99 protein-coding genes and 3 pseudogenes (1 of these 102 cut by a window edge) are annotated in these 114557 nt (G+C 65.9%); 54 read left to right on the top strand and 48 right to left on the bottom strand.

Features of this window, described 5'->3' with window-relative positions:
- Positions 1 to 759: the 3' portion of an IclR family transcriptional regulator gene (locus tag ACFSCT_RS06285; RefSeq protein WP_379141074.1), read on the top strand. 6 nt of this gene lie to the left of the window's left edge; 759 of the gene's 765 nt are visible here — the last part of the coding sequence; the start codon falls outside the window, past its left edge; the stop codon is at positions 757 to 759.
- Positions 760 to 776: 17 nt separating this feature from the next.
- Here ACFSCT_RS06285 and ACFSCT_RS06280 read toward each other — a convergent pair whose 3' ends face one another.
- The 6 genes and pseudogenes from ACFSCT_RS06280 to ACFSCT_RS06255 form a co-directional block, all read right to left on the bottom strand.
- A complete protein-coding gene (locus ACFSCT_RS06280) occupies positions 777 to 1727 on the bottom strand; it encodes an ABC transporter ATP-binding protein (protein ID WP_379141072.1) in 951 nt (316 codons plus the stop codon).
- Positions 1724 to 2713, bottom strand: coding sequence for an ABC transporter ATP-binding protein (locus ACFSCT_RS06275; RefSeq protein WP_379141070.1), 990 nt, complete (start codon positions 2711 to 2713; stop codon positions 1724 to 1726). The genes ACFSCT_RS06280 and ACFSCT_RS06275 overlap by 4 nt, the downstream gene beginning before the upstream one ends.
- 3 nt (positions 2714 to 2716) lie before the next feature.
- Entirely contained in the window at positions 2717 to 3550 is an 834-nt protein-coding gene (locus ACFSCT_RS06270) for an ABC transporter permease (RefSeq protein ID WP_379141107.1), read from the bottom strand.
- Between the two features lie 49 nt (positions 3551 to 3599).
- Entirely contained in the window at positions 3600 to 4571 is a 972-nt protein-coding gene (locus tag ACFSCT_RS06265) for an ABC transporter permease (protein WP_181745975.1), read from the bottom strand.
- A gap of 13 nt (positions 4572 to 4584) precedes the next feature.
- A pseudogene (locus tag ACFSCT_RS06260) lies at positions 4585 to 6180 on the bottom strand (ABC transporter substrate-binding protein).
- A gap of 108 nt (positions 6181 to 6288) precedes the next feature.
- Complete coding sequence (locus ACFSCT_RS06255; protein ID WP_379141068.1) at positions 6289 to 7233, bottom strand: LysR family transcriptional regulator; 945 nt, start codon at positions 7231 to 7233, stop codon at positions 6289 to 6291.
- Between the two features lie 103 nt (positions 7234 to 7336).
- Between ACFSCT_RS06255 and ACFSCT_RS06250 the strand changes: the two genes are divergently transcribed.
- From ACFSCT_RS06250 to ACFSCT_RS06230, 5 genes are all read left to right on the top strand, one after another.
- A complete protein-coding gene (locus tag ACFSCT_RS06250) occupies positions 7337 to 8971 on the top strand; it encodes an amidohydrolase (RefSeq protein WP_379141067.1) in 1635 nt (544 codons plus the stop codon).
- On the top strand, positions 8972 to 9901 hold the full coding sequence (locus tag ACFSCT_RS06245) for a CobW family GTP-binding protein (RefSeq protein ID WP_379141065.1): 930 nt from the start codon (positions 8972 to 8974) through the stop codon (positions 9899 to 9901).
- A gap of 452 nt (positions 9902 to 10353) precedes the next feature.
- Positions 10354 to 10980 (top strand): WYL domain-containing protein, encoded by a 627-nt coding sequence (locus ACFSCT_RS06240; RefSeq protein WP_379141063.1) that lies wholly within the window; start codon positions 10354 to 10356, stop codon positions 10978 to 10980.
- Between the two features lie 195 nt (positions 10981 to 11175).
- Positions 11176 to 12276, top strand: a complete 1101-nt coding sequence (locus tag ACFSCT_RS06235) for a sugar phosphate isomerase/epimerase family protein (protein WP_379141061.1) — start codon at positions 11176 to 11178, stop codon at positions 12274 to 12276.
- On the top strand, positions 12273 to 13541 hold the full coding sequence (locus ACFSCT_RS06230) for an MFS transporter (protein WP_379141060.1): 1269 nt from the start codon (positions 12273 to 12275) through the stop codon (positions 13539 to 13541). Before ACFSCT_RS06235 ends, ACFSCT_RS06230 begins: the two co-directional genes overlap by 4 nt.
- 53 nt (positions 13542 to 13594) lie before the next feature.
- Here the strand turns inward: ACFSCT_RS06230 and pdxR are convergent, their stop codons facing one another.
- Both pdxR and metE read right to left on the bottom strand, forming a co-directional pair.
- Positions 13595 to 15082: a MocR-like pyridoxine biosynthesis transcription factor PdxR gene (gene pdxR, locus ACFSCT_RS06225; RefSeq protein ID WP_379141058.1), complete on the bottom strand. Its 1488-nt coding sequence runs from the start codon at positions 15080 to 15082 to the stop codon at positions 13595 to 13597.
- A gap of 569 nt (positions 15083 to 15651) precedes the next feature.
- Positions 15652 to 17946, bottom strand: coding sequence for a 5-methyltetrahydropteroyltriglutamate--homocysteine S-methyltransferase (gene metE, locus ACFSCT_RS06220; protein ID WP_379141056.1), 2295 nt, complete (start codon positions 17944 to 17946; stop codon positions 15652 to 15654).
- Between the two features lie 96 nt (positions 17947 to 18042).
- Here metE and ACFSCT_RS06215 point away from each other — a divergent pair, with 96 nt between their 5' ends.
- From ACFSCT_RS06215 to ACFSCT_RS06150, 14 genes and pseudogenes are all read left to right on the top strand, one after another.
- Entirely contained in the window at positions 18043 to 18915 is an 873-nt protein-coding gene (locus ACFSCT_RS06215) for a LysR family transcriptional regulator (protein WP_379141054.1), read from the top strand.
- Positions 18916 to 19364: 449 nt separating this feature from the next.
- Complete coding sequence (locus ACFSCT_RS06210; RefSeq protein WP_379141052.1) at positions 19365 to 21686, top strand: heavy metal translocating P-type ATPase; 2322 nt, start codon at positions 19365 to 19367, stop codon at positions 21684 to 21686.
- Positions 21687 to 22315: 629 nt separating this feature from the next.
- Positions 22316 to 23464, top strand: coding sequence for a Gfo/Idh/MocA family protein (locus ACFSCT_RS06205; protein WP_379141051.1), 1149 nt, complete (start codon positions 22316 to 22318; stop codon positions 23462 to 23464).
- Between the two features lie 6 nt (positions 23465 to 23470).
- A complete protein-coding gene (gene iolE / locus ACFSCT_RS06200; protein WP_379141049.1) occupies positions 23471 to 24382 on the top strand; it encodes a myo-inosose-2 dehydratase in 912 nt (303 codons plus the stop codon).
- Positions 24382 to 25212: a polysaccharide deacetylase family protein gene (locus tag ACFSCT_RS06195; RefSeq protein ID WP_379141047.1), complete on the top strand. Its 831-nt coding sequence runs from the start codon at positions 24382 to 24384 to the stop codon at positions 25210 to 25212. The genes iolE and ACFSCT_RS06195 overlap by 1 nt, the downstream gene beginning before the upstream one ends.
- Positions 25213 to 25274: 62 nt before the next feature.
- Positions 25275 to 26261, top strand: a complete 987-nt coding sequence (locus tag ACFSCT_RS06190; protein ID WP_379141045.1) for a rhizopine catabolism ABC transporter substrate-binding protein — start codon at positions 25275 to 25277, stop codon at positions 26259 to 26261.
- A 44-nt stretch (positions 26262 to 26305) separates the two neighbouring features.
- The gene (locus tag ACFSCT_RS06185; RefSeq protein ID WP_379141044.1) at positions 26306 to 27424 is read left to right on the top strand and encodes an ABC transporter permease; all 1119 of its coding nucleotides are present in this window, start codon (positions 26306 to 26308) and stop codon (positions 27422 to 27424) included.
- On the top strand, positions 27421 to 28218 hold the full coding sequence (locus ACFSCT_RS06180) for an ATP-binding cassette domain-containing protein (RefSeq protein ID WP_379141042.1): 798 nt from the start codon (positions 27421 to 27423) through the stop codon (positions 28216 to 28218). Before ACFSCT_RS06185 ends, ACFSCT_RS06180 begins: the two co-directional genes overlap by 4 nt.
- Positions 28219 to 28317: 99 nt before the next feature.
- Positions 28318 to 29820, top strand: coding sequence for a rhizopine catabolism transcriptional regulator MocR (mocR, locus tag ACFSCT_RS06175; RefSeq protein WP_379141040.1), 1503 nt, complete (start codon positions 28318 to 28320; stop codon positions 29818 to 29820).
- A 125-nt stretch (positions 29821 to 29945) separates the two neighbouring features.
- The gene (gene iolG, locus ACFSCT_RS06170; RefSeq protein ID WP_379141038.1) at positions 29946 to 30938 is read left to right on the top strand and encodes an inositol 2-dehydrogenase; all 993 of its coding nucleotides are present in this window, start codon (positions 29946 to 29948) and stop codon (positions 30936 to 30938) included.
- 34 nt (positions 30939 to 30972) lie between these two features.
- The gene (locus ACFSCT_RS06165; RefSeq protein ID WP_379141036.1) at positions 30973 to 32898 is read left to right on the top strand and encodes a bifunctional 5-dehydro-2-deoxygluconokinase/5-dehydro-2-deoxyphosphogluconate aldolase; all 1926 of its coding nucleotides are present in this window, start codon (positions 30973 to 30975) and stop codon (positions 32896 to 32898) included.
- A 112-nt stretch (positions 32899 to 33010) separates the two neighbouring features.
- Positions 33011 to 34843, top strand: a complete 1833-nt coding sequence (gene iolD / locus ACFSCT_RS06160; protein WP_379141034.1) for a 3D-(3,5/4)-trihydroxycyclohexane-1,2-dione acylhydrolase (decyclizing) — start codon at positions 33011 to 33013, stop codon at positions 34841 to 34843.
- 150 nt (positions 34844 to 34993) lie between these two features.
- Positions 34994 to 35269 (top strand): annotated as a pseudogene (locus ACFSCT_RS06155) (polysaccharide deacetylase family protein); the annotation flags it as partial.
- Between the two features lie 487 nt (positions 35270 to 35756).
- Positions 35757 to 36449, top strand: coding sequence for a DUF1989 domain-containing protein (locus ACFSCT_RS06150; RefSeq protein ID WP_379141033.1), 693 nt, complete (start codon positions 35757 to 35759; stop codon positions 36447 to 36449).
- Positions 36450 to 36477: 28 nt separating this feature from the next.
- Here ACFSCT_RS06150 and ACFSCT_RS06145 read toward each other — a convergent pair whose 3' ends face one another.
- Positions 36478 to 37407, bottom strand: coding sequence for a LysR substrate-binding domain-containing protein (locus ACFSCT_RS06145; protein ID WP_379141031.1), 930 nt, complete (start codon positions 37405 to 37407; stop codon positions 36478 to 36480).
- A 95-nt stretch (positions 37408 to 37502) separates the two neighbouring features.
- Here ACFSCT_RS06145 and ACFSCT_RS06140 point away from each other — a divergent pair, with 95 nt between their 5' ends.
- Positions 37503 to 38195 (top strand): FMN-dependent NADH-azoreductase, encoded by a 693-nt coding sequence (locus ACFSCT_RS06140; protein WP_379141029.1) that lies wholly within the window; start codon positions 37503 to 37505, stop codon positions 38193 to 38195.
- Positions 38196 to 38461: 266 nt separating this feature from the next.
- Here ACFSCT_RS06140 and ACFSCT_RS06135 read toward each other — a convergent pair whose 3' ends face one another.
- Complete coding sequence (locus tag ACFSCT_RS06135; protein WP_379141028.1) at positions 38462 to 39382, bottom strand: LysR family transcriptional regulator; 921 nt, start codon at positions 39380 to 39382, stop codon at positions 38462 to 38464.
- 111 nt (positions 39383 to 39493) lie between these two features.
- On the opposite strand from ACFSCT_RS06135, the gene ACFSCT_RS06130 reads away from it, so the two are divergent.
- The 6 genes from ACFSCT_RS06130 to ACFSCT_RS06105 all read left to right on the top strand — a co-directional run bounded on the left by ACFSCT_RS06130 (position 39494) and on the right by ACFSCT_RS06105 (position 47104).
- Positions 39494 to 40573 (top strand): 4-oxalomesaconate tautomerase, encoded by a 1080-nt coding sequence (locus ACFSCT_RS06130; protein ID WP_379141026.1) that lies wholly within the window; start codon positions 39494 to 39496, stop codon positions 40571 to 40573.
- A gap of 27 nt (positions 40574 to 40600) precedes the next feature.
- Positions 40601 to 41689 carry a Bug family tripartite tricarboxylate transporter substrate binding protein gene (locus ACFSCT_RS06125; protein WP_379141024.1) on the top strand — a complete coding sequence of 363 codons (1089 nt, stop codon included), beginning with the start codon at positions 40601 to 40603 and terminating at the stop codon, positions 41687 to 41689.
- Between the two features lie 87 nt (positions 41690 to 41776).
- Positions 41777 to 43723 carry a tripartite tricarboxylate transporter permease gene (locus ACFSCT_RS06120; RefSeq protein WP_379141022.1) on the top strand — a complete coding sequence of 649 codons (1947 nt, stop codon included), beginning with the start codon at positions 41777 to 41779 and terminating at the stop codon, positions 43721 to 43723.
- Between the two features lie 463 nt (positions 43724 to 44186).
- Positions 44187 to 44513, top strand: a complete 327-nt coding sequence (locus tag ACFSCT_RS06115) for a hypothetical protein (protein WP_379141021.1) — start codon at positions 44187 to 44189, stop codon at positions 44511 to 44513.
- 81 nt (positions 44514 to 44594) lie between these two features.
- Positions 44595 to 46103, top strand: coding sequence for a multicopper oxidase family protein (locus tag ACFSCT_RS06110; RefSeq protein ID WP_379141019.1), 1509 nt, complete (start codon positions 44595 to 44597; stop codon positions 46101 to 46103).
- Between the two features lie 350 nt (positions 46104 to 46453).
- Positions 46454 to 47104, top strand: coding sequence for a L,D-transpeptidase (locus ACFSCT_RS06105; protein ID WP_379141017.1), 651 nt, complete (start codon positions 46454 to 46456; stop codon positions 47102 to 47104).
- A 41-nt stretch (positions 47105 to 47145) separates the two neighbouring features.
- Here ACFSCT_RS06105 and ACFSCT_RS06100 read toward each other — a convergent pair whose 3' ends face one another.
- The 5 genes from ACFSCT_RS06100 to ACFSCT_RS06080 form a co-directional block, all read right to left on the bottom strand.
- Positions 47146 to 47415: a hypothetical protein gene (locus ACFSCT_RS06100; protein ID WP_379141015.1), complete on the bottom strand. Its 270-nt coding sequence runs from the start codon at positions 47413 to 47415 to the stop codon at positions 47146 to 47148.
- Between the two features lie 48 nt (positions 47416 to 47463).
- A complete protein-coding gene (locus tag ACFSCT_RS06095) occupies positions 47464 to 47895 on the bottom strand; it encodes a hypothetical protein (protein WP_379141013.1) in 432 nt (143 codons plus the stop codon).
- A gap of 3 nt (positions 47896 to 47898) precedes the next feature.
- Positions 47899 to 48378, bottom strand: a complete 480-nt coding sequence (locus ACFSCT_RS06090) for a DUF411 domain-containing protein (protein WP_379141011.1) — start codon at positions 48376 to 48378, stop codon at positions 47899 to 47901.
- A 101-nt stretch (positions 48379 to 48479) separates the two neighbouring features.
- Positions 48480 to 48818 (bottom strand): hypothetical protein, encoded by a 339-nt coding sequence (locus ACFSCT_RS06085; protein ID WP_379141009.1) that lies wholly within the window; start codon positions 48816 to 48818, stop codon positions 48480 to 48482.
- Entirely contained in the window at positions 48818 to 49099 is a 282-nt protein-coding gene (locus tag ACFSCT_RS06080; RefSeq protein WP_379141008.1) for a metal-sensitive transcriptional regulator, read from the bottom strand. Before ACFSCT_RS06080 ends, ACFSCT_RS06085 begins: the two co-directional genes overlap by 1 nt.
- 102 nt (positions 49100 to 49201) lie before the next feature.
- On the opposite strand from ACFSCT_RS06080, the gene ACFSCT_RS06075 reads away from it, so the two are divergent.
- Entirely contained in the window at positions 49202 to 51610 is a 2409-nt protein-coding gene (locus ACFSCT_RS06075; protein ID WP_379141006.1) for a heavy metal translocating P-type ATPase, read from the top strand.
- A 167-nt stretch (positions 51611 to 51777) separates the two neighbouring features.
- On the opposite strand, the gene ACFSCT_RS06070 is transcribed toward ACFSCT_RS06075, so the two are convergent.
- From ACFSCT_RS06070 to ACFSCT_RS06060, 3 genes are all read right to left on the bottom strand, one after another.
- Positions 51778 to 53358, bottom strand: coding sequence for an MFS transporter (locus tag ACFSCT_RS06070; protein WP_379141004.1), 1581 nt, complete (start codon positions 53356 to 53358; stop codon positions 51778 to 51780).
- Positions 53359 to 53932: 574 nt separating this feature from the next.
- Positions 53933 to 54562 carry an alpha/beta hydrolase gene (locus tag ACFSCT_RS06065; protein ID WP_379141002.1) on the bottom strand — a complete coding sequence of 210 codons (630 nt, stop codon included), beginning with the start codon at positions 54560 to 54562 and terminating at the stop codon, positions 53933 to 53935.
- Between the two features lie 55 nt (positions 54563 to 54617).
- Complete coding sequence (locus ACFSCT_RS06060; RefSeq protein WP_379141000.1) at positions 54618 to 55550, bottom strand: VOC family protein; 933 nt, start codon at positions 55548 to 55550, stop codon at positions 54618 to 54620.
- A gap of 148 nt (positions 55551 to 55698) precedes the next feature.
- Between ACFSCT_RS06060 and ACFSCT_RS06055 the strand changes: the two genes are divergently transcribed.
- Positions 55699 to 56595: a LysR family transcriptional regulator gene (locus tag ACFSCT_RS06055; protein WP_379140998.1), complete on the top strand. Its 897-nt coding sequence runs from the start codon at positions 55699 to 55701 to the stop codon at positions 56593 to 56595.
- Between the two features lie 63 nt (positions 56596 to 56658).
- Here ACFSCT_RS06055 and ACFSCT_RS06050 read toward each other — a convergent pair whose 3' ends face one another.
- A complete protein-coding gene (locus ACFSCT_RS06050) occupies positions 56659 to 57693 on the bottom strand; it encodes an NAD(P)-dependent oxidoreductase (protein ID WP_379140997.1) in 1035 nt (344 codons plus the stop codon).
- A gap of 276 nt (positions 57694 to 57969) precedes the next feature.
- On the opposite strand from ACFSCT_RS06050, the gene ACFSCT_RS06045 reads away from it, so the two are divergent.
- Genes ACFSCT_RS06045 through ACFSCT_RS06030 form a run of 4 tightly spaced genes read left to right on the top strand, consistent with a single transcriptional unit; the run spans position 57970 to position 60995 of the window.
- Positions 57970 to 58725 carry an SDR family oxidoreductase gene (locus tag ACFSCT_RS06045; protein ID WP_379140994.1) on the top strand — a complete coding sequence of 252 codons (756 nt, stop codon included), beginning with the start codon at positions 57970 to 57972 and terminating at the stop codon, positions 58723 to 58725.
- On the top strand, positions 58722 to 59612 hold the full coding sequence (locus ACFSCT_RS06040) for an NAD(P)-dependent oxidoreductase (protein ID WP_379140991.1): 891 nt from the start codon (positions 58722 to 58724) through the stop codon (positions 59610 to 59612). The genes ACFSCT_RS06045 and ACFSCT_RS06040 overlap by 4 nt, the downstream gene beginning before the upstream one ends.
- The gene (locus ACFSCT_RS06035; protein ID WP_379140989.1) at positions 59612 to 59944 is read left to right on the top strand and encodes a hypothetical protein; all 333 of its coding nucleotides are present in this window, start codon (positions 59612 to 59614) and stop codon (positions 59942 to 59944) included. The genes ACFSCT_RS06040 and ACFSCT_RS06035 overlap by 1 nt, the downstream gene beginning before the upstream one ends.
- A gap of 31 nt (positions 59945 to 59975) precedes the next feature.
- Positions 59976 to 60995, top strand: a complete 1020-nt coding sequence (locus ACFSCT_RS06030; RefSeq protein WP_379140987.1) for a LacI family DNA-binding transcriptional regulator — start codon at positions 59976 to 59978, stop codon at positions 60993 to 60995.
- Positions 60996 to 60998: 3 nt separating this feature from the next.
- Here ACFSCT_RS06030 and ACFSCT_RS06025 read toward each other — a convergent pair whose 3' ends face one another.
- Genes ACFSCT_RS06025 through ACFSCT_RS06015 form a run of 3 tightly spaced genes read right to left on the bottom strand, consistent with a single transcriptional unit; the run spans position 60999 to position 63793 of the window.
- Positions 60999 to 61976 carry a TRAP transporter substrate-binding protein gene (locus ACFSCT_RS06025; RefSeq protein ID WP_379140985.1) on the bottom strand — a complete coding sequence of 326 codons (978 nt, stop codon included), beginning with the start codon at positions 61974 to 61976 and terminating at the stop codon, positions 60999 to 61001.
- 36 nt (positions 61977 to 62012) lie between these two features.
- Positions 62013 to 63293: a TRAP transporter large permease gene (locus ACFSCT_RS06020; protein WP_379140984.1), complete on the bottom strand. Its 1281-nt coding sequence runs from the start codon at positions 63291 to 63293 to the stop codon at positions 62013 to 62015.
- Positions 63290 to 63793 (bottom strand): TRAP transporter small permease, encoded by a 504-nt coding sequence (locus ACFSCT_RS06015; RefSeq protein ID WP_379140982.1) that lies wholly within the window; start codon positions 63791 to 63793, stop codon positions 63290 to 63292. The genes ACFSCT_RS06020 and ACFSCT_RS06015 overlap by 4 nt, the downstream gene beginning before the upstream one ends.
- Before the next feature lie 501 nt (positions 63794 to 64294).
- Between ACFSCT_RS06015 and ACFSCT_RS06010 the strand changes: the two genes are divergently transcribed.
- Positions 64295 to 64720: a GlcG/HbpS family heme-binding protein gene (locus ACFSCT_RS06010; protein ID WP_379140980.1), complete on the top strand. Its 426-nt coding sequence runs from the start codon at positions 64295 to 64297 to the stop codon at positions 64718 to 64720.
- Positions 64721 to 64823: 103 nt separating this feature from the next.
- Here ACFSCT_RS06010 and ACFSCT_RS06005 read toward each other — a convergent pair whose 3' ends face one another.
- Entirely contained in the window at positions 64824 to 66014 is a 1191-nt protein-coding gene (locus ACFSCT_RS06005) for a pyridoxal-phosphate-dependent aminotransferase family protein (RefSeq protein ID WP_379140978.1), read from the bottom strand.
- 110 nt (positions 66015 to 66124) lie between these two features.
- Between ACFSCT_RS06005 and ACFSCT_RS06000 the strand changes: the two genes are divergently transcribed.
- Together ACFSCT_RS06000 and ACFSCT_RS05995 are read left to right on the top strand one after the other, a co-directional pair.
- On the top strand, positions 66125 to 69022 hold the full coding sequence (locus tag ACFSCT_RS06000) for an FAD-binding and (Fe-S)-binding domain-containing protein (RefSeq protein WP_379140975.1): 2898 nt from the start codon (positions 66125 to 66127) through the stop codon (positions 69020 to 69022).
- Complete coding sequence (locus ACFSCT_RS05995; protein WP_379140972.1) at positions 69022 to 69717, top strand: GntR family transcriptional regulator; 696 nt, start codon at positions 69022 to 69024, stop codon at positions 69715 to 69717. The genes ACFSCT_RS06000 and ACFSCT_RS05995 overlap by 1 nt, the downstream gene beginning before the upstream one ends.
- A gap of 10 nt (positions 69718 to 69727) precedes the next feature.
- Here the strand turns inward: ACFSCT_RS05995 and ACFSCT_RS05990 are convergent, their stop codons facing one another.
- The 5 genes from ACFSCT_RS05990 to ACFSCT_RS05970 form a co-directional block, all read right to left on the bottom strand.
- Positions 69728 to 70510, bottom strand: coding sequence for an enoyl-CoA hydratase (locus ACFSCT_RS05990; RefSeq protein WP_379140970.1), 783 nt, complete (start codon positions 70508 to 70510; stop codon positions 69728 to 69730).
- Positions 70503 to 71690: a CaiB/BaiF CoA transferase family protein gene (locus ACFSCT_RS05985; protein WP_379140968.1), complete on the bottom strand. Its 1188-nt coding sequence runs from the start codon at positions 71688 to 71690 to the stop codon at positions 70503 to 70505. Before ACFSCT_RS05985 ends, ACFSCT_RS05990 begins: the two co-directional genes overlap by 8 nt.
- 4 nt (positions 71691 to 71694) lie before the next feature.
- Positions 71695 to 72981 carry a TRAP transporter large permease gene (locus tag ACFSCT_RS05980; RefSeq protein ID WP_379140967.1) on the bottom strand — a complete coding sequence of 429 codons (1287 nt, stop codon included), beginning with the start codon at positions 72979 to 72981 and terminating at the stop codon, positions 71695 to 71697.
- Positions 72981 to 73580, bottom strand: coding sequence for a TRAP transporter small permease (locus ACFSCT_RS05975; protein WP_379140964.1), 600 nt, complete (start codon positions 73578 to 73580; stop codon positions 72981 to 72983). Before ACFSCT_RS05975 ends, ACFSCT_RS05980 begins: the two co-directional genes overlap by 1 nt.
- A gap of 82 nt (positions 73581 to 73662) precedes the next feature.
- Complete coding sequence (locus ACFSCT_RS05970; protein WP_379140962.1) at positions 73663 to 74643, bottom strand: TRAP transporter substrate-binding protein; 981 nt, start codon at positions 74641 to 74643, stop codon at positions 73663 to 73665.
- A gap of 820 nt (positions 74644 to 75463) precedes the next feature.
- On the opposite strand from ACFSCT_RS05970, the gene ACFSCT_RS05965 reads away from it, so the two are divergent.
- Together ACFSCT_RS05965 and ACFSCT_RS05960 are read left to right on the top strand one after the other, a co-directional pair.
- Positions 75464 to 76054: an NADPH-dependent FMN reductase gene (locus tag ACFSCT_RS05965; RefSeq protein ID WP_379140960.1), complete on the top strand. Its 591-nt coding sequence runs from the start codon at positions 75464 to 75466 to the stop codon at positions 76052 to 76054.
- A gap of 114 nt (positions 76055 to 76168) precedes the next feature.
- Positions 76169 to 76813, top strand: a complete 645-nt coding sequence (locus tag ACFSCT_RS05960) for an isochorismatase family protein (RefSeq protein ID WP_379140959.1) — start codon at positions 76169 to 76171, stop codon at positions 76811 to 76813.
- A gap of 103 nt (positions 76814 to 76916) precedes the next feature.
- Here ACFSCT_RS05960 and ACFSCT_RS05955 read toward each other — a convergent pair whose 3' ends face one another.
- The 10 genes from ACFSCT_RS05955 to ACFSCT_RS05910 form a co-directional block, all read right to left on the bottom strand.
- Positions 76917 to 77879, bottom strand: coding sequence for a dihydrodipicolinate synthase family protein (locus ACFSCT_RS05955; protein WP_379140957.1), 963 nt, complete (start codon positions 77877 to 77879; stop codon positions 76917 to 76919).
- A gap of 138 nt (positions 77880 to 78017) precedes the next feature.
- Positions 78018 to 78722: a GntR family transcriptional regulator gene (locus tag ACFSCT_RS05950; RefSeq protein ID WP_379140954.1), complete on the bottom strand. Its 705-nt coding sequence runs from the start codon at positions 78720 to 78722 to the stop codon at positions 78018 to 78020.
- A gap of 75 nt (positions 78723 to 78797) precedes the next feature.
- Positions 78798 to 79826: a trans-3-hydroxy-L-proline dehydratase gene (locus tag ACFSCT_RS05945; protein ID WP_379140952.1), complete on the bottom strand. Its 1029-nt coding sequence runs from the start codon at positions 79824 to 79826 to the stop codon at positions 78798 to 78800.
- Positions 79819 to 81507 carry a cis-3-hydroxy-L-proline dehydratase gene (gene lhpI / locus ACFSCT_RS05940; protein ID WP_379140950.1) on the bottom strand — a complete coding sequence of 563 codons (1689 nt, stop codon included), beginning with the start codon at positions 81505 to 81507 and terminating at the stop codon, positions 79819 to 79821. Before lhpI ends, ACFSCT_RS05945 begins: the two co-directional genes overlap by 8 nt.
- The gene (locus ACFSCT_RS05935) at positions 81504 to 82505 is read right to left on the bottom strand and encodes a 4-hydroxyproline epimerase (protein WP_379140948.1); all 1002 of its coding nucleotides are present in this window, start codon (positions 82503 to 82505) and stop codon (positions 81504 to 81506) included. The genes lhpI and ACFSCT_RS05935 overlap by 4 nt, the downstream gene beginning before the upstream one ends.
- A gap of 3 nt (positions 82506 to 82508) precedes the next feature.
- Positions 82509 to 83747, bottom strand: coding sequence for an NAD(P)/FAD-dependent oxidoreductase (locus ACFSCT_RS05930; RefSeq protein ID WP_379140946.1), 1239 nt, complete (start codon positions 83745 to 83747; stop codon positions 82509 to 82511).
- Positions 83748 to 83757: 10 nt separating this feature from the next.
- Entirely contained in the window at positions 83758 to 84480 is a 723-nt protein-coding gene (locus ACFSCT_RS05925) for an amino acid ABC transporter ATP-binding protein (RefSeq protein WP_379140944.1), read from the bottom strand.
- Complete coding sequence (locus tag ACFSCT_RS05920) at positions 84473 to 85126, bottom strand: amino acid ABC transporter permease (protein ID WP_379140942.1); 654 nt, start codon at positions 85124 to 85126, stop codon at positions 84473 to 84475. The genes ACFSCT_RS05925 and ACFSCT_RS05920 overlap by 8 nt, the downstream gene beginning before the upstream one ends.
- Positions 85127 to 85139: 13 nt before the next feature.
- The gene (locus tag ACFSCT_RS05915) at positions 85140 to 85805 is read right to left on the bottom strand and encodes an amino acid ABC transporter permease (protein ID WP_379140940.1); all 666 of its coding nucleotides are present in this window, start codon (positions 85803 to 85805) and stop codon (positions 85140 to 85142) included.
- 66 nt (positions 85806 to 85871) lie between these two features.
- Complete coding sequence (locus tag ACFSCT_RS05910) at positions 85872 to 86687, bottom strand: ABC transporter substrate-binding protein (RefSeq protein WP_379140938.1); 816 nt, start codon at positions 86685 to 86687, stop codon at positions 85872 to 85874.
- A gap of 322 nt (positions 86688 to 87009) precedes the next feature.
- On the opposite strand from ACFSCT_RS05910, the gene ACFSCT_RS05905 reads away from it, so the two are divergent.
- Positions 87010 to 88041: an Ldh family oxidoreductase gene (locus tag ACFSCT_RS05905; RefSeq protein ID WP_379140936.1), complete on the top strand. Its 1032-nt coding sequence runs from the start codon at positions 87010 to 87012 to the stop codon at positions 88039 to 88041.
- Between the two features lie 54 nt (positions 88042 to 88095).
- Here ACFSCT_RS05905 and ACFSCT_RS05900 read toward each other — a convergent pair whose 3' ends face one another.
- Positions 88096 to 88641 (bottom strand): cytochrome b, encoded by a 546-nt coding sequence (locus tag ACFSCT_RS05900; RefSeq protein ID WP_379140934.1) that lies wholly within the window; start codon positions 88639 to 88641, stop codon positions 88096 to 88098.
- A gap of 99 nt (positions 88642 to 88740) precedes the next feature.
- On the opposite strand from ACFSCT_RS05900, the gene ACFSCT_RS05895 reads away from it, so the two are divergent.
- From ACFSCT_RS05895 to ACFSCT_RS05830, 14 genes and pseudogenes are all read left to right on the top strand, one after another.
- A complete protein-coding gene (locus ACFSCT_RS05895; protein ID WP_379140933.1) occupies positions 88741 to 89508 on the top strand; it encodes a CDP-alcohol phosphatidyltransferase family protein in 768 nt (255 codons plus the stop codon).
- On the top strand, positions 89505 to 91151 hold the full coding sequence (locus ACFSCT_RS05890; protein WP_379140931.1) for a sulfatase-like hydrolase/transferase: 1647 nt from the start codon (positions 89505 to 89507) through the stop codon (positions 91149 to 91151). Before ACFSCT_RS05895 ends, ACFSCT_RS05890 begins: the two co-directional genes overlap by 4 nt.
- 173 nt (positions 91152 to 91324) lie before the next feature.
- Positions 91325 to 92323, top strand: coding sequence for an ABC transporter substrate-binding protein (locus ACFSCT_RS05885; RefSeq protein ID WP_379140930.1), 999 nt, complete (start codon positions 91325 to 91327; stop codon positions 92321 to 92323).
- A gap of 103 nt (positions 92324 to 92426) precedes the next feature.
- Positions 92427 to 93104, top strand: a pseudogene (locus tag ACFSCT_RS05880) (ABC transporter ATP-binding protein); the annotation flags it as partial.
- Positions 93105 to 93193: 89 nt separating this feature from the next.
- On the top strand, positions 93194 to 94699 hold the full coding sequence (locus tag ACFSCT_RS05875; RefSeq protein ID WP_379140926.1) for an ABC transporter permease: 1506 nt from the start codon (positions 93194 to 93196) through the stop codon (positions 94697 to 94699).
- On the top strand, positions 94696 to 95745 hold the full coding sequence (locus ACFSCT_RS05870) for a glycosyltransferase family 4 protein (RefSeq protein ID WP_379140924.1): 1050 nt from the start codon (positions 94696 to 94698) through the stop codon (positions 95743 to 95745). The genes ACFSCT_RS05875 and ACFSCT_RS05870 overlap by 4 nt, the downstream gene beginning before the upstream one ends.
- A gap of 20 nt (positions 95746 to 95765) precedes the next feature.
- A complete protein-coding gene (locus ACFSCT_RS05865; RefSeq protein ID WP_379140922.1) occupies positions 95766 to 97028 on the top strand; it encodes an NAD(P)-binding domain-containing protein in 1263 nt (420 codons plus the stop codon).
- 3 nt (positions 97029 to 97031) lie between these two features.
- On the top strand, positions 97032 to 97316 hold the full coding sequence (locus tag ACFSCT_RS05860; RefSeq protein WP_379140921.1) for a GNAT family N-acetyltransferase: 285 nt from the start codon (positions 97032 to 97034) through the stop codon (positions 97314 to 97316).
- 141 nt (positions 97317 to 97457) lie between these two features.
- Positions 97458 to 98291: a hydroxypyruvate isomerase family protein gene (locus ACFSCT_RS05855; protein WP_379140919.1), complete on the top strand. Its 834-nt coding sequence runs from the start codon at positions 97458 to 97460 to the stop codon at positions 98289 to 98291.
- A 237-nt stretch (positions 98292 to 98528) separates the two neighbouring features.
- Positions 98529 to 99158, top strand: a complete 630-nt coding sequence (locus ACFSCT_RS05850) for a glutathione S-transferase family protein (protein WP_379140918.1) — start codon at positions 98529 to 98531, stop codon at positions 99156 to 99158.
- The gene (locus tag ACFSCT_RS05845; RefSeq protein WP_379140916.1) at positions 99155 to 100678 is read left to right on the top strand and encodes a VOC family protein; all 1524 of its coding nucleotides are present in this window, start codon (positions 99155 to 99157) and stop codon (positions 100676 to 100678) included. Before ACFSCT_RS05850 ends, ACFSCT_RS05845 begins: the two co-directional genes overlap by 4 nt.
- Before the next feature lie 207 nt (positions 100679 to 100885).
- Complete coding sequence (locus ACFSCT_RS05840; RefSeq protein ID WP_379140913.1) at positions 100886 to 101461, top strand: DoxX family protein; 576 nt, start codon at positions 100886 to 100888, stop codon at positions 101459 to 101461.
- A 13-nt stretch (positions 101462 to 101474) separates the two neighbouring features.
- Positions 101475 to 101789, top strand: a complete 315-nt coding sequence (locus tag ACFSCT_RS05835) for a GNAT family N-acetyltransferase (RefSeq protein WP_379140911.1) — start codon at positions 101475 to 101477, stop codon at positions 101787 to 101789.
- Positions 101789 to 102763, top strand: a complete 975-nt coding sequence (locus ACFSCT_RS05830; RefSeq protein WP_379140909.1) for a glutathione S-transferase family protein — start codon at positions 101789 to 101791, stop codon at positions 102761 to 102763. The genes ACFSCT_RS05835 and ACFSCT_RS05830 overlap by 1 nt, the downstream gene beginning before the upstream one ends.
- Before the next feature lie 37 nt (positions 102764 to 102800).
- Here the strand turns inward: ACFSCT_RS05830 and ACFSCT_RS05825 are convergent, their stop codons facing one another.
- Positions 102801 to 104606 carry a monovalent cation:proton antiporter-2 (CPA2) family protein gene (locus tag ACFSCT_RS05825; RefSeq protein WP_379140907.1) on the bottom strand — a complete coding sequence of 602 codons (1806 nt, stop codon included), beginning with the start codon at positions 104604 to 104606 and terminating at the stop codon, positions 102801 to 102803.
- Between the two features lie 86 nt (positions 104607 to 104692).
- On the bottom strand, positions 104693 to 105241 hold the full coding sequence (locus ACFSCT_RS05820) for an NADPH-dependent FMN reductase (protein WP_379140906.1): 549 nt from the start codon (positions 105239 to 105241) through the stop codon (positions 104693 to 104695).
- Between the two features lie 169 nt (positions 105242 to 105410).
- Here ACFSCT_RS05820 and ACFSCT_RS05815 point away from each other — a divergent pair, with 169 nt between their 5' ends.
- Entirely contained in the window at positions 105411 to 106322 is a 912-nt protein-coding gene (locus ACFSCT_RS05815; RefSeq protein ID WP_379140904.1) for a LysR family transcriptional regulator, read from the top strand.
- Positions 106323 to 106388: 66 nt separating this feature from the next.
- Here the strand turns inward: ACFSCT_RS05815 and tdh are convergent, their stop codons facing one another.
- From tdh to ACFSCT_RS05780, 7 genes are all read right to left on the bottom strand, one after another.
- Positions 106389 to 107420, bottom strand: a complete 1032-nt coding sequence (gene tdh, locus ACFSCT_RS05810; RefSeq protein ID WP_379141104.1) for an L-threonine 3-dehydrogenase — start codon at positions 107418 to 107420, stop codon at positions 106389 to 106391.
- 8 nt (positions 107421 to 107428) lie between these two features.
- Positions 107429 to 108613, bottom strand: coding sequence for a glycine C-acetyltransferase (locus ACFSCT_RS05805; RefSeq protein ID WP_379140902.1), 1185 nt, complete (start codon positions 108611 to 108613; stop codon positions 107429 to 107431).
- A gap of 1020 nt (positions 108614 to 109633) precedes the next feature.
- Positions 109634 to 110650, bottom strand: a complete 1017-nt coding sequence (locus tag ACFSCT_RS05800) for a zinc-dependent alcohol dehydrogenase family protein (RefSeq protein ID WP_379140900.1) — start codon at positions 110648 to 110650, stop codon at positions 109634 to 109636.
- A gap of 205 nt (positions 110651 to 110855) precedes the next feature.
- Positions 110856 to 111056 (bottom strand): hypothetical protein, encoded by a 201-nt coding sequence (locus tag ACFSCT_RS05795; RefSeq protein ID WP_379140898.1) that lies wholly within the window; start codon positions 111054 to 111056, stop codon positions 110856 to 110858.
- Complete coding sequence (locus tag ACFSCT_RS05790; RefSeq protein WP_379140896.1) at positions 111053 to 112408, bottom strand: amidase; 1356 nt, start codon at positions 112406 to 112408, stop codon at positions 111053 to 111055. The genes ACFSCT_RS05795 and ACFSCT_RS05790 overlap by 4 nt, the downstream gene beginning before the upstream one ends.
- Complete coding sequence (locus ACFSCT_RS05785) at positions 112398 to 113816, bottom strand: TRAP transporter large permease (RefSeq protein ID WP_379140893.1); 1419 nt, start codon at positions 113814 to 113816, stop codon at positions 112398 to 112400. Before ACFSCT_RS05785 ends, ACFSCT_RS05790 begins: the two co-directional genes overlap by 11 nt.
- 99 nt (positions 113817 to 113915) lie before the next feature.
- A complete protein-coding gene (locus ACFSCT_RS05780; protein WP_379140890.1) occupies positions 113916 to 114500 on the bottom strand; it encodes a TRAP transporter small permease subunit in 585 nt (194 codons plus the stop codon).
- Positions 114501 to 114557: the final 57 nt, after the last annotated feature.

Below are 114557 nucleotides of genomic sequence, written 5' to 3'. Positions count from 1 at the left end.
CCCATTCAGGACGAAAACACCCTTCCCCCCAGTTTCCGGAATCTGCAGATTCTTGAAGTGGTTGCCGCCCTTGGACGGCCCCTGACCGCGACCGAGATCAACGCCGAGCTGAAGCTGCCGGTCCCGACCATTCACCGTCTGGTCGGCAATCTGGAGGCCGAGGGCTATCTGATCCGCCATATCGACGGGCGCAGCTATCAACCGGGGCCGAAACTGCGCCAGATGATGCGGGGCGTCATCCGCTTCTGGCATCAGGACCTGCCACAGCGCGACGTGCTGATTCGCCTGAACCAGAGGGTCGGCGAAACCTGCAATCTGGCGATCCCGGATGGCGACGCGATGCTGTATGTGGACCGGGTCGAAACGCAATGGCCGCTGCGCATTCAGCTGCATGTCGGCTCGCGCGTGCCGCTGCATGCCACGTCGGCGGGCAAGATGTGCCTGTCGCAGATGAATGACGGCAAGCTGCAACGCTATCTGAAGCGTGCCGAGCTGAAGGCCTATACCCCGCAGACGATCACCGACCCGCAGCGGTTGCGCGACGCGCTGCGCCAGATCCGCGAACAGGGATATTCGACCGATTCCCAGGAACTGGTGCCGGGCATGATCGCGCTGGCGGTTCCGGTTCTGGACCGCGTGGGCGAATTGATAGCGACGGTCTCGTTCCATGCCCCGATCCAGCGGCTAACGCTGGAGGGTGCGATGAAATACCTGCCCGACCTGCGTGCCGCGGCCGAGGAACTGTCGCAACTGGCCTGAGCTGCCTGACCGGAACTTCAGGCCCGGTGACAGGCGACGACGTGGCGGGGGCCAAGCTCGCGCAGGCGAGGCATCTCCTGCCGGCAGATGTCGATGGCGATCGGGCAGCGCGAGGCGAAGCGGCAGCCTTTCGGCAGGTTGACCGGGCTGGGCGGATCGCCCTGCAATCGCGCCCCACCGCCACGCCGGCGATGTTCCGGCGCAAGTGAGGGCGCGGCGGCGATCAGCGCCTGCGTATAGGGGTGCAGCGGGCGCGCGAAGATCTCTGCCGCCGGGGCCTTTTCGACGATCTGGCCCAGATACATCACCGCAATTTCGTCGCAGATATGGCGCACGACGCCCAGATCGTGGCTGATGAACAGATAGGTCAGCCCGGTTTCGCGCTGCAGCCGCCGGATCAGGTTCAGCACCTGCGCCTGCACCGCCACATCCAGCGCCGAGACCGGCTCGTCGAAGACGATCAGGTCGGGCCGGGTCGCCAGCGCCCGCGCCAGCCCGATCCGCTGCCGCTGGCCGCCGGAAAACTGATGCGGATAAAGCGATTTCAGCTCGGCCCGAAGGCCCACCTGCGTCAGCAACTCCTCGACCCGCGCATCGCGGCCCGAGGCCTCGCCCAGCCCCAGCAGGTCCATCGGCTGGCGGATGATGCGCCCGACCCTTTCGCGCGGGTTGAGCGACGAGAACGGATCCTGAAACACCATCTGAAAGCGCGGGCGGGCGCGGCGCAACTCCTCGCCCTCGATGCGGCTGATCGGGGTGCCGTCAAGGTCGACCTCGCCGGCGGTGATCGGGGCCAGCCGCATGACGGCAAGCGCGGTCGTGGTCTTGCCCGAACCGGATTCGCCGACAATCCCCAGCGTCTGGCCGCGCAGGATGTCGAAGCTGACCCCATCGACGGCGTGGACGGTGCGCCCGTTCGGCGCCGGGAAATGCACCTTGAGGTCGCGGACGGAAAGAAGCTGGTTCATGCCGGAACCTCCTGGGGTTCAAGCCGGATGCAGGCGGCCGAGTGATTGGCCGAGATCGCGACATGGCGCGGCTGGGCCAGAAGGCAGGCGTCGATGGCCAGCGGGCAACGCGGCGCAAAGGCGCAGCCCCGGCCCAGATCGGTCAGCGCCGGCACGATGCCGGGAATTTCCGGCAGATCGGCGTCGGGATCGGCGTCGATGCGGGGGATGCTGGCCAGCAGCCCGCGCGTATAGGGATGGCCGGGATTGTCCAGCACCGCATCGGCCGGGCCACGCTCGATGATCCGGCCGGCATACATGACCGCGACCTTGTCGGCCATTTCCGCCACCGCGCCCATGTCATGGGTGATCAGAATGATCGCGGTGCCGGTGCGCTGGCGCAGATCGTCGAGCAGCGTGAAGATCTGCGCCTGCACGGTCACGTCCAGCGCGGTCGTGGGTTCGTCCGCGATCAGCAGCTTCGGTTCGCAGGACAGCGCCATCGCGATCATCACCCGCTGCCGCATGCCGCCGGACAACTGGTGCGGATAGGCGTCCGCGCGCAGTTCCGGTTCCGGGATGCCGACGGCGCGCAGCATCTCGACCGCGCGGGTCCGGGCGGCGCGGGGACTGGCCTTCTGATGCAGGCGCACCGCCTCGGCGATCTGTTCGCCGCAGGTAAAGACCGGGTTCAGCGAGGTCATCGGCTCCTGAAAGATCATGGCGATGTCACCGCCACGGATCCTGCGCAGCTCCGACTGCGGCAGCTTGGTCAGGTCGCGGCCCTGAAAGCCGATGCTGCCGCCGACGATCCGGCCGGGCGGTGACGGGATCAGCCCGAGGATCGACAGCGCGGTCATGCTTTTGCCGCAGCCGGATTCGCCGACGATGGCCAGCAACTCGCCCGGTGCGACGGTGAAGGACACATCGTCCAGCACATGGGCCACGCCCCGGCGGGTGGCGAAATCGACCTTGACGTTACGGATGTCCAGAACGGGATCGGCCATGGCTCAGCGCTCTCTCAGACGGGGGTTGAAGGCATCGTTCAGGCCGTCGCCGACAAGGCTGACGCCCAGCACGGTCAGAAAGATCATCACGCCGGGCAGCGTCACCACCCACCACGCGTCGAGCAGATATTCCCGGCCCGAGCCGATCATCAGCCCCCAGGACATGACGTTCGGATCCGACAGACCCAGAAAGCTCAAGCCCGCCTCGAACAGGATCGCCATGCCGATGGTCAGCGTGGCCGAGACGATCAGCGGCGGCAGCGCATTGGGCAGGATCACCCGCCAGATGATATTGCCGTCGCCCGCGCCGATGGCGCGCATGGCGCTGACATATTCCAGCGTGCGGATGCGGCGGAACTCGGCCCGGGTCAGGCGCGCGGTCTGCGGCCAGCTGACGATGCCGATGGCCAGCGCCACGTTCATCAGCGTCGGCTGAAACAGCGTCACCACCACCATCGCGAACAGCAAGGGCGGCAGCACCTGAAAGAACTCGGTCACGCGCATCAGCAGATCGTCGACCCAGCCGCCATAGAACCCGGCATAGGCGCCGATCACCACCCCGATCACCATGGTGATCAGCGCGGCGGCAAAGCCCACCGCCAGCGTGGCGCGGCCGCCCGCGATCAGCCCCGCAAGGATGTCGCGGCCAAGGTTGTCGGTGCCCAGCGGGATCGTCGGATCCTCGCCCGGCGGCGACAGCGGCGCCCAGACGATCTCGAACGGATCGACGTGATACAGGAACGGCCCGGCAAAGGTCATCAGCACGACCAGCGTCAGCAGCAGCAGCCCCAGCATGGCCGAAGGGCTGCGGCGAAAGATGTCCCAGGCTTCGGCCATCGGGCCACGGGCGGCTGGAACCGAGGTTCTGGCTTGCGCGATCATGGGCTCAATGTCCTTTGGCAAGGCGCGGATCCAGCAGACGCGAGACGAAATCGGTCAGCAGGTTCGCGATGATGACAAGCAGGGTGGAAAAGAACAGGATGCCCAGCACGGTCGGATAGTCGCGGGCGAGGATCGACTGAAAGGCCAGCGTGCCAAGACCGGGCCAGCTGAACACCGTCTCGACCAGAACCGCGCCGGAAATGATGGCGCCGAACTGCATCCCGGCCACGGTGACGACCGGCAGAAGCGCGTTGCGGAAGGCGTGATGGTTCAGCACCCGCCTTTCGCTGACGCCCTTGGCGCGGGCGGTGCGGATATAGTCGGCGCCCAGCACCTCCAGCATCGAGGCGCGGGTCAACCGGCTGTATTGCGCCAGATAGACCAGCCCCAGCGTCAGCGCGGGCAGCACCAGATGGTGGGCGATGTCCAGCGCCCGGACCAGCGGGCCGCCCTGTTTCACGATATTGATCATACCGGCGACCGGGAACAGCGGTATCTTGGCCGCGAACAGGATCACCAGCATCAGCCCGGTCCAGAAGACAGGCGCCGAATAGCCGACCAGCGACAGGACCGTGACCAGCGTCGAGGCGATGCCGCGCGGCTTCCGCGCCGCCATGACGCCCAGCCGGGTGCCGACGATCAGCGCGAAGGCCAGCGCGGCGGTGACCAGCAGCAGCGTCGGCCCCAGCCGCGACAGGATCAGTTCCACCACCGGGCGGTTATAGAAATACGAGGTGCCCAGATCGCCCTGCAGCGCCCGGCCCAGATACAGCCCCAACTGCGTCAGGATGGGCTTGTCCAGCCCGTATTGCTGGCGGATGGCGGCCATGACCTCGGCATTGGCGCCGCCCATCTCGCCCGCGATCACCTCGGCCGGGTCGCCGGGGGCAAGCTGGATCAGCAGGAAGTTCAGCACCAGCACGGCAAGGATCAGGGCGGCTGCGTAAAGCAGCTGCCGCAGGATACGATAAGCCATCGGAAATCTCCGCCTATTGCTTCAGCCAGACCTCGTCCATCGGGCCCATCGGACCCCAGATCGAGATCGGCGGGTTCTGCACCGCCTGATTGTAGACCGTGTGATAGGGCACTTCGTTGATATAGTGGATCGGGATGTCGTCGGTGATCTGCTTGAAGGCCTGCGCGTAAAGGTCCTTGCGACGGGCCTGATCCGCCTCGACCCCGGCCTCGTTCAGCAGCTTGTCGACGTTCTCGTTGCAATATTGCTGGGTGTTCGACCAGATGATGCCCTCGCGGATGTTCGAGCACAGATAGGTCCGGTTCACCCCGATCACCGGGTCGCCCCAGTTGAACACCTGATCCATGGTCATGTCGAAATCATAGCTCGAGATGCGCTGCGCCCAGGTCGGAAAATCCGGCGAGGCGCGGACGCTGACCGTGACCCCGACCTTGGCCAGCGCCGCCTTGACATATTCCGCGACGGCGCGCTGCTGTTCCTCGTTATCGGGGATATAGTCGATCTGAAGCTCCAGCTTCTTGCCGCCCTCGCCATATCCCGCCTCGGTCAACAGCGCCTTGGCCTTGTCCAGATCAAAATCATAGCGGGCCACATCCTCGGTGAAGAAGGGGCTGCTTGAGACCACCGGCTCGATCGCCGGCTTCGACAGCCCGGCATGCAGCGCCTTGGTCACGAAATTGCGGTCGATGGCATAGCCGATCGCCTGACGCACGCGCACATCCGACAGCGCCGGGTGCTTGGTGTTGAAGGCCAGCCAGTTGATCGGGCCGATACCGGCTTAACCCTTGTCGGTCAGACCCATGCCCTGAGCCTTCTCCAGACGCCGGATCAGCCGGGTTGAATCGAGCAGCGGATAAAGCTGCGCCTCGCCCGATTCCATTGCCAGAACGGCCGAGTTCGCGTCCTGATATTGCTTGATCACGATGCTGTCGAGATAGGGTTTTCCTTCCAGAAAGAAGCCGTCATAGCGTTCCAGAACGATATACTGGCCCGGCTCGAACTGGGTGACCTTGAACGGGCCCGAGCCGACCGGCAGGTTGTTCTTGGGGTTCGACTTGATGTCCTGACCATCGTCAAAGACATGCTTCGGCAGGATCGGCGTCAGCGCCGAGGACAGCGCCAGCAGGATCGCCGGATGCGGCGTTTTCATGCGGATGACCACGGTCTGCGGATCGGGCGCCTCGAACGCCTCGACCGGCGCCAGCATGGATGAGAAGGGGTGATTGTCCTTGACCACGCCCAGCGACCAGATCACATCCTCGGACGTGATCGGCTTGCCGTCATGGAAGGTCGCGCCCTGCCGCAGCTTCAGCGTCAGCACCTTGTTGTCGGGGCTGAACTCCCAGCTTTCGGCCAGATAGGGCTGCGGGGTGAAATCCTCGCCATAGCGCAGCAGCGTGGCGAATATCTGCGCGGCCGGCACGGCGGTGGCGATGCCGGATTGCACCGCGGCGTTCAGGTGCCGGGGCTTCTGGATCGAGGCCACGACCAGCGTGCCGCCGCGCTGCGGCTGGTCCTGGGCGAAAAGCGGCGACGAGCACGCCAGAACGGTCAGGGCGGCGGCGCCGCCAAGCAGGGTGCGACGGCTGAAGTTGGGGGTGAGTTTCATCGGTCTCTCCTGTCGGGACATGCGCCGGATCTTTGTGCCGGTCGCGGACAGGTCATGAATCCGCCACAAGGGTGCCATGCGGCAAATGCATTTTTGCAGCCGAATTCCTCAGAAATCCTGTGGAATGTAGGGGCGGACAAAGGCGCGGTCGAATTCGCCGCGCACCGCCTGCATCTCGCAAGTGGCAATAATCGCTTCGGAAACCGGTGCAAGCTTGACGTCGCGTCGGGTCAGAAAACCGGCCCGGGGTGCGACGTGATCCCCCGCCAGCGGCAGCCGGACCAGATCGCCGCTGGCATAGGTCTGCTTGCTCATCGGGCGGATGTTGAACACGCCATAGCACATTCCGGCCGCGATCAGCGCCCGCATCATGTCGGTCGAGCGCGCCGAATAGACCACGTTCGGCTTTAGCCCGCGCGCCGCGAACAGGTCCATCAGATAGCGCCGCGACAGTTCCAGATCCAGCACCACCAGCGGCTCGGGCGCGAGCTGTTCAAGCGTCACGAAACGGCCGCTGGCCAGCGGATGCGACACCGGCAGCGCCGCGTGCGGATAGCCCACGAACAGCGACAGGAAGCGATAGGCCAGTTCATGCACCGGGCCGTAGCACAGCGCGAAATCGGCGTCGCCGCTATCCAGAATCCGCCCGATTTCCTCGGAGTTTCCCTCGATCACGTCGATCTTCAGATCGGGGTAACGCTGGCGGACCTCGGACAGGATCGTCGGCAAAAGGATCGGCGCCAGCGGCGTGAAACAGGCGATCCGGGCGGTGCCGTCGACGATCTGTTCCAGATCGGTGATCTTGCTGTTGAACCGCGCCTGCGCCGCCAGCAACAGCCTGATTTCGTCCAGAAACTTGCGGCCGAACGGCGTGACCGCGATCCCGCGCGACGGCACGCGGGCAAAGATCGGCTGCCCGGCCTGCGCCTCGATATGGTCGATGGCGGCGGCGATCGAGGATGGCGAGACCGCCAGCGCCTCGGCCGCCGCGGTGATCGACTGATGCCGCTCGGCCGCTTCCAGATAGCGCAGGTGCTTCAGCGTGTAATGCATCTCATCCTCAGCGAAATAGAGGAATTACCCCGTAATTATGCATTTCACGCAGGATATTTGTCACGATTATTCTGCATCTCAGCCCCATCCGACGGAGAGTTGCATGACCCCGACCCTTTTTTCCGCCCGCCGCATCATCACCATGGACCCGTCCCGCCCCGAGGCCACGCATGTCCTTGTATCCGGCGACGGCCGGATCCTCGCCGTGGGCACCCCGGATGAGATGGGGGATTGGGGCGAGGCGACCCGTGACGACCGATTCGCCGACAAGATCCTGATGCCGGGCTTTGTCGAGGGGCACGCGCATATGATGGAAGGCTCGGTCTGGCGCTTTACCTATCTGGGTCATTACGGTCGCATCGCCCCCGATGGCCGCCACTGGGACGGCATCACCAGCACCGATGCGCTGATCGCGCGGCTGCGCGAACGGGCGGCGGAACTGGGCGACGGGCCGGTGGTCGGCTGGGGTTTCGATCCGCTGTTCGTCCCCGGCGAGCGGCTGTCGCGGCTGGATCTCGACCGGGTTTCGACCACGCAGCCGGTGGTGGTGCTGCATTCCAACATGCACCTGCTGACCGCCAACAGCGCAGCACTGGCACTGGCGGGCTATGACGAAACCACCGACGTGCCGGGTGTTTTGCACAGCGCCGACGGCCAGTTGCATGGCGAATTGCACGAAATGGCCGCGATGTTCCCGGTCATGCGCCGCGTCGGTGCCAGTTTCCGCAATCTGGGCGGCGACCCCGAATCGATCTGGAATTTCGCCCGCTCGGCCTGCCGGGCCGGGGTGACGACCTCGACCGATCTGCTAAGCGATCTGGCCGAGGAAACGCTGGCCGATCTGTTGGCCACGACCGCCGAGGACGGCTATCCGCTGCGCGTGGTGCCGATGCTGTCGGCACTGGCGCTGCCCCCGGCCGAGGTCGGTCCGCGGGCGCTGGAACTGCGCGCGCGCTCGACCGACCGGCTGCGGATGGGCGGCGTCAAGATCATCACCGATGGCTCGATTCAGGGCTTTACCGCGCAATTGCTGGCGCCGGGCTATTATCGCGGCACCGATAACGGCATCTGGAACATCGCCCCCGAGGCCTTGAACGCCATGGTCGACGACCTGAACCGGCAGGGCATCCAGATGCATATTCACGTCAACGGTGACGGCGCCAGCCTTGCCGCGATCGAGGCGCTGGAGGCCGCGCTGGCGGGCCATTTCCGCCCCGATCATCGCCACACGCTGCAACATTGCCAGATGGCCGACCGGGCGCAATTGCGCCGCATCGCCGCGCTGCAATGCTGCGTGAACCTGTTCGCGAACCACCTCTATTATTTCGGCGACAAGCATTATGAGATCACCATCGGCCCGGAACGCGCCTGCCGGATGAACCCCTGCGCCAGCGCGCTGGAACTGGGCATACCGCTGGCAATCCATTCTGATGCCCCGATCACCCCGCTGGCGCCGCTGGTCACCGCATGGTGCGCGGTCAACCGCCAGACCGACGGCGGACGGCAGCTTGGCACCTCCGAACGCATCTCGCTGGATCAGGCGCTCTATACCATCACGCTCGGCGCCGCCCATACGCTGAAGCTCGATGCCGAAATCGGCTCGGTCGAGGTCGGCAAGCGCGCCGATTTCGTCGTGCTGGAGGACGATCCCCATGCCCTCGGCCCCGAGCGGCTGCGCGAGGTGCGGGTCTGGGGGACGGTGTTCGGCGGCCAGCCGGTCCAGACGGGATCGTTCTGAATGGACGCGGCCCTGCCGGTCAATCTGCTCTGCGGCTATCTGGGCGCGGGCAAGACCACGCTACTGAACCGGCTGCTGGAACAGGGTGATCAGCGCATTCTGGTCATGGTCAATGATTTCGGCGACATCGCTGTCGACGCCGCGATGATCGCGGGCCGTTCGGCCGAAACCATCCAGCTCAGCAATGGCTGCATCTGCTGTTCGATGGGGGGGGGCCTGTTCGAGGCGTTCGAACGCGCGCTGGCGCTGCGCGACCGCGTCGACCGGCTGGTGATCGAGGCAAGCGGTGTCGCCGAACCCGACCGACTGGCGAATTTCGCCCGCGCCGAGCGTGATCTGGATTGCCGCGCCGTCATCGCTGTTGTCGATCCACAAAGCCTTGCGGAGCGGCTGGCGGACCCGCGGATCGGCAAGGTGGTAAAGCGCCAGATCGCCGGCGCCGACGCGGTATTCCTGTCCCGCGCCGATGTCGCCGAGCCCGCCGCGATGCGCCACGCCGCCCGGCTTGTTGGCGGCATCAACCCGCTGGCCAGCCAGCACCAGCGGCTGGATGGCGGATTCATGACCACTCTGGCCGCCTCGCATGACGCGAAAAGCCTTGCGGCCGTGACCGTGGGCGAAAATCACAAGAACCTGTTTGCCAGCCGCACCATCGCGGTCGGCGCGATCCCGGATTCGCAAGACCTGACCGCGATCCTGACCCGCCATGCCGGCGCGATCCACCGGCTGAAGGGGTATGTTCAGTTGCCGGATATGGCGCAGATCCACCTGCTGCAACTGGCGGGTGGCGTTCTTTCACTGGAACCCGTCGACGCGCCCGAGGGCGTCGCGGTCAACCGACTGGTGGCGATCTCGCCCGATGCGGGCGCGCTGGCGAAGCTGGCGGCGGAGGTCGAGAATATCGGGATCATCAGCGCGGTTCCGGAATGACGCGGATGTATCCGCACCGAGCCTTACGGATGTTTCGGCGCGGGATGTGCCGCTCGTTGTGAAACGGCGGCTATGCAGGGGCATGGTTCCGCGTAACGGCGACGATGCCGGTCGCAGGCGGCAACGCCGGCGTGCCGCCAAGGCCAGCTTGACGGGGCAGGGCGGAACCTGCCGTTGAAAACGCAGGCCACCGCGCGTCTGTCCGCTTTCGGGACTGATGCGTCGATGACCCGGCCGAGGGTCGCCTGGGTTGCGGTTAGCCAATAAAAATATTATTATTCAATGTGTTGACTGCAATTCGTTGGACACATTCTGATGTGAACCCATGCCTGAACCGTGGCGGCGGCGGCACAGTCGGCTGCGCGGGTCAGTGGAAACCCCGAAAATTCTGGACCCGAACGCCCCGATCATGTCATCAAGGGCGCCTTTTTCAATCCCAAGGAGGAATCGCCATGCGACCCGGTCGCACCCCGCCCGTGACCCTGAACCTGACCCGCCGCGCGCTCGCGCACCGGCTGGCCGGCGCTGCCGCCGTGATCGGCATCGGGGATAGCGCGGTGGCGCGGCAGGCGGTGAACCCGGCGCCGGTCCTGGACCCCGAGTTGCGCGATGCGGCGCTGCGCGGTCTGGCTCTGGCCGGCTATCGCGGCGACCCGGTGACGGCGGCGGCGGCGAATGCCGCGCTGGACCGGCTGGCGGCAACCGACCCCGAGGCCGCCCTGCTGGGCCGCATCTATCAGATCCTCGACGTGCGCCCGGCGCGGTATTGGCCCGAGGATGTGCCCGAGGCGGCGGCGGCCGATCTGGCGGTATTGCACGCGGCCATCCGTGCCTGCCAGCCGGTGGCCTTCGGCTATACCGACCTGTCGGGGAACGAGACCACGCGCAGGGTCCTGCCGCTGGTGCTGGTCCACCCGCCTCAGGGCGTCAAGCTGCTGGCCTGGTGCGAGGAACGCGCGGGCTTTCGCCAGTTCTTCGTGCGCGCCATGACCGCGCTGACCCCGCAACCCGGTGATTTCGGCGCCGATCGCATGGCGCTGTTGCAGGGGCTTCTGGACAAGGAGACCGGGCGGGTCTGATCCCGCCCGGCCATGCCCGGTTCACGCGGCGCCGGTCACGTCCGGTCGCCGCCCCTCCCCAATTTTGCCCCCTCCCAATTTTGCCCTCCCGCATGCGCCAGCGCCGAGTGGTCAGTCGCAAACCCCGATTCTGGCCAGTTCGGCCCAAGGCCTCAGCTGCTAGACCGACGGCGGGTCGAGGATGAAGGGGGGAAGATGTCTGCCATTCAGGACCAGTTCGCGGCGCTGATGCGCCACAAGGCCGGCACCGAGCCGCCGCCCGTGCTGACGCCGGCGCTGGCGCGCAAGCTGATCGCGCGTCTGGACGGCGTTCGGCTGTTCGCGCATGGCTATGCGTTGCTGACCAATCTGACGCAAGGCCAGATCCGGCCGGCGGATCTGCTGGAATTCGCCTGGCATCACGAGTTGCAGGGGCTTTGCCTGCATGTTCTCGACGGCGAGGAAAACAGCCTGTCGCAAATGAACAACGCCCAGTTGCGGGCCTTTGGCGCGCGGGCCCGCGATCTGGGGCTGGATCTGCATGTCGAGATCAGCACCACCCAGCACGACAGCGTCGACCGCGCCGTCCACATCGCGCGCAGCATCGGTTCGCGCAATATCCGGGTCTATTCGCGGTATGAGGGCCGTCTGTCCGAGGTCATGGACCGGATCGAGGCGGATCTGCGCTATCTGGCGCTTCTCGCCGACCGCTACGATCTGAATTTCGACTTTGAACAGCATGAGGAACTGAAAAGCCACGAGATCGCGGCGCTGCTGCGCAAGGTGGATCATCCGCGCCTGAACGCGCTGTTCGACTTTGGCAACATGATCAACGCCAACGAGCGGCCCTTGCCGGCGCTGCGGGCGCTGGCGCCGTTCATCCGGCAGGTCCACCTGAAGGGCATCCGTATCGTCCCGCAGGGCAACGGCACCGGCCATTACGGCGTGTTGCAGGGCAGCCCCGAGGACGACATGCCCGGCCCCCGCATGTTCTATGAACTGCTGATGCTGGGCGAGCAGACGGCGCAGGTCGTGGCCTTCGCGCTGGAGCAGGAAAACCACTATGTCGCGCCGGCGTTCCGCCAGTCCGACGAGGGCGCGGATCCGTTCATTCCCTACCGCGAGATGAGCGACACCGGCCTGCCGCCCGGCCTGACGCTGGACAGCATGATGGCGGGCGAACACCGCTGGCTGGAAAATCAGCTTGCCTATATGCGCGGCCTGATCCGCGAGCTGCGCCTTTTGGCGGAACTGGTGCTGGCCGAGGCCGCCCAGCCCGTCACCCGATCCACCGAACTTATGGGAGAACCGCAATGACCGCTGCAAGCCGGGCCAAATGGCTGCGTTTTATCGTGCTGATCCTTGGTGGCGGCACGATTTACAAGCTGGCCAATATCAAGGACGCCTTCTATGTGCCCATGCAGGAAATCATGGGGCTGAGCCATACCCAGATCGGCACGCTGCTCAGCATCAACGCCATCGTCGCCACGGTGCTGTTCGTGGTCGGCGGCATGCTGGCCGACCGTTTCGACACCCGCAAGCTGATCCCGGTCGGATTGATCGGGGCCGGGCTGCTGGGTCTCTATATGGCGACGTTTCCGGGCTATAGCGGGATGCTGGTCATCTTCGCGCTGCTCGCGGTCTGCGCCGACTGCATCTATTGGCCGGCGCTTTTGAAGGCGATCCGCAATCTGGGCGATGACGACGAACAGGGCCGGATGTTCGGCTTTCTGGAAGGCGGGCGCGGGGTCGTCGATACCATCGTCGCCTTCTCGGCGCTTGGGGTGTTCGTCGCCATGGGGTCGGGCGCCGCGGGTCTGAAATCGGCGATCATCTTCTATGCGTTGATCGACATCGCCGCGGGCATCGTGACCTGGTTCCTGCTGCAGGGCGCCGCGGCCAAGACCGCCGACACCACGGCTGCCCCGTCCTCTGGCGCATCCGCGGGCATCCTTGCGGCGATCCGCGTCCCGGCGATCTGGCTGGTCAGCCTGAACGTGTTCATGGTCTATATCGTCTATTGCGGCCTGACCTATTTCATCCCCTACCTGAAAGAGATGTACAGCCTGCCGGTCGCGCTGGTCGGCGCTTACGGCATCATCAATCAGTATTTCCTGAAAGTGCTCGGCGGCCCGACGGGTGGATTTCTGGCCGACAAGAAGTTCCACAGCGCCAGCCGCTATATCCGCTGGGCCTTTCTGGCGCTGCTGCCGGTGATGGGGCTGATCGTGATGCTGCCGACCGGGCCGGGCTATATCTTCCCGGCGATGGCGGCGACGCTGTCCTTTGCCTTCATCGTGTTCACCATGCGCGGCGTGTTCTGGGCCCCGATGAGCGAGATCGGCATCCCCTCGAACATCACCGGCTCGGCCTTTGGCCTTGGCTGCCTGATGGGCTATGCGCCGGGCATGTTCGCCTACACGGTCTATGGCGCGATCCTTGACCGTTTCCCCGGGCAGCAGGGCTATACCTATGTCTTTGCCCTGATGAGCGTCCTTGCCGTGATCGGTTTCATCGTGGCCAGCGTGCTGACGCAGATGATCCGCAAAACCGCGGTTCCCCCCGACGCCGTGGCGGCCTGACCGCGCCTTGCCATGCCTTAAGAAAGGGGCCGCCCCATGGGGTGGCCCCTTTTCTATCGCGCCGCTTCGGCCACTACCCGGGCCAGCGCCGCCATGCCGGGGGCGAACTGACGCTCTGCGACCCCGGCGAAACCCAGCAACAGCCCGGGCCGTTCGGGCCGCGCCACGCAATAATCGCTGAGCGCATAGCCATGCACCCCGGCGGCGGCTGCGCGTTCCGCTATCACCCGGTCGCCCAGCCCCTGCGGCAACCAGACCACCGCATTCATGCCGCTGTCGGGGCGGTCGGCCTGAAACAGCCCGGCACCGGCCTGTTCCGCCGCCGCCATGAACTGATCGCGACGCTCCGCATAAAGCTGGCGCATGTGGCGCAGATGGGTGGCGAAATGCCCCTCGGCGATGAACTCGGCCAGCGCCATCTGCGCGGGCAGCGGCGCGCAGCGGAACATCAGCGCCACGGCGTTGCGGAACAGCCCGACTAGATCCGGCGGCAATACCAGATAGCCGATGCGCAGGGCCGGAAACAGCGCCTTGCTGAAGGTGCCGACATAGATCACCCGCCCGGCCCGGTCGATACTGTGCATCGAGGGCAGGGGGCGGCCCTGATAGCGGAACTCGCTGTCATAATCGTCCTCGATGATCCAGCCGCCCGTGGCCTCGGCCCAGTCGAGCAGCTTCTGCCGCCGCGCCGGCGACAGGGTCCGGCCCAGCGGATGGTTGCGCGAGGGCATCACGAAGGCCATGCGCGGATCGGGATGGGCAAGGAGCGCTGCATCGAAATCCATGCCCTCGGCGTCGACCGGCACATCCAGCAGCCGCCGGCCGAGCGAGCGGAACAGGTTGCGGGCGATGAAGGGACCCGGGTCCTCGAACAGGATCGCATCCTCGGGCTCGGTCAGAACCTGCGCGGCCAGCATGAAGGCGGCATGGGCGCCCGGCGTGATAACGATCTGTTCGGGCGTGCAGACATCACCGCGATGCAGCGCCAGATAATCCGCGATCGACTGGCGCAGCGGCAGATGCCCCTGCGGTTCGGAATAGCCCATCTGACCGCGATAGCTCATCTGGGTCTGGCGGTTCACGCATTGCTGCCAGACGGCAAAGGGAAAGTGATCATAGGCGGGGCTGTTCGGCAGGAAAGGGCGCGAGTCGTGGACGTCGATATCCGCGTCCAGCGTCCCCAGCCGGCCGCCGAATCCCGACACATTCGCCGCCGCGCCGACCGGCGTGGATGCCGCCTGACGCGGCGCGCCTTGCGGCAGATGCCGGGGCAGGGCGCTGGTCACGAAGGTGCCGGCACCGGCGCGCGTCTCGAGAAACCCTTCGGCCGCAAGCCGGTCCAGCGCCTCGGTGACCGTGGGGCGCGACACCCCCAGTTCAGCGGCCAGCGTCCGGCTGGAGGGCAGTTTGCTGCCTTCGGGCAGCGCGCCCGACAGGATGACGGCCCGCAACTGATCCTCCAACTGGCGCGCCAAGGTGGACGCGCTTTGTCGGTCCAGACTGATCCCCGACAGGATTGCACCGGATTGTCGTCGCGCCATGGCCTGGAACCTTGCCCCGCAGGATCGTCCGATTCCCTGATCCAGCATTGGCGAAATCGGCGCGAAGTCAAATCGAGAACGACGTTGGCCGGGATCCGCCATCCGTTTCCGGCGGCACCCTCCGTCATGCCGGCTGATCCGTACCGTGCTGGCGAAGGTGTAAGGTCGGCCCGACAGCACACGCATCGCGCGGACGCGGTTGCGCAGGGTCCGGCGCCGGTGGTCGGGTTTCGTGCGGCGATCGCGGTATCGGCCTGTCGGGCTTGGGCTGAACGTCGCGCACGCGCGGCCCTTCATCGGCGGGTCAAGCTTGGGTCGGCTGTTGTCGCGCCACGCCCGAACCCGCATGACCGCATCGGCATGTCCGCAAAAGGCATCGTCATATGCAGCCAGCCGATACCGGGCGCAACGGCTTCGATTGCCTGTCTAAATTCCCTTTTCCGCCACATGGACCCAATCTTCCGGGAAGGCGCGCTCGTATGATGCAAAAGCGCCTTCGTCGGCGCAAAGACGGCGTTCAGGCGGGGGCAAAAATCACCCCCGCCAGCGTCGTTCCCAAGCCTCATTGCTCAGCCGGCGATCCAGCAATCCTCCGCTGCGGCGTCCCGGACCGCGCTGCGCATCTGCTTTGCCGCGGCGACAAGATGGGCGATGGCACGCTCGACCTCGGGCCATCCGCGGGTCTTGAGACCGCAATCGGGGTTCACCCAAAGCCGTTCGGCGGGGATCAACTCGGCCGCCGCCTTCAGCAGCGCGACCATCGAGGCATCATCCGGCACGCGCGGGCTGTGGATATCCCAGACGCCCGGCCCGATCTCGTTCGGATAGGCAAGATCGCGGAACACCTCCAGAAGCTCCATGTCCGACCGCGAGGTCTCGATCGAGATCACATCGGCGTCCATCGCCGCGATGGCCGGCATGATGTCGTTGAATTCGGAATAGCACATATGGGTGTGGATCTGCGTCCCGTCCGCGACCGGGGTCGAGGCAAGGCGGAAGCAGTCGACCGCCCAGTCCAGATATTCCGGCCATTCGGCCTTGCGGATCGGCAGCCCCTCGCGGAATGCGGCCTCGTCGATCTGGATGACCGGCAGCCCGGCGGCTTCCAGATCGGCCACCTCGTCCCGGATCGCCAGCGCGATCTGGCGGCAGGTCTGGGCGCGGGGCTGGTCGTTGCGCACGAATGACCATTGCAGGATCGTCACCGGCCCGGTCAGCATCCCCTTCATCGGCCGGTCGGTCTGCGCCGCTGCGAACCGCGCCCAGTCCACCGTCATCGGCGCCGGGCGCGAGACATCGCCGAAGATCACCGGCGGTTTCACGCAGCGCGAGCCATAGGACTGCACCCAACCGTTTCTGGTGAAGAAAAAGCCGGCAAGCCGCTCGCCGAAATATTCCACCATGTCGTTGCGCTCGAACTCGCCGTGGACCAGCACGTCGAGCCCGGCTTTCTCTTGCCGGCGGATGCAGTCGCGGGTCTTGTCCTCAAGAAAGGCCCGATAGCCGGCATCGTTCAGATCGCCCTTGCGATGGGCGGCGCGGGCTTTTCGGATCTCGGCGGTCTGCGGGAAGGATCCGATGGTGGTCGTCGGATAGGCGGGCAGGCCAAGCCGGGCTTTCTGAGCCTTGATGCGGGTCGCAAACGGGCTTTGGCGGCGCAGGTCGGCCGGGGTCACCGCGGCGAGGCGGGCCTTGACGGCGGGGTCATGGATACGGGCCGAGGCCCCGCGCCGCGCGATGGCGGCATCGGCCGCGTCGAAGGCAGCGGCGGCGCTTGCCCGGCCATCGCCGGCTGCGCGGGCCAAGGCCGTCACCTCGTCCAGCTTTTGCCGCGCGAAGGCCAGCCAGCCGCGCTGTTCGGCGTCAAGCTCCGTTTCATGCGCCAGGTCCACCGGCACATGCAGAAGCGAACAGGACGGCGCGATCTCGACCCGGTCAGCGCCAAGCGCCCGCACCGCCTGATCGGCCAGCGCAAGCGCCGGTGTCAGATCGCCGCGCCAGATGTTGCGGCCGTCGATCAGGCCAAGCGACAGGGTCTTGTCGCCGATGGCCGCCAGCACGCCGCCAAGCTGACCCGGCGCGCGGACCAGATCGACATGCAGACCGTCCACCGGCAATTGGCAGGCAAGCTCCAGATTATCCCCAAGCGCCCCGAAATAGGTCGCAAGCAGGATTTTCGGGCCCTTGCCGCTGAGGGCGGCATAGGTGCGGCGCAGGGCTTCGGCCTCATCCCCGCTCAGGTCGCGCACAAGGATCGGTTCGTCGATCTGCACCCAATCGGCGCCGGCGGCTGCAAGGCTCGCCAGCAGTTCGGCATAAGCCGCAATCGCCTGATCCAGCAGCGACAGGGGGGTGACGCCTTCGGTCTTGGCCTTGGCAAGCGCCAGCCACGTCACCGGCCCGACCAGAACGGGGCGGGTCTGGATGCCTTGCGCGCGGGCTTCGGTGAACCGCCGCACGGGGATATCACTGGCAAGACGCAGGCGCGTCCGATCGGTCAGTTCCGGCACGATATAGTGGTAATTCGTATCAAACCACTTGGTCATCTCCATCGCCGGGGCGGCATCGGTGCCGCGCGCCATGGCGAAATAGGCGTCGAGCCCCTGCAACCCGCTGAACCGTTCGGGAACCGCACCAAGCATCGCCGTGGTATCAAGGATCTGGTCATAGAACGAAAAATCGTTCGACGGGATGCGCTGAATTCCGGCATCGACCTGCGCCGCCCAGTTCGCCGCGCGCAGATCGGCGCCGACGCTTTCAAGCGCCGCCGCACCGATCTCGCCCTTCCAATAGGCTTCCACGGCCTTCTTGAGTTCCCGTTTGGCCCCGATGCGGGGATAGCCGAGGTTTGCTGACGTGACCATGTTCTTCTCCTGCAATGTTTCGGCGGGGATAGCCCGGAATTGATCATGACTGAAAATGGGAATATTTCAGGTGTTGATGACACGGAGTCATGTTGAATGATCGACACCCAACCGCTCGCGATCCTGCGCGAGATCGACCGCACCGGCAGCCTGACACTGGCCGCCGACAAGCTGTGCCTGACGCAATCGGCGCTTAGCCACGCCATTCGCCGCTTCGAGGATCGCCACGGCGTCAGCCTGTGGCAGCGCGAAGGGCGTCGTCTGCGGCTGACCCCGGCGGGGGATTATCTCTTGGGGCTGGCGAACCGCGTGCTGCCGCAGCTTGAACATGGCGCGGCCGTTCTTGACGATTACGCCCGGGGCAGGCGCGGCGCGATCCGGGTCGGCATGGAATGTCATCCCTGTCAGGACTGGCTGATGCGCATCGTCGACCCGTTTCTGGCGCAATGGCCGGATGTAGAGCTGGACGTGACCTCGGCCTTTCAGTTCGGCGGGTTGGCGGCGCTGATCGGGCATGAAATCGACGTGCTGGTGACCCCCGATCCGATCGCGCGTCCGGGGCTCGAATATATCGCGGTGTTCGATTACGAACTGGTGCTGGCGGTGGCGGAACAGCACGCTTTGGCGCGGGCCGACAGCGTGGCGCCCGAGGATCTTGCGGCAGAGACGCTGGTCACCTATCCGGTCGCGCGTGAGCGGCTGGATATTTTCACGCAGTTTCTGGTGCCAGCGGGCGCTTTGCCGCGGCGGCACCGGACGGTCGAGACCACCGATCTGATGCTGCGGCTGGTGGCCTCGGGCCGGGCGGTCAGCGCCACTCCGGATTGGCTGGTGCGCGGCACCAAAGGCGTGCGCGGGGTAAGGCTGGGCGACGGAATCGCCAAATCCATCCATCTGGGTCTGCGCAAGGGACAGCGGCCCGACTACCTGACCGGGCTTCTGGATCTGGCGCGCGAGACCCGGGTTTAGGCAGGCTCCACGCAGGACCCTGCGTCCCGTCCGGGCGTCGTTTGCAAAGCGCCTCGGGCCGGCGGGCATGGCTGAGAAAGACGGCATCCAAGCCAGCGATGGTTTTTCGCGCGATCAGGTCCCGAACGCGATCAACGGTGGTCGACCGCCGCTGTGCGCGTATGGGTAATGGACAGAAACGCGCTGAAGGCCCCGGCTTGCGCATCGCGGTGCGGCTGGTCGGAACAGGGTAAAATTCGGATTTTGACGGCGATGTCGGTGGCAATAGGGTAGAATAGCCGCGGCCGCATCGCCCCTTTTCCGGTGATAGCGGACGCTCCGGACGCCTCGCCCGGGGATGGCTGCGGTTTTCCGGCGATCCGGGTCAGATTCCCCCTTGAACCTATAGCCACTAGAGACCCTAGATATACGATTCGATAAAAGCACCTTCCTGCGTAAAGAGGCCCGCGATGACGAATGCAAAGAAAGAAACCACCTATGACTGGACCGTCTCGGGTATGGATTGCGGGTCTTGCGCAAGGAAGATCAAGGATGCGGTCGGGCGTCTGCCGGGGGTCAGCGAAGTCGAGCTTGGCCTTATGTCCGAGCGCCTGCGCCTGACGCTGGATGAGACCAAGACCGGTCGCGAAAAGGTCGAAAAGATGGTGATCTCGCTTGGTTATGGCATTGTGCCCCGCACAGGCGATGCTGCCGGGGCCGCAAACCGCGCCGCGAATAAAACCGCGCATGACCATGACCACGATCACGACCATGACCATGATCACGACCACGACCACGACCATGATCATGATCACGCCGGTCATTCCCATGCCAAAACCGGCGAAGCCAAAACCGCCGCCAAGCGTGACGATTCCGGTCATGGCAGTCCCGGCCATGTCCATGATGATCCGGCCGACCGCGGCAAACGCTGGTTCCAGACCGGCAAGGGCAAGCTGGTCATCTTTACCGCGCTGCTGCTTGGCGCGGCCTGGCTGGTCGAGCTTGTCGCGCCGCAGATCGGCAAATGGGCCTTTGTCGCCGCCTGTGTGATCGGCGTGGCGCCGGTCGCGAAACGGGCATTTGCGGCGCTGCGCCTTGGCCAGCCGTTCACCATCGAAAGCCTGATGACCGTCGCCGCAATCGGCGCGCTGTTCATCGGCGCGGCCGAAGAGGCGGCGCTGGTCGTCTTTCTGTTCGCCGTGGGCGAGGTGCTTGAGGGCGTGGCGGCCGGCAAGGCGCGCGACGGCATCCGCGCGCTTGCCAATCTGGTGCCCAAGACCGCGCTTCTGGAAGAGGGCGGCAGCACCCGCGAGGTTCCCGCATCCAGCCTGAGCATCGGCCAGACCGTGCTTGTCCGCCCCGGGGATCGCGTCCCTGCGGATGGCGAGATCGCCGAAGGAACCTCGGGCGTCGATGACAGCCCCGTCACCGGCGAAAGCGTGCCCGTCACCAAGGGACCGGGCGATGCCGTCTATGCCGGGTCGATCAACACCGAGGCCGCCTTGCGCGTGAAGGTGACGAAGGCGCCCGAGGATAACACGATCGCCCGCATCATCCGCCTTGTCGAGGAAGCCGAAGAGGCGCGCGCCCCGACCGAGCGTTTCATCGACCGCTTCAGCCGCTGGTACATGCCGGCGATCGTGCTGATCGCGGCGCTGGTGGTGGTGGTTCCGCCGCTGGCCTTCGGGCAGCCCTGGGATACGTGGATCTATCGCGGACTGGCGCTGCTGCTGATCGGCTGCCCCTGCGCGCTGGTCATCTCGGTCCCCGCATCCATCGCCTCGTCGCTTTCGACCGGGGCGCGTCGCGGGCTGCTGATGAAGGGCGGCGCGGTGATCGAGGCTGCCGCCAAGACCGACCGGATCGCCTTTGACAAGACCGGGACTCTGACCCATGGCCGGCCGGTGGTCACGGATCTGGTGACCTTCGGCGACACGACCGAGGCCGAGCTTCTGGCCGTCGCGGCCGGGGTGGAAACCGGGTCGAGCCATCCGCTCGCCGTGGCGATCCTGAACAAGGCGTCGGAAGCGGGCGTCGCGGTCCTGCCCTCGAAGGACGCCAAGGCCCTGATGGGCAAGGGCGCGACCGCGATGGTCGGCGACGCGCCGGCATGGGTCACCTCGCCCCGCCACGCGCTGGAGAACGGCGGGCTCGATAACGCCGATCTTCCCCGCGCGACGGCATTCGAGGATGAGGGCAAGACCGCGGTCGCGGTGTTCCGCGAAGGCGCCCCCCTTGGCCTGATCGCGATGCGCGACGAGCCCCGCGCCGATGCGCGCGACGCGGTGGCGCAGTTGAAGGAACTCGGCATCGGCTCGGTCATCCTGACCGGCGACAACCCGCGAACGGCGGCGGCCATCGCCGGCGGTCTGGGGATGGAGTTTCAGGCCGACATGATGCCCGAGGACAAGCTGCGCGTCATCCGCGACATGAACGCGCGGGGCGGGGTGATGATGATCGGCGACGGCATCAACGATGCGCCGGCGCTGAAACAGGCGAGCGTCGGGGTCGCCATGGGGTCGGGGACCGACGTGGCGCTGGAAACCGCCGACGCGGCGATCCTGCGCGACCGGGTGACCGATATTCCGGCGACGGTCCGGCTGGCGCGCGCGACGATGGGCAATATCCGGCAGAACGTGACAATCGCGCTTGGCCTGAAGGCGGTGTTCCTTGTCACCTCGGTCATCGGCCTTACCGGTCTGTGGATCGCTATCCTTGCCGATACCGGCGCCACGGTTCTGGTGACGCTGAACGCGCTTCGCCTGCTGCGGTTCAACCCCGAGCGGGTTTAGGTAAGCCGATCTTCCGGCTTGGGTCGGCGCGGCACCATCCGCGCCGCCCCCGCCCGGCCAGATGCGGGCAAGCGAAGGGATTGCGCCTGACCGCTGACCACGTGTGAGGTTCGGCGGAACCGCCGCCGCATACTCGAGCGGGTCTCCTTCCCGTGCGGGTACGTCGCGCGAGATGATAAAGCCCGGAATTTCATCCCCCGCCGTCATCGCCCCGGGCCTGAACCTGCCGGGCCTTAGTTTGCCGGACCTGAACTTGCCGGGGTGCCGGGGTTCTGCCAGCGCGGTCGCAAAAGCCGAAACCGGGTCCGATAGGCTGTGCACTGTGGATTCGATGTCGGCCCCGGACGGGGCGTCAAGGCGCCGAACCGTTTCACGCCCTTGGCGGACGCCGTTCATGCCGAACCGAAGCCGAGGACCGGAAAGCCCAAATGGCAGGCGTGTTCCGCGGCTTCCGACCGTCTGACCCGGCGCGCGTCAGCGATGCACGGGCGGTCGGGCTTCCGCGGCCTATCACGGGCGCGCGCCAACTGGTTCCTCGATTTCCCCGGAATCTGGTCCTTTGCGCAATGCCAGCGCAGGCATAGTCTTCACGACACTTGTGCGACGGTCGGGGGAGCGAATTGACGCAAGTGGCCAGAATCAGGTTCGGGTTGATCGGCGCCGGTTTCATCGGGCGTGCCCATGCGCTGGCCATCCGCGCCGTCAACGCGACCTTCGGTGACCTTCCCGCCATTGCCGAGCCGCATGTGCTTTGCGACGCCGATCTGGACAAGGCGGTTCGTCTGGCCGCGCAGACCGGCTTTGCCCGCGCCACGGCGGATTGGCGCGAGGCGGTCGAGATGTCCGACGCGGTGGTGATCGCGGTACCAAGCCAGTTCCATGCCGAGATCGCCGCCTATGCGCTTTCCCTTGGCAAGGCGCTGCTTTGCGAAAAGCCGGTCGGGCTGTCGGGGGCAGAATGTCAGGCGCTTGCCGATACGGCCGAGGCCGGGGGCGTATCCAACGCCGTCGGCTTCACCTATCTGCGCGCGCCGATGGTCGCCCATGCGCGGAACCTTCTGGACAGCGGCGCATTGGGCCGGCCGGTCCATTTTTACGGGCGTCATTTCGAGGATTATCTGGCCTCGCCCACCGCGCCCTTTACCTGGCGGCTTGACCGGCGCGTGGCCGGGCGTTGCGGGGCCTTGGGCGATCTTGGCTGTCACATCCTTTCGATCGCCCGTTTTCTGTGCGGCCCGGTCGCCGGCGTTGCGGGCAACAGCGTCATCGTCCATCGCGAACGGCCGGTTTCGCCCGGCGCGGTCGAATTGCGCACGGTCGAGAACGAAGATTACGCCTCGGCCCAGATCCGCTTTGAAAGCGGCGTTCCCGGCGTGATCGAGACCAGCCGCGTCGCCCCCGGCCGCAAGATGGATCTTGCCTTTGAGCTGACCTGCGAACGCGGCACGCTGCGTTTCGACGCCGAACGGATGAACGAATTGCAGGTCTATTTGCAGGACGGCGCCGATAACGGCGTGCAGGGATTCCGGCGGGTGCTGATCAACAGCGACCATCCCGATTATGCCGCCTTTCTGCCGGCGCCGGGGCACGGGCTTGGTTTCAACGATCTCAAGACCATCGAAATCGCCGCCTTCCTGCGGGCGATCGCGGCGGGCGGCAATGTCTATCCCGATCTGGCCGAGGCGGCGCGGATCGCGCGCCTGTGCGAAGCCATCCTCGATTCCTCGGAGAACCCGGGCTGGATCGACAATCCCGAACTTCCACCTTCAAAGCAGTAGGTTCCCATGGCCATCAAGATCGGCATCAACCCCATCACCTGGACGAATGACGACGTTCCCAGCCTTGGCGGAGATACGCCGCTGGAAACCTGTCTGTCCGAAACCCGGCAGGCCGGCTATCGCGGCACCGAACTCGGCGGGAAATTTCCGCGGGAAAGCGCGGCTCTGGCGGAAGTGCTTGGCGAATACGGGCTGGAACTGGTCTCGGGCTGGTATGACGGCCGCATTCTGGAGCGGAGCGTTGACGACGAATTTCAGGCGATCCTGCCGCATCTGACGTTGCTGCGCGATTGCGGCGCCCGCCGCGTCGTCTATGCCGATACCTCGCGCGGACGCCATGACGGCATTTTTCAGCCGATCTCGCAGCGGCCGCGCCTTGGCGACGATGAATGGCGCGATTACGGCCGCAAACTCACCGGGCTTGCCGACCGTTTCGCCGATTTCGGGGTCGGGATGGCGTTTCACCACCACATGGGCACCATCGTCGAGACCGATACGGAAATCGACCGGCTGATGGAGAACACCGGCGACTCCGCCGGGCTTTTGTTCGACACCGGCCATTGCCTGTTCTCGGGCGGTGATACGGCGGCGCTGCTTGATCGGCATATCGACCGGGTCGTGCATTTCCACTGCAAGGACGTGCGCCCCGAGATCCTCGCCCGCGCCCGCGCCACGGATATGAGCTTCATGGACGCGGTGCTGGCGGGGATTTTCACCGTCCCCGGCGATGGCAGCCTCGATTTCACCGCGCTTCTGTCGAAACTGGCCAAGCGTGGTTATGACGGCTGGCTGGTCGTCGAGGCCGAACAGGACCCGAAAAAGGCCGAGCCGCTGACCTATGCGACGATGGGCTATCGCAATCTGCTGGATATGGCGCGGCGCGCGGGCTTTACCGTCACCGAGGCGAGGGCCGCATGATGAGCGTTCCGCATGTAACCATCAATGTCGACGATATCGGCATGTGCCATGGCGCCAATACCGCCTTTGTCGAATTGTCGAAGGCGGGACGGGTCGATTCCGGTTCGCTGATGCTGCCCTGCCCATGGGCGTCCGAGATGATTGACCTCGGGCTTGACGATCCGTCGCTGAACATCGGCCTTCACCTGACGCTGACCTCGGAAAAGAAATACTATCGCTGGCGTCCGCTGACCGCGGCGGGCAAGGCGTCGGGGCTGGTCGATGACGATGGCTACCAATGGCGCAGCGTTCCCGAATTGCGGCGCAACGCCGACCCGTCGGCGGTCGAGGACGAGCTTCGCGCCCAGATCGAGCGGTTCCTTGGCACCGGGCTGAACCCGGCACATATGGACGGCCATATGGGCGCGGTCTTTTCGCCCGAGTTCTATGACATCTACATCCGGCTGGGTCAGGAATACGGTTTGCCGACGCTCTATCCCGCCTCGATCGTGGCTTACGGCCCCTATCACAATCTGGGCGAGGTCGAGGACGGGTTCTACCGCGAGCGCGCCGAGGTGCTGTCGGCGTCGGGTCATGGGCTGGTCGACCGGGTGCTTGAAACGCCGTGGCATCTGCGGGGTACCGCGGCGGATCGCTATACCGACCTGTTCGGCCAGATCGGCGGCGGCGTGAACTATTTCGCCCTGCATGTGAACGCGCCCGGAGAAATCTCGCTGATCGAACCGGAATCGGCCGAGGTGCGCATTCAGGAATACCAGTTTCTGGCCAGCGACGAGTTCGGGCGCTGGCTCGAGGGGCAGAGCTTCAGCCGCGGCACCCTGCCGCGCTGAACATTAACCAAGAAGCGCCGTTCAAGGTGCCGGATCCCAAACTTATCAGGAGAGGAGAAATCATGAAAACAATCGTACAGATGACCCGTCGTGGTCTTGCCGTTCTGTCGTTGGGCGCCTTCGCCGTTCTGGCGCAGCCTTTCAGCGCCGCCGAGGCGCAGGTGAAAGAGGCCAAGGATGTCCGCGTCGTATTCGTGACCCATGGCCAGGCGAACGATGTGTACTGGACCATCGTCAAGAACGGCATGCAAGAGGCCGCCAAGGCGCTTGGCGTGACCGTCGAATATCAGGCCCCGGAAACCTTCGACGTGGTGCGCATGGCCCGGATGATCGAGGCCGCGACGGCGTCGAAGCCCGACGGGCTCGTAGTCTCGATTCCGGACGCGGCGGCGTTGAAGCAGCCGATCGAGAACGCCAAGGCGGCCGGCATCCCGGTCATCGTCATCGACAGCGGCGAGGATCAGGTCAATGAATGGGGGCTTGATCTGTTCGTCGGCGGCGGCTCGGAATATGACAACGGTGTCCGCGCCGGCAAGATGATGGGCGAGGCCGGCGTGAAGCAGGGGCTTTGCGTCAACCACGAGGTCGGTAACGTCAGCCTTGACCGCCGTTGCGAGGGCTTCGGCAAGGGGCTTGAGGAAAGCGGCGGCAAGGCCACGGTCGTATCGGTGACGATGGATCCGACCGATGCGTCGCGCCGCGTCGATGCGGCGATCTCGACCAATCCCGACGCGACCGGCATCCTGACGCTGGGGCCGACCGTCGCCGCGCCGATCCTGAAGATGCTCGAGGACCGGGGCACGGTCGACAAGTTCAAGCTGGCCACCTTCGATCTGTCGCCCGAGGTTCTCGACGCGGTCGATCAGGGCAAGATGATGTTTGCGATCGACAATCAGCAGTTCCTGATGGGGTATTATCCGGTCGTTTTCCTGACGGCCAAGGCGATGTACCATACCTTCCCGCCGCAGGCCGTTCGCACCGGACCGGCTTTCATCATGCAGAAAGATGCCGCCGCCGTCCGTGATCTGAGCAAGGCCGGCTTCCGTTGATCAGGACGCAGCGCAACAACGGGGAAGAAAAGACTATGGGCACCATGTCGGATCAGACAGAAGCGCAGACGACGCTCCCCAAGGCAATGCCGCCCCGGAATACGGGGCGGCGGCTGGCCCGGCTGATGCGCCGGCCAGAGCTGGGCGCGCTTAGCGGGACGATCCTCGTCTTCTTGCTGTTCGCGATCTTCGCGGGCAACAGCGGGCTGTTCAGTGCGCTGGGCATCGCCAACTTTCTACAGGTTTCGGCGCAGCTCGGCATTCTCGCGGTCGCCGTGGCGCTGCTGATGATCGGGGGCGAGTTCGACCTTTCGGTCGGTTCGATGATCGGCTTTGCCAGCGTCACGATCGGGCTTGGTGTCACCCATTTCGGCCTGCCGATCTGGGGGGCGGTGCTGGTGGCCTTCGTTCTTGCGGCGATCGTGGGCACGATCAACGGGGTTCTGGTCGTGCGGACGGGCCTTCCGTCCTTTATCGTCACGCTGGCCAGCCTGTTCATCCTGCGCGGGCTGACGCTGGCCGTCACCCGCTCGATCACCGGGCGCACCCAGATCCCCTATATCACCGAGGGCTATGAAAACTCGTTCTTCGTGCAGTTGTTCGGCGGCAAGTGGCTCAGCGGTCTGTTCCAATGGATGGGGAACATGGGCTGGATCGACGTGAAGGCCGACGGAACACCGCTGGTCGCCGGGCTGTCGATGGCTGTCGCGTGGTGGCTTTTGCTGGTCGCGGTGGCGACGTGGATCCTGCTCAGGACGCGGTTCGGCAACTGGATCTTCGCCGTCGGCGGCGACGCGAATGCGGCGCGCAATGTCGGGGTGCCGGTGGCGCGGGTCAAGATATTGCTGTTCATCGGCACCGCCATGGCCGCGACGCTGTTCGCCACCATTCAGGTGCTTGAGGCGGGTTCCGCCGATACGCTGCGCGGCACGCTGAAAGAGTTTCAGGCGATCATCGCGGCGGTGATCGGCGGCTGCCTTCTGACCGGCGGCTATGGCTCGGCCATCGGCGCGATGTTCGGCGCGCTGATCTTCGGCACGGTCGAGATGGGGATCTTCTACACCGGTATCGACTCGGACTGGTTCAACGTCTTTCTGGGCGTGATGGTGCTGATCGCGGTGCTGGTGAACAACTTTGTCCGCCGCAAGGCCACGGAGGCATGACCATGACCACCGCCCCGATCATCGAATTGCGCGACGTCAGCAAAAGCTTCGGCTCGGTCACCGCGCTGACCAATATCAACATCGCGGTCGAACCGGGCGAGGTTCATTGCCTCTTGGGCGATAACGGCGCCGGGAAATCGACCCTGATCAAGATCCTTTCGGGGGTCTATCAGCCGACCACCGGGGAAATCAGGATCGACGGGCAGCCCAAGGTCCTCGCCACCCCGCGTGCGGCGCTGGACGAAGGTATCGCGACGGTTTTTCAGGATCTCGCGATGATCCCGTTGATGAGCATCACCCGCAACTTCTTTCTTGGCCGCGAGCCGACGACGGGCTACGGGCCGCTGCGGCGCATCGACATGAAAACCGCCGATCGCATCGCCTTTGGCGAGTTGGCCAAGATCGGGATCGACATCAAGGACCCGCAACAGGCGGTGGGCACGCTGTCGGGCGGCCAGCGCCAATGCGTCGCCATCGCGCGCGCCGTCTATCATGGCGCCCGCGTGCTGATCCTTGACGAGCCGACCTCGGCGCTGGGCGTGCATCAGGCCTCGACGGTGCTGCGCTATATCGTGCAGGCGCGGGCCAGCGGTCTTGGCGTGATCTTCATCACTCACAACATCCATCACGCCTATCCGGTGGGGGACAAGTTCACCCTGCTTAATCGCGGCACCTCGGTCGGGACGTTCCGCAAGGACCAGATCACCGAAATGGAGGTTCTGGACATCATGGCCGGCAAGCGCGAGCTGAAAGCGTTGGAAGCCACGCTCAATGAGGTTAATCTGCCCGGCTGAGGAAGGGCCGTCGAACGGATCATCCGGCGGGCAGTCGGGTCATCCGGGGTTCTGCGGGCGTTCCTCTTCGGATGCGGCGGCGGAGGGATTGGTACGGTCATGAGCAACCTCTTTCCAAGCGAGGGCATTTTTCTTGACCGTAACGGTGCTGCGCCGCTGCCGCGCCAGCTTTATTTCGAGATCCGGCGGCTGATCGAAAACGGCACGCTGCCGGCGCACAGCCAGCTTCCGGCATCGCGGGTGCTGGCCGCCGATCTTCGGCTGGCGCGCAATACCGTCATCGCGGCCTATGACCAACTGGCCATCGAAGGCTATCTGGTCGTCCGGCGCGGCGCGGTTCCGAAGGTCGCCGACCTGCCGCTGATCCCCGAGGAAGGCCGCGCACCGGGCCAGGACTCGGCCGGCCGGCTGTCGCAGCGGGGCAAAGTGCTGGTATCCCAGCCTTTTCACCACGGCGACCCCGGCCAGCCGGGCTTTCATCCGGGGATGCCGGATGCCGAGCATTTTCCCTTCAGCGTCTGGTCGAAGATGCTGGCCGCCCGCGCCAAGCACGCCCGCAGCAGCCTTTTCGGCACCTATCACATCTGCGGCCATCCAGAACTGCGCGAGATGATCCGGCGCTATCTGGCCACCTCGCGCGGGGTCAACTGCCGTGTCGAACAGATCGTGGTCACCAATGGCGCGCAGGCTGCGTTCGACCTTCTGGCGCGGTTGCTGCTTGACCCCGGCGATACCGTCTGGATGGAGGAACCGGGCTATTACGGCGCCGCCTCGGCCTTTGTCAGCGCCGGGGCGCGGCTTAGCCCGCTTCGGGTCGACGATGACGGCTGGCAGCTTCGCCCCGAAACCGCCGGCAACCCGCGCGCGATCTATGTGACGCCGTCATGCCAGCATCCGCTTGGCCTGACCATGTCGCAGGACCAGCGCCTGCGGCTTTTGCGGCTGGCCGAGGATTTCGACGCCTGGGTGATCGAGGATGATTATGACAGCGAATACCGCTTTCAGGGTCAGCCGATCCCGGCGCTGCACGGCATCAGCAATTCGCGGCGGGTGATCTATGTCGGCACCTTCGCCAAGGTGTTGTTCCCGGCCATGCGGCTGGGCTTCATGGTGCTGCCGGCCGAGCTGGCCGAAGCCAGCGCCGCCGCGCTGAGCGTCACCGGCCAGTTCGCGCCGCTGATCTCGCAGGCGGCGCTGGCGGATTTCATCGCCGAGGGCCATCTGGTCCGGCACCTGCGGAAGATGCGCCGGCTTTATGCCGGCCGGCGGTTGTGCTTCATCGAAAACTGCGAGGCATTGCTGGGCGAGTGGCTGCATGTTCCGCGCACCGATTCGGGCATTCAGTTCGTCTGCACGCTGAAGAACGCGCTGGACGACCACATGATCGCGACCGAGGCCCGCAAACTTGGCGTCAATCTTTCGCCGCTTTCGATTCAATACCGCCACGAGCCCGGCCGACAGGGACTGGTGATCGGCTTTGCGGCGGTGAACGAACGCAATATCCCGCCGGGGCTGCGCAATCTGCGGCGCCTGTTCGAGACGCTGGACCGGGCTCAGGACAGGGCGCCGGACCGGGCGCCGGATCCGCGGACTGGTTCCTGAAATTCCCGCGAAACTGGCGCTTTTGTTTGGCACGGCCTTGGCGGAATTCTGTGCATGGCCGCCCTTGCGTTGCGCGTCCGCGTTGCGATCCCCGGCCGCACGGAACAAAGGAAGCGAGAAAGACCATGATCGACATCTGTCTGTTTGGCGCGGGAATGATCGGCGCGGTGCACGCCGGTAACGTTCGGCGCCATCCGCGTGCGCGGCTGAAATACGTGGTGGATCCGAATGCCGAAGCCGCGACCCGTATCGCCGCGGCAACCGGCGCCGAGGTCACCGATGTCGAAACCGCCCTGACCGATCCCGCGATCCGCGGCGTGATCATCGCCTCGGCCACCCGGACCCATGCCGACCTGTCCATCGCCGCCGCGCAAAGCGGCAAGGCGATCTTTTGCGAAAAGCCGATCGACATGGACATCGCCCGGACCGATGCCTGCCTTGCGGTGATCCGCGAAACCGGGGCGCTGTTCCAGATCGGGTTCAACCGCCGTTTCGATCCAAGTTTCGCCGCGCTCAAACAGCGCATCCTTGACGGCGAGATCGGGGCCGTCGAACAGGTCGTCATCACCAGCCGCGACCCCGAGCCCGAGGCCGAGGCCGCCGTCGCCGCCGGCGGCGGGCTTTACCGCGAAATGACCATCCATGATTTCGACATGGCGCGGCACATGTTGGGCGAGGAGCCGGTGGAGCTGTTCGCCGCCGGCGCCTGCCTGATCCAGCCCTATTTCGCGCGGCACGGCGATGTGGACAGCGCCATGTTCATTCTGCGCACGGAATCGGGAAAACTGTGCCATATCAATAATTCCGCCCGCGCCGTTTACGGCTATGACCAGCGGGTCGAGGTTCACGGGTCGGGCGGCATGCTCAGCGCCGGGAACCGCCGGCCGACCTCGGTCGAGCTTTCGTCCGCCGCGGCGGTCTCGCGCGACAAGCCGCTTCATTTCTTCATCGAACGCTATCAGGAAAGCTATTTCGCCGAACTCGACCATTTCCTAGACTGTATCGAAACCGGCACCCAACCCTCGGTCGGAACCGAGGATGGGCGCCGCGCCATGCTGATGTGCGAGGCGGCGAAGGTCTCGGCCGTCTCGGGCCGGTTCGAGCCGCTGGGGTTCTGACCACGCGGAGGGGCCGAGGGAAAAGGGGGAGACGATGCGTTCACTGGACGTGATCACGATCGGGCGGAGTTCGGTCGATTTATATGGCGACCAGGTCGGTGGCCGGCTGGAGGACATGGGGTCTTTCAGCAAATACATCGGCGGATCTCCGGCGAATATCGCCTGCGGGGCGGCACGGCTTGGTCTTCGGTCGGCGGTGATCACCGGGGTCGGCGACGAACATATGGGCCGGTTCATCCGCGAGCAGCTGATCCGCGAAGGCGTCGACGTGCGCGGGGTTAAGACCGACCCCGAGCGGCTGACGGCGCTGGTGCTTCTGGGGATCCGGGACGAGACGCGGTTTCCGCTGATCTTCTACCGCGAGAACTGCGCCGACATGGGCCTGACCGAAGCGGATATAGACGAGGATTTCATCGCCGGGGCGCGAAGCGTGCTGGCGACGGGGACGCATCTTTCCCATCCCCGGACGCGGGCGGCGGTGCTGAAGGCGCTTGCTTTGGCGAAGAAGCACGGGGCCCGGACGGCGCTTGACATCGACTATCGGCCGAACCTGTGGGGGGTGGCGGGCCACGATGCGGGCGAAAGCCGGTTCGTCGAAAGCGACAAGGTGACGGCCGAGCTGCAATCGGTGCTGCATCTGTTCGACCTGATCGTCGGCACCGAGGAAGAGTTTCACATCGCCGGGGGCACCACCGACACCGTGGCGGCGTTGCGCGCGGTGCGCGCCGTCAGCGATGCGGTGCTAGTCTGCAAGCGCGGCGCCGCGGGCGCGGTGGCGTTCGAGCGCGCGATCCCGGACAGTCTTGACGACGGCCAGACCGGCCCGGGCTTTCCGATCGAGGTGTTCAACGTTCTGGGCGCCGGCGACGGGTTCTTCGCCGGGCTGTTGAAGGGCTGGCTCGAGGATCGCGACTGGCCGACGGCGCTTGCCTATGCCAACGCCTGTGGGGCTTTCGCGGTGTCGCGCCACGGCTGCACGCCGGCCTATCCCTCGCTGGCCGAGCTGGAATTCTTTCTGGCGCGCGGGGTGATCCGGCCCGATCTGCGCAACGATGCCGCGCTGGAACAGATCCACTGGGCGACCAATCGCCGGCATCCGGGGGCGGGCGCGGGCGCCGGGCCGGACATCCGGATCTTCGCCTTCGATCATCGCGGGCAGTTCGAGGCGATGCCGGGCTATACGCCGGCGAAGGGCGGCGCCTTCAAGACGCTGTGTCTGGCGGCGGCGCGGGCGGTCGCGGACGGGCAGAGCGGCTATGGCATCCTGTGCGACGACCGCATCGGGCGGACGGCGCTGCATGCGGCCTCGGGGTCAGAGCTGTGGGTCGGGCGACCCTGCGAATGGCCTGGGTCGCGGCCGCTTGAACTGGAACCCGAACTGGGCCCCGATTGCGGCGGTCTGAACGCATGGCCCCGCGCGCAGGTGGTGAAGGTGCTGTGTTTCTGCCATCCGGACGACGATGCCGCGATGCGCGCCGGGCAAGAGGCGACGGTCGCGCGCCTGTTCGCGGCGGCGCGGCGCAACGGGCTGGAGTTTCTGCTGGAGATCATCCCGTCGAAGGTCGGTCCGGTCGACGACATGACCACCGCGACGCTGATCCGGCAGTTCTATGCGGCCGGGATCTATCCCGACTGGTGGAAGCTGGAGCCGATGCGAAGCCCCGCGGCCTGGGCGAATGCGATCGCGGCGATCGAGGCGCATGACCGGCATACGCGCGGTATCGTGGTACTTGGGCTCGATGCGCCCGAGGCGGAACTGGCGGCCTGTTTCGAGGTCGCGGCCGGCTTCCCGCTGGTGCGCGGCTTCGCCGTCGGCCGGACGATCTTCGGGGATGCGGCGCGGGCATGGCTGGGGGGGGATCTGGACGATGCCGGCGCGGTGGCGGCGATGGCGGCGCGATTCGGGCGTCTGTGCGGGATCTGGGACGCGGCGCGGGTCGGCGCCCCGGCGGCGGTGTGAAGGCGGCGGTGTCAGGGGAGGAGGAAGGGGGGCGCTGCCCCGTCCGACGCAAGCGCCGGGCGCTCGCGCCGGACTCCCCGGGATATTTCAGCAAGGAAGATGAGGTGAGGCGATGAGCGGCACGGTCAGATTGACGGCGGCGCAGGCGATGGTGCGCTGGCTCTCGGTGCAGATGACAGAGGATGGCGCGCGTTTCATCGACGGGGTCTGGGCGATCTTCGGCCATGGCAACGTGGCCGGGATCGGCGAGGCGCTGCACGGCATCGGCGACGCCTTGCCGACATGGCGCGGGCAGAACGAACAGACCATGGCCCATGCCGCCATCGCCTTCGCCAAGGGGCACGGGCGCAGGCGGGCGCAGGCGGTGACCAGCTCGATCGGGCCGGGGGCCACGAACATGGTCACGGCGGCGGCGCTGGCGCATGTGAACCGGCTGCCGGTCCTGTTTGTCCCGGGCGACGTCTTTGCCAGCCGGCGCCCCGATCCGGTGCTGCAGCAGGTCGAGGATTTCGACGACGGCACGGTTTCGGCCAATGATTGTTTTCGCCCGGTGGTGCGTTACTTCGACCGCATCACCCGGCCCGAGCATCTGCTGACCGCCTTGCCGCGCGCCCTGCGGGTGATGACTGATCCGGCCGATTGCGGGCCGGTCTGTCTGTCCTTCTGTCAGGATGTGCAGGCCGAGGCCTTTGACTGGCCCGAGGCGTTCTTTGAACCCCGGGTCTGGCGCATCCGCCGCGCCGAGCCCGATGCCGCCGAGCTGGCCGGGGCGGCGGCGCTGATCCGCGCCGCGAAAGCGCCGGTGATCGTGGCCGGTGGCGGGGTAATCTATTCCGGCGCCGAGGACGCCCTGTCCGATTTCGCCAGCCGCCACAACATCGCGGTGATCGAGACCCAGGCCGGCAAATCGGCCCTGCCGCAATCCCATGCGATGAACCATGGCGCCGCCGGCGTCGACGGGGCGGCATCGGCCAACCGGGCGGCGCGGGGCGCCGATCTGGTCATCGCGGTCGGCACGCGGCTGCAGGATTTCACCACCGGCTCGCGCAGCCTGTTCGGCGATGCCCGGCTGCTTGGGATCAACGTGCAGCCCTATGACGCTGGCAAGCATGGCGGCGCGGCTCTGGTCGCGGATGCGCGCGTCGCGCTGGAGCGGTTGGGGGCGCTGTTGGGGGATTACCGGGCGGATGCGGCCGATGCCGGGGCGCGGGCGGCATGGCTGGATGCGGTCGACGCGCATTGCGCCGCGCCCGCCGACACCAACGCATTGCCAAGCGACGCGCAGGTGATCGGCGCGGTGCAGCGCGCGACCGGCCCCGATGCCATCGCCATGGGCGCGGCCGGCACCATGCCCGGGGCGCTGAAACTGCTGTGGCAGGCGGGGCAGGGCGGATATCACATGGAATACGGCTTTAGCTGCATGGGCTATGAGATCGCGGGCGCGATGGGTTTGAAACTCGCCCGGCCGGACCGCGAGGTGATCTGCTTCGTCGGCGACGGCAGCTATATGATGGCCAATTCCGAACTGGCGACGGCGGTGATGCGGCGCATCCCCTTCACCGTGGTTCTGACCGACAATCGCGGCTATGGCTGCATCAACCGGCTGCAACAGGCGACCGGCGGCGAGGCGTTCAACAACCTTTACACCAGCAGCAATGTCGAGGTTCAGCCGCAAATCGACTATGTTGCCCATGCCGCGTCCATGGGGGCGCATGCGGTGAAGGCGGCGGGCATTGCCGATCTGGAGGCGGAAATCCGCGCCGCGCGCGGACGTGACATCCCAAGCGTGATCGTGATCGAGACCGACCCGACCGAAGGCCCTGGCTTCGGCGATGCCGGGCAATGGTGGGACGTCGCCGTGCCCGCCGTTGGTGACACCGAAAAACTGCGCACCGCCTATGCCCGCTATCTCAAGGCTGCATCCCGGCAGGTCGTGGTGAACTGAAAGAAGCAACAAGATGCGCCGCGGGGCCGAGCCGATCCCGTGGCCGAACGGCGCCCGTTGCGCCTGCACCATCACCTTCGACGTCGATGCCGACGCCTGATCCACATCGCCCGGCCGCGGGACAGCCATCGCCGGCTGTATCCGATCCGCATGGGCCGCTATGACCCGAACAGCGGCGTGCCGCGCATCCTGGACACCTACCGCCGGCTGGGGCTTCGGCAATCCTTCTTTATTCCCGGCTGGGTGATCGAGACCTATCCCCGGATGGTCGACGCGATCCCGAAGGACGGGCACGAGATCGGGATGCACGGTTATCTGCATGAAGATCCGACGGAACTCGACGGCGCCGAACAGGGCTTCTGGTTCCAACGCGCGTTGGAGGTCTGCCGCCGGGCGACGGGCCAGACCCCGCGCGGCTATCGCGCTCCGGTCTATAATGTCACGCCCGAGGTGATCGACCTCGCCATCCGGCACGGGCTGACCTATGATTCCTCGATGATGGCTGACGACATTCCCTATGTCGTGACAGGCGAGGGCGGCGAATTGATCGAGATTCCGGTCCATTGGGGCAGCGACGACTGGCCGCCCTTCGCCCATTACGCCGAAATCGGCTATATGATGCCGGTGATGAGCCCGGCGCGCGGGCCGGAATCCGCATTCGCCGAGTTCGTGGCGCAGTATCAGGCGGGCGGTCTGTGGGTCGCCATCTGGCACCCGTTCCTGACCGGCCGCCTGTCGCGCTGGCGCGTGGTCGAGGCGTGGCTGGAACAGGTTCTGGCGCTCGGTGATGTATGGTTCGCGCCGCTGGAGGAGATCGCGGCCCTGTCGCACGGCTGCGGGCCAGCGGCACTTGGACGCCGCTTGTCGAACCCGCCCGGCCCTATGCGGTCGCGCCATTTGCAAAGGCACGAAAATGACCGAATTTGCCCATCGCTTCGCCGCCCATCACCCCGACGGCACCAACCCTTCGGCCGTCGCGGTGCTGGGGCAGTGCGGCCGGCCCGAGTTGGAAACCCGCCACACCATCCCCGCACGACAGGGGCGCGCGGTCCGGTTGCGTCGTGGCGAGCGGCTGCGGGTGATCAACCCGCAAGGCAGTCAGGTCGGCGATTTCTGGGCCTTCGCCGAAGCCGATCCGGGCGAGCATCTGTCGATGGAGCATATGCGCGCCGATCTGCGCAAGCTTACCCCGCGGGCGGGGGATGCGCTGGTGACGAACCGGCGACGGCCGATCCTGACCCTGCTGGAGGACAGTTCGCCGGGCGTGCATGATACGCTGGTCGCCTCATGCGATGTCTGCCGGTATCACAAGCTGGGGCATCAGGGGTATCACGACAATTGCACCGACAATCTGCGCATGGCGCTGTCCGCCATCGGGGTGAAACTGCCCGAGGTGCCCTGTCCGCTGAACCTGTGGATGAACACGCCGCCGCGGGGGAACGGCGACATGGTCTGGCTTCCGCCGGTCTCGCGTCCCGGCGATCAGGTCACCTTCCGGGCTGAAATGGACCTGATCGCGGTGATCTCGGCCTGTCCCATGGACCTTTTGCCGATCAATGGCGAAGACGCGGTTCCGCGCGATCTGGCGGTCATGATCCTGTCGTGACGCGGCGCCTGTCACACCCGTGGGGATATCACGCCTGTTGGCGGATCCAGTCGAGCAGCATTGCCAGTCGCTTCTGCGCCGGATGGCTGGGCAGAAAGACCACCCAATAGCTGGGCGCCGGCAGCGCGATATCCGACAGCCGCACCAGTTCCCCTTTGCGCAGCAGATCGGCCACCAGAACCTCGGACGCCAGCACCGCGCCATGCCCGGCAGCTGCGGCGTCGATGGCGTGTATTTCCTCGGAAAAGCTTTGTTCGATCGGCGGGTCGGCGCCCGCGACGCCCGCAAGGCTTTTCCAATAGGGCCAGCTCGGCGCATTGGCCGCACCGCTTCTCCAGCGATAATGCAGCAACGGCAAGGCCAGTATCGAAGCGGGTGACAGGGGCGCGTCCTGCCGGGCGATGCCCGGGGCCGCGACGGGAATGATCCGGTCCGGCAACAGGCGATGCCATTCCGCATCGCCGGCGGGCTTCTCGGCGTAACGGATGGCGATATCGACGCCGGACAGGCGCAGATCGGCGGGTTCGTCGTTCGCTTCGACCGCGATGAACAACCCGGTCTGCCGCCGCAACGTCGCAAGGCGCGGCATCAGCCAGCGGCTGGCGAAGGCGACGGTCACCGACAGCCGCAGGGGCGGTTCCGTATCATGGTCCGCAAGCCCGGCGATCGCGACGGCGATCCGGTCCAGCGCGTCCTGCAGCACCGGATAAAGCTGCGCGCCCTTGTCCGTCAGCCGGATCGGGCGCGGATAACGCTGGAACAGATCGGCGCCCAGCATTTCCTCCAACTGGCGGACCTGATGGCTTATCGCCGTGGGCGTCAGGCCCAGCTCATCGGCGGCATGGGTGAAATGCAGATGCCGGGCCGCGGCTTCAAAGGCGCGTAATGCGTGAAGGGGCGGCAGTTTGCGCAAGGGCTCTCTCGGCGGATGGCGACGGGTTGGATGAATCTGATTCATCATATGCCTGAAATATTCGCTTTGGCCAACGCGAAACGGGACCGGTATCGCCTTTTGCACAAGGGTTCCCAACCGCGTTGCCGAAGGAGAATACCATGACGACCCTGTTGCGCATTGATGCCAGCGCACAATTGCAAGACCGATCGCTGACCCGCAAACTGACCGCGCTGTTCACCGAGGCATTTCGAAGCGCCGACCCGCAGGTCCGCGTCATCACCCGCGATGTCGGCGCCGACCCGATCCCGCCGATCGACCACCGTTTCATTCACGCCGCCTTCACGCCCCCGGCCGAGCGCGAGGTCTGGATGAACCAGCGGCTGGCGCTGTCCGACCGGTTGATTGACGAGGTCACCGCCGCCGATGTGATCGTGCTGGGCGCGCCGATGTATAATTACGGCATGCCCTCGACGCTGAAGGTCTGGATCGACCATATTTCGCGGATCGGCCGAACGTTTTCATTTGACCTGTCGCGCGGCGATTTCCCCATCGAGCCGATCCTGTTCGGCAAGAAACTGGTCGTCCTGTCGTCTCGCGGCGAATTCGGTTTCGGCGCGGGCGAGGTGCGCGGCCATCTGAACGCGCTTGACCCCGGAATCGCGGCCTGTGCCCATTATTTCGGCGTTGCCCTCAGGGATATCGAAACGGTTGCCATCGAATATCAGGAGTTCAAGGACGCGCGCCATGCCCGGTCGGTGGCGCGGGCCGAGGAAAATACCCGCCGCTTGGCCCGTCGTCTTGCCGCAACCGGCGACGCCCGCACGCCCACGCCCGAACCGGCCCCGACCTGAGGTTTCATTCAATCCCGAAAGGAATGCCCGCGATGGTCGGCTTTCGTCGCAAGACCATGAGGCATTGAACGCCGCATCTCCTTTGGTTTTGTGATGCTGGGACGCGGCTCGGTCCTGAATTTTTCAAAACCCTTGTAATCGCCGCTCTCCCGGACCGATGAAATTCGGGCCGGGGTTCGGGTGCCGCATTGCCGGCGCGCGCGGCAGCGTCTGGGCATATGTCCGGGCTGTGCCGTGTCGTCCGTTACGACACATCCGACCCCGCGTCAGTTCTCCACGCCGATCTCCGCATCGGTCAGGCTTTGCCAGCGACTTAGAAGCATTCGGTAAAACTGTTCAGCGGCGGGCGGTGCCTTGGCTTGCGGCGCCCTGACAACGCCGACGGTGCGGTTGACCGTGGGGGCCTTCAGCGGGACCGCGGCAATAAGCGGATGCGGGTCGGTCGGCAGCGACATGCGGGGAAGTGCCGCGACGCCCAAGCCCGCTTCGACCAGACCAAGCGATGTCGACAGGTGCTGCACCTCGTAAGAGGGCCGGGGCCGTATCGGCGCACTTGCAAGCGCCAGATCCATGATCAGCCGGTTGCCGCTGGCACGGCCGACGGTGATGAAACGGTGATCGGCCAATTCCGCCCAGGTGACCTCATCGCGGCTGGCAAGGGGATGGTCGCGGCGGCAGGCCAGATAGAAGGGTTCTTCGATCAGCGGCTCGAAAATCACCTCGGGATCTTTGGCGCCCAGCAGCGTGATCCCGAAATCGACCTCGCGGTTGATGACGCTTTGCAGCACCTCATTCGCGCCGGCATCGACGATGCGAAACCGGATCGAGGGGTATTCATCGGTGAATTCCCGGATCACATCGGGCAGAAAGTAATATGCCGCCGTCGGAATGCAGGCGATGCTGACCAGCCCCGAACGGCGCTCGGCGATCTCGCGCACCGACAGAAGCGAGGTTTCCAGATCATCCAGCAGCCGCCGGGCGCGGGGTAGGAAATCGCGGCCGACAACGGTCAGCGAGACCCGGCGGGTGGTGCGTTCCAGCAACGCCACACCCAGCGTTGCCTCGAGTTTCTGGATGCGCCGGGTCAGGGCGGGTTGGGACAGGTGGATGCTTTCGGAAGCGGCGCGAAAGCTTTGCATCTCGGCCGTGGCGACAAAAGCCTTCAGATCTTCCAGGTCAATATTCATGCAAGATACGCAATTATAATTCAGATAATTGCATTTCACACATACCCCACCGTCATGGCAAGGGTCTTTCATCGCGGGCGGCTGACGACCCGCCAGAGGAAAACCAAGATCATGACCCGAATTCCATGTGTCCTGATGCGTGGCGGCACGTCACGCGGTCCGTTCTTTTTGTCTTCCGACCTGCCGCGGGATACGGGCACCCGCGATGCCGTCCTGATCGCGGCGATGGGCTCGGGCCATCCGTTGCAGATCGACGGTATCGGCGGCGGAAACCCCTTGACCAGCAAGGTGGCGATCGTCGGGCCCAGCCAGCAGCCGGGGACGGATGTCGATTATCTGTTTGGTCAGGTGAATGTCGAAAAGGCGCTGGTCGATACCGCGCCGAACTGCGGCAACATGCTGGCCGCCGTCGGTCCCTTCGCGATCGAGCAGGGGCTGGTCGCCGCCAGCGATCCCGAAACCCGGCTGACGATTCTGAACGTCAACACCGGCAAGCGGATCGAGGCCACGGTTCAGACACCGGGCGGCATCGTCAGTTATGAGGGCGACACCGCGATTGCGGGCGTCCCGGGGACAGCGGCGCCGGTGCGGCTGGCGTTTCTGGACGCGGCGGGGTCAAAGACGGGCAAGCTGTTGCCCACCGGGGCGCTGCGCGACGAGATTCAGGGCATCACCGTCACGCTTTTCGACATGGCGGTGGCGGCGGTTCTGGCGGCTGCGGAAAGCTTTGGCAAAACCGGCAGCGAAACCCCGGCCGAACTGGATGCCGATCGCGCCTTCATGGCCCGGCTGGAAAATCTGCGGCTGGAGGCGGGGCAACGCATGGGGCTTGGCGATGTGGCCAATCTGGTCATTCCAAAGCCGATCCTGCTGGCGCCGCCGACCGAAGGGGCGACCATCACCGCGCGCTATTTCATGCCGCATGCCTGCCACACCGCCGTCGCCATAACCGGCGCCGTCTGCATCGCCGCGGCCTGCTGCACCGAAGGCACCGTTGCGAACGAACTTGCGGTTCTGCCCGCGCCGGATGCGCAGGGGCGCCGGTTGCTTATCATCGATCATCCCTCGGGCCGCACGCCGGTCGAGATCGAGCAGGACGCCGAGACCGGCGAGATCCATCGCGTTTCGGTCATCCGAACCGCCCGCCGGTTGTTCGAGGGCTTCGTGCATATCCGCGACAAAGTCGCATAAACTATTCTCACGGGAGGAAGAAACGACATGATATTTCAGAACAAATCCGCCGTTCGGTCGATGCTGCTGGGCGCGGCCGCCGTCCTTGCCACCTCGCTGTCGCTGAGCGCGCAGGATTTCGCCGGCAAAACGGTCGAATGGACGATTCCGTTCGGCGTGGGCGGTGGCACCGATGTCTGGGCGCGGTTCTTTGCGCCGCAGTTGACCGAAAACCTTCCGGGCAAGCCGACGGTGGTGGTGCTGAACGTCCCCGGCGGCGGCTCGATCACCGGCGCCAACCAGTTCGCGCAGCGCGCAAGCGATGACGGGCTTTCGATCCTCGGCACCTCGGCCTCGACCCAGTACCCGGCGATCCTGGGCGATCCGCGGGTGCGCTATGATTATGCCGACTGGACGGCCGTTCTGGCCTCGCCTACGGGCGGTGTCGTCTACATCGACCCCAAATATGGCGTGACCGGCCCCGCCGATATCGAAAAGCTGCGCGCCGAGGAAATCCGCTTTGCCAGCCAGGGGGCGACGGCGCTTGAAATGCCGGTGCTGCTGGCCTTCAAGATGATGGGGCTGAACATCAAGCCGGTCTTCGGCATGGAAAGCCGCGGCGCCGGTCGTCTGGCGTTCGAGCGCGGCGAGGCCGGGATAGATTTCCAGACCAGTTCGGCCTATCTCGGCAGCGTCAAACCGCTTATCGACGCGGGCAAGGCGGTGCCGCTGTTCGCGCTTGGCGTGGTTGACGCCCAAGGCAATGTCAGCCGCGATCCGTCCTTCCCCGACCTGCCGACCTTTGTCGAGTTCTACGAACAGGCCACCGGCGCCAAGCCCGAGGGGCAGGCTTTCGAGGCGTGGAAGGCGCTGATGCTGGCGGGATTCTCGCTGCAGAAGATGGTGGTGCTGCCGAAGGACGCGCCGGCCGAGGTGATCGCCGCCTATGGCGACGCGGCGCGTGCCATCGTCGAGGCGCCCGATTTCCGCGCGCGGGCCGGCGAGGAGCTGGGCGATTACGAGCAGCTTGTGGGAGCTGACGCGGACGCGGCGCTGAAAAAGGCGCTGACCCTTGATCCGGCCATCCGCGACTTTCTGACCAACTGGCTGTCGGAAGATTACAACGTGCGGATGTAACCCGACCGACTGACCGACCCGACCGGCGCGACCGGCACAACCGGCCCGGCGGCTGATCCCGCCGCAATTCCTTCGGAGGAGATAACGATGTTTGATGTCGCGCTTTCGGCGCTTGGGCAGGTCATGTCCCTGGGCCATCTTGCCTTTCTTGTGCTTGGGGTCTGCGTCGGGCTGATCGTGGGTATCCTGCCGGGCCTTGGCGGCATCGCGGGCATGTCGATCCTGCTGCCGTTTCTTTACGGGATGAATCCGACCTCGGCGCTTGGCATGCTGATCGGCATGGTCGCGGTCATCCCGACGGGGGACACGTTCACCTCGGTCATGATGGGGATACCGGGTTCAAGCGCCAGTCAGGCGACGGTGCTGGACGGCTTTCCGATGGCCAAGCGCGGCGAGGCGGCACGGGCGCTGTCGGCGGCCTTCACCAGTTCGCTTCTGGGCGGGCTGGTCGGGGCGCTGGTCCTGTCTTTCGCCATCGTCATGGCGCGGCCGCTGGTCCTGTCTTTTTCCTCGGCCGAGTTGTTCATGCTGACGATCTTCGGCCTGTCCATGGTGGCGGTGCTGTCCGGGCGCAGCCTGACCAAGGGCATCGCCGCGGCCGGGATCGGTCTGGTCATCGGCTCGATCGGGACGGCGCCGGCGACGGGCGAGGCGCGGATGACATTCGGCATCGACTATCTTTATGACGGGGTGCCGCTGGTGGTCATCGCCATGGGTCTGTTCGCCATCCCCGAGGTGATCGACCTGCTGAAGCGCGGCAGTGCGATTTCAGAAACCACCGGGCTGGGGGGCGGCTGGGGCAGGGGGGTGCGCGACGTGCTGCGCCATCCCTGGCTGGTCGCGCGCTGCGCCAGCCTTGGCTGCATGATCGGGGCGCTGCCGGGTCTGGGCGGTGCGGTCGTCGACTGGATCGCCTATAGCCATGTCGTGCAGACCTGCCGCGACAAGTCGCAATTCGGCAAGGGCGACGTGCGCGGCGTCATCGCGCCCGAATCCGCCAATAATGCCTGTCAGGGCGGCGCGCTGATCCCGACGCTGCTGTTCGGCGTGCCGGGATCGGGCTCGATGGCGGTGTTTCTGGGCGGCATGGTGCTGCTTGGCATCCAGCCCGGCGTCACCATGGTCGAAACCCGGCTGGACCTTACCTATGCGATCATCTGGTCGCTGGCGCTGGCCAATGTCGTCGGGGCGGGGCTTTGCGTGCTGATGGCGCGGCCGGTGGCGCGGCTGACGCAGGTGCCGTTCGTCTATCTGGCGCCCTTCATGGTGATGATCGCGATGTTCGCGGCCTTTCAGGCCTCGCGGTCCATCGCCGATCTGGTCGCATTGATCGTGATGGGGGCGGTCGGCATCTATATGCGCCGCTTCGGCTGGCCGCGTCCGGCCCTGCTGATCGGCTTCGTGCTGGCGCCGGGGGCCGAGAATTACCTGTATCAGGCGGTGCAGTTCTATGACTGGAACTGGGTCACCCGGCCGGGCGTCGTCATCATCGGCGTGATCACGGTCGTCTCGGTTTATCTGGGCCTGCGCTTCGGCGCCGAGATTTCCAGCGAGGGCGAAAGCGACGCCGCCGATCAGCAGACCCGCGGCCGCCAGATCGCATTCGCCGGGCTTCTGGCCCTGATGGCCGCCTATTGCGTGTTCGAGGCGGTGCAACTGACCTTCCTCGGCATGGTTTTCCCCCTGATCGTGGGCGTTCTGGCGCTGGTCGCCGCGCTGGCGGTGATCCTGCGGATCCGTTCGGGCCGCACGGCGGAAATCCACGATGACGACGCCGGCGCGGCGCTTGCCGGAAAATCATCGGGGCGCGAGCTGTATCTGGCGATTTTCGCGGGGGTCGTCGCGCTGATCTGGCTGATCGGCTTTATCCCGGCGATGCTGGTATTCTTCCCGGCCTTTCTCATCCTCGCCGGCCACGCCCGCCCGTTGCAGGCCGCGCTGATGACGGCCGGCGCGGTCGGCTTCATCAGCCTGATCACCTGGGCCATGACCCTGCGCCTGCCCGAAGGACTGATCGCGCGCGCGTTGTTCTGACGCGGGGGGTGGCGGAGGGGATCGCACTTCTCCGCACCACCTCCGCGCGCGAGTATCTGGAAACGCCCCCCCGCCCGGCAACGGCGAGGGGCGCGTCTTTTCGAGATGTTGGGCGTGGCGTCAGGACGCCGCCCGCGAAGTATAGATGACCCGCTTTCACGCAGGTCGCGCCGGCAATCTTTCGGCGACAAATGCCCCGATCCCGCAGGTCTGCCGCAACCGTCCTGTGCGGGCGTCGAAATGCGGGTCATGCCAGACAGGTCAGAAACCGCCGGCCAACCGCGAGACGGCAAAGGCGCCCTGAACCCGCGACTCCAAACAACCGTTGCGCCCGCAACACATCCGAAACCCAAGCGCTTGTTGAGCAATCCGTGAATTGCAACCGGGGGGCGGGCTGCTTACTGTCCGCTTGTCGTGACAGGTTCGGACCACAGACCCAATGATGCGTCGCTGGATATGTTCATTGCTCATTCTTCTGATCGCTTCGGGCGGGATGATGCAGCATGGACGCAAGGCGCAGGCGGCTGATATTCCGGGCAATCACGTCATGGCCGCGATGACCGATCCCGGCATGCTGGCCCCGGCCGATCACCACAACCCGCAGCAGAAACGGCGCGCCGTGATGCCCGATGCCTGCGTGATCATCTGTCTGGGCACGCCAACGCCCTGGGCCGCCGCCGCGCAGCTTGCGCCGGTCGAAACGGAACGCTCGCTTCGGTGGCGTTTCACCGCCGTGACGCTTGAGGGGCGTTTCGTCGGCCCCGGATACCGGCCTCCGAAATCCGTCTGAACATTGCTTCGCCGCATCTTTCCAAGATGCCGAATATGTTCATCCCAAGGGAAATGATGGATTGCTTAGATGACATACATAATGAACCGCCGCGGCTTTCTGGCCGCATCCGGCGCCATGGCGGCGGCATTTGCCGCGCCGCGCGCAAGTATCGCCCAAGCCGCCGCGCCGACACTTCGGGCGGCAACCCGCACGCTTGACATCGACGGCCGCGCCGGGCGTGTTTTCGGTCTGATCAACGGAAACGGAACGCCCGGGCTGACGCTGGACCCGGGGCAGCGCTTTCGGCTTGATCTGATCAACGATCTGGCGGAGCCGACGATCATCCACTGGCATGGGCAGATCCCGCCGAACGCGCAGGACGGGGCGCCCGATCTGCCAATGCCGCTGTTGCAGCCGGGCGAGAGCCGCAGCTTCGACTTTGCGACGGCACCCGGCACGCACTGGATGCACAGCCACGTGCCCATTCAGGAAATGCAACTGCTTGCCGCGCCGCTGATCGTGCGCCGCCCCGAGGATCTGAGCGCCGACCGGCAAGAGGTCACCATGTTCCTGCATGATTTCTCGTTCCGCGCGCCCGAGGATGTGCTGGATGAAATCAGGTCGGGCGGCGAACATGCCGATGCGGCCAAAGCCGATGCGATGCAGACCGGGGGGGCGGCAGCGGGCCATGACATGGGCGGCGACATGGGCGGCAACACGGGCGGCGACATGGCGGCGACCGGAATGCAGGGGATGGAAGGCATGTCCATGGCCGGGACGGCCGGGATGCAGATGGACCTCAACGATTTCGATTTCGACGCCTATCTGGTCAATGACCGCACGCTGGGCGACCCCGAGATCGTGGCGGTCGAGAAGGGGGGCCGGGTCCTGCTGCGCGTCATAAACGCCGCCGCCGCCACGGTGTTCTGGCTCGACAGCGGCGCGGTTTCGGCGCGGCTCGTCGCGGTGGATGGTCAGCCGGTTGAGCCCTTGCCCGGCCCGCGCTTTGGCGTGGCGATGGGCCAGCGTCTGGATATCGAGCTTGATCTGCCCGCTGGCGGCGGGGCATGGCCGATCCTTGCGCTGCGTGAAGGCGCGGCAGAGCGCAGCGGCCTGATCCTCGCCTCGGCGGGGGCGCAGGTGAAGGTTCTTTCCGGCATGGCGGATGAACCCGCGCCGGCATTCGATACCGATCTTGCGCAAGAGGCCGCGCTCCGGGCGGTCGCGCCCTTGCCGGAACGCGCGGCCGATGTGGCGCCCATGGTGATGCTGGGCGGGCAGATGCAGCCCTATCGCTGGACCATCAACGATCGCGTGTTCGAGGATCGGGTTCCGGTCACGGCGGCGACGGGGCAGCGGGTCGAGATGACATTTCACAACATGACGATGATGGGGCATCCGATGCATCTGCACGGCCATCATTTTCAGGTCGTCGCGATCAACGGAAAGCGGTTCCCGGGGGCGATGCGCGACACGGTCTATGTGCCGCCGATGGCGATGGTCACGGTGGCGCTTGACGCGGGCGAGCCGGCCGAATGGATGCTGCATTGCCATCACATGCCGCATATGGCCAGCGGCATGATGACCACCTTCGCCGTGTCGGGTTGAGGCGGGGCCGTGGCGCATACCGATCATCCCACAGCCGCAGGTTTGGCTTATCCGCCCGCGGCGGGCATGCGGGCTGCGCCAACGGCGCCCCGGCAGCACCGCGTCACCGGAAGATCGCCACGGCCGGGCGCCGCAGGGTTTCGGGGGGCCGCACCGCCGATACCCGCGCGGGTCTTTCCGGGCGATCTTGCAATCGCCTGCCATTCGCCGCTATCGGGGGTCCGCAGACCGGCCGATGGTCGCGCCACGGCGCCCGAAGTCGATGGCCGGTGGAATTTTCAATGTGGTGACGGTGTGTCGAACCTCACCGCGCCAAACACCCGAAGCAGGATTTACACAGGAGTATACATATGCTGACACGCAGACATTTCATCCAGACGACGACCGCGCTGTTCTCGGCCGCTGTCGCCACGCCGCTGATGGCTTCGACATATCCCGATGCGGCGCAAAAGGCGGCATGGGACGCCGAGGTGACGCCCTCGGTGCCGAACCCTTGGGGGCTTCACCCGCGTTTCATGCCGCAGCGGGTCGTCGCGAACCCCGGCCTTGTCCCCGGTGACATCCATGTCGATGCGGTGGCGCGCTATCTTTATCACATCGAACAGGGCGGCACCGCGATGCGTTACGGCGTCGCCATCGGTCAGGGTGATCTTTACGAGCCGGGCACCTTCACGATCAAGCGCAAGGTCGAATGGCCGCATTGGACCCCGACCCAGAACATGATCAACCGCGAACCCGAGATTTACGGGAAATTCGCCAATGGGATGGAGCCGGGCCCCCAGAACGCGCTGGGATCCCGGGCGCTGTATCTTTATCTGGGCGACCGCGACACCTATCTGCGGATCCACGGCACGCCATTCCCGACCTCGATCGGCAGCCGGGCCAGCTCCGGCTGCGTCCGTATGGTCATGGCGCATATCAATCAGCTGTATCCGCTGGTCAAGATCGGCGCGACCGCGCATCTTTATCCCGCGGAACCCGGCGTGTCGGCGATGAGCTGAGCGCCTTTGCCGGGTGCCACCCGACCGGTGCGGTCACCGCATCAGGTCGGGGACACCTTGCAGATCTGGTTGCCGTTCGCGGCGCGCAGCGGCACCAGCGTCGTCTCGACCGGGCCGGCGTAATAATACCAATAGCAATTGTCCGCCGGGTCGAGCCTTGCCGTCGTCAGGTCCTGATTGGGGCCGGCGATGGCGACCACCTGCTCGGGGATCGGGTAGGGCGAGGCCTTTTCGGCGGCGGTATTGCCCGCAGTGGTACAGCCGGCTGCGGCCAGAAGTGACATTGCGATTGCGACGGTTCTTTTCTGCATGGGTTTCTCCTTGAATTGGTTGGTTGGTATTGCGGTCCGCGCCGGTTGTCACGACCCGTCGTCTTGAGGGAAACGGCTTTTTGTTGCGCCGTTGCGCCCGGGCTTCGTGGAATTCATGGTTGCCGGCGGCGTGGTGGCCCCGCGGCGGCTCATACCCCCGCTGTTTTCATGGGCGATGCCGGCCACGGGCGCCGCGCCGTGGCCGACGATCTGGTCAAGCAATGCATCGGCCTGATGCCACCTGTCGCCGGTGCCGCCCGGCGAGGGCGCAGCCGTCAGGCTATCCTTGCCGCGCAGCGGATCCGCGCCGTGACGCTCGGGTGCGGTTCGGGTGGCGGTTCTGGGGCGGGTGTTCCGGCCGCTGGCGATTGCCGTATCCTTCGGCCTTGACGCTGTCGGGGCCGCCTTGCAGCGCCACATGATCAACGCCTCGGCTGACGGAACGGCGGCGGTGAACAGGATGAATGACGGACGCGCCATGAATCACCCGTCCAACGGAAATGCGCGCCCGTCCCCGGCCACGCCGCCCCAGGCGATGACATCGGCGGTGGCGTCGACCCCGCCCCCCATGCCCGGAGAGCCGGCGGGCATGCCCGGAACGGCGATTCCCCGGATGTCGGGGCGTTGTTCCAGAACCTGCCGGATGGCGGCAAAGGGCACATGCCCCTCGACGATATAGCCGCCGACCCGGGCGGTGTGGCAGGACCAGAGCTTTTCCGGCACCTCGGCCGCGCGTTTCATGCCGGCATAATCACCGGTGTCGGTGATCTGGACCCTGAAACCCGCTGCGATCGCCAGATCCGCCCACGCGCTGCAGCAGCCGCAGCCGGGGTCTTTGGCGATGCGGAGCAGGCTTTGCCTTTCTTCCGCGCCGGCGGCCGCAAATCCGCGGCTTGCGGGCGTCGACAGGACCGCCGCGGCGGCAAGGATCACCCCGCGGCGCGAGAACGAATGGATGCTCATGGCTGATTTCCTTCTGCGAATTATGCGCCCCGTCATTCGGGTCATCTGCCCGAGGCGTGGCGCGACCGAACATGGTCTGGCCCGTCGGGGACCAGGCGAGGTCAGGCGATGCTGTATCGCGGAGGGGGGATCGGCAGGCGCGGCGCCGCCGATTTCGCCGCCAGCGACAGCGGGCGAAGCCGAACGGCGCGGGGCGACCCGGGTCCGGTCGGATCAGGCGCGGGCTGGATGGCCGCGACGCAGGCCGCGCAATGGCCGTGCGCGGTCTTGTCCGACGCAGTCTTGTCCGACGCGGTGCAGCATTCGCCGACCAGTGGCGCAACATGCGATTCCGCGACCGAGGTTCCGGGCGACGCCGCCCCCGAGGTCGCGGCCTGCAATGCCAGGGGCGTCGTGACCGCCAGAAGAATGGCCAGAAGACCCGCCAGCAGGCCGCGCATCAGTCGCGCACCTTTTCCAGAAGCTCGACGACTTCGCGGAACATCACCCTTTGGCGGTCCTGATCGCCGGACTCGATCGCATCCTCCATGCAGCTTCGGGCGTGATCCTCGATCAGCATGCGTTCGACCGCGCGCAGGGCCGAGCGGATGGCGGCGGTCTGGTTCAGGATATCGACGCAATAGCGCCCGTCCTCGACCATGCGCGAAACGCCCTGCACCTGACCGTTCAGCCGCGAAAGGCGCTTTTGGATCGCTTCCCGGTTCTGCTTGTCATGCGCCAAAGGCGGGCTCCGATCCTTCACATCCGGCGCTTGTATTATACCCGCAAGGGGTATACAGCAAGTCCAATATACCCCCTATAGGTATCGCGCCGGGAGAGAATCATGGATCGTCAGCACAACCATCCGCACGGACAACAGGACCACGGGGCCCACGATCACGGAACCCCCGATCACGGAACCCACGGTCACGGGGCTCATGACCATGGGCAGGCGGCTGCCGATCCGGGCAAAGCCCGTGATCCGGTCTGCGGCATGCAGGTGACGATCAAACCCGAGGCGCGCCAGCGCGACTATGACGGCAAGACCTTCTATTTCTGCTCGGACGGTTGCCGGACGAAATTCGACGGCGACCCGTGGTTCTATGCCTCGGGTGCCGCCGCCAAGGTGGAAAAGCAGGCTCCGGCGGGCACGCAATGGACCTGCCCGATGCATCCCGAAATCATCCGCGACGAACCCGGCGCCTGTCCGATCTGCGGCATGGCGCTGGAGCCGATGATCCCCTCGAACGAACCCAGCGCCGAGCTGACCGATTTCACCCGCAGGCTGTGGATCAGCGTCGCGGCGGCGGTGCCTTTGGTCATCCTGACCATGGGCGAGATGGTGGGGATCCCGGTCCGCCAATGGATCGGCCATCGGGCGGCGATCTGGCTGGAGTTCCTGCTGGCGACGCCCATCGTGCTTTGGGCCGCGCGGCCGTTCTTTCAGCGGGGGTTGGATTCCTTCCGCAATCGCTCGCCCAACATGTGGACGCTGATCTCGCTTGGGGTGGGCGCGGCCTATGTCTATTCCCTGTTCGCGACCTTCCTGCCGGGGATATTCCCTGCGGAATACCGCATGGGCGAAAGCGTTGGCACCTATTACGAGGCCGCCGTGGTCATCGTCGCGCTGGTCTTCGTGGGTCAGGTGCTGGAACTGCGGGCGCGAGAGCGTACCGGCGACGCGATCAGGGCGCTGATGGACCTGACGCCCAAGACCGCGCGCCGCATCCTGCCGGATGGCAGCGAATATGACGCGCCGCTGGAAAACGTCCACGCGGGCGATCTCTTGCGGGTGCGGCCGGGCGACAGCGTGCCCGTCGATGGCGAGGTGGTTCAGGGCCGTTCCTCCGTCGATGAAAGCATGATCACCGGGGAACCCGTGCCGGTCGAGAAGGTCGAGGGCGACCGGGTGACCGGCGGCACGATCAACAAGAACGGGTCGCTGACCATCCGCGCGACCGATGTGGGCGCCGATACGGTGCTGGCGCAGATCGTGCAGATGGTGGCGGGGGCGCGACGCTCCAAGGCGCCGATTCAGGGGCTGGCCGATCGCGTCTCGGCGATCTTCGTGCCGACGGTGGTGGCGATCGCCATTCTCGCCTTCGTCGTCTGGCTGATCTTCGGGCCGCAGCCTGCCTTTGTCTTTGCCATCGCCTCGGCGGTGTCGGTGCTGATCATCGCCTGCCCCTGTGCGCTTGGGCTGGCGACGCCGATCTCGATCACCACGGCGGCGGGGCGGGGGGCGCAGGCGGGGGTTCTGGTCAAGAACGCCGAGGCGCTGGAACTGATGGCCGATGTCGATACGCTGATCGTCGACAAGACCGGCACCCTGACCGAAGGCAAGCCGGCGCTGACCGATGTGACCAGCTTCGGCGCGACCCCCGAAGATGAATTGCTGGCCGCTGCCGCGGCGCTGGAACGCGCCTCGGAACATCCGCTGGCCGAGGCAATTGTCGAGGGCGCCAAGGCGCGCGGGCTGCGTCTGGGTGATGGCACGGAATTCGAGGCGGTGACCGGCAAGGGCGTTATCGGCAAGGTCGATGGCCGCGACGTGGCGCTTGGCAACAACGCGCTGATGAAATCCCTGGGCATCGACTGCGACACCGGCGAGGAGACAGCCGACCGGTTGCGCGGTGAGGGCAAGACGGCGATGTTCGTCGCCCTTGACGGCAAGCTGGCCGGGCTGGTCGCGGTGGCCGACCCGATCAAGCCGACAGCGGCGGCGGCGATCCGCGAATTGCACGCGCTTGGGCTGAAGGTGATCATGGCGACCGGCGACAACGAACGCACCGCGCAGGCGGTCGCCTCATCCCTTGGCATTGACGAGGTGCGCGCGGGCATGCTGCCCGAGGGCAAGAAAGATCTGATCGACGGGCTGCGCGCCAAGGGCCACAAGGTCGCCATGGCGGGCGACGGGGTGAATGACGCGCCGGCGCTGGCCGCCGCCGATGTCGGCATCGCCATGGGCACCGGCGCCGATGTGGCGGTCGAAAGCGCCGGGCTGACGCTGCTCGGCGGCGATCTGACCGGGATCATCCGCGCCCGCAAGCTGGCGGTGGCGACGATGCGCAACATCCGTCAGAACCTGTTCTTCGCCTTCATCTACAATGCGGCGGGGATTCCGGTCGCGGCGGGGCTGCTATATCCGGTCTTCGGATTGCTGCTGTCCCCGATGATCGCGGCGGCGGCGATGTCGCTGTCCTCGGTCTCGGTCATCGCCAATGCGCTGCGGCTGAAGCGGGTAGATCTTTAGGCGCCGCGCGACATGGCGTATTTCCGGTTTTGCATGCCGCTACGGCAGCCGCAGCTTCGCGCGGGTTTGCGGACGACAGGCGGGACCGGCGATCGCCGCATCGCGCATCGGTAAGCCGTGAGGACCGCGCCAGCCGGGCCGCGCCCGCCGCTGTTCCGCCGCTGAACCTAAAGCGGGCGCAGAAAATGCCGAACCACGGGCGCCCCCTTGCCGATGTGAAAGGCGTTCAGCGTTTGCTGATCCAACTGGTCCGAATGGGTGACGCGGGCGTGCTGGCGCTGATGTTCGACCCAGCTTTCCACGACGAAGGCCTCGACGATGCGCCCGGGGTCGGCGACATCCTCCCAGACATCCCAGCGGATCGCGCCGTCGCGCTGACGCGTGGTGCTGAACTTGCGCAGCGCGGCGATGAATTCGGCGACCTTGGCCGGCGCGATGCGATACTCGATTTCGATCAGCACCGGGCCGCGATCGTCATCGGGCGTGACCGCGACGACCGGCTCCGCCCAATGGTTCGACGGCGCAAGGTCGGTCGTCGCGTCCTTCGGCAGCCGCCAGACGCGCGCCAGCAGCACCGATGCCGTCAGTCCGGCCGCCGCGACCACAAGCGCCGTTGGCACATTCGCCCAAGAGGCGACAGTGCCCCAGAAAACGCTTCCGGCGGCCATCGCGCCCTGAAAGACCAGCAGATAAACCGCCAGAGCCCGGGCCTTGACCCAACCGGGGGACGCCATTTGCGCCGCCACGTTCAGCGAGGTCAGCATCCCTATCCAGGCGATGCCGGCCACGAACATGACCACCCCCGCGATCCAGCCGTTGGGGACAAGGCCCAGCAGCAGGGTCGCCAATGCGAAAAGCAGCGTCGCCCAGATCGAGATGGTGTTGGCGGGGATGGTCTTGCGCAGCCGCTTCAGCATCAGCGCGCCCAGCACCGCGCCCGCGCCCATGCAGGCCAGAAGCATGCCATAGCCCGAGGCGGTCAGGCCAAGGATCTGACGCCCGACCAGCGGCAGCATCGCCCAAAGCGCGCTGGCGAACAGAAAGAACCCGGCCGCCCGGACCAGAACCAGCCGCATGGCCGGCGAATGGCGCGCATAGCGATAGCCGGCCTTCAGCGCGCCGAAGAAATGCTCGGGCGGCAGGCCGTGGACGGTTTTCTCGCGTTTCCAGAAGAACAGCACCCCCAGCACCGCAAGCACCGACAGCGCATTCAGCGCGAACACCGCCGGCGGCCCGGCCATCGCGACGATCATCCCGCCAAGCGCCGGCCCGATAGCGCGCGAGATGTTCACGCCAAGGCTGTTCAGGGCGACGGCGTCGGGCAGGGTTTTCTTGTCGACCAGTTCCGGGACGATGGCCTGAAACACCGGCGCGCTGACCGCCGCCGAAACCCCCAGCATGAAGGTCGCCGCCAGCAGGACCCAGGGTGAGGTCAGCCCCGCGAGGGTCAGCAGCGACAGCGCCGCCGCCGCGACAAGGCCAAGCATCTGCGCCGCCATCAGCAGTTTTCGCCGGTCGACGATATCGGCCATCGCCCCCGCCGGCAGCGCCAACAGGAACATCGGCAGCGTCGTCGCCGATTGCACCAGCGCGACCAGAAGCGGGCTGGGCGACAGCGAGGTCATCAGCCACGCCGAGCCGACATCGTTCATCCATGTGCCAATGTTCGAGATGATCGTCGCGATCCACAGCGCCCGAAAGACGGGAAAACTCAGCGGGCCGGAAGCTCCGGCTTTCGATTCGGCCATCACATCACCTCTTACCGGGAAAAACGGGCATCCTGCGATGATGCCTGCGCGCGCGCCGGGATGTCCACAACCCAAGCCCCGGGCGATGCGCAGGGCGGGATTGGCGGGATCAGGCCCGAAGGGCCTTAGATCCCTCCCGCGCACGAAAGGGGCAGGGCGACACGAACCGCCGTGGCGCGGCGCGGTCGGGGTTCGTGCGGGGTTGGCGTCAAGACGGGGGCCGCGGTGGCCGCTGCCGCGATGGTGCCTTGTGAGAGGCGGAATCGGCGCCGACATATTGCCTTACGACGGCAAGCGCGGCCTCATGGCGTTCCCCTGCCTACTCAGCCGCGCTGCCATGCCAGCAACGCCTGCAACCACGTCACCGGGATGACGCCTTCGCCGCTTCGTCACCGGCACGAAGCGCAAAGCCCCTATAGCCTTTCCACCATTGGACGGCGGCCTCTCCGGCCTATATGCCAGCTACCCCGGCAGGCCGATCGCCGCGGTGCCGGCGATCGCACCGAAAGCAACCCGCAGATTGCCCCGATCGCGCGACCCGCGACAGGCAAGGCAAGCTAGAGCTGAAGGTTGCTCATGTCCGTGTCTCTGCCGCCGTGTCCGCGCGCAAAAGCCTTGCAAGCCCGTTGATTTCGGCCTGATGAAGCTGATGGCCCTGGGAGGCTGTTTCGACCTCGACCTTGGCCCCTTGCGCGATGAACCAGTCGATCAGCCGGCGTGACAGCGGCAACGGGCTGATCGGATCGTTCAGGCCGATACCGATCAGCACCGGCATGCCGGCCAGCCCCGGCTGCGGATCGGGGACCCAGGGGATCAGCGGGTGCAGAAGTGCCGCACGGTCGAACAGCTTTGGCCGCTTGAACAGCATCGCCGCAAGGATGTTGGCGCCGTTGGAATAGCCGAAGGCATACAGCGGGCGGCCGGGATGATCGGCCCGCACGCCCTCGACAAAGCTCAGCATCCTGTCGGTGCGATAGGCAAGATCCTTCATGTCATAGACGCCTTCGCCGGTGCGGCGGAAAAAGCGGTTCGCCCCGTTTTCCAGAACATCCCCGCGCGGCGCGACCAGCCCGGCATCGGGCAGGATGTTCCGCACCAGACCGGTGAACTGGTGTTCGTCGCCCCCGGTGCCGTGAAGGGCCAGAATCAGCGGGCTGCCCGGCAGACCCGCCTCCTGATAGCTGTGATAGATATTTTCCGACATGCAGCGTTTCCTTGATGCGGTCCCCGAAGCCTTTCGCGTCGGAGAGAAGGGTGTATCAGGCGCCCAGCGGGACAAGATGCGCCTCGATCCGGTCGCGGGCGGGCTCATAACGCGCCGGCAATTTCAGCGCCTCGCCCAGATGGGCGGTATCCTCGTCGCGGTCGAAACCCGGCTCATTCGTCGCGACCTCGAACAGCACACCTCCCGGCGTGCGGAAATAGATCGCCCAGAAATAATCGCGGTCGATGACCGGGGTGACCTGATAACCGGTATCCATCAACGCCTTGCGCACCTCGAGTTGCGCGGCCCGGTCGGGGACGGCAAAGGCGATGTGATGAACCGAACCCGCGCCTTGGCGGGCGAATTGCGATTGCGGCAGCGCCTCAAGGTCGATCCTGTCGGCGCCGTTGCCGCCCGGGATGACGAAGCGGGTGACGTCGCCTTCGGTTTCGGCGCGCTGATAGCCCATGAACCCCAGAAGTTCAGCCGTCGCCGCGGTATCCTGCAACCGTAGCCGGGCGCCGCTGAAGCCCCGGATGGCGGCGTCTTCGCTGATCCCGCCTTCGGTCCAGGGCGTGCGCGGATCGTCCGCCGACTCGATCAGCGAAAAACCATCGCCGTCCGGGCCAAGAAAGCGCAGGCGGTCGGCGCCGAAGGTCTGGCCCAGTTCCAGACCCTGGGCGCCCTGCGCCGCCAGCCGATCCCGCCAGAAGCTCAACGCGCCCTTGGGCACCGCGAACTGGGTCTCGCCGACCTCGCCCACGCCCCGGCGTCCGCGCACCAGATGCGGAAAGGGAAAATAGGTCATCACCGAACCGGGCGTGCCGATCTCATCGCCGTAATACAGGTGATAGACGCTCGGCTCATCGAAATTCACCGTCTTCTTCACCCGTCGCAATCCCAGCGTATCGGTGAAAAAGGCGTTGTTCTGGCGGGCATCGGCGGCCATCGACGTGACGTGGTGCAGGCCGTTGATCTGATTAAGCATGATCTCTGCCTTTCTGCGGGCTTGCCGCTGATGATTACTGTCCCGATAAAGATAGCGCCGCCGATACTTGTCGATAATTGCAACATTCATTGTGAATGAATTGCATCAGGCGTAATAATGCGATGTGCGGATGTGCCGCGAGGATAGCATGAATGAGCTGAAGGCGCTGAAAACCTTCCTCCTCGTCGCCGAAAAGCGCAGTTTTGCGCAGGCCGCGCGAGAGATGGACATGACCCCGGCTTCGGTGACCCGGACCATCGCGGCGCTGGAGGAAACGCTTGGCGTCCAGTTGTTCGTTCGCACGACGCGGCAGGTTTCGCTGACCGGCGACGGGGCGCTTTTCGCATCGCGCGTCGCGCCTGCCGTCCGGGCGCTTGACGCCGCGCGCACCGAGATGACGGATGCCAACAAGGCCGATGAGGGGCGCCTGCGCATCAACGCGCCGATGTCGCTGGGTCGGCGCGTGCTGCCACAGATCCTGTGTGATTTCCGCGACCTTCATCCCCGGATCACCTTCGAGATACGTCAGACCGACCGTCTGCTCGACATGGTCGAGGAAGATTTCGATCTGGCGATCCGCATTTCCGAGGCGCCCTCGGACAAGTTCACCATCTGGCGCAAGATCTGCCCGGTCGAGCGGCTGCTGGTGGCCGCGCCGGGCACGTCCCATGCCCGGGTCGAGCATCCCAGCGATCTGCCGCCCGACGCCTGTCTGGCCTATAGCGCGGACAGCCGCCGGGAAAGCTGGCAACTCTCGGACGGGAACGCCAGCGTCACCATCTCGGCCGGGCGTTCGATCAGCGCGAACAATGGCGAGTTGCTGGCCCGAATGGCGGCTAGTGGCGCCGGGGTAACGCTGCTGCCGGCCTTTATTCTGGCGGAATACCTGCACAGCGGGCGTTTGGTTCAGGTGCTGCCCGACTGGGCCCCGCCGCAGCTTTGGCTGACGCTGTATTATCCGCCCTATCAACAGCTTCCGCCAAGGATCGCGGCGTTCTCGGATTTCTTCGAGGGCCGGATTCGCCCGATGATGACCGCGTTGTAGGATTGGGGCGGGGACAGGCGCGGCGCATCGGACCATGAAAATCGGCCTGCGATCTGAACGCGATCATCGCGAAATCGCCGGGGCCGCTTCCCCCGCCTTCATTTCATCAAGCCGCCGGCCCCGAAGCCACGGACGCCCCGGTCCGAGAGGTGTCAGCGGGTGCCAAACCCCGTGTTCACCGGGGTTTCGGCGGGCTTTCCCGCCAGAACCGCCGCGATATTCCGGCGCTGAAGGGCACCCATTTCCGCCCGCGTCTCGACCGTCGCCGATCCGATATGCGGCAGCAGCAGCACATTGGGATGGGCCAGAAGACGCGGATCCGGGTGCCATCACGTCAAGCGACGCGCCGCGGATGCGGCCCTGCTCCAGCGCGGCGATCAGCGCCTCTTCATCGACCGTTGAGCCGCGCGAGATGTTGACGACCACGGCTTGCGGCGGCAGCGCCGCGATCACCTCGGCCGAGACGAGACCCGCCGTATCCGCGCCCCCGACCAAAGCGACCACCATGAAATCACTGCTTGCGGCAAGCGATGCGGGGCTGTCGTGATAGGTCCAGCCGGGCGTGTCCTTGTGGTTGCGCGACCAGTAATGGACGGGGCAGCCAAAGCCCGCCATGCGTTGGGCGATCTGCGCGCCGATACGGCCCAGCCCCAGCACCCCCACGGGGGCGCCCGAGACCTTGCGCCCCAGCGGCAGCGGCACACCGCGCCCCCAATCGCCACGGCCCAGATATTGCGCCGCCTCGACGACGCCGCGGGCATGGGCAAGGATCAGGGCGACCGCCAGATCGGCGACATCATCGGTCAGGACATCGGGTGTGTTGGTGACCAGCACGCGGCGGGCATTCGCGGCGGAGACGTCGATCGCATCATAGCCGACGCCGTAATTCGCAATCACCTTCAGGCCCGCCAACAGATCCATCTGCGCCCCGCCAAGCGGATCGTGGCCCTTATAGGCAAGCGCGCGAACGCCTTGCCGTGTCGCCTCGGGCAGACGGCCGAGGGCGGCCAGATCGGGCAGGATCAGCGCGTCAAGATCGGTCGCAAGGGCTTTGGCGTCGGTGGCGTCATAGGCGCCGATTGCGATGGTCTGGGTCATTCGGGCCGTTCCTTTTCCTCGAAACCGATCTGCGCCTTGCCAGGGCGGTTTGCCTTCGCGGTTTGCCTTCGCTTCAGGCCCGCTTGCGAACGGCGCCGGCGGGCGCACGGGACACGGTTTCCGCAGCCGAACGACCACGCGGGCAACCCCCGCTTTGACCCGAACCGGCATGGACGATTCGCTTGACAAGGTTTGTTAACGATAACATACAAAGGGAAGCACGGTTTGAAAAGTGGGGAGTGACGGGCGATGCAGTCTGAGGCCAAGGGCGTGAAGATGTTTGATCTGACCGGGCGGCGTGCGCTGGTGACCGGATCGACGCAGGGCATAGGGCTGGCTCTTGCCCGTGGGCTGGCCGAAGCGGGGGCCACCGTGGTGCTGAACGGGCGCGACGAAGGCCGGCTGGCCGATGCGGCAAAGACCCTGCGGGCGGATGGGTTCAACGTCGAGACGCTTGGGTTCGACGCCACTGACCACGAGGCCGTGCGCGCCGCTGTCGACGCCTTCGAGGCCGGGACGGGGCCGATCGACATTCTTGTGAACAATGCCGGAATGCAGCACCGCACGCCCTTGCAGGATTTTCCGGCGGATGCGTTCGAGCGTCTGCTGCAAACCAATATCGCCAGCGTCTTTCATGTCGGGCAGGCGGTCGCGCGCCACATGATCGGGCGCGGGCGTGGCAAGATCATCAATATCGCCAGCGTGCAGACGGCCTTGGCGCGGCCCGGCATCGCGCCTTATACCGCGACCAAGGGCGCGGTGGGCAACCTGACCAAGGGCATGGCCACCGACTGGGCGCGGTTGGGGCTGAACTGCAACGCCATCGCGCCGGGCTATTTCGACACGCCGCTGAACGCGGCCCTTGTCGCCAACCCCGAGTTCAGCACCTGGCTGGAAGGCCGCACCCCCGCCGGTCGCTGGGGGCAGGTCGAGGAACTGGTCGGCGCCTGCATCTTTCTGGCCTCGGATGCGTCCAGCTTTGTCAACGGGCATACGCTGTTCGTCGATGGCGGCATCTCGGTATCGCTATGAGCGGCCAACTGGCGCTGATCGGTGCGGGGGCGATGGGCGGGGCCATCGGCGCGCGCCTCTGCGCCACGGGCCAGCCTCTGAGGGTCTTTGATCTGGACCCTGAAAAGGTCGCGGCGCTGGTGTCGGCCGGGGCCGAGGCCGCACCTTCGGCCGCCGAAGCGGCGCGGGGCGCGGATGCGGTCATCCTAAGCCTGAACAGTCCGCGTATCGTCGAAGCCGCGGTCTTTGGCCCCGAAGGCGTGGCGACGGGCGCGGCGCAGGGGACGCTGATCATCGACATGTCCTCGATCGATCCGGCGGCCACCCGCGATCTGGCGGCGCGGGCCGAGGCGGCGGGGCTGGCTTGGGTCGACAGCCCGCTGTCGGGCGGCGCGCCGAAGGCCGCGACCGGAGAGCTGACGCTGATGCTGGGCGGGCGTGATGCCGATGTGGCCCGCGCCCGCGCGGTGCTGACCCATGTCGCCAGCAACATCACCCATATGGGGCCGGTCGGGGCCGGGCAGGCGACCAAGCTGATCAATCAGGTGCTGTGCGGGCTGAACTTTCTGGCGGTGGCCGAGGCGACCGCGCTGGCCGAAGCCGCAGGCATCGCCGCCGACCGCATCCCGCAGGCCCTGCGCGGCGGCCGCGCCGACAGCGCCATCCTGCAGGAATACATGCCGCGCTATGCCGCGCGCGACTACCGCCGCACCGGGCGGATCGATAACATGGTCAAGGATCTGGACGGTGCGCTGGCAATGGCCCGCGCCACCGCCACGCCGATGCCGCTGACCTCGGCCTGCGCCGAGGTGCACCGGATGCTGACCCGCGCCGGGTTGGGGGCCGAGGATCAGGCCGCGCTCATGGAATATTTCACCGCAACCCTGCCCAGCCCGGAGGTATCCTGATGCTGACCCGTTACGCGATTTTCGAAGGCGATCTGCTGCCCGGACAGGAAGACGCCTTCCGTCAGGCGGTGGTGAACGAACTGGTGCCGATGTGGCGGCAATTCCCCGGTCAGACCGGGCTGCGCATCACCTTCGGACTGGAACGCGACGAGGGCGCGCCCGAATATCCTCTGATTCTCGCCATCACCTATCCCGACCGCCCGACGATGGAGGCGGCGCTGGAACACCCGATCCGTCTGTCCAGCCGAGCCGCCACGCAGGCGGCCATCGCCGGCCGGTTCGAGGGAAAAATTCACCATCACGTCACCGAGATGCTGGATTTCCCTGCCTGAGACGCTCTATTCCCGCCGCAGAGGTGCCGGGATGAATGCAAAACCAACCATGAAGGATGTCGCCCGCCGGGCGGGGGTGTCGGTCATGACGGTGTCGCGCGCATTCCGCAGCGATGCCTCGATCAGCGATGCCACGCGCGACCATATCCGCAAGGTCGCGGACGAGTTGGGCTATGTCTTCGACGCGGTCGCCTCGAACCTGCGCTCGCAACGCAGCGGCTTTGTCGCGGTGACGATCCCCTCGATCAACAACGCCAATTTCGCCGATACCGTGGCGGCGCTGACCGGGCGGCTGGACGCGGCCGGATTGCAGGTGCTGCTGGGTCGCACGAATTACGACATGGCCGAGGAGGAGCGCCTGATCGGCCAGCTTCTGCGCCGCCAGCCCGAGGCGCTGGTCGTCACCGGCGGCCATCACACCGATCGCGCACGACGGATGATGCAGAACGCCGCCATTCCCGTGGTCGAGACATGGGATCTGCCGTGCCGGCCGCTGGGACACGTGGTCGGATTTTCGAACGCGGTGGCGATGCGGCTTCTGGTGGCGCATCTGACCCGGCGGGGCTATCGGCGGATCGCCTTCATCGGCGGCGATTCCGCCTATGACACCCGTGGCGCGGACCGCCGCCGCGGCTTTGTCGCGGCGATGGAGGAAGCCGGGCTTGATCCGTCGCGGCTGGTCATGGTCGGACCGCCGCCGGTGTCGATGCGCGAGGGGGCGGCCGCCATGGCGCGGCTTCTGGACACGCTGCCCGACACCGAGGCGGTGGTCGCCGTCGCCGATCCCGCCGCTTTCGGCGCCCTGACCGAATGCGCGCGGCGGGGGGTAGGGGTTCCCGATGACATGGCCATCGCCGGTTTCGGCAATTTCGAGATCTCGGGCGTGTCGGTGCCGGCGCTGACCACCATCGACCCGTTTCCGACCCGGATCGGCGATCAGGCCGGTGGGCTCATCGCCGATATTCTGCGGGGAACCGCCACGGAAAACGGCGCGACCCTGATCGAGGTCGCGCCGCAACTGGTGGCCCGCGCCTCGACCGGCGCGGGTTAGGGTTTACTTGGCGTTGGCCTCGATCATTTTCAGCATCTCGTCGCCGTTCTCGGTCACGAAATTGTCCCAGACCGGCTTGATCGCGGCCTGAAATGCGGCCGCATCGACGTCGCGGTTGACCTCCATGCCCTCGGCCTCCAGCCCCGCGATCATTTCTTCTTCCTTGTCCTTCACCAGCCCGCGCTGAAGGTCGATGGCGGCTTTCGCGGCCTCGGTCACGGCGGTCTGCTGTTCGGGGGTCAGGGCGTCGAACTTGGCCTTGTTCATGGTCAGCCCCAGCGCCGAATAGGCGTGCTGGGTCAGGCTGAGGTATTTCTGCACCTCGTTGAACTTGAAGGACACGACCACGCCGATCGGGTGGTCCTGTGCGTCGACGACGCCGGTTTCCAGCGCGGTGTAAAGCTCGGCCACCGGCAGTTGCTGCGGGTTGGCGCCCAGAAGCTCGAACATGTCGTTCAGCGCCTTGGAGTTGTTGACCCGCATCCGCAGACCCTTCAGATCGGCGGGCACGCGGATCGGACCGCGGTTGTTGGTCATGTTGCGATAGCCGTTTTCGCCGTAACCCAACAGTTTCAGGCCATGGGTCTCCATCTGCTTGGCGACCTCTTGCCCCGGGGCGCCGTCCAGCACCTTATAAGCGACCTCACGGGTCGGGAAGATGAAGGGCAGCTCGAACGCGCCGGCCTGCGGCACGAGGCCGGTATAGTTGTTCAGCCCGACCAGAGTCACGTCGATGATGCCCGACCGGGTGCCGTCGATCATCTGCTGATCATTGCCCAACTGGCCGTTCGGGAAAATCTGGACGGTGACTTCGCCGCCGGTCTTTTCCTCCAGCACGCGCTTGAATTCCAGCGCGAGCTTCTGCTGCAGATCGGTTTCGGGAACCGGATGGGCGAATTTCAGCGTGGTCTGGGCCTGTGCGGCCAAGGCGGACAGCGCCAGCACCGCAGCCAGCCCGGTCGCCCGGAAGAACGTATTCATGTGGATCTCCTCTCTGTTATGCAATTGTCGTGGGACCTAGCCGCCAAGCACGCGCAGCGGCACGGTGATCAGTTCGGGGAAGATGACGAACAGGCCCAGCAGGATCAGATAGGCCGTCACGAAGGGCAGGGTGCCCCGCACCACCTTGGACACCGGCGCCTTGCCGACGCCGCAGACGACGTTGAGGACCGAGCCGACCGGCGGCGTGATCAGCCCGATGCACGAGTTGATGATGAACATCAGCCCGAAATAGACCGGATCAATCCCCGCCAGCTTCACCACCGGCAGCATCAGCGGCACCAGGATCAGGACCGAGGGCACAAGGTCCATGACCATGCCGACCAGAAAGACGATGATCATGATGACCAGCATCAGCAGGCGCGGGCTTTCGACCAGACCGCCAAGCGCTACCGCGAGTTGCTGGGGAAGCTGGGCGATGGTGATCAGCCATGCCGCGACCATGGCCGAGCCGACAAGGAACATGACCATCGCCGTCGACCGTCCGGCCGAAATCAGCGTGTGGAACAGCATTTTCCACGTCATTTCGCGGTAGATCAGCATCGAGACGATGATCGCATAGACAGCGGCGACCACGGCGGCCTCGGTCGGGGTGACGATGCCCGAACGGATCCCGCCGATGATCAGGATCGGCATGATCAGCGCCCAGACCCCGTCACGCAGCGCCGCCCAGCGTTCGGCCGCGCTCGCCCGGGGCGCGACGGCCAGTTCCTCTTTCCGGGTAACGATGGACCAGGTGATCATTAGCGCCCCGCCCATCATCAGACCCGGGATGATCCCGCCGATGAACAGTTTGGCGATCGAGATATTGCCCGCCACGCCCAGCACGATCAGCGGCAGCGAGGGCGGAATGACCGGCGCGATGATCCCGCCCGCGGCCAGAAGGCCAAGCGAGCGCCCCTCGGGATAGCCCGATTGCTTCATCATCGGATAAAGGATCGACACCAGCGCCGCCGCATCCGCCACCGCCGAGCCCGACAGCCCGGCCAGCAGGACCGAGGTGAAGATCGCGACATAGCCAAGCCCGCCCTTGCGGTGGCCCAGCAGGCTTGTCGCCAGCCGGACGATGCGTTTCGACAGGCCGCCGACCGCCATCACCTCGCCCGCGACAAGGAAGAAGGGGATGGCCAGCAGCGGGAAGCTGTCGATGCCGTTGATCAGCGACTGCGCCATGATGTCGACGCTGAACGTGTCCAGTTGCAGCATCAGCGCCAGCGAGGACAGAAGCAGCGCGAAGGCCACGGGCAGGCCCAGCAGAATGGCCCCGATCAGGACCCCGAGAAACAGCGCGAGTGTCATTCGATCGGCCTTTCCACACTCGTGCCGTCGCTTACCGCGTAAGGCACTGGCCCCATGATCTGCCCGATCGCGATGACGATCATCAAACCGCCTCCGACCACCCCGGCCAGATACAGAAGCGCCGTCGGCAGGCCGGTCACCTGACTGATATTGACCCAGTTCAGCATCATCTGACGCCAGCAGCCGATCACGAACATCACCAGCAACCCGATGATGATCGCCCGGGTCAGCACCCACATGGGCCGCCGAAAGCGGGGCATGAAGGTCTCGACCACTTCGGTGACGGCCAGATGTTCATTGCTGCGCAGCGCCAGCGCCGAGCCGAGCATGGCGATCCAGACGAAGGCCAGCCGCGACACCTCGATCCCCCATCTGAGGCCCGAGTTGAAACCATAGCGCATGACGACGTTGGTAAAGACCATGATGATCATGGCCGCCAGAAAAAGCGCCAGAAGCGCCTCGATCAGGACCCAGATCACTGCGGTGCCGCGTGCGATCATCGGATGGTTCCTCCCCCCTCCGCGTTGCCGAATCCGGGCCAGCTTGGCAGAGCGGCCGAATCCTTAACCCGCGCCGATGGTAACGTTAACATTTTGCCACGTCAACCTGCATGATCGCGCCGGGAAGCGCGCCGGCCGGTCCGGTGCCGCTGTCAGGCGCGGGAACCGGTTTGCGGCGGTTCGGCGCGGGTCGAGTTTGCGGGCGAGAGGTCGCGGGATGGCGCGGCAGAAACATTCCCGGTTCGGGAGCATGTGAGCGATATCGACGCCATCGCCCGCGAACCTGTTTGCCACCCGGCAGCATATCACGACCGGCGCGGGTCGACGATCTGGTCCGTCCATTGCTGCGTGAACTGGTGTTCTCACCGTTTGGGTCAGCGGTTTGGCGCGGGGCCGCGTAACGATGACGAAAGGCACTGGTCAGCGCGGGCGTTATCGCCCAGAAGGTTCATGGTGCCCGGTCGGCGACGCCCGGCCACGAATGAACCGGAGGAGAATACCATGGACCTGAACCTGAACCTTGCGCATAAGATCGCCGGCGACTGCCTTGATATCGCTGCGGAAATGGGATTGAAGCCGATCACCGTCGCGGTCATCGACGCGGCCGGCCAGCTTAAGGTTCTGTTGCGGCAGGACGGCACCAGCACGCTGCGTCCCGACATCGCACAGGGCAAGGCCAAGGGGGCGGTCGCGCTGGGGCTCGGGTCCCGCGCGATATTCGAGCGGGCCAAGGAGCAACCCTATTTCATCCAGTCGATGAACGCGCTGGCCGGCGGCGCGTTGGTGCCGGTGCCGGGCGGGGTTCTGATCCGTCAGGACGGCCAGATCATCGGCGCGGTCGGAATTACCGGCGATACTTCGGATAATGACGAGGCCTGTGCCAAGCGCGCGATCGAGGCCGCTGGGCTGACCGCCGACGCCGGATAAGACTTTCGGAACAATGCTTTGGCCGGTATCGGACGGCCGGCCAAAGCGGGATGCTGTCGCGGTTGTGGGTGACGGCGCGTGCCGCCGCCATCGGATGCCGGGCTTACTCGGCCGCGATCCCCGGCGCCGGCGTATCGTCCAGCACTTTCATCGCCGCGTCGACGCCGCCCGACTGATGCGGCACGCCCGCCTTGCGCAGCCCCATCTCGACCCCGGTCAGCGTACCGGCAAGCGTCAGGTCATTGATGTCGCCCAGATGGCCGATGCGGAACACCTTGTCGGCCACTTTCGACAGACCGTTGCCCAGTGAAATATCGTAATGCTTCAACGCCGTGGCGCGGAAGGCGTCGGCGCTGTGGCCCTCGGGCATGACGACCGCCGTCAGCACGCCGCTTTCCTGACCCTGCTGGCGGCACAGCACCTCCAGCCCCCAGTGGCGGACGGCGGCGCGGGTGGCGGCGCCATGGCGCTGATGCCGGGCAAAGACGTTCTCCAGCCCTTCGTCATGCAGCATCGCAATGGCCTCGTTCAGACCGAACAGCATGTTCGTCGCCGGCGTATAGGGGAAATAACCGGTCTGGTTGATCGCTTTCATGTCAAGCCAATCCCAGTAGGACCGGCGCATGCCGCCGTTCTTTGCCGCCTCCATCGCCTTGGCCCCGACCGCGTTGAAGGAAATCCCCGGCGGCAACATCAGCCCTTTCTGCGAGCCCGAAACCGCGACATCCACCCCCCATTCGTCGAACCGGAAGTCGATCGAGGCCAGACCCGAAATCGTGTCGACCATCAAAAGCGCGGGATGGCCGGCCGCGTCGATCGCAGCGCGCACCTGCGCGATGGGCGTGACCGAGCCGGTCGAGGTCTCGTTATGGACCACGCAGACCGCCTTGATCTCATGCCCGCGATCCTCGCGCAGCCGGGTCTCGATCGCGTCGGGGTCGGCACCCCCGCGCCAGTCACCGGCGATGAATTCCGGGCGCAGACCCAGCTTTTCGGCCATCTTCTTCCACATCGCGGCAAAATGGCCGGTTTCATACATCAGCACCCGGTCGCCCTCGGACAGGGCGTTGACCAGCGCAGCCTCCCATGCGCCGGTGCCCGAGGCGGGGTAGATGATGACGTCCTGATCGGTCTTGAAGATCGTCTTCATGCCGTCAAGCGCGCGCTTGCCGACATCGGCGAACCCGGGTCCGCGGTGGTCGATCACCTGCGCCGACATGGCGCGCAGCACGCGATCCGGGACCGGGCTGGGGCCCGGGATTTGCAGGAAATGGCGGCCGGCGCGATGTGTCATCCTTGGTCTCCGATGCGGTGAGAGTGGATCCGGTTTGCGTTTTTAATTTTGCATTATGTATCCATTTCAGATAGCCCTGAGTCAACAACGTTGTGACACAAGGGGCCGGTATGCTGGATCAGGCATCGTGGAAGGGGTTTCAGGGCGAGGTCCTGCTCGACGCCTTTTCACGCGGACGATATTCGACCGACGCGTCATTCTATCAGATCGTCCCGCAGGGTGTGGCGATACCGAAGGGCCGCGAGGATGTGGAACTGGCGCTTGCCACCGCGCGGGCGGCGGGGGTGCCAGTGACGGGGCGCGGCGGCGGCACCTCGCAATGCGGGCAGACGGTGAACGCCGGGCTGATTTTGGACAATTCGGTGCATTTCAACCGCATTCTGGAACTGGATGTCGCAAACCGGCGGGTGGTGGTCGAACCCGGCATCGTGCTGGATGAACTGAACCGGGCGCTGAAGCCGCATGGGCTGTGGTTTCCGGTCGATGTCTCGACCGCCTCGCGCGCGACAATCGGGGGGATGGCGGCAAACAATTCCTGCGGCGGCCGGTCGCTGCGTTACGGCACGATGCGCGACAATGTTCTGTCGATCGAGGCGATCATGGCCGACGGCACGGTCGCCCATTTCGGCCCGACGGACATGCCCGGCGGCCCCGGCCCGGCACTGGTCGACCCGTTGCTGGCGATGGGGCGCGACAATGCGGCGCTGATCGACGCCCGGATCCCGAAGCTGACCCGGCGCGTGGGCGGCTATAACATCGACGCGCTGGTGCCCTCGAACCACCCGGTCAACCTGTCGCATCTTCTGGTCGGCAGCGAAGGCACGCTGGCCTATTTCACCAGGATCGAGCTGAAGCTGTGGCCCTTGGTCGGCAAGCGCGTGCTGGGCGTCTGCCATTTCCCCAGCTTCTATCAGGCGATGGAGGCGACCCAGCATCTGGTCGCGCTGGCGCCGCTGTCGGTCGAACTGGTCGATGCCACGATGATCGGGCTGTCGCGGCAGATACCGCTGTTCCGTCCGACCATCGAGCAATTCGTCCGGGGCGCGCCCGAAGCCCTGCTGCTGGTCGAATTCGATGAGGGGTCCGAGACCGCCAACGCCGAAAAGCTGCGCCTTCTGGAACAGCGCATGGGCGATCTGGGCTTTGACTGGCGCGGGCAGGGCAGAAACTGGGGCGGCGTGGTCGCGATCACCGACCAGCGCCTGCAAACCCAGATCGCCGAGGTGCGCAAATCCGGCCTGAACATCATGATGTCGATGAAGGCCGAAGGTAAGCCGGTGTCATTCGTCGAGGATTGCGCCGTCGAGCTGCGCGATCTGGCCGAATACACGCGCGAACTGTCCGAGGTTTTTGAACGCCACGGCACCAAGGGCACGTGGTACGCCCATGCGTCGGTGGGATGCCTGCATGTGCGTCCGGTTCTGAACCTGAAACTGGATGCGGACGTGAAACGGATGCGCGCCATCGCCGAACAGGCCTTTGCGCTGGTCGCCAAATACAAGGGGTCGCATTCCGGCGAACATGGCGACGGCATCGTGCGGTCCGAATTTCACGAACGCATGTTCGGCCCGGAAATCACCACCCTGTTCCGCGAGGTCAAGGACCGCTTCGACCCCGACCGCCGCTTCAACCCCGGCAAGATCGTCGATGCGCCGAAGATGGACGACCGCAGCCTGTTCCGCTTTGCCCCCGATTACGCGGTCGCGCCGCTGACCACGGCGTTCGACTGGTCGGCGTGGCCGGGCGCCGGCGGCGGGTTTCAGGGCGCGGTCGAGATGTGCAACAACAACGGCGCCTGCCGCAAGCTGGCCGGCGGCACGATGTGCCCGTCCTACCGCGTCACGCGCGAGGAACAGCACGTCACCCGCGGCCGGGCCAATACGCTGCGGCTGGCGATCTCGGGCCAGCTTGGGCCGGACGCGCTGCGCTCGGACGCGATGGCCGAGACGCTGAAGCTGTGCGTGTCCTGCAAGGGCTGCAAGCGCGAATGCCCGACCGGCGTCGATATGGCCAAGATGAAGATCGAGGTTCTGGCGGCGCGGGCCAAGACCCGCGGGTTGACCCTGCATGAGCGGCTGGTGGGCTATTTGCCGGCCTATGCGCCCTATGCGGCGCGGCTGCATTGGCTGATGAACCTGCGCAATCGGGTGCCGCTTTTGGCCCGGATGACCCAGGGGATGACGGGTTTCGCGGCGAACCGGCCGCTGCCGGAATGGTCGGCGCGGCCGTTCCGCGACGATGAACTGCCGGGGCCGGAAGGCGCCGATGTGGTGCTGTTCGCCGATCCCTTCAATCGCTGGTTCGAGCCCGGGAACCTGCGCGCCGCCGCCCGCGTGCTGACCGCCGCCGGACGCCGGGTCACCGTCGCGCGGCCGCTGGACGGGGGCAGGGTGCTTGATTGCGGGCGCACCTTCCTGTCGGTCGGGCTCGTCGATCAGGCCCGCGCCTCAGCCCTGCGTCTGGTCGCGGCGCTGTTGCCGCATGTAAAGGCCGGGCGCGTGATCGTCGGGCTGGAACCCTCCAGCCTGCTGACCCTGCGGGACGAGATCCCGGCCCTGCTGCCGGGCGAAGATACCGCGCTGATCGCCGATGCGGCGCTGATGTTCGAGGAATATCTGGCACGCGAACATGATGCCGGGCGGCTGAACCTTGCCCTGCGTGCCCCCTCCCGCCGGATTCTGCTGCACGGCCATTGTCATCAAAAGGCCATGGATGTGATGCCCGCCATCCAGAAGGCATTGGCGATGGTTCCGGAAACGGATATTGAGGTAATTGAGACAAGCTGCTGCGGCATGGCCGGTGCTTTCGGCTATGGCGTCGAGACCGAGGAAATTTCCCGGCGTATGGGAGAGCTGAGCCTGTTCCCCGCCGTCCGGGCCGCTGATGCGGATACGATCATTCTGGCCGACGGCACCTCTTGCCGCCACCAGATCGCAGATGGAACCGGCCGTCAGGCGATCCATGTCGCCCGTCTTTTTGAACTGGCCCTTACGGAGAAACCCGCCTGATGAACCTGACCGCAATCTCTGGCACCCAGCTCCGCCGCCGCTCGTTGCATGAGGAACTGATCGAGGCTTTGCGCGAACTGATCGTATCGGGCGAGCTGCCGCCCGGGCGAAAGGTGCCGGAAAAGGATCTGTGCGACCTTTACGGCGTGTCCCGCACGCCCCTGCGCGAGGCGCTGAAGGTGCTGGCGACGGACGGTCTGGTCACGCTGGAGCCCAATCGCGGCGCCTGGGTCACGCAGATCACGGTGCAGGATCTGGACGAGGTTTTCCCGGTCATGGGCGCGCTTGAGGCGCTGGCCGGCGAACTCGCCTGCCAGAACATCACCGACAAGGAAATCAAGGCGATCCGCAGCCTGCATGACCGCATGGTCGGCCATTACGAGGCGCGCGAGCTTGACGCCTATTTCGCCCTGAACCAGCGCATACATGAGGCGATCCTTGCCGCCGCGCGGAATGACACGCTGGCGACGCAGTACCGCTCGCTTGCGACGCGGGTACGGCGCGCGCGCTATGTCGCGAACATGACGCCCGAACGCTGGCGGCGCGCGACCGAGGAACATATCGCCATCATGGAATGCCTTGAGGCGCGCGATGGGCAGGCGCTTTCGGTCATCCTCAAGCGGCATCTTGAAAACAAGCGGGAAACCGTGCGCGACTGGCTGAAATCGCAGGAAGCGGGCGCGGTGCCGGAATAGCCGCCCGGTTCTAGCGCCCGCGCCATTCCGGTTTGCGCTTGGCCAGAAAGGCCGCGACGCCTTCGGCGAAATCCTCGCTGCCATAGACGCGGGCGATGATGTCGCCATCGTCGGGCGTGTTTTCCGACAAGCGGCCGAACAGCGCCCGGCAGGCCGCGATGGTCAGGGGCGCGGCCTCGCACAGCCGGGCGATCTGGCGTGCGGCCTCGGCCTCCAGCGCCTCGGGGGGAACGCAGGCGCTGGCAAAGCCCAGAGCATTGACCGTCGTGCCATCCAGAAATTCCGACAACAGCAGCATCCGCCGCACCGGCCCGTCGCCAAAGGCGCGCACCAGCCGGGCGATATTGGCGGCTGAAAGCGTGTTGCCGACGGTGCGGGCGATGGGGACGCCGAATTTAGCGGTGGGCGTCACGATGCGCAGATCGCAGGCGGCGGCGATGGCAAGCCCGCCGCCCACCGCCGCGCCGTCGATGATCGCCAGCGTCGGCGCGGGCAGGCGGGTCAGGGCCGAAAGCGCGGCGTCGATGCGATCCTCATAGGCCACCCCGTCCGCGCCGCCCTTGAAGGCGGTGAATTCGGATATGTCGGTGCCGGCGACGAAGGCCCCGCCGGCACCGCGAAAGACGATGGCGCGCAGGTCGCTGCGCGTCCCGATCTGGTCGCAGATCGCGCCCAGACGGCCGTACATCGCGAATGTCATCGCGTTGCGCGCGGCCGGCCGGTCAAAGGTGATATGCGCGACCGGACCGTCGATGCGCAGGCTTACATCGCCCGTGTGCGGGGCGTCAGCCATCCGCGGCCCCGTTTCCGGGGCTGATGCCCAATTCGCGCAAAAGCTCATCGCGATGCTCATCCAGCAGCGGCGGGTGGCGCCGGACCTGTTGAGGGGTGCCGCGCAGTTTGACCGGAAAGCCGATATTGTTGACCTCGCCCTCGACCGGGTGCCGGATTTTCATCACCATGTCGCGGGCTTGCGCCTGTTCATTGCCCAAGGCCTCGGCGTAATCCATGATCGACCCGGCGGGGATGCCCGCCGCCAGCAGGGCCTCGACCCATTCGTCGCGGCTTCGGGTGACCAGCGTCGATTCGAGATCGGCGATCAGCGCGTCGCGGTTGGCCAGACGCAGCGCGTTGGTCGCGTAATCGGGATGTGCGATCAGGTCGGGCCGGCCGATCGTCTCGCACAGGCGGCGATACAGGCGGTCGTTATTCGCCCCCAGCACGAAATACCCGTCGCCGGCCCGCACCGCCTGATAAGGCGCGGCCATGCGGTTGGCGGTGCCGATCCGCTGCGGAATATTGCCGGTGCCCCAATAGTCGCAGATATCCCAGACCGCGAAGGACAGCCCGGCCTCGTACAGCGAGGCGTCGATGAACTGGCCCTTGCCGCTGATCTGGCGCCCGATATAGGCCGCAAGGATGCCGTAGACCGCGAAAAGCGAGCAGCCGATGTCGGCAAGCGGCCCCCCGGATTTCGCCGGCGGTCCGTCCGGGTGGCCGGTGATCGACATGATCCCCGAGGCCGCCTGCGCCATCAGGTCGAACCCCGGCCGCTCTGACCACGGCCCGGTCTGGCCAAAGCCCGAGATGCTGGCATAGATGATGCCGGGATTGATCGCCGAGATCGTCTCGTAATCAATGCCCAGCTTTTTCACCACGCCGGGGCGATAGTTTTCGACGATCACATCGGCGGTTCTGGCCAGTTCCAGAAAGATCCCGCGATCCGCCTCGGATTTCAGATCAAGCGCGATCGAGCGCTTGTTGCGGTTCATGTTGAGAAACCCAAGGCTGTCGTCGCCTTTCAGCCTGAATCCCATCGAACTGCGGGTCTGGTCGCCGGTCGGCGGCTCGACCTTGATCACATCGGCCCCCAGATCACCCAGCAGCATGCAGGCGAAGGGGCCGGCCATCACCTGACTGACATCGAGCACGCGAATACCCGAAAGCGGCAAAGGGGGCTGCGGTTCGGTCATACGCTCAGCCTCCGTAAATCAGGTTGACCAGCAAAAGCGAGATCCCGGGCAGGTAGGTGCAGATCATCAACAGCGCCAGCAGCGCGAGGATGAAGGGCATGTTGACCTTGGTGGTTTCCCAGATGTCCGATTTCGCGATCGAACAGGCCGCGATCAGCACCGAGGCGACGGGCGGGGTCTGTTGCCCGATGGCAAGGTTCAGCGTCACCACCAGCCCGAAGTGAACCGGGTCGATCCCGGCCGCCAGCACCATCGGCATGACGATCGGGACGACCAGAATGATCGCCGCCGCCGAATGCAGGAACATGCCAAGGATCAGGAAGGCGATGTTCAGCATCAGCAGGATCAGATATTTGTTCTCGGTCACGCCGGCGATGGCGCGGGCCAGTTGCTGGGGCAGTTGCGCCTCGGTCAGGAAGCCGCCGATCAGATAGCTGGAGGCGACCAGCAGCATGACGACCGCGGTCTGCACGCCGCTGTCGATCAGCGCCTTGTAAAGCGCGCGCACGTCGAATTCGCGGTAGATCACGCCCGAGATGAACAGCGCCGCGACCACCGCCAGCGCCGCGCCCTCGGTCGCGGTGACGATACCGCCAAAGATGCCGCCCAGGATGATCACCGGCAGCATCAGCGCCCAGCCGGCTTCCTTGAACCGCAGCCAGACGTTCGACAGCTGGAACCGCTCTTCCACCGGAAAATTGTGGCGCCGCGCCTGCCAATAGGCGGCGATGGCCAGACAGATGGCGCCGACGATGCCGGGGCCGAAACCGGCGATGAACATCTTCACCACCGATTGCTGGGCCATGACCGCATAAAGGATCATCGGGATCGACGGCGGCAGGATGATCGCAAGGCTTGACGCGGACGAGCAGATCGCCGCCGCGAATTCCTTGGAATAGCCCTTGCGGCGCATCGCCGGGATCAGGATCGACCCCAATGCCGCGACCCCCGCGACGGCCGAGCCGGAAATCTCGGCGAAGAACATCGACGCGCCGATGACCACGAAGGACAGTCCGCCGCGGACAAAGCCGACCAGCGCCGAGGCCAGCGCGATCAGCCGCCGCGAGATCGACGAGGCGTTCATGATCGAGCCTGCCAGAACGAACAGCGGGATCGCCAGCAAGGGAAAGCTGGAAGCGCCCTCATACATGGTCAGCGCAAGGTTCGGCAGCATGTCGGCGCCCTGCACCACGACGATCGCCGTGATCGCGACGATGCCAAGCGCGACGGCGATCGGCACGTTCAACAGCGCCAGCGCGAACATGCCCAGCAGCATATATCCAATGGTCATCAGGCTTCTCCGCTGTGGCCGGGTTGACGGTGGCGGGACGCCGGCACGCTTGCGTCGTCCTGTTCCAACGGCGTGTTCGAGACGTCGCCAAGCGCCTCTTTGATCTCGTGATCCACGAAGCCCTCGCCCCGGGCATCGCGCATGACTTCGGGCAGCCGCAGCGCCTCGGCGATCATGAACAGGATCGCGCCAAGCGGGATGATGGCCTGGGTCACCTGCACCGATACGCTTGGCAGCGACACCAGCGTCATGCCCTCGAGGATGACCAGAACCTGCCATCCGGCATAGGCGAGCAGGCCGAAAAACGCGAAAACGCAAAGCTCGGAAAAGATCGTCGCCGCGACCCGCCACCGCACCGGCAAGGCGTTGATCACGCCCGGAAAGCCGATATGCGCGCCTTTCAGCGCGGCCAGCGCCGAGCCGAAATAGGTCATCCAGACCAGCCCGACCGAGGCGATCTCGTCATACCAGCTTAGCGCCGATCCCATATAGCGATAGACCGTGCCCATGACGATCAGCGCGGTCATCGCCGCCACGATCAGCGCGGTGATGATCTCTAGCAGGATTTCAAACCCCCGCCGGAAGGTCAGCGTTTCCATCAGTTTCTCCTGCAAGGAAAGTCGGCTGCAAGGAAAGTCGGCGGGCCCGAACATCGGTCCGGGCCCATTGCGGCGTCAGGCGCTACTTGGCGGGGGCCAGCGATTGCGCTTTCTGGATCAGTTCGGCGGCGCCGGGCACGGCGGCCGAGAACTCCTCATAGATCGGCTTGCTGGCTTCGACGAAAGCGGCGGTGTCGACCTCGTTCGCCACCATCCCCGCATCCTCGAGCTTTTTCAGCAGTTCGGTGTCCAGACCGGCCGCGATCTCATAGACGACGGGCTGCATCTCGACCGCGGTTTCCTGCAGGATTTTCTGCACCTCGGGATCGAATTTGTCCCATGACCGGCCGGCCACAACATAGGCCGGGGTATAGACGTGGTTCGATTTCGATAGGTATTTCTGAACCTCGTAGAAGCGCGACGGGTAAATCTGCGCATAGGGGTTTTCCTGACCGTCCATCACCCCGGTCTGAAGCGCCACGAACACCTCGGAGAAGGACATCGGGCTGGGGCTGGCGCCATAGCTTTGGAACATCTTCACGCGCCATTCGCCGCTGGGCACGCGCAGCTTGATGCCGGCCAGATCCCCGGGCTTGACGATCGGGCGCTTGTTGTTGGTGATCTGGCGGAAGCCGTTTTCCCAGACGCCGATGATGCGGTAACCGGCCTTCTCGGCCTCGGGGACCAGCGTCGGGGTCACGATCTCGTCGCGGATCTTGGCCATATGATCGCGGTCCTGAACCAGATAGGGCATCTCGAACAGCCCGAAGATCGGCACCATCGAGGACATGATCGTGCTGGGCAGGGCAAGGTCGATGGTGCCCAGTTTCAGCTTTTGCAGCATCGCCTTGTCATCGCCCAACTGGCTGGAGCCATAGACCACGACCTTTGCCTTGTCGCCCAGCTTTTCATTGGCGCGCTTGGCGAATTCCGTTGCGGTCTGGTCGAAAAGCGAGCCCGGCTCGCCGACATGACCGAACTTGATTTCGGTCTGTGCGAGGGCCGGCGTGACCATTCCGGTCACGGCAAGCACCGCGGCGGCTATCAATCCCTTGAATCGCATTGTCTTTCCTCCCTGATGTCTGACTTGGGCAGTTTGTTCGGCATACCGCGCGGGGCCGGGGACCGATGAGCGACGGTATGAAAGGCGGATAGCGGGCCGCGCCTCGGTGCCTTGCGATCATCGTCACGCAGACCCAGCGGCAGACACATGGCTAGGCTACCCACGCGGCGCGCCGCTGTCCGACGCTGCGGTTCATGTCCATGATGTGCCTGACGGCGATCACGACCGGATGCCCTCCCCGACATTCTGGCGTAATTTTGAATTATGTATAAAGAATGATTCTGTCGCCGGTCAACCGCAATATGGGGCGGGGGCGATCTGGCGCGAACACAGGCGGAGCGCCTGACGCCTGACCGTTGGGACGTATCCCGCACCGAAGTGACCCGGCTTCGCCGCATGCTGCCAGTGTGACGCCGGGGCGATCTCCTATTCCCACCTCGGCCATCCGCGCGCCCCCGACGCGCAGCGATACGGCGCTGGAAAAGGTGAAGTCGCTGATGTGATCCGAGAACCCGGGGGTGTGGGGCGATCCGTCTGGCGCGTCCGGGCAGCGGCGGTCGGTTTTCGGATGGAACCTGCGCCCCCTCATGCCTGACGAAGGCCCACATATGCCTTGAGCGCCACGGACCGTCCGGCCCCGCTGCGCGCCGTCCGGTGCCGGGCAGAAATATGCCGAAGGCGTTCGGTTCAGACGAACGCCGCATCAGGTTTCAATTCGCTTGGATTGAACGAAACGGCGGGCTAGCTTGTTGGTGATCGTGATCGGCTGGTTGCCCGCGATTTCCTGACCGGGCACAGCCACCAAGCAACCGAGGCTTATATGACCAAACCGAATATCGCCATCATCATCGGCTCGACCCGCGCCACCCGGTTCGCCGACAAGCCAGCCAAATGGCTGCTGGAAAACGCCCAGAAGCGCGACGACATGAATTTTGAACTGGTCGACCTGCGCGATGTCGATCTGCCGTTCTTCAACGAGGTCGCATCGAACCTTTGGGTGCCCTCGCAGGATCCGAAAGCGATCGCATGGCAGAAGAAGCTGGCCGGGTTCGACGGCTTCATCGTGCTGACCTCGGAATATAACCACTCGATTCCGGCCTCGCTGAAAAATGCCTTTGATCAGGCGTATAAGGAATGGAACCACAAGCCGATCGCGGCGATGGGTTACGGCGGCGTCGGCGGCGCGCGCGCGGTCGAGCACCTGCGCGGCATCGCGATCGAGCTGATGATGGTGCCGACGCGCAACGCCGTGCATCTGGGCGGCGGCGAGTTCATGAAGGTCAGCGCACTGGGCGCCAACGGCGAGATGTCCGAGGTTGACGCGGTGCTGCAACCCAGCCTGAAAGCGATGCTGGACGAACTGGCATGGTGGGCCGATGCGACCATGGCGGCGCGGGCCAAAACCGCCTGAGCAAGATGAAAAGGGGGGCTTTCGGCCCCCTTTTTCACCCTGTGCCGGCCGGGCCGCCTGATTTCCGGCGCCCGGCCGTCGCCTGACCCAACGTTCACAGGTAAGGAGGAGACGATGCCCAAAACCCAACCCGAGCCGATCCGCGATCCCGTTGCGGACCATCTTCTGACGCCCGAGAACTGCGCCGTCGTGCTGATCGACTATCAGCCCGAGCAGTACCGGACCGTCACCTCATCCTCGCGCGATGAGATCAACCTGAACGTCATCGCGCTGTGCAAGCTGGCGCGGGCCTATGAGGTGCCGGTGATCGTCTCGACCGTGGGCGTGGACATGGGCGTCAACACCGGCACCGCCGCCGAGATACTGGCCGAACTGCCCGGCGTGAAGGAAATCGACCGCAGTGGCGTGAACGCCTGGGAGGACGAGGAATTCCGCAACGCCGTCAAGGCGACCGGCCGCAAGAAGATCGTCATGGCCGGATTGTGGACCGAGGTTTGCCTGACCTTTCCGACACTGGACATGCTGGCCGAGGGTTTCGAGGTCTATCCCGTGGCCGATGCCGTGGGCGGGATTTCGCCCGTCGCGCATCATCAGGCGCTGGAACGCATGCGGGCGGCGGGCGCGACCCCGGTCACCGCGATTCAATTCGGCTCTGAACTGATGCGGAACTGGGCGCGCGAAAGCTCGCAGCGGTTCCGCGAGGTGCTGCAATGGTATTTCCCCAAACGCTTCGGGCTGATGAAGGAAGGCAAGATCTAGGTCGTTCCGCCCGCTGTCAGCGGCGGGCGCGCGATCCCGGGCATGAAAAAACGCACCGCCGGCCTGCCTGCGGTGCGTTTCCATGCGGGGCGGTCAGCCCCGATCAGGCGGCGTATTTCTGAACCGCGCCGGGCTGCTTGGACCATTCCGCATACCAGCGGTCGAACAGGTTCAACTGCGCCTCGGCAAAGCCGCGCTGGCTGTCGTTCAGCTTGTCGGTTTCATTGAAATGCAGCGTAAATTCGGGATAGCCCTTCAGCACCATCAGATGCTTGAAGAACAGGACCAGATCCGGGCCTTCGTCGAACGAGGACAGCACGGCCAGCGCCTCTTCCAGTTCCAGCGCGCGGGCGCGGGCATCGGCGTCGCCCTTGGCGGCCGCCTGACACAGGCTGACCAGATGCAGCACTTCCTTGGGCAGGACGCAGCCGATGCCGGTGATGGCACCACTGGCGCCGCAGTTGACGAAACCGTGGAAAACGCCGGTATCGACACCGATCATCAGCGTCACGTCGTCATTCCCGCTGGTGATGTTTTCGGCCGCATAGCTCATATCCGCCTTGCCGCCGAACTCCTTGAAACCAACCAGGTTCGGATGTTCGGCCCGCAGCGCGAAGAACAGGTCGGCGCGGGTGGCGAAGCCGTAATAGGGGCTGTTGTAGATCACCGCCGGCAGGTCGGGGGCGGCGGACAGGATCGCCTTGAAATGTTCGCGTTGCGCGGCGATCACCGGGCCGCGCGACAGCACGCGCGGAATGACCATCAGCCCCTGCGCGCCGACCTTCTGGGCATGCGCGGCATGGGCGGCGGCCAGTCTGGTGTTGACCGCACCGGTGCCGACGATGACCGGGATGCCGGCCTTGACCAGACGCTCGACCCCCTCCATCCGCTCGGCATCGGTCAGAAGCGGCCAGTCCCCCATCGAGCCGCAATAGACCACCGCCGACATGCCGGCCTTGATCAGCATCTGCCCCTGACGGACCAGCGCGTCGAAATCGGGCGTGCGGTCGGCCTTGCAGGGGGTCATCAGGGCGGGGATGGTGCCGGAAAAGATCTGCGGGTTCATGGTGCGCTCCTCAAGCAATCACTGCGGGCAACGATCAGCGAATCGGGCCTTTCGTGGCTCATTATATGCTTTGTATTTTATTTGTCGACAAGAAACTCACGCAAGTTCCGACCCCACCCACAAGGGGTTTTACCGGCACTAAAGCGGGACGTTCTGCCGCCGGTCCTGGGTCAGCAGCGATCGGATCTGCCCCACGATCAGATCCGCGTGCTTGTTCGCCAACCGGTCGGCCAGTTCGATATCCCGGGCGGCGATCGCCTCGATCATCTCGTCATGGCCGCTGGTGTCGCGCTGCGGGGGTTCGTCGTCATAGGATGAATAGTAAAGCCGCAGGATGCGCCGCCCCTCATCCAGCAGACGGCTGAAAAGACCGGTGTAATAGACGTTCTTGCCCGCCTCGGCGATCGCCATGTGGAAATCGCGGTTGGTCGCGATCATGGCCAGCGCGTCGCGATTTTTCAGCGCCTGGGCGAATTGCGCCTGATGGGCGCGGATGTTCTTCAGATCGGCCGCCGTCCGGTTCTCGGCCGCCAGCCGGGTGGTGACGCGATACATCAGGGTGATCGCGTCAAAGAAATGATGCATGTTCAGAAAATCGATGTTCGACACCACTGTCGAGCGGTTGGGCAGCGTGGTGACCAGCCCGTCGCCCGCCAGCCGCACCAATGCCTCGCGGATCGGGGTGCGCGACATCGACAGCCGTTCGGAAAGCTGGATCTCGTCGATCGGGCTGCCGGGCGGCAGGACGAGGTTCAGAATATCCTCGCGCAGGATTTCATAGACGAATTTGACGCCTTCGCCGCGCTTGCGTTCCGGGATGACCGTGTCGCTGTTCTTGTTCATCTGCATCTCGTTCCAGTCGACACAAAGAATATTGATCCCATCCCCGCATGGCAATGATGATCGGGACCACGGGGATTAACGCGCGCCCCATGTGTCGGTCAGGCGATAGCCCTCGGGCCACGGATCGTCGGGGTCCAGCATGTGCTGATGGGTGCCGGTGATCCAGCCGCGCCCCGAGATTTCGGGGATGATGGCGGGCGTGTCGCCGAGTGTCGTCGTCTCGACGATCCGACCGTCGAAGGTCGAGCCGATCAGCGATTCCACCGTCAGCCGGTCCGATGCGCCCATCAGTCCGCGCGCATGCAGGACCGCCATCCGCGCCGACAGCGCCGTGCCGGTGGGCGAGCGGTCGACCTTGCCGGGCTGGATCGCCACCGCCGCCCTGGCGCGAAGCTGGTTGCCGTCGCGCTCCAGCGCCCCCGCGAACAGGCAAAAGCTGAAATGCGTCCAGTCGGGCAGGGTCGGATGCCGGAACCGCATCTGCCGGTTGGCGGCATTGGTGATTTTCACGCCCAGAACGGCGATGTCATGGGCTTCGTCCGGGGTCATCTGAAATCCCAGCACCTTGGGGTCCACGAACACAAAGCTGTCGCCCCCGAAGGCCGTGTCGACGGTCAGCGTGCCGATGCCCTCGACCTCCAGCTTCTGGTCGAGCGGCCCGGCGAAGCTGGGCAGGTTCTGCACGAAAATCCGCTGCGCCTTGCCGTCCTTGCACTCGGCGCGGACGCGGACCAGCCCGCCCGGCGCTTCCAGCACCAGATGGGTAACCGGCTCTTGCATCGGGACCAGCCCGCCGTCGAGCAGCACGGTCGAGACGCAGATCGAGTTCGATCCCGACATCGGCGGCGTGTCCTCGGGCTCCATGATGATGAAGGCGGCGTCGGCCTCGGGGTGTTTTGGCGGCACCAGCAGGTTGACGTGCCGGAATACGCCGCCCCTCGGCTCGTTCAGGACGAAATTGCGCAGCCGTTCATCCTCGGCGATCCAGCGCGACTGTTCCCAGATCGTTTCGCCCGGCGGCGGCATTACGCCGCCGACGATGACATCGCCAACCTCGCCCTCGGCATGGGCGGAAATGACATGGATGGTCTGCTTGCTACGCATCGGCGGTTCCTTCCTGTGAAAGCCAGTGCGGCAGGGTTTTGGGTGCCTGTCCGGTCAGCGCCGCGGCCGCGCAATCGGCCATGGATCCGAAGCGCAGTGCGCGGCCGGACAGGCCGGGGCCGTAATGGGCGTATTTGCCGGAATTGGTCATCACCGTGCGGGTTTCGGGCGGAAACACCGGCTCGCTGATCGAGCACCAGCACATGTCGGGCACGATCCGCACGCCCGAGGCTTCCAGCGCCGAAAGCGTCCCCTCGCGGCGCAGATCCGCGATGACGGCGCGCCCGGCGGTGATCATGGTGGCAATGCCCACTGTCCGCCCCGCCAGCGCCGCCGCCAGCGCCCGGCATTCGGGGGCCGAGGCATGGGGGCTGCCGATGGCGATCAACTCGACCGTTTCGGGGCCGGGGTTCAGGCTGTCCCATGTCGCGGCCAGATCGGCGCGGGTGACGCGGGTCCGGTCGGCGCCTTCGCGCAGGGGAAGGTCCGCTTCCGGCGTCACCCCCTCGACATGCAGCATCGGTGCGGCCGAGGTGGTACCGAAGGCCGCGCACAGCGCCTTGAGGTCGTCGGGCGTCGGCGACACCCCGGCCAGCCCGCGCAGCAGCGGAATGCGATCCGGCGATTTCAGCCCGGCCAGATAACCGATCAGCGGCCAGACCGCATCATCGGCACCGGCGGGAATGTCGAAATCCAGCACCCGCGCGGCGCGGCGTTCGGCGTCCAGATAGACGCCGGCCAGTGGTGCGCGCCCGGTCACGGCGATGCACAGGTCCAGATAATCGGGATGCTTGGGCGTGCGCGCGCCGAGCACCGTATTGGCATAGATCACCGCGTTGGATTCGGCCCAGGCGATGCCCTCGCCCTGCGCGGGCTGGTCGTCCAGCAGATAAGGCGCGCAGGTGAAGGTCGGCTGGCAGCCCATCCGCACATAGGCATCCGCCAGCCGCGCGGCATGGCTGCCGAAGACCGGCGGCACGCCCTGACGCTGCCAGTTCTCGCGGTCGACCGAGATCGCGTTCATCGTCGTCGGCACCCGCACCTGCGCGCCCAGATCGGCCATCTTCTCGGCAAAGATCAGGTTCGCCTGATTGGCGAGGATACAGCCGTCGATATGGCCCCGCGTCACATCGGTCAGCGCCGCCGCGCCCTGCAATTGCGCCGCTTTGACGACGATGCGCATCGCCGCCGCCGTGGCCTCATCCCCCGCCAGCAGCGCCTGATCGGCGGGGGTGAGCGTCAGCGCGGTCTGCGGCGGATCGGCAATCGGCAGGCTGATGCCGTCGCCGGTGATCGCGTCTTCGGTGATGGTCAGACGCTCGGCCCGCGCCAGCCGGGCGAAATCCGCCGCGCTGACGCGCAGGACGGGCAGGGTGCGGCCGAACATCTCGGCCCCGATCAGCGCGCCAAGCGTGGCCACGTCCTCGGCCTCGGAAAAGATCAGCGCGGCAGGGGCGACACCGTTCAGCAGCATGTCCAGAATGACGCCCGAGCCGGAACACGACCCCCGGCTGGTCGGCATCATCACCACGCGCCCGTCAAGCGCGGCCCGGTAGGCGGGATGGTGTTCGTCGATGATCCGGGCGGCTTCGGGATCGACGCCGCCCCAGAAGCTGATGCCCTGATCCAGCGCCAGAACCGGGCCTTCGCCCGTGCCGGGCAGGATGCGGGTGGCGGTCATTTCACGACGAAACCGTGCGCGAACGGGTCGCGGTCGTCGATGAAGATGGTGTTATAGCCGGTCATCCGCGCCCATCCGGCGATCGAGGGGATGATCGCGGCCCGGTTCGCCACCGTGGTCGCGGCCTCGACCCGGCCCTTGAAGATCGAGCCGATGATCGACTCGTGCCAGAACTCGTCGCCGACGGCCAGCTTGCCCTTGGCGGCGAGTTGCGCCATCCGCGCCGAGGTGCCGGTACCGCAGGGCGAGCGGTCGATGGCCTTGTCGCCATAGAATACCGCGTTGCGGGCGTGCGCCCCGTCGACGGTCGGCACGCCCGTCCACAGGATATGCGACAGCCCGTTGATCGCCGGGTGCTCGGGATGGACGAATTCGTATTTCGCGTTCAGCGCCGCGCGCAGTTTCGGCGAAAAGCCGATCAGCTCGCCGGCGGTGAAATCGGCCATGTCGCGGAAATTCTTCTGCGGCTCGACGATGGCGTAGAAATTGCCGCCATAGGCCACGTCCACCACGATCTCGCCCAGACCCTCGACCTCGGCCGTCAGCCCCTCGGCGTAAAGAAAACCCGGCACGTTGGTCAGCCGCACTTCTTCGACGAAGCGGCCCTCCTGACGATAGCTGATATCGACCTTTCCGGCGGGGGTTTCGATCGACAGCTGACCCGGTGCGCGCGGGTGGATCAGCCCGTTCTCGATCCCCATGGTGATGGTGCCGATGGTGCCATGCCCGCACATGGCCAGACAGCCCGAGGTTTCGATGAACAGCACCGCCACGTCGCAATCGGGGCGCGTCGGCGGATACAGGATGGTGCCCGACATCATGTCATGGCCGCGCGGCTCGAACATCAGGCCGGTGCGGATCCAGTCGTAATCGCGCTGAAAATGGGCGCGCTTTTCCAGCATGTCCTTGCCCTCGAGCCGCGGGCCGCCGCCCGAGACGAGGCGGACCGGATTGCCGCAGGTATGGCCGTCGATGCAGGAAAACGTGTGCGTGGTCATGGCTCAGAACCGTGTGGGGGAGAAAGGAGAGAGGTCGATGGCTGGTATCTGGTTGGTGACCAGATCGGAAACAAGCCGGGCGGTGCCCGCCGATTGGGTCAGGCCCAGATGGCCGTGGCCGAAGGCATAGATGACGCGCCGGGTGGCCGGCGCGGGACCGATGACCGGCAGGCTATCGGGCAGCGAGGGGCGGAAGCCCATCCATTGCCGTCCGCCCTCGGTTTTCAGACCCGGCAGGAAGGCCTTCGCCTTTTTCAGCATCGCCTCGGCGCGTTTGAAGTTGGGCGGCAGGTCCAGCCCGCCCAACTCGACCGCGCCGCCGACGCGGATGCCGCTGGTCAGCCGCGACACCACGAAGCCATGGCCGCCAAAGGTCAGTTGCAGCCGCAGGTCCAGCGCGTCCGGGGGAAGGGTGGTGTTATAGCCGCGCTCGGTCTCCAGCGGAATCTTGTCGCCAAGGCTGCGGGCGATGCGGTGCGAAAACGCACCGGCCGCCAGCACCACCTTTGATGCGCGCAGATGACGCGGCCCCGCGATTACCGCGACCCCGTCGCTATCCGGCGCCAGCGCCGTCACCTCGGCCCGCTCGATCCGGCCGCCGTTCGCGCGGAACCGTTCGGCCAGCGCCAGCACGTAATCCCGGGGATCGGTGATCGAGTACCAGCCCGGCGTGAAGGTGCCCTTGATGAACCTTGGCGCGATGCCCGGCTGGATCTCGGCCATCTCGGCCGCGTCCATGTGGCGATATTCGATGCCGTGATCGTCGCGCGCCCGCCAGCCGGGTAGGGAGGCGCGGAACTCGGCCTCGGATTCGTAAAGCTGTAGGCTGCCGTCTTTGCGCAGCATGCCCGCTGCGCCATTGGCGGCCAGAAAGGGTTCAAGCTCGGCCTTGGACAGGTCCATCAGCGCGGTCTGCGCGGCCGTCGAATGGGCCACGCGCGACGGCGCGCAGGCACGCCAGAACCGGTACATCCACGGCGCGATCCGCAGCGCATAGGCCGGCGGCACCGACAGCGGCCCCAACGGGTCCAGCAGCCATTTCGGCGCCTTTTTCAGGATCCCGGGCGAGGCGAGCGGCAGAATGTCGGTAAACGCGAAGGCGCCGGCATTTCCGGCCGAGGCACCCGCTGCCGGGCCCTCGCGGTCCACCACAGTGACCTCCAGCCCGCGGGCCTGCAACGCCAGCGCCGCCGACAGGCCGATGACGCCCGCGCCGATCACGATGACATCGGGGTTCGACATTCACCGCGCCTTAATGGGTCGCCGCCAGGAACTTTTGCAGCTCCGGGTCTTTCGGGCTGCCGAACAGCTCGGCGGGGGGGGCGATTTCCGCCATCACGCCTTTATGGAAAAACGCCACCCGGTCAGATACTTCGCGCGCAAACTTCATCTCATGCGTCACGCAGATCATGGTCATGCCTTCCGAGGCCAGCATGCGCAGCGTGTCCAGCACCTCGCCCACAAGCTGCGGGTCAAGGGCCGAGGTTACCTCGTCGAACAGCATGTAGCTGGGCGACATGGCCAGCGCGCGGGCGATTGCCATGCGCTGCTGCTGGCCGCCCGACAGACGGCCGGGATAGACGTCCAGCTTGTCGCCAAGCCCGACATGGGTCAGTTGCTTGACGGCCATTTCCTCGGCTTCGGCCTTTGACTGCTTCAGCACCTTGCGCGGCGCCAGCATCACGTTTTCCTTGACCGTCAGATGCGGGAAGGCGTTCCATTGTTGGAACACGATGCCGATCTTCTGGCGCAGCTTGTTCAGGTCGGTGGTCTTGGCGTGCACCTCGACCCCGTCGACCCTGATGCTGCCGGAATCGATCGGCTCCAGCCCGTTGATGCAGGTCAGCAGCGTCGATTTCCCCGACCCCGAGCCCCCGATGACGGTCAGCACCTCGCCGTTTTGCACGGTCAGGTTGATCCCCTTCAGCACCTCCAGCGGGCCAAAGGATTTGCGGACGTTTTCGATCTCAATCATTGGACCACCGTTTTTCCAGATAACCGCCGAAACGTGCGACGGGGAAGCTGATGATGAAATAGAACGCGCCGCAGATCGTCAGCAGCAGCAGCGGTTCCTGCAGGCGCGTAATAAGGATCTGCGTCGATTTCAGCAGCTCCACCACCTGCACGACATAGACCAGCGCCGAATCCTTCATCACCCCCAGCGCAAGGCCGATCCAGCTTGGCAGCGCGACGCGCGTGGCCAGCGGCATGACGATGCTGCGCATGTCCTGCCCCCAGGTCATCCCAAGCGAGCGCGCGGCCCGGCGCAGCGTCAGCGGCACCGCCTCGATCCCGCCGCGCACGATCTCGGCGCAATAGGCCGAGGTGTAAAGCGTCAGCACGATGCAGGCGACGGTCAGGCCCGACAGGCCCAGCCGCAGCACCGTGCCCAGAAACGCATAGGCCAGCACCAGTTGGATCAGCAGCGGGATGGACCGGAAGATGTCCAGCACGAAGGTCAGCGGCGCGGCCCAGTAAGGCCCGATCTGATAGCGGATGACGCCGAAGATGATCCCCAGAACGGTCCCGAAAAAGACCGAGATCGCGGTGACAAGGATCGTCATGCCCGCGCCTTGGGCAAGGAACCACAGATCTTTGGCGGTCAGGGCGGTATCGAACATATGCGCCTCTCCCTTAATACCGGAACAGCCGTCGGGCGAACAGGCGCGCGCCCAACTGGATGATCTTGACGATGATGTAGAAGATCACCGCCGCGATGGCGAAAAGCTCGAAGGTGCGGAAGGTCAGCGCGTTCAGGTCCTGGGTGACGCCGTAAAGGTCCGAGTTCATGCCCACGGTGACGCCCAGCGAGGTCATCAGCACCGCCCAGACCATCTGGTTGGTGATCGTCGGATAGGCGATGCGGATCATCTGCGGCAGCACGATATAGCGGAAAGCCTGCAGATCGGACATGCCAAGCGACCGGCCGGCGCGCGACTGGGTGTCGGGAATGGCTTTCAGGGCGCCACGGAAATTCTCGGCCAGATAGCCGGCGTTGTTGAAGGTGATCCCCAGCAGAAGCGAGTTGAACGGGCTGAGATGCACCCCAAGCCCGGCCAGTCCGAAATGCGCCATGTAGATCTGGAACAGCGCCGGGGTGTTGCGCGCGATCTCGACCCACACGGTCGCGAAGCCGGCCAGTACCCGGCTGTTCGAGCGTCGGAACAGCGTAAGGACGACGGCGATCAGGATGCCGATCACCATCGACAGGATGGCGATCTTCATGGTGACAAGCGCGCCGTCCAGCATCTGGGGCAGCTTTGCCCAGGCTTGTCCCCATTGGAACCGATAGTTGAACATGGCCGCCGTTCCCCCTTGATGGCAAAGCGGCGCGGGGATCCCCGCGCCGCCCGTCAGGCAGAAGCCTTAGCGATAGACGCCATCGACGGTCAGCTTGGCGGGCTCGCCCTCGCCGACCCATTTCTTGTAAAGCTCGGCATAGCGGCCGGTGCGGACCTGCTGGTTGATGAACAGGTTCATGTAGTTGATCAGCCCCTGTTCCTCGCGCAGCGTGATCAGCGCCACGTAATCCGGCACCATCGGCGGCCGGTCGACGATCTTGATGCCGGGAAAGTTGCCGGATTTCACGTTGGCCTCGGCCACCTCGACGGTCGAGACGGTGGCGTCAAGCTGGCCTTGGCTCAGCGCCAGGAACACGTCGGCCTGGTTCTGATAGGGACGGAATTCGCCCTCGCCCCATTCCTTGACCTTGCCCTCCAGCCAGATCGCCTCATAGGTGCCGGCGGTGGCGCCGACGGTCTTGCCCTTCATGCCCTCCCAGTTCGAAATATCGACCTTGTCATTGGCGACGACGGCGTTTTCAAACGCATAATAGGGGATCGAGAAGCCGACCGTCTTGGCCCGCTCCAGCGTGTCCGAGGTCGAGGCGACGGCGACATCGACCTGACCCGAGACCAGCGCCGGGATGCGTTCCGGGAAGGTCGTCTCGACGACTTCGGCGGTGACGCCAAGCGCCTTGGCGAGGTCGTTGCAATAATCGACGTCGAAGCCCTGCGGGTTGTTGCTGGCGTCGCGCGACCCCATCGGCGGGAAATCCAGAACCACCGCGCAGCGCAGTGTCCCCGAGGCGATGATGTCGTCCAGCTTGTCGGCGAAGGCGGGGCCGGTGACAGTGACGGCGGTGGCAGCGATCGCTGCGATGCTCAGAAGCGAAGTCTGCATTTTGTTTTCTTCTCCCTGTTTGGCAATCCGGTCGTCGCGGACCGATTCCTCGCCTTTTTATCGGTCTTGTGACGGCGAAAAGCAAACACAAAATACTTTTTGTATGCAAAGACCGGGCGAGGAACCATGATCACCGCGCATAAGCGGCGGGGCGCGAAGCCACGCGAAGCCATGTGAAGCCACGCCGGCCCAGATCCTGCCTGCCCGCCGGGTGCGCGCATCATGTGCCGGTCGCAGCGGCCCTGCGCGCCTCGGGTTGCGCATCGTGCATACATAACGTATACAAGATTGAACCCTCAATCCCCGCCCGGCGGAGCCGTTCATGCCTGATGCAGCGACCTATTCCACCGACGCACTTGAGAATATCGTCCGGGACATCTTTCTGCGCGCCGGGTTGTCGGCTCAGCAGGCCGGGCCGGTCGCCGCGGTCATCGTCGCGGGCGAGCGGGACAATTGCAAATCCCACGGGATTTACCGCATCGAGGGCTGTCTGCGCACGCTGGCCGCCGGCAAGGTGCAGCCCAGGGCGGTGCCGGTACTGGCCGAGGATGACGGCACCGCGGTGGTGCGGGTCGACGCGCGGGGCGGCTTTTCACCCGCCGCTTTCGCGCTTGGCGCCCCGGTCCTTGCCGAACGCGCCCACAAGCTGGGGGTCGCCGCGCTGGTGATCAACGATTGCACGCATTTTTCCGCGCTTTGGCCCGAGATCGAGGCGCTGACCGCGCGGGGTTTGGCGGCAATGGCGATGTGCCCCAGCTATTCCTCGGTCGCGCCCTCCGGGGGCACGGCGCCGCTTTTGGGCACCAACCCCTTTGCCTTCGGCTGGCCGCGCGGCGAGGGTCATCCCTATGTCTTCGATTTCGCCACCTCGGTGGTTGCGCGGGGCGAGATCGAATTGCATCGCCGCGCCGGCAAACCGCTGCCCGAGGGCTGGGCGATCGACAGCGACGGGCGGCCGACGACCGATCCGGATGCGGCTCTGGCCGGTGCGATGCTGCCGTTCGGCGGCCATAAGGGGTCGGCCATCTCGACGATGATCGAGCTTCTGGCCGGCTGCATGATCGGCGATATGACCAGCGATGCGGCGCTGGATTACCTTGGCACGACCGCGATCCTGCCGCATCATGGCGAGTTGATCCTTGCCTTCTCGCCGGCGCGTTTCGCCGCCGGCCGCCCCGGCGATCCGTTTGCGCGGGCCGAGGCTTTTCTGGGCGCGATTTCCGGGCAGGGCGCAAGGCTGCCCTCGCAGCGGCGCTTTGCGGCGCGCGCCCGGGTCGCGGCCGAGGGTATTCACCTGAACGCCGATGAGGTGGCGCTGCTGGAACGCCTGCGCGATCCCGGCGGAAGCGTCTGACCGGATCCCCGCCACCCTAGCAGGCATCCCCGCCGCCATCCCCACCGACGGCATTCAGCCGTTCGGCGGCCATATCCGTGACCAGATACCATCCTTGTAGAACAGCGCGTGTTGCAGCGTGGCGGCGATATGGACGGCGATCAGGCCGATCAGGATGAAGGCGCAGGTGACATGGATCGACTGCGCCACCGCCGCCAGCTCGGGTGATTTCGGCAGCCACGTCCCGATCCCCAGCGCGTCCAGCCCTTCGATCGGGAACCGGTCGGCGCGGACCCGGATATAGCCGCTGACCGGCATGATCACCATTAGGGCATAAAGCGCGAAATGTGCGATGCCGGCCGCACGCTTCTGCCATTCGGGCATCGTGTCCGGCAGCGGCGGCGGTTTGTGCCGCAGGCGATAGATCAGCCGGGCGGCGATCAGGAAAAACAGGATCACGCCGGTGTTCTTGTGAAACACGAACAGCGTATCCTGAACCGGCCGGGGCAGGCCCTTCTGCACCATGATCAGACCGGCCGGGATCATCAGCAGAACCAGGGCCGCGATGATCCAGTGCAGCCATCGCGCCGGTCGGCGATAGCCGTTGACGAGATTTGCCATCCGCACATCCTTTCCCCCACCAGCTTATCCCAGTTCGGCCGCCAATCAACGCGGATCATTCGGCTTGACGGATGCCGGTATTGGCATAACGTCGGAGGGATGAGCGATCTGGACCGCCATGCAGGACCTTGCGCAGGCAAATCCGTCCGGGGCCATCGCTCCGGGCGCTTGCCGACCTGCCTTTGCCTTGCGGGGCTGATCGGGGCAGGGGCCTTGATCTGCGTTCTGGTGCTGCTGCGGCCGGGGCTGCCGTGGAGTTTGCATCTCTCGGCGCTGATCGCGCCCTATGTCGCCTTCCTCGCGGTCTGGCTTCTGGTTGCGGGGCTGTTCCGGCGGCACGTTCCGCATGATCGCTTTGGTCCCGCGAATACCGTGACGCTGGTCCGCGCCGCGCTGGTCTGCGGATTGCTGGGGCCGCTCATCTGGGGCGCGGCGGCGGGTTGGGGCGTCGCCCTGACCGGTGCCGTGGCGCTGATGCTGGACGGGGTCGACGGCTGGCTGGCGCGGCGGACGCATCTGGTCTCGGATTTCGGCGCCCGCTTTGATATGGAGGTCGACGCGGCGCTGGGACTGGTCCTGGCGCTCCATGCCTATCGGGGAACCGCCGCCGGGATCGAGGTGCTGGCGCTGGGGATGGTCCGCTATGTCTTTGTCGCGGCGGCGGCGGTCTGGCCGTGGCTTTTGGACCCGCTTCCCGAAAGCCGCCGCCGCAAGGTGATCTGCGTGTTGCAGCTTGCGATACTGGTCCTGTTGCAGGTGCCGGGCCTGTCGGGCGATGCCGCGATCCTGCTGGCCCGGGCGGCACTTGCGGCGGTGCTGTGGTCGTTCTTCGCCGACATCATGTGGCTGCGGGCACGGCGGGGATGAGCTTTGCCGCCCGCCCCGGCACCCTATCCGCTATTCTGGCGGCGCTGCTGGTCCATCTGGCGCTGGTCCTGCCCGCCGATCCGGCGGATCTGAGCCCGTGGGTCTTGCTGCGGTTTCCGCTGGAACTGCCGGCGGTCTTGCTGATCCTGATGGCGACGGGACGCACGCGGGCGCGGCCGGTGGTGCGGCTGGGCGTCACGCTGATCCTGACCTTGCTGGTGGTCCTGAAACTCGCCGATCTGGTGATGAAACAGGTGCTGGGCCGGCCGTTCAACCCGGTCGCCGACCTGTCGCTGACCGACGCTCTGGCCCGGCTGATCGCGGGGTCGTTCGGGGTGGGTGCGGCTGTCGTGTCGGTCGCTTTGGCAGCGGTGTGGCTGCTGGCGGTCGCGGCGCTGTTGTGGTGGGCGACGGGGGTGTGGTCGCGGCTGGCGCTGCCGATCCGCTGGCCGGCCGATCTGGCGCTTGCCTGTGTGGCGCTGATCGTCCTTCAGCTTAGCGGCCGTACTGGCGACTGGCGGCTGCCCCATGGCACTGACGCGACCCGGTTCATGGTCGACCGCGCAGCACTTCTCCGCCGCACGATGGGCGATCTGGCCGCGTTCCGGCAGGTGGCCGCGCGTGATCCGCTGGCCGATGCCCCGGGCCTTCTGGACGCGATCGACCGCGACGTGCTGGTGATTTTCGTCGAAAGCTATGGCCGGACCAGCTATGACAGGCCGTTCTATGCCGGCACGCATCTGGCCACGCTACGCCGGGCCGAGGCCGATCTGGCGCAGACCGGGCTGGCCATGCGCTCGGGTTTTCTGACCTCGCCCACGCGGGGCGGGCAAAGCTGGCTTACCCATACAACCTTCGCCAATGGCCTGTGGGCCGACGACCAGTCCCGCTATCTCGCGGTCCTGTCCAGCGGCCGGCAAAGCCTGTTTCATCAGGCCGAAAGGGCCGGGTTCCGCACCGCGGCAGTGATGCCCGCGATCACCATGCCCTGGCCCGAAGCCGCGCGCATGGGGTTTCAGCGGGTATTCGCGGCGGCTGATCTGGGCTATCGCGGCAAGCCCTTCAACTGGGTCACGATGCCCGACCAGTTCACGCTGGCCGCCACCGACCGGCTGCTGCGGGACGGGCGCGATCCGCGCCGGCTGTTCGCGCAGATCGCGCTGATATCCTCGCATGCGCCATGGGTGCCGGTGCCGGCGTTGGTCGGCTGGGCGGAGGTCGGCGACGGCCGGATTTTCGAGCGGATGGCGGTTGCCGGCGATCCGCCCTCGGTGGTTTGGAAAGACCCGGCGCGGGTGCGCGACCAATACCGCCAGTCCATTGATTACGCTTTACAAACGGTGATGTCCTATGCGGCGCTTCAGGCCAAGGATCCGCCGCTGATGATCGTTCTGGGCGATCATCAGGCGGTGGCCGGAATCGCGCTGGATGACCGGCGCGAGGTGCCGGTGCACGTCATCGGACCGAAGGCTCTGGTCGAACGCACCGCCGCATGGGGCCTGACGCCGGGGCTGATCCCGGCCGCCGATGCGCCGGCCATTCCGATGCAGGATATGCGCGACATGATCTTGCGCACATTCACTGACCCGGACCCGCAGGGGCCCGCAGCCGTCCGCGCTGACGGCGCGGAATCGCCGGCGTGACAGCGCGGTGACCCCTGTAGAGCGCCAGGCCGTTCTGCCGGTGGCGCATGATGGACCGACGTTCCCGGCGGGTGGGGCGCCGGGATAGGGCGCCACCGGGGTGCATGCAACATTTGCATGCTTGTTTGCCCCGCCCCAGCCGTTACTCTGGCCCAAACGGCAGGAGGATCGCGATGCACCCGACCGACTGGACAAGACGCCGGATGCTGGTCGCGGGCGCGGCCGGGGTTGGCGCGGCATCTCTGGGCCTTTCGCCCTCGCGTGCCATGGCGCAAACCCCGGTCAGCCTGCAATTGTCGTGGCTGCACTCGGTCCAGTTCGCCGGCAGCTATATCGCGCAGGACCGGGGCTGGTGGCGGGACGCCGGGCTGGAGGTCAGCCTGTTGCAGGGCGGGCCAAATGCGCCGGTCGAGCCGCCCGTAGTGTCGGGCGCCGCGCTGGTCGGCATATCCGCCGCCGATTACACCGCCGCCGCCGTGGCCGAGGGCGCGCCGTTTCGGATCATCGCCGTAGCGATGCAGAAAAACCCCTTCGTCATCGCCTCGCTGCGGGAGAATCCGGTCAACACGCCCGCCGATCTGGCCGGCAAGCGCATCGGCATGGCGCTGGCCAACACGCCGGTTCTTCAGGCGCTTTGCACGCTGAACAAAGTCGATATCAACGTTATCACCATCGTGCCCACCCAATACGCCGCCCAGCCTCTGGTCGCCGGAGAGGTCGACTGCCTGCTCTGCTGGGAAACCGATCTGCCGGTGGCGATGACCATTCAGGGCATCGCGAACCAGACCATGCTGATGGCCGATTACGGCTATGCGTTGCATTCCCAGACCTATATCGCGACCGAGGACAGCCTTGCGAACCGGCGTGCCGAACTGGTGGCGCTGATGAAGGGGGAACTGCGCGGCTGGGAGGCCTATCATGCCGATACCGACGCGGCCGCCAAGCTGACGCTGGCGATGTTTCCCGATGCGGGTCTGGACCTGCCGACGCAGGAGCTTCAGGCCAAACGTCAGGTGCCGCTGATGTTTTCCGACCTGACCGAACAGCACGGCTTTGGCTGGTGGACGGATGAGGCCGTCGCCGCGAATATCGAAACGCTTGCGCTGCTGGGCCGCAAGGTCACGCCCGATCTGTGGGACCGCTCGGTCCTTGACGAGGTCCATGCCGCCTGATCCGTTCCCCGGCGATCCGCCCGAAATCCGCGCGGCCGGGGTGTCGAAATCCTTCCCCGGCGGGGTCGTGGCCCTGGCCCCGCTTGACCTGACGATCGCGGCCGGCCGGACCACGGCTCTGGTCGGGCCTTCGGGCTGCGGCAAGTCCACGCTTTTACGTCTGATCGCCGGGCTGGAGGTGCCGAGTGCCGGGCGCATCACCATCGGCGGGGTCGATCCGGCGGTAATGCGGCGTGACGGGGCGATCGCGGTCGCGTTTCAGGATCCCGCGCTTTTGCCGTGGCGCACGGTGCGGGGCAATATCGCCCTGGCCTGCAAGCTGGCGCGCCGCCCGATCGATCCGGCGCGGATCGAGCGGCTTATCGCACTGGTCGGGCTGGACGGCTTTGGCGATACCCGGCCAGCCGCGCTCTCCGGCGGCATGCGGCAACGCGCCGCCATCGTCCGCGCGATGATCACCGAACCCCGGGTGCTCTTGCTGGATGAGCCCTTTGGCGCCGTGGACGAACTGACCCGCCGCCAGCTTGCGCTGGACCTGCCGCAGCTTTGGCAGCCGCGCGGCACCACCACGCTGCTGGTCACCCATTCGGTTGACGAGGCGGTTCTGCTGGCCGACCGGGTTCTGGTGCTCTCGCCCCGCCCGGCGCGGATCGTTGCCGATATTCCGGTCGCCCTGCCGTGGCCAAGACCGGCCGAAACCACGACCGCGCCCCGGTTCCACGCCATCGCCGACCGGGTTTCGGCGGCGCTGGCGCAGGGCATGGCGCGGGTCGCCCGATGACCGGGCCGGCCGTCATGACCGGCGCCCCGGACGGACGCGCGATGATCCGCACCATCGTCGCGACCATGACGATCCTGCTGATCTAGGAGGTGACGGCCCGTCTGGTCGCGGCCAGCTTCATCCTTGCCGCGCCGTCCCAGATCATCGGCTGGCTGGCCCGTCACCCGGGGCTGACCGGACGGGCGCTGGCGACGACCTTCGCCAATGCGGCGATCGGTTTCGTGGCGGGAAATCTGGCGGCGATCCTGTTGTCCGCCGTGGCCGCGGTCTGGCCACGCAGCCGGGCAACGATCGCCGGGCTGGCGCTGCTGGTCTTTTGCCTGCCGCTAGTCGCCACCGGCCCGATCCTGCGGGTCCTGCTGGGGCCGGGGAACGGGCCGCAGATCTGGCTGGCGGCGCTTGCCGTCTATTACACGACGCTGGTCCCGCTGATGGTGGGGCTGCGGGCGGTGCCGGCGGTCTGGCTTGATCTGGTGCGCAGCTATGGCCGTGGCCGGCGGGCCGAGCTGATCCATATCCGTGCCCGCGCCGCCTTGCCCTATCTGTTCGCCGGGCTGCAAATTGCCGCGCCCGCCGCATTTCTGGGCGCGATGGTGGGTGAGTTCACCGGGGCCGAGCGTGGGCTTGGCGTCCTGACCATCCGCTTTACCCGCGCCATGGACCTGCCGGCGCTTTGGGCGGTTGCGGTGGTGGCGGCGCTGGTCTCGATCCTGAGCTATGCCGCCTTTGGACGGCTGGCCGAGGCGGTGCTGGACGAAAAGCCGCCGGTGATCCTGTCGCCCCCGCCCGAACCCGACCCTTACGGCTGGCGTGCCGGCTGGCTGGCGGGGCTGGGCCGGGGTGCGCTGATCGCCGCGCTGGCGCTTTTGGTGTGGTGGGGGCTGATGGAGGCGCTGGGCCTGAACCGGTTCTTCGCCAAGCGTCCGGGCGATCTGTTCGAGGCGTTTTTTCTGGCCCCCGATGCGGCGGCGACGCGGGGGGCGTTGCTGGCGGCGCTGGCGCAGACCGGGGTGTACGTCCTGCCGGGCTATCTGGCCGGTCTGGCGCTGGGCGCGGTTCTGGCGATCTTTCTGACCCTGCTGCCCGCGCTGGCCGCCGTGGCCATGCCGGTGGCGGTCGCGCTGCGCGCAATTCCCATTGTCACCACCGCACCCTTGGTCGTTCTGGCGCTTGGGCGGGGTGCTGCGGGCACCATCACGCTGGTCGCGATCATGGTGTTTTTCCCGACCTTCGTCGCCTGCCTGCACGGGCTGCGGCAGGCGCCGGGGCCGATCATGGACCTGTTCGACAGCTATGCCGCCGGCCCCGTCAGCCGGCTGATCCATGTGCGTATCCCGGCCATGCTGCCCGCGTTTTTCGCCGCCGCGAGGATGAGCGTGCCCGCCGCCATCCTTGCCGTCACCGTGGTCGAGTGGCTGGCGACCGGGCGCGGAATCGGCAGTCTGATGGCGCTGTCGGCCTCGGTTTCCGATTATGACATGCTGTGGGCGGCGGTCGTCGTGGTCGCGGTGCTGTCGGCGCTCGGCTATGCCGCGGTCAGCATGATCGAGCGGCGTCTGCTGCGTCTTTATGCCCCCGAACAGGTCACGACATGAGCCATCTGCGCCCCGCCGCCTTCGCCATCCCCGGCGACATCACCACGCTGACCGGCGGCTATATCTATGAGCGTCGCTTGCTGGAGGGGCTGCGCGATCAGGGCCGCGATGTGCTGCATCTGGAACTTCCGGCGGGCTTTCCGGCGCCGGATCCGGCCGACATGGCCACCGCCGTCCGGCAGTTGCAGGACCTGCCCGGGGATCGCGTCCTGATACTCGACGGGCTGGTTTTCGGATCAATCGACACCGCCGGGCTGGCCGGGGTGCGCGCGCCGATCCTTGCCATGATCCACCACCCGCTGGCGCTGGAAAGCGGGCTTGATCCGGCCGACCGGGACCATCTTTACCGGACCGAGCGGGATAATCTGCGCCTTGCCCGTCACGTTCTGGTGCCCAGCCCCCACACGCGCAGGATGCTGACCCAGCATTACGGCGTCGCGCCCGACCGCATCAGCATCGCCCGGCCCGGGGTCGATCCGCCGAGGCTGGCGCCCGCGCCGGTCGTGCCGCCGCTGATCCTGTCGGTCGGGATCCTGCACCCGCGCAAGGGCCATGACATTCTGATCGACAGCCTGTCGCGGATCGCCGATCTGGAGTGGCAGGCGGTGATCGTCGGGCAACCATGGCATGGCGCGCATGCGGGCGATCTTGCCCGCATGGTCCAAAGGCTCGGGCTGTCGGACCGGCTGCGGCTGACCGGCCAGATCCCGGCGGAGGCGCTGCAAACCCTGTTCTCGCAGGCGGCGATTTTCGCGCTTGCAACCCGGTATGAGGGGTATGGCATCGTCTTTGACGAGGCGTTGAGCCACGGTCTGCCCATCGTCAGTTGCGCCACCGGCGCCGTGCCCGATACCGTGCCGGCTGCGGCCCGCGTGCTGGTCCCCCCCGACGATCCGGCGGCTTTCGCCGATGCCCTGCGCGGCCTTCTTGAACGGCCCGATCAGCGTGCGGCGCTGGCCGCCGCCGCGCTTGCCACGCGGCTGACCCGCTGGTCGGATACTGCGCGCGCCGCCGGGGCGGTGCTTGACGGCGCGGATTTCGCCTGATCCGATTGCGCCTGATCCGAGTGCTCCTGTCCGATGACCGCGATCTCGGGGGGCTTGCAGGTTCCGGGGACGGGCATAAGCTGGCCATCCATTCGCGGCTATCCAAAGATGGCCATCGAAAGACGGCATCCAAAGACGGCCATCCAAGAACGGGGGAATTCAGCCTGACCGGCAAGCTCGCCTATAAGATCGACATCGTGGTGATCGGTGGCGGGCAGGCCGGGCTTTCCGCCGCCTATCACCTGCGGCAGGCCGGGCTGACCGGCGGCAAGGGCTTTCTGGTGCTGGACAAATCGCCGACCCCGGGCGGGGCGTGGCAATTCCGCTGGCCCTCGCTGACGATGAAGACCATCAACCGCCTGCATGATCTGCCCGGCATGGGCTTTGCCGAGGTTCTGGACGCCGGTCAGACCGAGGTGCGCGCGGCCGAGGCGGTTCCCGCCTATTTCAGCGCCTACGAGACGCATTTCCAGCTTCCGGTCTATCGTCCGGTGACGGTGCGGCTGGTCTGCGGGCGGGGCGAGCGGCTGCGGATCGAGACCGATCACGAAAGTTTTTCGGCGCGCGGGATCATCAATTGCACCGGCACATGGGATGCGCCGCAAATCCCCTATTACCCCGGCCGGGAACTGTTTCAGGGCCGTCAGATGCATACCCGCGATTACCGGGACGCGAATGAATTTGCCGGAAAGCGGGTCGTGATCGTCGGCGCGGGAATCTCGGCGCTGCAGTTTCTCGATGAGATCTCTCGGGTCGCTCAGGTGATCTGGGTCACCCGCCGTCCGCCCGAATTTCGCGATGCCGCCTTCACGCCCGAGGACGGCCGCGCCGCCGTCGCCCGCGTCGAACAGCGGGTGCGGGCTGGGCTGGTCCCCGGTTCGGTCGTGTCCGTGACCGGCATTCCGCGTTCCCCGGCGATCAACGCGATGGAGGCCCGCGGGGTCCTGAACCGCCAGCCGATGTTTTCCGAGATCACCCCGACCGGCATCCGCTGGCCCGACGGGCACGAGGCGCAGGTGGATGTGATCCTGTGGGCCACCGGGTTTCGCAGCGCGCTTGACCATCTGGCGCCGCTGCAACTGCGCGAGGATAATGGCGGCATCATCATGGCCGGGCGGCTGGCGACGCGGGTGGTCAGGGATCCGCGGGTGCATCTTGTCGGCTACGGCCCCTCGGCCTCGACCATCGGGGCCAACCGGGCCGGCGGGGCTGCCGCGCGCGAGTTGATGGATTATCTGAACCTGCACCCTGCGGCCATGCCCGCGACCAGCAAACAGGAGTAGACCATGCCCGACGACGTCATCGAAAACCCGGCCGAGCACCGCTTTGAACTGGCGCTGGACGGCGAGGATATCGCCGCCGCCTATTACCGGATCGACGAGAACGGCGATGTCGTTCTGACCCATACCGAAGTGCCCTATGCGTATAGCGGTCGCGGCATCGGTACCCGGCTGGCGACCGGCGTGTTCGACCTGATCCGGGCCTCGGGGCGCAAGGCGGTCCTGCGCTGCAGCTTCATGGCGAAATTCTACACGACACATCGCGAATATGACGATATTGTCGTAGGTTAAGAAAAGAATATGATCTTTTTTATCACGATAACGCGGACCGGAACCCCGCGCGGCTGAACATGCCATGCGCCGGGACGGTGCCGTTCCTCGATGTTGTGATGACATGGCCGGCGCCGGGAAAGCGGTCCGGGTTCTGTGCGCATGGCTCTCGCGCCCGGGGGCGGTCCGTGCTATCGGGCGGGGACGGTTGAGCTTGGGCCATTCCGGGAAATCGACATGCGCATTTCGGCCAATCTGGGCTTTCTTTACGGCGCGTTGCCGCAGATCGAACGTATCGCGGCGGCGGCGCGGGATGGCTTTGACGCGGTTGAGTTTCACTGTCCCTATGAGGTGCCGGCGGCCGATCTGGCGGCGGCACTGGCGCAGGCGGGGCTGCCGGGTCTGGGGATCAATACTCGGCCCGGCGATGCCGCCGCCGGCGAATTCGGGCTGGGCGCGGTTCCGGGACGCGAGACCGAGGCCGATGCCTATCTGGACGAGGCGCTGGATTACGCGGCCGCCGCCGGGATCCGCAATATCCATGTGATGGCGGGCAAGGCCAGCGGCGCGGCGGCCGAGCGCAGTTTTGTCCGCCATCTTTCGCGGGGTGCGGCGCGGGCCGAAAATCTGGGCATCACCTTGCTGATCGAGCCGCTGAACAGCGTGGATGTGCCCGGCTATTTTCTGACCGGCACCGATCACGCGCGCCGGATCGTCGAGCAGGTCGGGCGCTCCGCGCTGCGGATCATGTATGATCTTTATCACATGCAGATCATGCAGGGGAACAACATCAACCGCATACGCGCCCTTGGGCCCCTGATCGGGCATCTTCAGATCGCGGCCGTGCCGGGGCGCGCCGAGCCCGACCGGGGCGAGTTGGCGATGGGGCGGGTGCTGCGCGACTGCGGATATACCGGCTTTGTCGGTGCCGAATACCGGCCGACCATACCGCCGGGGGAATGGTTGTCGCGGTTTCGGGAAAGGCTCGAACACTAGGCGCGGGTCTGGCCTTTCCCCCGGCCTTTCCTCCGCGAAACCCCGGTCCTTCCGCCACATCCTGACCGGCGGCCAGGGCGGGCGCGGCGCGGTTTGCGCGCGATTCCTTGCGACAGGCGATTGCGGCCGCCCGGCGCTTGGGCTTCAATGGGTCATCGGAACGACCGACCCCGACAGCAGCGGACCGGCGGTTCCGAACGGCATAATGGCGACGGCCCGAAACAGACGAGGTTAACTATGACGACGCTTTATTATTCCCCCGGCGCGTGTTCGCTGGCGCCTCATATCGTGCTGGAATGGATCGGTGCGCCCTATGAGGCGGTGAAGGTCAAGTTCGGGTCGCCCGAGCTTCTGGCGGTCAATCCCGCCGGCGCCGTGCCGACACTCCGCGAGGATGACGGCTGGCTGCTGACGCAGGCCGGCGCGATTCTGGAATACCTCGCCGCGAAACACCCCGAGGCGGGCCTGTCCGGCGGCGACAGCCTGCACGATCAGGCCGAGGCGCACCGCTGGTCGGCCTTCCTGACCTCGGACATGCACGCCGCCTTCTGGCCGATTTTCCTGTCCGGCCGCTATACCACCGATACCAGCGATGCCGCGAAACAGGCGGTGGTCGAAGCGGGTCAGAAGCTGGTGCGAAAGCAGATGGGCATTCTGAACACGCATCTTGAGGGGCGCGACTGGATATTGGGGCAGGGCGCGGGAAAACGCTCGGTCGTCGACGCCTATGCCTTTCCGATGATCCGCTGGGGGATCAAGGTTCTGCCGGGCGGGCTTGCCGATTTTCCCAATGTGCAGGCGTTGCATGACCGGCTGGCCGCCGATCCGGCCGTGCAAAAGGTGGTCGCCGCGGAAGAAAGCAAGTGACCACGGGCATTCACCACGTCACCGCGATCACCCGCAACGTTCAGAAGAACGTCGATTTCTATGCCGGGTTTCTGGGGTTGCGGCTGGTCAAGCAGACCGGCGGGTTCGAGGATGCCGAGCAGCTTCACCTGTTTTATGGCGATGCGCTTGGCAGTCCCGGCTCGATCATCACCTTTCTGGTCTGGCAGGACGGCGCCCCCGGCCGGGTCGGGCTTGCGCAGGTCAGCGAGATCGCCTTTGCGGTGCCGCCGGCCAGCATCGGCGACTGGCTGCAAAAGGCGATGGCCGCCGGGGTGCCGGTATCCGGCCCGGTGCGGGAACAGGGCGAGACGGTGCTGCGCCTGCGCGACCCCGACGGCATCACCATCAAGCTGGTCGGGGCCGAGCTGCCGGCCGATGCGCCGCTGGATGACCCGAACGCGCCGACCCGGATCCGCGGCGTCACCATTCTGACCGAGGATGCCGAGGCGACGGCGGATTTCGCATCCCGTTTCGGCTATCGCGAGACGCTGCGCGACGGGCCGTTCATCCGCATGGCCTCGGACCGGGATGTGATCGACCTGCGGCAATCGGCCGGTTTCGTGAACGGCGCGCAGGGCACCGGCGTGTTCGATCACGTCGCCTTTCGCGCCCCGGATACCGAGGCGGTGCGCCGGATGCGGATCGACCTTGGAAACGCGGCAGGCGCGACCAACGTCCATGACCGCAAATATTTCCTGTCGCTTTATGTGCGCGAACCTTCGGGCACCTTGTTCGAATATGCGACCGACGCGCCGGGCTTTACCGTCGATGAGGATGCCGACAGCCTTGGCCGGACCCTGATGATCCCGCCCCATGACGCCGACCGCAGCGATGAGTTGCGCGTCAAGCTGCCGCAATTCGCCATGCCGGGCGAGGAAAGGATGCCGATGCGCGATCTGCCCTTCATTCACCGGTTCCACACGCCCGACGACCCCGACGGTTCGGTTATCGTGCTGTTGCACGGCACCGGCGGGGACGAAACCGACCTGATGCCGCTTGCGGCCCAGTTGAACCCGCGCGCAACGCTTTTGGGCGTGCGCGGACGCTCGACCGAGGAAGGCATCAACCGCTGGTTCCGCCGGATCACCCCGGTGACTTATGATCAGGCCGACATCGCCGCCGAGTCCGAGGCTTTCGCGGCCTTTGCCGAAGGTGCGGTGCGCAGCTATGGGCTGGATGCCGCGCGGATGACCTATCTGGGCTATTCCAACGGCGCCAATCTTCTGGGGGCGGTCCTGCGGCTGCAACCCGGCGTGGTCCGCCGCGCGATCCTGCTGCGCGCCGTCGAGGCGCTGGAGGAACCGCCGGCCGCCGATCTGAACGGCACACGGGTGCTGATGATCACCGGCAGCCGCGACCCGTTTGGCAAGATGGCGCCGGCGCTGGAGGCTGCGTTGAAATCCGGCGGGGCCGAGGTGACGGCGCGGGTGGTCAACGCCGGGCATGAGCTTTCGCCCGAGGATCTGGTGGTCGCCCGCGCGTGGATGGCCGCTAGCTGACGACGGGCGCGGGTGTCGGCGGCGGCGCGGGTGTCCGACGCGCGCATCCCGAAACCGTTCGGCAAACCGGAACACCGGGTTTACGGGGACGCGGCTGTCCGTAACGGACCGGGCGGTCTATCTGAGCGGTATGTATGGAAATTGGCCGTACAATCCGGCGTGGATGCGCTAGGCTTTGTGTGATCGTATTCCTGGACGAGGGTTGAAATGTACAATGATCCCCAAACGCGGACCCGGTTGATCCTGCCGTTCATGGCGCGGTTCTACGCCAGCTTTGCCCAGCCCTTGGCCCATTTCGGCCTGCGGGTGACCGTCGGTGCCCTGCTGATCGTCGAGGGGTGGCCGAAAATTCTTTCGCCCTTCGCCATGGCCGGATTTACCGAAGGAATCGGTCTTTATCCGGGCTGGTTCTGGTCGCTGGTGCTGGCGGTCATGCAATTCGTCGGCGGCGTGCTGATCCTTGTGGGGTTTCTGACCCGTCCGGCGGCGCTGGCCAACGGCATCATGCTCGCGGTCACGTTCTGGTTTCACTGGACCCATCCCTACGGTGAGCTGGCCCTGACGCCCGAGGGCATGGCGGCGGCGCAGGCTGCCGGTCAGACCCTGTTCACCGCGGACGGCTTGCGCAACCTTGCCGCGGATGGCGGCGCGGTCTTTCTGGAGCAGGTGCAGTTCAAGGCCGAGGGTCTTTCGGCGCTGTGGACGGTCGCGGCGCTGTTTCTGGCCGCTTGGGGCGCGGGGCCGTTGTCGGTCGACCGCACCATTCTGAAACGCGAATTCTAAGGAGCGAAACGACATGTCCGAGGTTAAAATCACCCGCGAGGATCACGGCGACAGCGGCCGTTACGTCGCGCATATCGACGGGATCGCGGCCGAGGGCGAGATCACCTTCACCAAGCCGGCGCCCGGCATCCTCAGCGCCAACCACACCGGCGTCCCCGAGGAGATGAGCGGCAAGGGCGTGGCCAACGCGCTGCTGAACTTCCTGCTGGACGATGCGCGCAAGAACGGTTTCCGCATCATTCCGGTCTGCCCCTTCATCCGCAAGCAATACGCGCGGCATCCGGAATGGTCCGACCTGTTCACCACCAAGCCCGGCGAAGATCCCTGATGGGACAGCTTGTCGACGGGGTGTGGCACGACACCTGGTATGATACCAAAAGCACCGGCGGGCGGTTCCAGCGCAGCACCACCGCGTGGCGGAACTGGATCACCCCGGACGGCGCGCCGGGACCGACGGGCGAGGGCGGGTTCGCGGCCGAAAGCGGACGCTATCACCTGTATGTCTGCCTCGCCTGCCCTTGGGCACATCGGACGCTGATCTACCGGGCGCTGAAGGACCTGACAGCACATATCGGTATCTCGACCGTGCATCCCGACATGCTGGCCGAGGGGTGGGAATTCCGCACCGATTTTCCGGGCGCCACCGGCGACCGGCTGTTCGGCCTGCCGTACCTGCGCGACATCTATCTGCGCGCCGACCCGCATGCGTCGGGCCGGGTCACGGTGCCGGTGCTGTGGGACAGGGAACGGAACACCATCGTCAGCAACGAAAGCGCCGAAATCATCCGCATGCTGAATTCGGCCTTCGACGGGCTGACCGGCAACCGGCTGGATTTCTATCCCTCGGATCTGCGGCCCCGGATCGACGCGCTGAACAACCGCATCTACGACACCGTGAACAACGGCGTCTACAAGGCCGGTTTCGCGACCACCCAGAAAGCCTATGACGAGGCGGTGCATCCCCTGTTCGACAGTCTCGACTGGCTCGAGGAGATTCTGGGCCGCAACCGCTATCTGACCGGCGACCGGCTGACCGAGGCGGATTGGCGGCTGTTCACCACCGCGCTGCGCTTTGATCTGGTCTATCACACGCATTTCAAGTGCAACCGCAAATGGCTGCGTGAATATCCGAACCTCTGGGGCTGGACGCGCGAGCTGTATCAGATCCCCGGTGTGGCCGAGACGGTCAATTTCGACCATATCGTCCGGCATTACCATTACAGTCACGAAACGATTAACCCGTTCCGCATCATTCCGATCAACCCGGTGATCGACTGGGCTGAGCCGCACGGGCGGGGATAGGCGAAGGCGGCAAGGCGGCCTGCGGGCCGTCAGGGTTTCATCCGCAGGGCGCTTCCTCGTCGGGCTGCGCGGTGGCAGGCGGCGGGGTCCGGCCGCCCCGGTTCGTCAGGGGCTCGGGCACCGGGTTGGTCAGAAGCTGGTCGCGCCCGGCCATCATCCCGCCCTGGGTCTGCTCGATCAGCCGGTCGGCGTCGCGGCGGCGGATATCGGCCAGCGTTTCATCAACCGTGGCATCGGAGCAGCCGAGGACGCGCAGACCCTCGGCCCCCATCAGATAGGCCGATTCCACCGTCTCGCGGATTTCGTAGTCCACGCCGGCGCGACGCAGCTCCATCGAGTGGCCGCGGTCATAGCTGCGGACCAGAAGGCTGGCCTGCGGGAATTCGTGCTGAGCCAGTTCGACGATCTGGTTCGCCGCCTTGCGGTCATCGACACAGATCATGATCACCTCGGCATCCGCAGCACCCGAGTTGCGCAGGATGTCAAGGCGCCGGCCGTCGCCGTAATAGACCTTGAAGCCCCAGCGTTCGGCCTCGCGGATCCGGTCGGGGTCGTTCTCGATCACGGAAACCTCGACCCCCTGCGCCAGCAAGAGTTGCAGCGCGATCTGGCCGAAGCGGCCAAAGCCGATCACCAGCACCCGCCCGCGCAGATCGCTGGCCGGCTCGACCCCGTCCATCGAGCTTTCCTCTTTCAACAGCCGGTCCGCGGCCATCTGGATCAGCGGCGTGAAGGCCATCGACAGGATAACGACGCTGGAAAAGATCGCCGAGTCCCGCGCCGCGATCAGCCCGTCGCCTTGCGCCGCGGTGTAAAGGACAAAGGCGAATTCGCCGCCCTGAGCGAACAGCGCGGTTCGGTGCAATGCCGCGATATTGGTGCTGCCGAAGGCGCGTGCGACGATATAGATGGCGATGGCTTTGACGACCACATAGACCGCCAGCATGCTCAGCAGCAGCGGCCATTCGGCGGCGACGATGCGCAGGTCCAGCGACATGCCGACGGCCATGAAGAACAGCCCCATCAGCAGACCGCGAAACGGCTCGATGTCGCTTTCGATCTGGTGGCGGTAGCTGGAGCCCGACAGCATCACCCCGGCAAGGAAAGCGCCCATCGCCATCGACAGCCCGACCTCTTCCATCAGCAGCGCCGCGCCAAGCACGACCAGCAGCGCCCCCGCCGTCAGCACCTCGCGCGCCCGCGCCCGCGCCAGAAGCGCGAAGAACGGATCAAGCAGCCATCGCCCCACCACCAGCAGGATCGCAAGCCCGGCCAGCGGCAACAGGATCGCCTCGATCCCGCCCTCGGTCTCGGTCGGGGAAAGAAAGGCGACAAGCGCCAGCAGCGGCACGATCATCAGATCCTCGAACAGCAGGATCGAGACCGATTTCTGCCCCTCGGCACTGGCCAGCTCGCCCCGGTCGGCCAGCGTCGACATGATCACCGCCGTCGAGGACAAAACGAAGCCCGAACCGGCGACGAAGGCGGCGATCCACGGCAGGCCGAAGATCAGGTGCCCGGCCGTGGTCAAAAGCGCGATGGCGACCAGAACCTGCGCAAGCCCCAGCCCGAATATCTGACCGCGCATGGTCCACAGCTTTTGCGGCCGCAGTTCCAGCCCGATGATGAACAGAAACATCACCACGCCGAGTTCGGAGAAATGCAGGATCACCTCGGGATCGGAAAAAAGCCCGATGATCGACGGGCCGACGATCGCGCCCGCCGCGAAATAGCCAAGGACCGCGCCCAGCCCCAACCGCCGGAACAGCGGCACCGCCAGCACCGCGGCCCCCATCAGAACCACGACAGGCCCGATCGTCGGTGCCAAGCCCTCGGTCGCCATCGCGATTCTCCCTTTCCTGCTTCCCGTCGATTGTTCGCGCGCGCCGACCCGGTGGCAAGTGCGCCGTTCAGCGGACCCTAAGGCGGTCAGCCGCGCCCCAGATACCGCGCATAGCCGGCGATGAGATCGCGCAGTGCCTCGCGGGTTTTGTCATCGGTCAGGTTGCCGTCAGCATCGAAAAGCCCCGAGGCGCGGGACACCATCATCCGCCCGTCGGTCCACAGATGCGTGCCAAGGGTGCGCAGGACCGGCAGCCATTGCGATTGCGACAGGATCGTGCCGAACCCGCTGGGCGATGCGCCGATCAGGGCGACCGGCTTGTCGACGAACATTTTCAGCCCCGGACCGCGCGACATCCAGTCGATGGCGTTCTTGAACACGCCGGGAATGCCGTTGTTGTACTCGGGCGTCACCAGCAGCAGCCCGTCGGCCGCGTCGAGTTCCTGTTGCAGCGTGACCACCGCAGGCGGCAGGCCCGATGCGGCCTCGGCATCGGCGTTGTAAAGCGGGACCTGATGAATGTCGCCGATCCTGATGGTGACGCCGTCGGGTGTCGATTCCGCGGCCGCGCGCAGCAATCCCGCATTGTACGACCCCCGCCGCAAGCTGCCTGATAGTCCGAGAATCGTGGTCATCGGCGCCCCCTTCGTGCACGGTCCCCCGATACTGCCGGTTTTTCGGGCGTGCTCAACCCATCATTGCATTGCGGGTGAGGGGTGCTGAACGTGCGCTGCTGGGCAGGGTGATGTTGGTCGGGCGCGTTCGGGAATTGCGAACGGCGCGCAAAGCTGCCAGCATCGCGTTATGCGCTATAACCTTGATGAGATGGAAACCTTCCTGACGGTGATGGAGCTTGGCACCGTCACCGCGACGGCGGCGCGGCTGAACCTGTCGAAGTCGGTGGTCTCGAAACGCATCTCGGATTTCGAGGCGCGGATTGGCACGGCGCTGTTTCGCCGCAATGCCGGCCGCATCATGCCGACCGAGGCGGCGGCGCGGTTGGCCGAGCGGCTGCGACCGGCGATGACCGAACTTGTCTCGGCCACCGAAAGCGCGGCATGGGGCATGGACGGGGCGGCATCGCTGGCCGGAACGCTGGCCATCGCCGCGCCGATGAGCTTTGGCACCATGTATCTGGGCCCGATCCTCGCCCGCTTCGCCGCCGCCAATCCGGCGCTGGAGCTTCGGGTCGAGTTCGATGACCGGATGCGCGATCTGGCGCGCGAGGGCTTCGACATCGGCATCCGGGTGGGCGAGCCCCGGGACGGTGCGCTGATCGCCAAAAAGCTGCGTGACGACCGGCAAGTCGTGGTGGCAAGTCCCGACTATCTGGCGCGTTTCGGCATACCGCGCACGCTTGCCGACCTGAGCGGGCATCAGGTGATCAGCTATTCGCACCTGTCCGACGCCCAGCTTTGGCAATTCCGGCAGGACGGCCGCTTCGTGTCGCCTCGGACCGCCGGCAGACTGATCCTGAACAATGGCGAGGCGATGCGCGACATGGCCATCGGCGGGCTGGGTCTGGCCATGCTGCCGGGGTTCATCGCCATGCCCGCATTGCGCGATGGTCGCCTGCAAGAGGTCCTTTCCCATATGGAGACCCGCGAGATGCCGGTGATGGCGGTCTGGCCGCCGGTGAAACCGATGCCCGCCAAGCTGCGCGCGCTGATCGACCATCTGGTGGCGGAACTGTCCGAGGCCGCGCCGTGGAGTTAAACCTTCGCGACAGGCGGCATGGATCCATGGCTCGCTGACGCTGCCCGCCGACCCCAGCCGCCGACGCTAGCCCTCGGCCCAGTCCAGCACGACCTTTCCGGCCTCACCCGCGCGCATCGCGGCAAAGCCCGCCTCAAATTCGTCGATCGGCAGGCGATGGGTGATCAGCGGGGTCAGGTCCAGCCCGGATTGGACAAGGCCGATCATCTTGTACCAGGTCTCATACATCTCGCGGCCATAGATGCCTTTCAGGGTCAGCATCTTGAAGATGACCTTGTTCCAGTCGATTTCAAAGCCGGTGGGCGCGATGCCCAGAATGGCGATCTTGCCGCCGTTGTTCATCACGTCGATCATCTGGCGAAAGGCGGGCGCGGCGCCCGACATTTCCAGACCGATGTCGAAACCTTCGGTCATGCCGATCCGGGCCATGACCTCGCGCAGGTCTTCCTTGCTGGTGTCGATGGCGTTTTCCAGCCCCATCCGCCGCGCCAGATCCAGCCGCACCGGGTTGATGTCGGTGATGACCACCTTGCGGGCGCCGGCCCGCTCTGCGACCAGCGCGCCCATGATCCCGATCGGGCCTGCGCCGGTGACCAGCACATCCTCACCGACCGAGTCAAAGCTGAGCGCCGTGTGGACCGCATTGCCGAAGGGATCGAAGATCGCCGCGATCTCGTCGGGCACGTCGTCCGGGATCAGCACCACGTTGCTTTCGGGCAGGCACAGATATTCCGCGAAGGAACCGGCGCGCTGGACGCCGACGCCAAGGGTGTTGCGGCACAGATGGCCGCGCCCGGCCCGGCAGTTGCGGCAGGCGCCGCAGGTGATATGCCCCTCGCCCGAGACACGCTGACCGGGCTGAAAGCGGGTGACGTTGCTGCCGACATCGGCGATGACGCCCGAAAACTCGTGCCCCGTGACCAGCGGCACCGGCACGGTTTTCGCGGCCCAGGCGTCCCAGTTCCAGATATGGACGTCGGTGCCGCAGATCGCGCTTTTGCCGACCCGGATCAGCACCTCGTTCGGGCCCGGTTCCGGCACCGGCACCTGTTCCATCCACAGGCCCGGCTCGGGGCGCGATTTCACCAGCGCCTTCATCATGTTGCTCATGCGATCACCTTCAACTCGCGGCCGGTTTCAATGAAGGCGGCGATGGCGGCGGTCAGGTCGGCCTCGCCGTGCGCCGCCGACATCTGGGTGCGGATGCGCGCCTGACCGCGCGGCACGACGGGGAAGGAAAAGGCGGTGACATAGACGCCCTTTTCCATCATCCGGGCGGCGAATTCACCCGCCAGATGCGCGTCGCCCAGCATGACGGGAATGATCGGATGGCCGGCACCGGCCAGCGTGAACCCCGCCGCCCCCATCTCGGCCCGGAACCGCGCCGCATTCATATCCAGCCGCGCGCGCAGATCGTCGCCCGCCTCGATCAGGTCCAGCGCGGTCAGCGAGGCGCCGGCGATCACCGGCGCCAGCGTGTTCGAGAACAGATAGGGCCGCGACCGCTGGCGCAGCATCTCGATCACCGGGGCGGGCCCGGCGACATAGCCGCCCGAGGCGCCGCCAAGCGCCTTGCCCAGCGTGCCGGTCAGGATCGCGACCCGGCCTTCGACGCCGGTCAGCGCCGGGGTGCCGCGCCCGCCCGGTCCGGTCAGCCCGACCGCATGGCTGTCATCGACCACGACGGTGGCGTCGTATTTCTCGGCCAGATCGCAGATCGCCGGCAGGTCGGCGATGACCCCGTCCATCGAAAACACGCCGTCGGTCACGATCAGCCGGTTGCGCGCGTCCTTCGCGGCGATCAGCGCGGCTTCCAGTTCGGCCATGTCGTTATTGGCATAGCGGTGGCGCTGCGCCTTGCACAACCGCACCCCGTCGATGATCGAGGCATGGTTTAGCGCATCCGAGATGATCGCGTCCTCAGGCCCCAGAATGGTCTCGAACAGTCCGGTATTGGCGTCGAAACACGAGGAAAACAGGATCGCATCGTCTTTGCCGAGAAACCCGGCGATCCGCGCCTCCAGCGCCTTGTGCTCCTCTTGCGTACCGCAGATGAAGCGGACCGAGGCCATGCCATAGCCGTAACGGTCCAGCGCCGCATGGCCGGCGGCGATCAGGCCCGGGTGATCGGCGAGGCCAAGATAATTGTTGGCGCAGAAATTCAGCACCTCCTTGCCCGGCTGCACATCGATGCGACCGGCCTGCATCGAGGTGATGACGCGTTCGCGTTTGAACAGCCCGTCGGCTTCGATCTGCTGCAATTCGGCACTGAGGCGGTCGGTCAGGGACATGGGCGCTCCGTTCATTCGGGGGTCGGGCGGTTGATGGGTCTGAGGTTATCACCAGATCGCGAGGGGTGAAATCCGGGTTGCCGGCGGTTCGGCAGAGGACGCCGCGGTTTTGCGAGGACAGACGGCCGGTCGGGCGCGGCAAATGGTGTGGCGCCCGGGTGCCGGTGTTGACGGGTGCGGTGTTCCTGATCGGATGCAGCGACGCCCGCAGGCACCGCCCGGCACGTCGGTGCCCGTCCAGGTCGAGGGCCGTGCGGGTCATGGGCCGTGCCTGTGCCATGTGGCGCGGCGCCGCCGGTCATGCCGGTCCCCGGGGGGCCGAGCGATCCGGCCGCAGGAACAATCACCATCCGGGGCGGGTACGACAGCATCACTTCGCGCGAAGGGCTCGGTAAAGGATCGCGGCGGCTCAGACCTGTCCTCCAGACCTATCGCGCGACACCGCTGAGCCTCTCGACGTTCATGAAGTTCATGGGTCGTGCGTGCCTCGTGGGGCGCGGCGTTGTCGGTCATGCCGGACCACGGGGGCGGGGGGTGATCCGGCTACCGGAACAGTCACGTTCGGGGGCGGGCGCGAACGAATCCCTTCGCGCCGGGGGGCGATCTCGGATCGCGACCGCTCCGACCTATCGCGCGGTGCCCCTGAGTGTCTCGGCGTTCACGACGTTCATGGGTCGTGCGTGCCTCGTGGGGCGCGACACTACCGGTCGTGCCGGACCACGGGGCGGGGGTGATCTGGCCACCGGAACAGTCACCACCTGGGGGCGGGAGCGAAAGAATCCCTTCGCGCGGGCGGGGTTCGATCTCGGATCGCGGCCGCTCCGACCTATCGCGCGGAACCCCTGAGCGTCTCGGCATTGATGAGGTTCATGGGTTGTGCGTGCCCAGGGGGGCGCGGCACTACCGGTAGTGCCGGACTCCGGAGGGGGGCGGGGCGATCCGGCCGCCGGAACAATCGCCATCCGGGGCGGGTACGACAGGCTCCCTTCGCGCGAAGGCTCGGCAAAGGATCGCGGCGGCTCAGACCGTCAGGATCGTCTTGATGGCGCGGCGTTCGTCCATGGCCTTATAACCCTCGGCCACCTCGGCGATCGGCAGGGACAGGTCGAAAACCCGGCCGGGGTGGATCTTGCCCAGCAGCACCCGGTCCATCAGGTCGGGCAGAAACCGCCGGACCGGGGCCGGGCCGCCCAGCATGCGCTGCTGGCGAAAGAACATCTGCCGCCCCTCAAGCGCGACCCCGTGGGGCACGCCGACATAGCCGATGGTGCCGCCGGGGCGGCATACGCCCATCGCCTGCTGCATGGATTCCGCCAGACCGACGCATTCCAGCACCGATTCCGCCCCCACACCATCGGTCATGTCCATGATCCGGGCGATCCCGTCCTCGCCCCGCTCGGCCACGATGTCGGTTGCGCCGAATTCCTGTGCGAGCCGCTGGCGCGGTTCATGCCGGCTCATCGCGATGATGCGGCCCGCTCCCATCTGGCTGGCGGCCAGAATGCCCATCAGCCCGACCGCGCCGTCGCCGACCACGACGACCGTGCCGCCCGCGCGCACCTGTGCGGCTGCCGCCCCGTACCAGCCGGTCCCCAGCACGTCCGACACCGCCAGCATATGCGGGATCATCGCGGGATCGGGCATATGTTCGGTCGCGACCAGCGTGCCATCGGCCAAGGCCACCCTGGCAAAGGGGGCCTGAGCACCCGACATGAATTCGCCCTGCATGCACGACGACTGAAAACCGAACCGGCAATGCGGGCAGGTGTTGTCCGAAAGGCAAAAGCTGCCGACCACGAACTGGCCCGGCCGGACCGTGCGGACGTCGCTGCCGACCTCGATCACAGTTCCGCAATATTCGTGGCCCATATGCAGGGGGCGATCCTGCGGTTGCAATCCGCGATAGGGCCACAGGTCAGATCCGCAGATGCAGGTCGCCGAAAGCTGGATGATCGCGTCGGTGGGCAGCAGGATTTTCGGATCTTCGACCTGTTCATAGCGGATGTCACGAGGGCCGTGCAGGACGGTTGCATACATGGGAACGCTCCTTCGGGGTCAGTGATCAACGGAACGGACGCCGGAAATACGGCGGGGATCAAATGGGGGGACCAACGGCGGCGTATTGGGGGGCTTGCGAACCATCGGCCGGGGTCGGAATGCCGCCATAGTGATTGATCCGAGCGAAGAACACCAGATCGCCCCGGGCGCCCGACCCCGCGCCGCACCCCCGCCTGACCGCCGTTCAGGCGTCGGGCTTTGGGCCCGTTTCGTCATGGGCCGCCTTGTCATGGCTGCGCATGACCTGTGCGGTATCGATCCCGGCAAGGATCAGGGTCAGCAGCACGATCGCGCCCAGATCCAGCCGCGGCACATGCCAGACCAGAACAGCCAGAAAGCAGACCAGGATGAGATAGGCCAGAATGGCCATGATCTTGTCGCTCATGCGGTTTCCCTTTCCGTTGTCTCGGGTGTCCGGGCCATGTGGTTGCTCAGCCAATGCGCCACCCGCAAAAGCCGCGCATCCTCGCCCCGCCGCCCGACCAGTTGCACGCCAAGCGGCAGGCCGGTTTCATCCGCCATCAGCGGCAATGTGATCGCCGGCGTGCCGCAAAGCGTCCAGATACCGTTCATCGCCGACGACCCGGTATGGTTTTCCGAGATCGGCGGGGCGGGGCCGGGGGCGGCGGCGCAGAGGATCGCGTCGCAGCGGCTCAGCAGCTCATCGACGGCGGCGTTCAGCACCGGGCGCCAGTCGAGCGCGGCGATATAGTCCCGCGCCCGGATCTGGTTGCCGGCGTCGATGGCCTCGCGGATCTCGTCAGACAGAAACGCGCGGCCCCGGCGTTCATAGGGGAACAGGCATTTCGCCATCTCGGCCTGATTGATCTGCATGCGGATCGCGGCCGCACCGGCAAAACCGGGCGGCAGATCGACCGGATGGGCGCTGTCGCCCAACGCGGCCGCCAGCTCATCCAGTGCCGCTGTCATCACCGGCTCTGCCCCGGGCAGGCGCAAGACCGCCAGAAGCGGCGGCAGGGGTGGCGCCTCGGCCGCGGCCTTGGACAGGCGCGGGACCGGGCCGGGGGCCGAGGCGGCGTCCTGCGGATCATGTCCGGCGAGCACCTCGGCCAACAGCGCCGCATCCTCGACCGAGCGGGCGAAAACCCCCACGGTGTCCAGAAACGGCGATTGCGCCAGAACGCCGGTGCGCCCGATCAGCCCATAGGTCGGCTTGAACCCGACCGTGCCGCAATAGGACGCAGGTCGGATCACCGAGCCGCCGGTCTGGGTGCCGACCGCCAACGGCACCTGACCCGAGGCCACCGCCACCGCCGAACCCGAGGAAGAACCGCCGGGGCTGTGGCCGGGATCATGCGGATTGCGGCTGGCCGAGGGCTGCATGAACGCGAATTCGGTGGTCACGGTCTTGCCGATGATCACCGCGCCGGCGGCGCGCAGCCGGGCGACCAGTTGCGCGTCCTTGTCCGGCACCCGGCCCTTGGTGATCGGGCTGCCGTATTCGGTCGGCATGCGGGCGGTGTCGATGATGTCCTTGATCCCCACCGGCACGCCGTGCAGCGGACCGATTGAGGCACCCTTCTTGCGCCACGCGTCCAGCGCGCGGGCCTGCGCCAGCGCATATTCGGGGTCAAGATAGGCCCAGGCGTGCAACTGCGGCTCGGTCTGGGCGATGCGTTTCAGACAGGCAGCCGTCACCGCCTCGGCCGAGAGCGCGCCGCTTGCCAACAGGTCGCGCAGTTGCACTGCGCCGAGGGTCAAAGGATCAAGAGCCATAGATCATATTCGGTAGGACATAGACGATGTCGGGCCAGATATACAGGATCGCCATCGCGATGAAGACCATGAACAGAAACGGCATGACGCCGGTGAATATGTCGGTCAGCTTGACGCTGGGCGGAGCGATGCCCTTGAGGTAATAGGCCGACATCGCCATCGGTGGCGTCAGGAACGAGGTTTGCAGGTTCAGCGCCACGAGGATGCCGAAGAACAGCGGGTCGATCCCGAACATCGGCAGAAGCGGCAGGAAGATCGGCACGAAGATGATGATGATCTCGGACCATTCCAGCGGCCAGCCCAGAAGGAAGATGATCAATTGCGCCAGCAGCAGGAATTGCAGCGGCGTCAGATCAAGGCCGCGGACGAACTCGGAGATGACCTGCTCGCCCCCCAGATACGAGAATACCGACGAAAAGGTATAGGATCCGACGAACAGCCAGCAGACCATCGCCGTGGTGCGCACCGTCAGATAGACCGATTCCCGCAGCCGCTGAAAGGTCATCGCCCGATAGACGACGGCCAGAACCATGCCGCCAAGCGCGCCGATCGCGGCCGCCTCGGTCGGGGTGGCCAGTCCGAACAGGATCGAGCCCAGCACCGCGAGAATCAGGAAAGCCAGCGGAAAGAACGAGGTGATCAGCATCCAGAGCAGCTTCGTTCCGGGAACCGAGGGCACTTCTTCCTCGCTGGGGCGGGGCGCGACCGAGGGCTGAAGGATGGACCGGCCGATGACGTAAAGCAGGTACAGCCCCACCAGCACCAGACCGGGCAGCATGGCGCCGGCATAAAGCCGCACGATGGACACGCCCGACGCCGCCGCATAGACGATCAGCATGATCGAGGGCGGGATCAGGATGCCCAGCGTGCCGCCCGCGCAGATGATGCCGCTTGCAAAGCGCGGGTCGTAACGCGCCTTCAGCATCGCCGGCAGCGCCAGCAACCCCATCAGCGTCACCACCGCGCCGACGATGCCGGTGGCGGTGGCGAACAGCGCGCAGGTGATCAGCGCCGCGACGCCCATCGACCCCGGCATCCGGCGCGAGGCGACCGCCAGCGTCGAGAACAGCCGGTCGACGATATTCGCCCGCTCGACCACATAGCCCATGAACAGGAACAGCGGCACCGCCGTCAGCACCTCGTTCGACATGACCGTATAGGTCTGGTTTATGAACAGATCGAAGATCCGGTTGTTATAAAACCCCTCCAGCCAGGTCCATTTCTGGGTCAGCCAACTGGTATCTTCGGGCAGGCGATCAAACGCCCGCCACATCCGGCCGGCATCGAAATAGGCGTAATAGCCAAAGCCGATGCCAAGCGCCATCAGGGTGAAGGCGATCGGAAATCCAAGAAAAACCAGAAGGATAAAGATGCCAAGCATCGTCAGGGCAACCTGCGGGTCGGTCACGTCCAGATCTCCGGCTTGTTGGGGGCTTGTGTCGGGGCTTCAGTCGGGGCCGCTGTCGCGGTCCCGGGCGGGGCCTGTCGCGGCGCTGTCGTCATCGCGTCAATCCACATGCACGCCGGCCTTTTCCGCCTGCTCGCGCAGCAGAAGCTGCTCGGTTTCCTCGACATCCTCCTCGGCGTCGATCCATACGCCGTCGCGCATGGCGATGATGCTGCGGAAAAGCTGGGCGATGCCCTGAATGAACAGCAGCACACCGGCCGCGACCAGCACGGTTTTGAACTGATAGATCGGGATGCCGGCGGGGCTGTTCACGCTGACCTCGGCATATTGCCAAGAGCGTCCGGCGTATTTCCAGCCCGACAGGATCAGCGCGGTCACGCCGGGAAAGAAGAACAGCAGATACAGGACGAAATCGACCGCCCCCTGCACCCGGACCGGCCACAGCCGATAGATGAAATCGCCGCGCACATGGCCGCCGCGCGACAGCGTATAGGCGCCGCCCATCATGAACAGCGTGCCATACATGATGAAGGATACATCAAGCGACCACGAGGTCGGGCTGTGCAGCACATAGCGCACGAACACCTCATAGCTGACGCCGACGGTCATCAGCATGATCAGCCAGCCGAAGGTCTTGCCGAACCACGCCGACAGGCTGTCCGCAAAGCGAATGTAAGATAGCATCGGGCTCTCCGCGATGAAGATCACCCCCGCCGGATCCACCCGGCGGGGGTCTTCGTT

The sequence above is a fragment of the Paracoccus pacificus genome, from assembly GCF_042680785.1.
In the GTDB taxonomy this organism is placed as follows: Bacteria; Pseudomonadota; Alphaproteobacteria; order Rhodobacterales; family Rhodobacteraceae; genus Paracoccus; species Paracoccus pacificus.
This window is presented reverse-complemented; position numbering and strand designations above follow the sequence as displayed.

Bases quoted from the DNA above. Each gene is read 5' to 3' on its own strand.
- ACFSCT_RS06280 (WP_379141072.1), bottom strand. From the start codon at position 1,727: ATGAACCAGCTTCTTTCCGTCCGCGACCTCAAGGTGCATTTCCCGGCG.
- ACFSCT_RS06275 (WP_379141070.1), bottom strand. From the start codon at position 2,713: ATGGCCGATCCCGTTCTGGACATCCGTAACGTCAAGGTCGATTTCGCC.
- ACFSCT_RS06270 (WP_379141107.1), bottom strand. From the start codon at position 3,550: ATGGCCGAAGCCTGGGACATCTTTCGCCGCAGCCCTTCGGCCATGCTG.
- ACFSCT_RS06265 (WP_181745975.1), bottom strand. From the start codon at position 4,571: ATGGCTTATCGTATCCTGCGGCAGCTGCTTTACGCAGCCGCCCTGATC.
- ACFSCT_RS06255 (WP_379141068.1), bottom strand. From the start codon at position 7,233: ATGCATTACACGCTGAAGCACCTGCGCTATCTGGAAGCGGCCGAGCGG.
- ACFSCT_RS06250 (WP_379141067.1), top strand. From the start codon at position 7,337: ATGACCCCGACCCTTTTTTCCGCCCGCCGCATCATCACCATGGACCCG.
- ACFSCT_RS06245 (WP_379141065.1), top strand. From the start codon at position 8,972: ATGGACGCGGCCCTGCCGGTCAATCTGCTCTGCGGCTATCTGGGCGCG.
- ACFSCT_RS06240 (WP_379141063.1), top strand. From the start codon at position 10,354: ATGCGACCCGGTCGCACCCCGCCCGTGACCCTGAACCTGACCCGCCGC.
- ACFSCT_RS06235 (WP_379141061.1), top strand. From the start codon at position 11,176: ATGTCTGCCATTCAGGACCAGTTCGCGGCGCTGATGCGCCACAAGGCC.
- ACFSCT_RS06230 (WP_379141060.1), top strand. From the start codon at position 12,273: ATGACCGCTGCAAGCCGGGCCAAATGGCTGCGTTTTATCGTGCTGATC.
- pdxR (WP_379141058.1), bottom strand. From the start codon at position 15,082: ATGGCGCGACGACAATCCGGTGCAATCCTGTCGGGGATCAGTCTGGAC.
- metE (WP_379141056.1), bottom strand. From the start codon at position 17,946: ATGGTCACGTCAGCAAACCTCGGCTATCCCCGCATCGGGGCCAAACGG.
- ACFSCT_RS06215 (WP_379141054.1), top strand. From the start codon at position 18,043: ATGATCGACACCCAACCGCTCGCGATCCTGCGCGAGATCGACCGCACC.
- ACFSCT_RS06210 (WP_379141052.1), top strand. From the start codon at position 19,365: ATGACGAATGCAAAGAAAGAAACCACCTATGACTGGACCGTCTCGGGT.
- iolE (WP_379141049.1), top strand. From the start codon at position 23,471: ATGGCCATCAAGATCGGCATCAACCCCATCACCTGGACGAATGACGAC.
- ACFSCT_RS06195 (WP_379141047.1), top strand. From the start codon at position 24,382: ATGAGCGTTCCGCATGTAACCATCAATGTCGACGATATCGGCATGTGC.
- ACFSCT_RS06190 (WP_379141045.1), top strand. From the start codon at position 25,275: ATGAAAACAATCGTACAGATGACCCGTCGTGGTCTTGCCGTTCTGTCG.
- ACFSCT_RS06185 (WP_379141044.1), top strand. From the start codon at position 26,306: ATGTCGGATCAGACAGAAGCGCAGACGACGCTCCCCAAGGCAATGCCG.
- ACFSCT_RS06180 (WP_379141042.1), top strand. From the start codon at position 27,421: ATGACCATGACCACCGCCCCGATCATCGAATTGCGCGACGTCAGCAAA.
- mocR (WP_379141040.1), top strand. From the start codon at position 28,318: ATGAGCAACCTCTTTCCAAGCGAGGGCATTTTTCTTGACCGTAACGGT.
- iolG (WP_379141038.1), top strand. From the start codon at position 29,946: ATGATCGACATCTGTCTGTTTGGCGCGGGAATGATCGGCGCGGTGCAC.
- ACFSCT_RS06165 (WP_379141036.1), top strand. From the start codon at position 30,973: ATGCGTTCACTGGACGTGATCACGATCGGGCGGAGTTCGGTCGATTTA.
- iolD (WP_379141034.1), top strand. From the start codon at position 33,011: ATGAGCGGCACGGTCAGATTGACGGCGGCGCAGGCGATGGTGCGCTGG.
- ACFSCT_RS06150 (WP_379141033.1), top strand. From the start codon at position 35,757: ATGACCGAATTTGCCCATCGCTTCGCCGCCCATCACCCCGACGGCACC.
- ACFSCT_RS06145 (WP_379141031.1), bottom strand. From the start codon at position 37,407: ATGAATCAGATTCATCCAACCCGTCGCCATCCGCCGAGAGAGCCCTTG.
- ACFSCT_RS06140 (WP_379141029.1), top strand. From the start codon at position 37,503: ATGACGACCCTGTTGCGCATTGATGCCAGCGCACAATTGCAAGACCGA.
- ACFSCT_RS06135 (WP_379141028.1), bottom strand. From the start codon at position 39,382: ATGAATATTGACCTGGAAGATCTGAAGGCTTTTGTCGCCACGGCCGAG.
- ACFSCT_RS06130 (WP_379141026.1), top strand. From the start codon at position 39,494: ATGACCCGAATTCCATGTGTCCTGATGCGTGGCGGCACGTCACGCGGT.
- ACFSCT_RS06125 (WP_379141024.1), top strand. From the start codon at position 40,601: ATGATATTTCAGAACAAATCCGCCGTTCGGTCGATGCTGCTGGGCGCG.
- ACFSCT_RS06120 (WP_379141022.1), top strand. From the start codon at position 41,777: ATGTTTGATGTCGCGCTTTCGGCGCTTGGGCAGGTCATGTCCCTGGGC.
- ACFSCT_RS06110 (WP_379141019.1), top strand. From the start codon at position 44,595: ATGAACCGCCGCGGCTTTCTGGCCGCATCCGGCGCCATGGCGGCGGCA.
- ACFSCT_RS06105 (WP_379141017.1), top strand. From the start codon at position 46,454: ATGCTGACACGCAGACATTTCATCCAGACGACGACCGCGCTGTTCTCG.
- ACFSCT_RS06100 (WP_379141015.1), bottom strand. From the start codon at position 47,415: ATGCAGAAAAGAACCGTCGCAATCGCAATGTCACTTCTGGCCGCAGCC.
- ACFSCT_RS06095 (WP_379141013.1), bottom strand. From the start codon at position 47,895: ATGGCGCGTCCGTCATTCATCCTGTTCACCGCCGCCGTTCCGTCAGCC.
- ACFSCT_RS06090 (WP_379141011.1), bottom strand. From the start codon at position 48,378: ATGAGCATCCATTCGTTCTCGCGCCGCGGGGTGATCCTTGCCGCCGCG.
- ACFSCT_RS06085 (WP_379141009.1), bottom strand. From the start codon at position 48,818: ATGCGCGGCCTGCTGGCGGGTCTTCTGGCCATTCTTCTGGCGGTCACG.
- ACFSCT_RS06075 (WP_379141006.1), top strand. From the start codon at position 49,202: ATGGATCGTCAGCACAACCATCCGCACGGACAACAGGACCACGGGGCC.
- ACFSCT_RS06070 (WP_379141004.1), bottom strand. From the start codon at position 53,358: ATGGCCGAATCGAAAGCCGGAGCTTCCGGCCCGCTGAGTTTTCCCGTC.
- ACFSCT_RS06065 (WP_379141002.1), bottom strand. From the start codon at position 54,562: ATGTCGGAAAATATCTATCACAGCTATCAGGAGGCGGGTCTGCCGGGC.
- ACFSCT_RS06060 (WP_379141000.1), bottom strand. From the start codon at position 55,550: ATGCTTAATCAGATCAACGGCCTGCACCACGTCACGTCGATGGCCGCC.
- ACFSCT_RS06055 (WP_379140998.1), top strand. From the start codon at position 55,699: ATGAATGAGCTGAAGGCGCTGAAAACCTTCCTCCTCGTCGCCGAAAAG.
- ACFSCT_RS06050 (WP_379140997.1), bottom strand. From the start codon at position 57,693: ATGACCCAGACCATCGCAATCGGCGCCTATGACGCCACCGACGCCAAA.
- ACFSCT_RS06045 (WP_379140994.1), top strand. From the start codon at position 57,970: ATGTTTGATCTGACCGGGCGGCGTGCGCTGGTGACCGGATCGACGCAG.
- ACFSCT_RS06040 (WP_379140991.1), top strand. From the start codon at position 58,722: ATGAGCGGCCAACTGGCGCTGATCGGTGCGGGGGCGATGGGCGGGGCC.
- ACFSCT_RS06035 (WP_379140989.1), top strand. From the start codon at position 59,612: ATGCTGACCCGTTACGCGATTTTCGAAGGCGATCTGCTGCCCGGACAG.
- ACFSCT_RS06030 (WP_379140987.1), top strand. From the start codon at position 59,976: ATGAATGCAAAACCAACCATGAAGGATGTCGCCCGCCGGGCGGGGGTG.
- ACFSCT_RS06025 (WP_379140985.1), bottom strand. From the start codon at position 61,976: ATGAATACGTTCTTCCGGGCGACCGGGCTGGCTGCGGTGCTGGCGCTG.
- ACFSCT_RS06020 (WP_379140984.1), bottom strand. From the start codon at position 63,293: ATGACACTCGCGCTGTTTCTCGGGGTCCTGATCGGGGCCATTCTGCTG.
- ACFSCT_RS06015 (WP_379140982.1), bottom strand. From the start codon at position 63,793: ATGATCGCACGCGGCACCGCAGTGATCTGGGTCCTGATCGAGGCGCTT.
- ACFSCT_RS06010 (WP_379140980.1), top strand. From the start codon at position 64,295: ATGGACCTGAACCTGAACCTTGCGCATAAGATCGCCGGCGACTGCCTT.
- ACFSCT_RS06005 (WP_379140978.1), bottom strand. From the start codon at position 66,014: ATGACACATCGCGCCGGCCGCCATTTCCTGCAAATCCCGGGCCCCAGC.
- ACFSCT_RS06000 (WP_379140975.1), top strand. From the start codon at position 66,125: ATGCTGGATCAGGCATCGTGGAAGGGGTTTCAGGGCGAGGTCCTGCTC.
- ACFSCT_RS05995 (WP_379140972.1), top strand. From the start codon at position 69,022: ATGAACCTGACCGCAATCTCTGGCACCCAGCTCCGCCGCCGCTCGTTG.
- ACFSCT_RS05990 (WP_379140970.1), bottom strand. From the start codon at position 70,510: ATGGCTGACGCCCCGCACACGGGCGATGTAAGCCTGCGCATCGACGGT.
- ACFSCT_RS05985 (WP_379140968.1), bottom strand. From the start codon at position 71,690: ATGACCGAACCGCAGCCCCCTTTGCCGCTTTCGGGTATTCGCGTGCTC.
- ACFSCT_RS05980 (WP_379140967.1), bottom strand. From the start codon at position 72,981: ATGACCATTGGATATATGCTGCTGGGCATGTTCGCGCTGGCGCTGTTG.
- ACFSCT_RS05975 (WP_379140964.1), bottom strand. From the start codon at position 73,580: ATGGAAACGCTGACCTTCCGGCGGGGGTTTGAAATCCTGCTAGAGATC.
- ACFSCT_RS05970 (WP_379140962.1), bottom strand. From the start codon at position 74,643: ATGCGATTCAAGGGATTGATAGCCGCCGCGGTGCTTGCCGTGACCGGA.
- ACFSCT_RS05965 (WP_379140960.1), top strand. From the start codon at position 75,464: ATGACCAAACCGAATATCGCCATCATCATCGGCTCGACCCGCGCCACC.
- ACFSCT_RS05960 (WP_379140959.1), top strand. From the start codon at position 76,169: ATGCCCAAAACCCAACCCGAGCCGATCCGCGATCCCGTTGCGGACCAT.
- ACFSCT_RS05955 (WP_379140957.1), bottom strand. From the start codon at position 77,879: ATGAACCCGCAGATCTTTTCCGGCACCATCCCCGCCCTGATGACCCCC.
- ACFSCT_RS05950 (WP_379140954.1), bottom strand. From the start codon at position 78,722: ATGAACAAGAACAGCGACACGGTCATCCCGGAACGCAAGCGCGGCGAA.
- ACFSCT_RS05945 (WP_379140952.1), bottom strand. From the start codon at position 79,826: ATGCGTAGCAAGCAGACCATCCATGTCATTTCCGCCCATGCCGAGGGC.
- lhpI (WP_379140950.1), bottom strand. From the start codon at position 81,507: ATGACCGCCACCCGCATCCTGCCCGGCACGGGCGAAGGCCCGGTTCTG.
- ACFSCT_RS05935 (WP_379140948.1), bottom strand. From the start codon at position 82,505: ATGACCACGCACACGTTTTCCTGCATCGACGGCCATACCTGCGGCAAT.
- ACFSCT_RS05930 (WP_379140946.1), bottom strand. From the start codon at position 83,747: ATGTCGAACCCCGATGTCATCGTGATCGGCGCGGGCGTCATCGGCCTG.
- ACFSCT_RS05925 (WP_379140944.1), bottom strand. From the start codon at position 84,480: ATGATTGAGATCGAAAACGTCCGCAAATCCTTTGGCCCGCTGGAGGTG.
- ACFSCT_RS05920 (WP_379140942.1), bottom strand. From the start codon at position 85,126: ATGTTCGATACCGCCCTGACCGCCAAAGATCTGTGGTTCCTTGCCCAA.
- ACFSCT_RS05915 (WP_379140940.1), bottom strand. From the start codon at position 85,805: ATGTTCAACTATCGGTTCCAATGGGGACAAGCCTGGGCAAAGCTGCCC.
- ACFSCT_RS05910 (WP_379140938.1), bottom strand. From the start codon at position 86,687: ATGCAGACTTCGCTTCTGAGCATCGCAGCGATCGCTGCCACCGCCGTC.
- ACFSCT_RS05905 (WP_379140936.1), top strand. From the start codon at position 87,010: ATGCCTGATGCAGCGACCTATTCCACCGACGCACTTGAGAATATCGTC.
- ACFSCT_RS05900 (WP_379140934.1), bottom strand. From the start codon at position 88,641: ATGGCAAATCTCGTCAACGGCTATCGCCGACCGGCGCGATGGCTGCAC.
- ACFSCT_RS05895 (WP_379140933.1), top strand. From the start codon at position 88,741: ATGAGCGATCTGGACCGCCATGCAGGACCTTGCGCAGGCAAATCCGTC.
- ACFSCT_RS05890 (WP_379140931.1), top strand. From the start codon at position 89,505: ATGAGCTTTGCCGCCCGCCCCGGCACCCTATCCGCTATTCTGGCGGCG.
- ACFSCT_RS05885 (WP_379140930.1), top strand. From the start codon at position 91,325: ATGCACCCGACCGACTGGACAAGACGCCGGATGCTGGTCGCGGGCGCG.
- ACFSCT_RS05870 (WP_379140924.1), top strand. From the start codon at position 94,696: ATGAGCCATCTGCGCCCCGCCGCCTTCGCCATCCCCGGCGACATCACC.
- ACFSCT_RS05860 (WP_379140921.1), top strand. From the start codon at position 97,032: ATGCCCGACGACGTCATCGAAAACCCGGCCGAGCACCGCTTTGAACTG.
- ACFSCT_RS05855 (WP_379140919.1), top strand. From the start codon at position 97,458: ATGGCTCTCGCGCCCGGGGGCGGTCCGTGCTATCGGGCGGGGACGGTT.
- ACFSCT_RS05850 (WP_379140918.1), top strand. From the start codon at position 98,529: ATGACGACGCTTTATTATTCCCCCGGCGCGTGTTCGCTGGCGCCTCAT.
- ACFSCT_RS05840 (WP_379140913.1), top strand. From the start codon at position 100,886: ATGTACAATGATCCCCAAACGCGGACCCGGTTGATCCTGCCGTTCATG.
- ACFSCT_RS05835 (WP_379140911.1), top strand. From the start codon at position 101,475: ATGTCCGAGGTTAAAATCACCCGCGAGGATCACGGCGACAGCGGCCGT.
- ACFSCT_RS05830 (WP_379140909.1), top strand. From the start codon at position 101,789: ATGGGACAGCTTGTCGACGGGGTGTGGCACGACACCTGGTATGATACC.
- ACFSCT_RS05825 (WP_379140907.1), bottom strand. From the start codon at position 104,606: ATGGCGACCGAGGGCTTGGCACCGACGATCGGGCCTGTCGTGGTTCTG.
- ACFSCT_RS05820 (WP_379140906.1), bottom strand. From the start codon at position 105,241: ATGACCACGATTCTCGGACTATCAGGCAGCTTGCGGCGGGGGTCGTAC.
- ACFSCT_RS05815 (WP_379140904.1), top strand. From the start codon at position 105,411: ATGCGCTATAACCTTGATGAGATGGAAACCTTCCTGACGGTGATGGAG.
- tdh (WP_379141104.1), bottom strand. From the start codon at position 107,420: ATGAAGGCGCTGGTGAAATCGCGCCCCGAGCCGGGCCTGTGGATGGAA.
- ACFSCT_RS05805 (WP_379140902.1), bottom strand. From the start codon at position 108,613: ATGTCCCTGACCGACCGCCTCAGTGCCGAATTGCAGCAGATCGAAGCC.
- ACFSCT_RS05800 (WP_379140900.1), bottom strand. From the start codon at position 110,650: ATGTATGCAACCGTCCTGCACGGCCCTCGTGACATCCGCTATGAACAG.
- ACFSCT_RS05795 (WP_379140898.1), bottom strand. From the start codon at position 111,056: ATGAGCGACAAGATCATGGCCATTCTGGCCTATCTCATCCTGGTCTGC.
- ACFSCT_RS05790 (WP_379140896.1), bottom strand. From the start codon at position 112,408: ATGGCTCTTGATCCTTTGACCCTCGGCGCAGTGCAACTGCGCGACCTG.
- ACFSCT_RS05780 (WP_379140890.1), bottom strand. From the start codon at position 114,500: ATGCTATCTTACATTCGCTTTGCGGACAGCCTGTCGGCGTGGTTCGGC.